Origin of the sequence: Candidatus Solirubrobacter pratensis, from assembly GCF_000425945.1 — a bacterium.
In the GTDB taxonomy this organism is placed as follows: domain Bacteria; phylum Actinomycetota; class Thermoleophilia; order Solirubrobacterales; family Solirubrobacteraceae; genus Solirubrobacter; species Solirubrobacter pratensis.
Genome location: NZ_AUEK01000014.1, coordinates 1 through 112,864, shown reverse-complemented (window position 1 = coordinate 112,864; position 112,864 = coordinate 1). Strand labels below are relative to the sequence as shown.

Annotated in this window: 108 protein-coding genes (1 of these 108 cut by a window edge); 41 read left to right on the top strand and 67 right to left on the bottom strand. The window is 72.6% G+C overall.

What is annotated here, in order from left to right; all coding sequences use genetic code 11:
• The 3 genes in view from lpdA to aceE are tightly spaced (each overlapping or abutting the next) and all read right to left on the bottom strand, a layout consistent with a single transcriptional unit that may run on beyond the window.
• Positions 1-1,568, bottom strand: partial view of a dihydrolipoyl dehydrogenase gene (gene lpdA, locus H958_RS0121310; RefSeq protein WP_028060125.1) — the 5' portion only. 148 nt of this gene lie to the left of the window's left edge; only the first 1,568 of its 1,716 coding nucleotides appear in the window; the start codon lies at positions 1,566-1,568; its stop codon lies off the left edge, out of view.
• Positions 1,568-2,917, bottom strand: coding sequence for a dihydrolipoyllysine-residue acetyltransferase (gene aceF, locus H958_RS0121305; RefSeq protein WP_081686130.1), 1,350 nt, complete (start codon positions 2,915-2,917; stop codon positions 1,568-1,570). Before aceF ends, lpdA begins: the two co-directional genes overlap by 1 nt.
• Positions 2,905-5,547, bottom strand: coding sequence for a pyruvate dehydrogenase (acetyl-transferring), homodimeric type (aceE, locus tag H958_RS0121300; RefSeq protein WP_028060123.1), 2,643 nt, complete (start codon positions 5,545-5,547; stop codon positions 2,905-2,907). Before aceE ends, aceF begins: the two co-directional genes overlap by 13 nt.
• 153 nt (positions 5,548-5,700) lie before the next feature.
• Here aceE and pucL point away from each other — a divergent pair, with 153 nt between their 5' ends.
• From pucL to H958_RS0121275, 5 genes are read left to right on the top strand one after another with little or no spacing between them, the layout of a single operon-like run.
• Positions 5,701-6,573: a factor-independent urate hydroxylase gene (pucL, locus tag H958_RS0121295; RefSeq protein ID WP_028060122.1), complete on the top strand. Its 873-nt coding sequence runs from the start codon at positions 5,701-5,703 to the stop codon at positions 6,571-6,573.
• The gene (locus H958_RS0121290; RefSeq protein WP_028060121.1) at positions 6,570-7,730 is read left to right on the top strand and encodes a M20 family metallo-hydrolase; all 1,161 of its coding nucleotides are present in this window, start codon (positions 6,570-6,572) and stop codon (positions 7,728-7,730) included. Before pucL ends, H958_RS0121290 begins: the two co-directional genes overlap by 4 nt.
• Positions 7,718-8,974, top strand: coding sequence for an allantoinase AllB (allB, locus tag H958_RS0121285; RefSeq protein ID WP_028060120.1), 1,257 nt, complete (start codon positions 7,718-7,720; stop codon positions 8,972-8,974). The genes H958_RS0121290 and allB overlap by 13 nt, the downstream gene beginning before the upstream one ends.
• Complete coding sequence (locus tag H958_RS0121280) at positions 8,971-9,384, top strand: DUF3830 family protein (protein WP_028060119.1); 414 nt, start codon at positions 8,971-8,973, stop codon at positions 9,382-9,384. Before allB ends, H958_RS0121280 begins: the two co-directional genes overlap by 4 nt.
• Before the next feature lie 38 nt (positions 9,385-9,422).
• Complete coding sequence (locus tag H958_RS0121275; protein WP_028060118.1) at positions 9,423-10,199, top strand: IclR family transcriptional regulator; 777 nt, start codon at positions 9,423-9,425, stop codon at positions 10,197-10,199.
• A gap of 31 nt (positions 10,200-10,230) precedes the next feature.
• Here H958_RS0121275 and pdxR read toward each other — a convergent pair whose 3' ends face one another.
• Positions 10,231-11,691 (bottom strand): MocR-like pyridoxine biosynthesis transcription factor PdxR, encoded by a 1,461-nt coding sequence (pdxR, locus tag H958_RS39340; RefSeq protein WP_081686129.1) that lies wholly within the window; start codon positions 11,689-11,691, stop codon positions 10,231-10,233.
• Between the two features lie 26 nt (positions 11,692-11,717).
• Here pdxR and H958_RS0121265 point away from each other — a divergent pair, with 26 nt between their 5' ends.
• The 5 genes from H958_RS0121265 to H958_RS39330 are packed head-to-tail and all read left to right on the top strand — an operon-like array spanning position 11,718 to position 17,438.
• Positions 11,718-12,794: a four-carbon acid sugar kinase family protein gene (locus H958_RS0121265; protein ID WP_028060117.1), complete on the top strand. Its 1,077-nt coding sequence runs from the start codon at positions 11,718-11,720 to the stop codon at positions 12,792-12,794.
• Positions 12,791-13,792 (top strand): 4-hydroxythreonine-4-phosphate dehydrogenase PdxA, encoded by a 1,002-nt coding sequence (gene pdxA / locus H958_RS0121260; RefSeq protein WP_028060116.1) that lies wholly within the window; start codon positions 12,791-12,793, stop codon positions 13,790-13,792. The genes H958_RS0121265 and pdxA overlap by 4 nt, the downstream gene beginning before the upstream one ends.
• Complete coding sequence (locus tag H958_RS0121255) at positions 13,789-14,466, top strand: hypothetical protein (RefSeq protein ID WP_028060115.1); 678 nt, start codon at positions 13,789-13,791, stop codon at positions 14,464-14,466. Before pdxA ends, H958_RS0121255 begins: the two co-directional genes overlap by 4 nt.
• A gap of 3 nt (positions 14,467-14,469) precedes the next feature.
• Positions 14,470-15,948: an APC family permease gene (locus H958_RS39335; RefSeq protein WP_051324622.1), complete on the top strand. Its 1,479-nt coding sequence runs from the start codon at positions 14,470-14,472 to the stop codon at positions 15,946-15,948.
• The gene (locus H958_RS39330) at positions 15,945-17,438 is read left to right on the top strand and encodes a GMC family oxidoreductase (RefSeq protein WP_051324621.1); all 1,494 of its coding nucleotides are present in this window, start codon (positions 15,945-15,947) and stop codon (positions 17,436-17,438) included. The genes H958_RS39335 and H958_RS39330 overlap by 4 nt, the downstream gene beginning before the upstream one ends.
• Here the strand turns inward: H958_RS39330 and rpmA are convergent.
• The 16 genes from rpmA to tig form a co-directional block, all read right to left on the bottom strand.
• On the bottom strand, positions 17,370-17,624 hold the full coding sequence (rpmA, locus tag H958_RS0121240) for a 50S ribosomal protein L27 (RefSeq protein ID WP_028060114.1): 255 nt from the start codon (positions 17,622-17,624) through the stop codon (positions 17,370-17,372). The genes H958_RS39330 and rpmA overlap by 69 nt on opposite strands.
• Position 17,625: 1 nt before the next feature.
• Entirely contained in the window at positions 17,626-17,943 is a 318-nt protein-coding gene (rplU, locus tag H958_RS0121235) for a 50S ribosomal protein L21 (RefSeq protein ID WP_028060113.1), read from the bottom strand.
• Positions 17,944-18,042: 99 nt separating this feature from the next.
• Positions 18,043-20,352, bottom strand: a complete 2,310-nt coding sequence (locus tag H958_RS0121230; RefSeq protein ID WP_028060112.1) for an Rne/Rng family ribonuclease — start codon at positions 20,350-20,352, stop codon at positions 18,043-18,045.
• A 9-nt stretch (positions 20,353-20,361) separates the two neighbouring features.
• Positions 20,362-21,558, bottom strand: a complete 1,197-nt coding sequence (gene rodA / locus H958_RS39325; RefSeq protein WP_231379332.1) for a rod shape-determining protein RodA — start codon at positions 21,556-21,558, stop codon at positions 20,362-20,364.
• Positions 21,555-23,723 (bottom strand): penicillin-binding protein 2, encoded by a 2,169-nt coding sequence (gene mrdA, locus H958_RS0121220; RefSeq protein WP_028060111.1) that lies wholly within the window; start codon positions 23,721-23,723, stop codon positions 21,555-21,557. Before mrdA ends, rodA begins: the two co-directional genes overlap by 4 nt.
• Before the next feature lie 3 nt (positions 23,724-23,726).
• Positions 23,727-24,293, bottom strand: a complete 567-nt coding sequence (mreD, locus tag H958_RS43840) for a rod shape-determining protein MreD (protein WP_028060110.1) — start codon at positions 24,291-24,293, stop codon at positions 23,727-23,729.
• Positions 24,290-25,135, bottom strand: coding sequence for a rod shape-determining protein MreC (mreC, locus tag H958_RS0121210; RefSeq protein WP_028060109.1), 846 nt, complete (start codon positions 25,133-25,135; stop codon positions 24,290-24,292). Before mreC ends, mreD begins: the two co-directional genes overlap by 4 nt.
• 75 nt (positions 25,136-25,210) lie before the next feature.
• The gene (locus H958_RS0121205) at positions 25,211-26,263 is read right to left on the bottom strand and encodes a rod shape-determining protein (protein WP_028060108.1); all 1,053 of its coding nucleotides are present in this window, start codon (positions 26,261-26,263) and stop codon (positions 25,211-25,213) included.
• 193 nt (positions 26,264-26,456) lie between these two features.
• Positions 26,457-27,059 (bottom strand): Maf family protein, encoded by a 603-nt coding sequence (locus tag H958_RS0121195; RefSeq protein WP_196807479.1) that lies wholly within the window; start codon positions 27,057-27,059, stop codon positions 26,457-26,459.
• A 43-nt stretch (positions 27,060-27,102) separates the two neighbouring features.
• On the bottom strand, positions 27,103-27,507 hold the full coding sequence (gene ndk / locus H958_RS39315; RefSeq protein WP_037411022.1) for a nucleoside-diphosphate kinase: 405 nt from the start codon (positions 27,505-27,507) through the stop codon (positions 27,103-27,105).
• Positions 27,508-27,623: 116 nt separating this feature from the next.
• The gene (locus H958_RS39310; protein ID WP_051324620.1) at positions 27,624-28,202 is read right to left on the bottom strand and encodes a zinc ribbon domain-containing protein; all 579 of its coding nucleotides are present in this window, start codon (positions 28,200-28,202) and stop codon (positions 27,624-27,626) included.
• A 140-nt stretch (positions 28,203-28,342) separates the two neighbouring features.
• The gene (locus H958_RS0121175) at positions 28,343-29,563 is read right to left on the bottom strand and encodes a bifunctional folylpolyglutamate synthase/dihydrofolate synthase (protein WP_028060106.1); all 1,221 of its coding nucleotides are present in this window, start codon (positions 29,561-29,563) and stop codon (positions 28,343-28,345) included.
• Positions 29,560-32,178 carry a valine--tRNA ligase gene (locus tag H958_RS0121170; protein ID WP_028060105.1) on the bottom strand — a complete coding sequence of 873 codons (2,619 nt, stop codon included), beginning with the start codon at positions 32,176-32,178 and terminating at the stop codon, positions 29,560-29,562. The genes H958_RS0121175 and H958_RS0121170 overlap by 4 nt, the downstream gene beginning before the upstream one ends.
• A 47-nt stretch (positions 32,179-32,225) precedes the next feature.
• Positions 32,226-33,500, bottom strand: a complete 1,275-nt coding sequence (clpX, locus tag H958_RS0121165) for an ATP-dependent Clp protease ATP-binding subunit ClpX (RefSeq protein WP_028060104.1) — start codon at positions 33,498-33,500, stop codon at positions 32,226-32,228.
• Positions 33,501-33,504: 4 nt separating this feature from the next.
• Positions 33,505-34,089: an ATP-dependent Clp endopeptidase proteolytic subunit ClpP gene (clpP, locus tag H958_RS0121160; protein WP_028060103.1), complete on the bottom strand. Its 585-nt coding sequence runs from the start codon at positions 34,087-34,089 to the stop codon at positions 33,505-33,507.
• Between the two features lie 137 nt (positions 34,090-34,226).
• Positions 34,227-35,546: a trigger factor gene (gene tig, locus H958_RS39305; RefSeq protein WP_051324619.1), complete on the bottom strand. Its 1,320-nt coding sequence runs from the start codon at positions 35,544-35,546 to the stop codon at positions 34,227-34,229.
• A gap of 213 nt (positions 35,547-35,759) precedes the next feature.
• On the opposite strand from tig, the gene H958_RS43835 reads away from it, so the two are divergent.
• Positions 35,760-37,610, top strand: coding sequence for a methyl-accepting chemotaxis protein (locus H958_RS43835; RefSeq protein WP_051324618.1), 1,851 nt, complete (start codon positions 35,760-35,762; stop codon positions 37,608-37,610).
• Between the two features lie 59 nt (positions 37,611-37,669).
• Here H958_RS43835 and H958_RS39295 read toward each other — a convergent pair whose 3' ends face one another.
• From H958_RS39295 to H958_RS0121135, 3 genes are all read right to left on the bottom strand, one after another.
• Positions 37,670-38,293, bottom strand: coding sequence for a TetR/AcrR family transcriptional regulator (locus H958_RS39295; RefSeq protein WP_037411018.1), 624 nt, complete (start codon positions 38,291-38,293; stop codon positions 37,670-37,672).
• Positions 38,294-38,405: 112 nt separating this feature from the next.
• Entirely contained in the window at positions 38,406-39,269 is an 864-nt protein-coding gene (locus H958_RS0121140; protein WP_028060102.1) for an aldo/keto reductase, read from the bottom strand.
• A gap of 18 nt (positions 39,270-39,287) precedes the next feature.
• Positions 39,288-40,256 (bottom strand): aldo/keto reductase, encoded by a 969-nt coding sequence (locus H958_RS0121135; protein ID WP_028060101.1) that lies wholly within the window; start codon positions 40,254-40,256, stop codon positions 39,288-39,290.
• Positions 40,257-40,347: 91 nt separating this feature from the next.
• Here H958_RS0121135 and H958_RS39290 point away from each other — a divergent pair, with 91 nt between their 5' ends.
• The gene (locus tag H958_RS39290) at positions 40,348-42,360 is read left to right on the top strand and encodes an ATP-dependent helicase (protein ID WP_051324617.1); all 2,013 of its coding nucleotides are present in this window, start codon (positions 40,348-40,350) and stop codon (positions 42,358-42,360) included.
• Between the two features lie 77 nt (positions 42,361-42,437).
• Here the strand turns inward: H958_RS39290 and H958_RS39285 are convergent, their stop codons facing one another.
• Positions 42,438-43,274: a thermonuclease family protein gene (locus H958_RS39285; RefSeq protein ID WP_156028122.1), complete on the bottom strand. Its 837-nt coding sequence runs from the start codon at positions 43,272-43,274 to the stop codon at positions 42,438-42,440.
• Positions 43,275-43,416: 142 nt separating this feature from the next.
• Here H958_RS39285 and H958_RS39280 point away from each other — a divergent pair, with 142 nt between their 5' ends.
• The 5 genes from H958_RS39280 to H958_RS0121100 all read left to right on the top strand — a co-directional run bounded on the left by H958_RS39280 (position 43,417) and on the right by H958_RS0121100 (position 50,234).
• Positions 43,417-45,000, top strand: coding sequence for a nitrite/sulfite reductase (locus tag H958_RS39280; protein WP_051324615.1), 1,584 nt, complete (start codon positions 43,417-43,419; stop codon positions 44,998-45,000).
• Complete coding sequence (locus tag H958_RS39275) at positions 45,001-45,585, top strand: phosphoadenylyl-sulfate reductase (protein WP_051324614.1); 585 nt, start codon at positions 45,001-45,003, stop codon at positions 45,583-45,585.
• Positions 45,582-46,499 (top strand): sulfate adenylyltransferase subunit CysD, encoded by a 918-nt coding sequence (gene cysD / locus H958_RS0121110; protein ID WP_028060100.1) that lies wholly within the window; start codon positions 45,582-45,584, stop codon positions 46,497-46,499. The genes H958_RS39275 and cysD overlap by 4 nt, the downstream gene beginning before the upstream one ends.
• A gap of 61 nt (positions 46,500-46,560) precedes the next feature.
• Complete coding sequence (locus tag H958_RS0121105) at positions 46,561-47,772, top strand: sulfate adenylyltransferase subunit 1 (protein WP_037411016.1); 1,212 nt, start codon at positions 46,561-46,563, stop codon at positions 47,770-47,772.
• A 59-nt stretch (positions 47,773-47,831) separates the two neighbouring features.
• Complete coding sequence (locus H958_RS0121100) at positions 47,832-50,234, top strand: metallopeptidase domain-containing protein (protein WP_156028121.1); 2,403 nt, start codon at positions 47,832-47,834, stop codon at positions 50,232-50,234.
• Positions 50,235-50,255: 21 nt separating this feature from the next.
• Here H958_RS0121100 and H958_RS0121095 read toward each other — a convergent pair whose 3' ends face one another.
• Entirely contained in the window at positions 50,256-50,762 is a 507-nt protein-coding gene (locus H958_RS0121095) for a MaoC family dehydratase (protein ID WP_028060097.1), read from the bottom strand.
• Positions 50,763-50,871: 109 nt separating this feature from the next.
• Here H958_RS0121095 and ppc point away from each other — a divergent pair, with 109 nt between their 5' ends.
• Entirely contained in the window at positions 50,872-53,517 is a 2,646-nt protein-coding gene (ppc, locus tag H958_RS0121090) for a phosphoenolpyruvate carboxylase (RefSeq protein ID WP_051324613.1), read from the top strand.
• A 226-nt stretch (positions 53,518-53,743) separates the two neighbouring features.
• Here ppc and H958_RS43830 read toward each other — a convergent pair whose 3' ends face one another.
• Genes H958_RS43830 through H958_RS0121065 form a run of 5 tightly spaced genes read right to left on the bottom strand, consistent with a single transcriptional unit; the run spans position 53,744 to position 59,054 of the window.
• On the bottom strand, positions 53,744-54,223 hold the full coding sequence (locus H958_RS43830) for a DUF2017 family protein (RefSeq protein ID WP_051324612.1): 480 nt from the start codon (positions 54,221-54,223) through the stop codon (positions 53,744-53,746).
• A 4-nt stretch (positions 54,224-54,227) separates the two neighbouring features.
• Positions 54,228-54,518 carry an ATP-dependent Clp protease adapter ClpS gene (gene clpS / locus H958_RS0121080; protein WP_028060095.1) on the bottom strand — a complete coding sequence of 97 codons (291 nt, stop codon included), beginning with the start codon at positions 54,516-54,518 and terminating at the stop codon, positions 54,228-54,230.
• Between the two features lie 25 nt (positions 54,519-54,543).
• Positions 54,544-54,897, bottom strand: a complete 354-nt coding sequence (locus H958_RS39265; RefSeq protein ID WP_051324611.1) for an STAS domain-containing protein — start codon at positions 54,895-54,897, stop codon at positions 54,544-54,546.
• On the bottom strand, positions 54,894-57,914 hold the full coding sequence (locus H958_RS39260) for a SpoIIE family protein phosphatase (RefSeq protein WP_196807478.1): 3,021 nt from the start codon (positions 57,912-57,914) through the stop codon (positions 54,894-54,896). Before H958_RS39260 ends, H958_RS39265 begins: the two co-directional genes overlap by 4 nt.
• A gap of 12 nt (positions 57,915-57,926) precedes the next feature.
• Entirely contained in the window at positions 57,927-59,054 is a 1,128-nt protein-coding gene (locus H958_RS0121065; RefSeq protein WP_028060094.1) for a hypothetical protein, read from the bottom strand.
• A gap of 29 nt (positions 59,055-59,083) precedes the next feature.
• Between H958_RS0121065 and H958_RS0121060 the strand changes: the two genes are divergently transcribed.
• Both H958_RS0121060 and H958_RS0121055 read left to right on the top strand, forming a co-directional pair.
• On the top strand, positions 59,084-60,448 hold the full coding sequence (locus H958_RS0121060) for an amidase (protein WP_028060093.1): 1,365 nt from the start codon (positions 59,084-59,086) through the stop codon (positions 60,446-60,448).
• Positions 60,445-60,960 carry a hypothetical protein gene (locus tag H958_RS0121055; protein ID WP_028060092.1) on the top strand — a complete coding sequence of 172 codons (516 nt, stop codon included), beginning with the start codon at positions 60,445-60,447 and terminating at the stop codon, positions 60,958-60,960. Before H958_RS0121060 ends, H958_RS0121055 begins: the two co-directional genes overlap by 4 nt.
• A 53-nt stretch (positions 60,961-61,013) precedes the next feature.
• On the opposite strand, the gene H958_RS39255 is transcribed toward H958_RS0121055, so the two are convergent.
• Positions 61,014-61,574, bottom strand: coding sequence for a TetR/AcrR family transcriptional regulator (locus H958_RS39255; protein WP_051324609.1), 561 nt, complete (start codon positions 61,572-61,574; stop codon positions 61,014-61,016).
• A 31-nt stretch (positions 61,575-61,605) separates the two neighbouring features.
• Between H958_RS39255 and H958_RS0121045 the strand changes: the two genes are divergently transcribed.
• On the top strand, positions 61,606-62,469 hold the full coding sequence (locus H958_RS0121045) for an SDR family oxidoreductase (protein ID WP_028060091.1): 864 nt from the start codon (positions 61,606-61,608) through the stop codon (positions 62,467-62,469).
• On the opposite strand, the gene H958_RS39250 is transcribed toward H958_RS0121045, so the two are convergent.
• Positions 62,466-63,446 carry a manganese catalase family protein gene (locus H958_RS39250; protein WP_081686139.1) on the bottom strand — a complete coding sequence of 327 codons (981 nt, stop codon included), beginning with the start codon at positions 63,444-63,446 and terminating at the stop codon, positions 62,466-62,468. The two genes, H958_RS0121045 and H958_RS39250, sit on opposite strands and share 4 nt — an antisense overlap.
• 191 nt (positions 63,447-63,637) lie before the next feature.
• Between H958_RS39250 and H958_RS0121035 the strand changes: the two genes are divergently transcribed.
• The 3 genes from H958_RS0121035 to H958_RS0121025 are packed head-to-tail and all read left to right on the top strand — an operon-like array spanning position 63,638 to position 65,084.
• A complete protein-coding gene (locus H958_RS0121035; protein ID WP_028060090.1) occupies positions 63,638-64,204 on the top strand; it encodes a hypothetical protein in 567 nt (188 codons plus the stop codon).
• Positions 64,201-64,611 (top strand): phage holin family protein, encoded by a 411-nt coding sequence (locus H958_RS0121030; protein WP_037411014.1) that lies wholly within the window; start codon positions 64,201-64,203, stop codon positions 64,609-64,611. Before H958_RS0121035 ends, H958_RS0121030 begins: the two co-directional genes overlap by 4 nt.
• Positions 64,575-65,084 (top strand): DUF3618 domain-containing protein, encoded by a 510-nt coding sequence (locus tag H958_RS0121025; RefSeq protein ID WP_028060088.1) that lies wholly within the window; start codon positions 64,575-64,577, stop codon positions 65,082-65,084. Before H958_RS0121030 ends, H958_RS0121025 begins: the two co-directional genes overlap by 37 nt.
• A gap of 18 nt (positions 65,085-65,102) precedes the next feature.
• Here H958_RS0121025 and H958_RS0121020 read toward each other — a convergent pair whose 3' ends face one another.
• Positions 65,103-65,831 carry a lipoate--protein ligase family protein gene (locus H958_RS0121020; protein ID WP_028060087.1) on the bottom strand — a complete coding sequence of 243 codons (729 nt, stop codon included), beginning with the start codon at positions 65,829-65,831 and terminating at the stop codon, positions 65,103-65,105.
• 75 nt (positions 65,832-65,906) lie between these two features.
• On the opposite strand from H958_RS0121020, the gene H958_RS0121010 reads away from it, so the two are divergent.
• Positions 65,907-66,323: a cupin domain-containing protein gene (locus H958_RS0121010; RefSeq protein ID WP_028060086.1), complete on the top strand. Its 417-nt coding sequence runs from the start codon at positions 65,907-65,909 to the stop codon at positions 66,321-66,323.
• Here H958_RS0121010 and H958_RS0121005 read toward each other — a convergent pair.
• Together H958_RS0121005 and H958_RS0121000 are read right to left on the bottom strand one after the other, a co-directional pair.
• On the bottom strand, positions 66,320-66,844 hold the full coding sequence (locus H958_RS0121005; RefSeq protein ID WP_028060085.1) for a gamma carbonic anhydrase family protein: 525 nt from the start codon (positions 66,842-66,844) through the stop codon (positions 66,320-66,322). The two genes, H958_RS0121010 and H958_RS0121005, sit on opposite strands and share 4 nt — an antisense overlap.
• The gene (locus H958_RS0121000) at positions 66,832-67,587 is read right to left on the bottom strand and encodes an enoyl-CoA hydratase/isomerase family protein (protein WP_028060084.1); all 756 of its coding nucleotides are present in this window, start codon (positions 67,585-67,587) and stop codon (positions 66,832-66,834) included. The genes H958_RS0121005 and H958_RS0121000 overlap by 13 nt, the downstream gene beginning before the upstream one ends.
• 29 nt (positions 67,588-67,616) lie before the next feature.
• Between H958_RS0121000 and H958_RS39245 the strand changes: the two genes are divergently transcribed.
• From H958_RS39245 to H958_RS43825, 3 genes are read left to right on the top strand one after another with little or no spacing between them, the layout of a single operon-like run.
• Positions 67,617-68,198 (top strand): ferritin family protein, encoded by a 582-nt coding sequence (locus H958_RS39245; RefSeq protein ID WP_051324608.1) that lies wholly within the window; start codon positions 67,617-67,619, stop codon positions 68,196-68,198.
• A complete protein-coding gene (locus H958_RS39240) occupies positions 68,195-68,917 on the top strand; it encodes an alpha/beta fold hydrolase (RefSeq protein ID WP_037411013.1) in 723 nt (240 codons plus the stop codon). Before H958_RS39245 ends, H958_RS39240 begins: the two co-directional genes overlap by 4 nt.
• A complete protein-coding gene (locus tag H958_RS43825) occupies positions 68,914-69,321 on the top strand; it encodes a PaaI family thioesterase (RefSeq protein ID WP_051324607.1) in 408 nt (135 codons plus the stop codon). Before H958_RS39240 ends, H958_RS43825 begins: the two co-directional genes overlap by 4 nt.
• A gap of 149 nt (positions 69,322-69,470) precedes the next feature.
• On the opposite strand, the gene bglX is transcribed toward H958_RS43825, so the two are convergent.
• Positions 69,471-71,774 carry a beta-glucosidase BglX gene (bglX, locus tag H958_RS0120980; RefSeq protein WP_028060083.1) on the bottom strand — a complete coding sequence of 768 codons (2,304 nt, stop codon included), beginning with the start codon at positions 71,772-71,774 and terminating at the stop codon, positions 69,471-69,473.
• 113 nt (positions 71,775-71,887) lie between these two features.
• Here bglX and H958_RS39230 point away from each other — a divergent pair, with 113 nt between their 5' ends.
• Positions 71,888-73,561, top strand: coding sequence for a glucoamylase family protein (locus H958_RS39230; protein ID WP_081686138.1), 1,674 nt, complete (start codon positions 71,888-71,890; stop codon positions 73,559-73,561).
• Here H958_RS39230 and H958_RS39225 read toward each other — a convergent pair.
• The 8 genes from H958_RS39225 to H958_RS0120935 are packed head-to-tail and all read right to left on the bottom strand — an operon-like array spanning position 73,558 to position 81,580.
• Complete coding sequence (locus H958_RS39225; protein ID WP_037411047.1) at positions 73,558-74,745, bottom strand: NAD(P)/FAD-dependent oxidoreductase; 1,188 nt, start codon at positions 74,743-74,745, stop codon at positions 73,558-73,560. The genes H958_RS39230 and H958_RS39225 overlap by 4 nt on opposite strands.
• Positions 74,738-75,511: an enoyl-CoA hydratase/isomerase family protein gene (locus tag H958_RS0120965; protein WP_028060082.1), complete on the bottom strand. Its 774-nt coding sequence runs from the start codon at positions 75,509-75,511 to the stop codon at positions 74,738-74,740. The genes H958_RS39225 and H958_RS0120965 overlap by 8 nt, the downstream gene beginning before the upstream one ends.
• A complete protein-coding gene (locus H958_RS0120960; protein WP_231379331.1) occupies positions 75,511-76,947 on the bottom strand; it encodes an aldehyde dehydrogenase family protein in 1,437 nt (478 codons plus the stop codon). The genes H958_RS0120965 and H958_RS0120960 overlap by 1 nt, the downstream gene beginning before the upstream one ends.
• A 22-nt stretch (positions 76,948-76,969) precedes the next feature.
• Complete coding sequence (locus H958_RS0120955) at positions 76,970-77,629, bottom strand: SDR family oxidoreductase (RefSeq protein WP_028060080.1); 660 nt, start codon at positions 77,627-77,629, stop codon at positions 76,970-76,972.
• On the bottom strand, positions 77,626-77,976 hold the full coding sequence (locus tag H958_RS0120950; protein WP_028060079.1) for a hypothetical protein: 351 nt from the start codon (positions 77,974-77,976) through the stop codon (positions 77,626-77,628). Before H958_RS0120950 ends, H958_RS0120955 begins: the two co-directional genes overlap by 4 nt.
• Entirely contained in the window at positions 77,973-79,451 is a 1,479-nt protein-coding gene (locus H958_RS0120945) for a benzoate-CoA ligase family protein (RefSeq protein ID WP_028060078.1), read from the bottom strand. Before H958_RS0120945 ends, H958_RS0120950 begins: the two co-directional genes overlap by 4 nt.
• A gap of 51 nt (positions 79,452-79,502) precedes the next feature.
• Complete coding sequence (locus tag H958_RS0120940; RefSeq protein ID WP_156028120.1) at positions 79,503-81,137, bottom strand: amidohydrolase family protein; 1,635 nt, start codon at positions 81,135-81,137, stop codon at positions 79,503-79,505.
• Positions 81,134-81,580, bottom strand: a complete 447-nt coding sequence (locus H958_RS0120935; protein ID WP_028060076.1) for a winged helix-turn-helix transcriptional regulator — start codon at positions 81,578-81,580, stop codon at positions 81,134-81,136. Before H958_RS0120935 ends, H958_RS0120940 begins: the two co-directional genes overlap by 4 nt.
• A 1,535-nt stretch (positions 81,581-83,115) precedes the next feature.
• On the opposite strand from H958_RS0120935, the gene H958_RS0120925 reads away from it, so the two are divergent.
• The gene (locus tag H958_RS0120925) at positions 83,116-83,931 is read left to right on the top strand and encodes a PaaX family transcriptional regulator (RefSeq protein ID WP_196807477.1); all 816 of its coding nucleotides are present in this window, start codon (positions 83,116-83,118) and stop codon (positions 83,929-83,931) included.
• Between the two features lie 331 nt (positions 83,932-84,262).
• Here the strand turns inward: H958_RS0120925 and H958_RS0120920 are convergent, their stop codons facing one another.
• From H958_RS0120920 to H958_RS0120900, 5 genes are read right to left on the bottom strand one after another with little or no spacing between them, the layout of a single operon-like run.
• A complete protein-coding gene (locus H958_RS0120920) occupies positions 84,263-84,901 on the bottom strand; it encodes a hypothetical protein (RefSeq protein ID WP_028060073.1) in 639 nt (212 codons plus the stop codon).
• Positions 84,898-85,455 (bottom strand): RNA polymerase sigma factor, encoded by a 558-nt coding sequence (locus H958_RS43820; protein ID WP_051324606.1) that lies wholly within the window; start codon positions 85,453-85,455, stop codon positions 84,898-84,900. Before H958_RS43820 ends, H958_RS0120920 begins: the two co-directional genes overlap by 4 nt.
• Before the next feature lie 40 nt (positions 85,456-85,495).
• On the bottom strand, positions 85,496-86,020 hold the full coding sequence (locus H958_RS0120910; RefSeq protein ID WP_196807476.1) for a VOC family protein: 525 nt from the start codon (positions 86,018-86,020) through the stop codon (positions 85,496-85,498).
• A complete protein-coding gene (locus H958_RS39210) occupies positions 86,017-86,862 on the bottom strand; it encodes a VOC family protein (protein ID WP_051324605.1) in 846 nt (281 codons plus the stop codon). The genes H958_RS0120910 and H958_RS39210 overlap by 4 nt, the downstream gene beginning before the upstream one ends.
• 3 nt (positions 86,863-86,865) lie before the next feature.
• Complete coding sequence (locus tag H958_RS0120900) at positions 86,866-87,420, bottom strand: YceI family protein (RefSeq protein ID WP_028060071.1); 555 nt, start codon at positions 87,418-87,420, stop codon at positions 86,866-86,868.
• Between the two features lie 99 nt (positions 87,421-87,519).
• Between H958_RS0120900 and H958_RS48890 the strand changes: the two genes are divergently transcribed.
• Together H958_RS48890 and H958_RS39200 are read left to right on the top strand one after the other, a co-directional pair.
• Positions 87,520-88,737: a helix-turn-helix transcriptional regulator gene (locus tag H958_RS48890; protein WP_304412494.1), complete on the top strand. Its 1,218-nt coding sequence runs from the start codon at positions 87,520-87,522 to the stop codon at positions 88,735-88,737.
• A gap of 23 nt (positions 88,738-88,760) precedes the next feature.
• Entirely contained in the window at positions 88,761-89,954 is a 1,194-nt protein-coding gene (locus H958_RS39200) for a calcium-binding protein (RefSeq protein WP_051324604.1), read from the top strand.
• Here the strand turns inward: H958_RS39200 and H958_RS0120885 are convergent.
• The 7 genes from H958_RS0120885 to H958_RS0120855 all read right to left on the bottom strand — a co-directional run bounded on the left by H958_RS0120885 (position 89,951) and on the right by H958_RS0120855 (position 95,622).
• Positions 89,951-90,805: a M48 family metalloprotease gene (locus tag H958_RS0120885; protein WP_028060070.1), complete on the bottom strand. Its 855-nt coding sequence runs from the start codon at positions 90,803-90,805 to the stop codon at positions 89,951-89,953. The genes H958_RS39200 and H958_RS0120885 overlap by 4 nt on opposite strands.
• 16 nt (positions 90,806-90,821) lie before the next feature.
• The gene (locus H958_RS0120880) at positions 90,822-91,205 is read right to left on the bottom strand and encodes a BlaI/MecI/CopY family transcriptional regulator (protein ID WP_028060069.1); all 384 of its coding nucleotides are present in this window, start codon (positions 91,203-91,205) and stop codon (positions 90,822-90,824) included.
• 59 nt (positions 91,206-91,264) lie between these two features.
• Positions 91,265-92,062: a hypothetical protein gene (locus H958_RS0120875; RefSeq protein WP_156028118.1), complete on the bottom strand. Its 798-nt coding sequence runs from the start codon at positions 92,060-92,062 to the stop codon at positions 91,265-91,267.
• A gap of 48 nt (positions 92,063-92,110) precedes the next feature.
• Entirely contained in the window at positions 92,111-92,614 is a 504-nt protein-coding gene (locus H958_RS0120870; RefSeq protein ID WP_028060067.1) for a hypothetical protein, read from the bottom strand.
• Between the two features lie 9 nt (positions 92,615-92,623).
• Entirely contained in the window at positions 92,624-93,391 is a 768-nt protein-coding gene (locus tag H958_RS0120865) for a hypothetical protein (RefSeq protein ID WP_028060066.1), read from the bottom strand.
• Between the two features lie 216 nt (positions 93,392-93,607).
• Positions 93,608-94,366 (bottom strand): hypothetical protein, encoded by a 759-nt coding sequence (locus tag H958_RS0120860; protein ID WP_028060065.1) that lies wholly within the window; start codon positions 94,364-94,366, stop codon positions 93,608-93,610.
• Positions 94,363-95,622 carry an Ig-like domain-containing protein gene (locus H958_RS0120855; RefSeq protein ID WP_028060064.1) on the bottom strand — a complete coding sequence of 420 codons (1,260 nt, stop codon included), beginning with the start codon at positions 95,620-95,622 and terminating at the stop codon, positions 94,363-94,365. The genes H958_RS0120860 and H958_RS0120855 overlap by 4 nt, the downstream gene beginning before the upstream one ends.
• 211 nt (positions 95,623-95,833) lie before the next feature.
• Between H958_RS0120855 and H958_RS39195 the strand changes: the two genes are divergently transcribed.
• Positions 95,834-97,615, top strand: a complete 1,782-nt coding sequence (locus H958_RS39195) for an AMP-dependent synthetase/ligase (RefSeq protein WP_081686117.1) — start codon at positions 95,834-95,836, stop codon at positions 97,613-97,615.
• Here H958_RS39195 and H958_RS0120845 read toward each other — a convergent pair.
• From H958_RS0120845 to H958_RS39180, 9 genes are all read right to left on the bottom strand, one after another.
• Complete coding sequence (locus H958_RS0120845) at positions 97,554-98,006, bottom strand: YbaK/EbsC family protein (RefSeq protein ID WP_028060063.1); 453 nt, start codon at positions 98,004-98,006, stop codon at positions 97,554-97,556. The two genes, H958_RS39195 and H958_RS0120845, sit on opposite strands and share 62 nt — an antisense overlap.
• A gap of 18 nt (positions 98,007-98,024) precedes the next feature.
• Positions 98,025-98,918 (bottom strand): vWA domain-containing protein, encoded by an 894-nt coding sequence (locus H958_RS39190; protein ID WP_051324603.1) that lies wholly within the window; start codon positions 98,916-98,918, stop codon positions 98,025-98,027.
• Positions 98,919-98,941: 23 nt separating this feature from the next.
• Positions 98,942-99,793: an AAA family ATPase gene (locus H958_RS39185; RefSeq protein ID WP_255325443.1), complete on the bottom strand. Its 852-nt coding sequence runs from the start codon at positions 99,791-99,793 to the stop codon at positions 98,942-98,944.
• A gap of 34 nt (positions 99,794-99,827) precedes the next feature.
• Complete coding sequence (locus H958_RS0120830) at positions 99,828-100,940, bottom strand: NDMA-dependent alcohol dehydrogenase (protein ID WP_028060062.1); 1,113 nt, start codon at positions 100,938-100,940, stop codon at positions 99,828-99,830.
• Between the two features lie 144 nt (positions 100,941-101,084).
• Positions 101,085-102,098: an RNA polymerase subunit sigma-70 gene (locus tag H958_RS0120825; protein WP_051324601.1), complete on the bottom strand. Its 1,014-nt coding sequence runs from the start codon at positions 102,096-102,098 to the stop codon at positions 101,085-101,087.
• The gene (locus H958_RS0120820; protein WP_028060060.1) at positions 102,095-103,087 is read right to left on the bottom strand and encodes a zinc-binding dehydrogenase; all 993 of its coding nucleotides are present in this window, start codon (positions 103,085-103,087) and stop codon (positions 102,095-102,097) included. Before H958_RS0120820 ends, H958_RS0120825 begins: the two co-directional genes overlap by 4 nt.
• Positions 103,088-103,243: 156 nt before the next feature.
• Positions 103,244-103,453: a hypothetical protein gene (locus H958_RS0120815; protein WP_028060059.1), complete on the bottom strand. Its 210-nt coding sequence runs from the start codon at positions 103,451-103,453 to the stop codon at positions 103,244-103,246.
• 30 nt (positions 103,454-103,483) lie between these two features.
• The gene (locus H958_RS0120810; RefSeq protein WP_037411006.1) at positions 103,484-104,098 is read right to left on the bottom strand and encodes a polysaccharide deacetylase family protein; all 615 of its coding nucleotides are present in this window, start codon (positions 104,096-104,098) and stop codon (positions 103,484-103,486) included.
• Positions 104,099-104,224: 126 nt separating this feature from the next.
• The gene (locus H958_RS39180) at positions 104,225-104,596 is read right to left on the bottom strand and encodes a hypothetical protein (protein WP_037411004.1); all 372 of its coding nucleotides are present in this window, start codon (positions 104,594-104,596) and stop codon (positions 104,225-104,227) included.
• A 57-nt stretch (positions 104,597-104,653) separates the two neighbouring features.
• Between H958_RS39180 and H958_RS0120795 the strand changes: the two genes are divergently transcribed.
• The 6 genes from H958_RS0120795 (at position 104,654) to H958_RS0120770 (ending at position 109,952) form a co-directional block, all read left to right on the top strand.
• Entirely contained in the window at positions 104,654-105,136 is a 483-nt protein-coding gene (locus tag H958_RS0120795) for an acyl-CoA thioesterase (protein ID WP_028060057.1), read from the top strand.
• A gap of 65 nt (positions 105,137-105,201) precedes the next feature.
• Positions 105,202-106,815: a thiamine pyrophosphate-binding protein gene (locus H958_RS0120790; RefSeq protein WP_196807475.1), complete on the top strand. Its 1,614-nt coding sequence runs from the start codon at positions 105,202-105,204 to the stop codon at positions 106,813-106,815.
• A 44-nt stretch (positions 106,816-106,859) separates the two neighbouring features.
• A complete protein-coding gene (locus H958_RS0120785; protein ID WP_028060055.1) occupies positions 106,860-107,762 on the top strand; it encodes a DUF6282 family protein in 903 nt (300 codons plus the stop codon).
• On the top strand, positions 107,759-108,457 hold the full coding sequence (locus H958_RS0120780; protein WP_028060054.1) for a PIG-L deacetylase family protein: 699 nt from the start codon (positions 107,759-107,761) through the stop codon (positions 108,455-108,457). The genes H958_RS0120785 and H958_RS0120780 overlap by 4 nt, the downstream gene beginning before the upstream one ends.
• Positions 108,454-109,035, top strand: coding sequence for an RraA family protein (locus H958_RS0120775; protein ID WP_028060053.1), 582 nt, complete (start codon positions 108,454-108,456; stop codon positions 109,033-109,035). Before H958_RS0120780 ends, H958_RS0120775 begins: the two co-directional genes overlap by 4 nt.
• Positions 109,032-109,952 carry a VOC family protein gene (locus H958_RS0120770; protein ID WP_028060052.1) on the top strand — a complete coding sequence of 307 codons (921 nt, stop codon included), beginning with the start codon at positions 109,032-109,034 and terminating at the stop codon, positions 109,950-109,952. The genes H958_RS0120775 and H958_RS0120770 overlap by 4 nt, the downstream gene beginning before the upstream one ends.
• On the opposite strand, the gene H958_RS0120765 is transcribed toward H958_RS0120770, so the two are convergent.
• Positions 109,907-110,491 (bottom strand): TetR/AcrR family transcriptional regulator, encoded by a 585-nt coding sequence (locus H958_RS0120765; protein WP_028060051.1) that lies wholly within the window; start codon positions 110,489-110,491, stop codon positions 109,907-109,909. The genes H958_RS0120770 and H958_RS0120765 overlap by 46 nt on opposite strands.
• Positions 110,491-111,150, bottom strand: a complete 660-nt coding sequence (locus H958_RS0120760) for an MBL fold metallo-hydrolase (protein WP_028060050.1) — start codon at positions 111,148-111,150, stop codon at positions 110,491-110,493. The genes H958_RS0120765 and H958_RS0120760 overlap by 1 nt, the downstream gene beginning before the upstream one ends.
• Positions 111,151-111,251: 101 nt before the next feature.
• On the opposite strand from H958_RS0120760, the gene H958_RS0120755 reads away from it, so the two are divergent.
• The gene (locus tag H958_RS0120755) at positions 111,252-112,184 is read left to right on the top strand and encodes a VOC family protein (RefSeq protein ID WP_028060049.1); all 933 of its coding nucleotides are present in this window, start codon (positions 111,252-111,254) and stop codon (positions 112,182-112,184) included.
• A 63-nt stretch (positions 112,185-112,247) separates the two neighbouring features.
• On the top strand, positions 112,248-112,862 hold the full coding sequence (locus tag H958_RS0120745) for a winged helix-turn-helix domain-containing protein (RefSeq protein ID WP_081686116.1): 615 nt from the start codon (positions 112,248-112,250) through the stop codon (positions 112,860-112,862).
• The last annotated feature ends 2 nt before the right edge of the window (positions 112,863-112,864 follow it).

Sequence of the window (112,864 nt, the reverse complement as noted above, 5' to 3'; positions counted from 1 at the left end):
ACCATCTCCGCGATCAGCTCGCCGGCGTTGATGCCGACGATGCCCGCGCCGAGGATGCGATGCGTCTCTGGCTCGGCGATCACCTTGGTCATGCCCTCGCTGCGCCCCATCGACAGCGCGCGGCCGGACGCCGCCCACGGGAACGTGGAGATCTCGAACTCGATCCCCTGCTCCTTGGCCTGCGTCTCCGTCAGCCCGGTCCAGGCGATCTCCGGATCGGTGTAGGCCACCGACGGAATCGAGCGCGCGTCCCAGGACACGTTCTCGCCGTTGATGACCTCGGCGGCCAGCGCGCCCTCGTGGGTCGCCTTGTGGGCGAGCATCGGCTCGCCCGCGACGTCGCCGATCGCGTAGATGTGGGGCACGTTGGTCCGCATCTGCTCGTCGACCTCGATGAAGCCGCGGTCGGTCACGTTCACGCCCGCCTTGCCGGCGCCGATGGCCTTGCCGTTCGGGCGCCGCCCGACGGCCACGAGCACGCGGTCGAACGTCTCCTCGCCGTCGCCGTACTTGACGGTGATCCCGTCGTCGGACGCCGTGACCGACTCGACCTTGGTCCCGAGGTGGATGTGCTCGTAGCGGGCCTTGATGCGCTTCTCGAGCACGCGCACGAGGTCCTTGTCGGCGCCCGGGATGAGCTGGTCGAGGAGCTCGACCACCGTGACCTTGGAGCCCAGCGCGTCGTAGACGGTCGCCATCTCGAGGCCGATGATCCCGCCGCCGATCACGAGCAGGCGCTCGGGGACGTCGGTGATCTCGAGCGCGTCCGTCGAGTCCATGATGCGCTCGTCGTCGGGCAGGTCGGGCAGCATCGCGGCCTCCGAGCCGGCGGCGATGATGCAGTGCTCGAAGCCGACGACGGTGTCGCCCACCTGAATGGTGTTCGGGCTCGTGAACTCGCCCGTGCCGCGCACGACCTGGACCTTGCGCTGCTTGGCCAGCGACTCCAGGCCGCCGGTGAGCTTGCCGACGACCGACTCCTTCCAGGAGCGCACCTTGTCGATGTCGACCTCGGGCTTGCCGAACGACACGCCCGACTCCTCGAGCTCCTCGGCCTCCGCGAGCACGCGCGCGACGTGCAGCAGTGCCTTGGAGGGGATGCAGCCGACGTTCAGGCAGACGCCGCCGAGCACCTCGCCGCGGTCGATCAGCGCGACGGAGAGGCCGAGATCGGCGGCGCGGAAGGCGGCGGTGTACCCGCCGGGGCCGGCGCCGAGCACGGCGACCTGCACGCTGACGTCTGCGTGCGGGGCCGGCTCGGCCGGCTCCGCGGGTGCCTCGGGCTCCTCCTGCTTCGGCGGCGCCTCCGCGCCGCCGCCACCCGACGGCTTGTGGCCGTCGACCGAGTCCAGCAGCAGGATCACCGCGCCCTCGGAGACGCGGTCGCCGACGGAGACCTTCAACTCGGTCACCTTGCCCGCCGAGGGCGACGGGACCTCCATCGTGGCCTTGTCGGACTCGAGCGTGATCAGCGGGTCCTCCTCCGCCACCTCGTCGCCCGCCGAGACGAGCACCTCGATGACGGGGACGTCCTGGAAGTCGCCGATGTCCGGGACCTTGACCTCCATCACAGCAACACCCTTCGAAGGTCGGAGAGCTGGTTCACGAGGTGCGCGACGAAGCGCGCGGCCAGCGCGCCGTCGATCACGCGGTGGTCGTAGGAGAGCGACAGCGGCACCATCAGCCGCGGCACGAACTCCGACCCGTTCCAGACCGGCTTCATGGCCGAGCGCGTGACGCCGAGGATCGCGACCTCGGGCGCGTTGACGATCGGCGTGAACGCCGTGCCGCCGATGCCGCCGAGGCTCGAGATCGTGAACGTCGAGCCCGACATCTCGGCGCTGGAGAGCTTGCCCGAGCGCGCCTTGCCGGAGAGCTCGGTCAGGTCGGACGCGATGTCCAGGATGCCCTTGCGGTCGGCCTGCTTGATCACGGGCACGACGAGGCCGTTCGGCGTGTCGGCCGCGAAGCCGATGTTGTAGTAGCGCTTGAGGACCAGGTCGTCGCCGTCGAGCGAGGAGTTGACGATCGGGAAGGCCTTCAGCGAGCCGACCACCGCCTTCACCAGCAGCGCGACCATCGTGACCTTGACGTCGCTCTGCTCGCTGTTGGTGCGCTTGCGGAACGCCTCGAGCTCGGTGATGTCCGCCTCGTCGTGATGCGTGACGTGCGGGATCATCACCCAGTTGCGGGCGAGGTTCGGGCCGCTGATCTTCTGGATCCGCGACAGCGGCTGCCGCTCGATCTCGCCCTGCTTCTCGAAGTTCGGCTTCGGCCACGGCGCGAGCTCGAGCCCGGCGATGCCCGCGGACGGCGCGGCCTGCGGAGCCGGCTGCTCGGGCCCCTTGCGCACGTCCTCCTTGGTGATCCGGCCCTTGCGGCCCGTCCCCTGGACCTGCGCCAGGTCGACGCCCAGCTCGCGCGCGAGCCGGCGCACGCCGGGCGATGCGTACAGCGGCGCGCCGGTGCGGCCGCCCGCCTGGGGCGACGTCGGCGCCGCGCTCGGCTCGGGCGCCGGCGGCGCCGTCTCGGCCTGTCCGGCGGCATCCTCGGCCTCCGCCTCGGCGGCCGAGTCCACGACCTCGGCCTCGCCGGCCTCCTTGGACTCCTGCACGTCAGGCGGCGGGGCCTTCGCATCCGCCGCCGGGCCGGCGCCGTCGACCTCGACCGTCAGCAGCGCCGATCCCTCGGACACCTTGTCCCCGACGGAGACCTTCAGCTCGGCGACCTTGCCGGCCACCGGCGACGGGACCTCCATCGTGGCCTTGTCGGACTCCAGCGTGACGAGCGGATCCTCCTCCGCCACGGTGTCGCCGACCGACACGAGGACCTCGATGATCGGGACCTCGTCGAAGTCCCCGATGTCGGGGACGAGTACCTGCTCAGTCGCCACCGTCGCCTCCCCTACACCGTCCACGGCGCGGGCCGCTCGGTATCGATGCCGTAGTCCTCGATCGCCTTCGCGGGCGCGCCCTTGTCCACCTTCCCGGCCTTCGCCAGCTCCGTCAGCGCGGCCAGCGCGACGTGGTGGCGGTCCACCTCGAAGAAGCTGCGCAGCGTCTTGCGGTAGTCCGAGCGGCCGAAGCCGTCGGTGCCGAGCACCCGGTACGGCGCCGACACCCACGGCCGGATCTGGTCCGCGAACGACCGCATGTAGTCGGTCGCCGCGACCACCGGGCGGTCGTCGAGCGTGGCGGCCAGGAACGGCACGCGCTCCTGCTCGCCCGGATTCAGCATGTTCCAGCGCTCGACCTCGATCCCGTCGCGGCGCAGCTCGGTGAAGCTCGTGACGCTGTAGATGTCGGCCTCGACGCCGAAGTCGTCGCGCAGCAGGTCGGCGCCCGCGATCACCTCGCGCAGGATCGTCCCGGAGCCGAGCAGCTGGACCTGCGCGTCCTTGCCCTCCCGCAGCCGGTAGATGCCGCGCAGGATGCCCTCCTCGGCGCCCTCCGGCATCGCCGGGTGCTGATAGTTCTCGTTCATCAGCGTGAGGTAGTAGAAGACGTCCTCCTGCTCGCCGATCATGCGGCGCAGGCCCTCGCGGATGATCACCGCCAGCTCGTACCCGTAGGCCGGGTCGTAGGAGATCGCGTTCGGGATCGTCGAGCTGAGGATGTGCGAGTGGCCGTCCTCGTGCTGCAGGCCCTCGCCGTTGAGCGTGGTGCGCCCGGCGGTGCCGCCGAGCAGGAAGCCGCGCGTCCGGCTGTCCCCGGCCGCCCACGCGAGGTCGCCCACGCGCTGGAAGCCGAACATCGAGTAGTAGATGTAGAACGGGATCGTCGGGATGCCGTGGTTGGAGTACGACGTCCCCGCGGCGATCCAGGAGGACATCGCACCGGCCTCGTTGATGCCCTCCTGGAGCACCTGGCCGTGCTTGTCCTCGCGGTAGAACATCAGCTGCTCGCGGTCCTCGGGCGTGTAGAGCTGGCCGAGCTGGCTGAAGATGCCGAGCTGGCGGAACAGCCCCTCCATGCCGAACGTGCGCGACTCGTCGGGGACGATCGGCACGACGTGGCGGCCGATCTGCTTGTCGCGCAGGATCGTGCTGAGGATCCGCACGAAGCTCATCGTGGTCGAGACCTCGCGCTCCCCCGTGCCCTCCAGCTGGGACTGGAACGCGCTCAGCTCGGGGACCGGCAGCGCGTCCGACTTGCGCCGGCGCGCCGGCAGCGAGCCGCCCAGCGCCGCGCGGCGCTCGCGGATGAACTCCGCCTCGGGCGAGTGCTCCGGCGGCTTGTAGAAGGAGATGTCCTTGACCTGCTGGTCGGTCAGCTCGAGCTCGAAGCGGTCGCGGAAGGCGAGCAGCGCCTCCTCGTTCATCTTCTTCTGCTGGTGGGTGATGTTCTGGCCCTCGCCGGCCACGCCCATCCCGTAGCCCTTGATGGTCTTGGCGAGGATGACCGTCGGAGCGCCGTGATGCTCGACCGCCGCCTTGTAGGCGGCGTAGACCTTGCGCTGATCCAGCCCGCCGCGGTTGAGCGCCCAGATCTGGTCGTCGGACATCTCCTTGACCATCGCGCGCAGCTCCGGCTTGGTGCCGAAGAAGTGCTCGCGCACATAGGCGCCGTTGCGCGACTTGTAGGTCTGGTAGTCGCCGTCGAGCGCCTCGTTCATGCGCGCCAGCAGGTGGCCCTCGTGGTCGGCGGCGAGGAGCGGATCCCAGCGCGAGCCCCAGATGACCTTGATGACGTTCCAGCCGGCGCCGCGGAAGTTCGTCTCCAGCTCCTGGATGATCTTGCCGTTGCCGCGCACCGGGCCGTCGAGGCGCTGCAGGTTGCAGTTGACGACGAAGATCAGGTTGTCGAGGCGCTCGCGGCCGGCGAGGGCGATCGAGCCCATCGACTCCGGCTCGTCCATCTCGCCGTCGCCCATGAAGGCCCAGACCTTGCGGCCGGCGGTCTCGGCCAGGCCGCGGCCCTGGAGATACTTCATGAAGCGGGCCTGGTAGATCGCCATCAGCGGCCCGAGGCCCATCGAGACCGTCGGGAACTGCCAGAAGTCCGGCATCAGCCACGGATGCGGATAGGAGGAGAGGCCGCTGCCGCCGACCTCCATCCGGAAGTTCTTCATCTGCGCCTCGCTGAAGCGTCCCTCGAGGAACGCGCGGGCGTAGACGCCGGGGCTGGAATGACCCTGCATGTACACGAGGTCGCCGCCGTGGCGCTCGGTCGGGGCGTGCCAGAAGTGGTTGAAGCCGGTCTCGTAGAGCACCGCGGCGCTCTGGTAGCTCGCGATGTGGCCGCCGAGCTCGGACGACGTCTTGTTCGCGTTCAGGACCGTCGCGATCGCGTTCCAGCGGACGATCGACCGTACTCGCCGCTCGAGCGCCGCGTCGACGGGATGAGGCGGCTCCTTCTCCGGCGGGATCGTGTTCAGATACGGCGTGGTGCCGGCCGGCGCGGGCGCGGCGCCCGTGAGCTGCGCATGACCGACGACGCGCTCGAGCAGGAACTGCGCGCGCTGCGGACCGTCGCTGGCGACGACCGCGTCCAGCGCCTCCAGCCATTCGCGTGTCTCCTGGGGATCTACCTCGACCTGGGATGCCATGCGTGCGCTCCTCCTTCGAACCGGCCGCCATTGTGGCTCATGGGACCCGCCCCTCGACGTCTCGAGCCATATTTCGGAACTACATTTTCATGATACGGGATGCCGTCCAAGGCAGGCACGACACCGATGGCCCAAACGGGCGATGATCCGCCGATGGCACCGCGGCTCGGGCGCAACCAGTACGGCAAGGCCCAGACGCACGTCGTGCGCGTGTACCGCGACGGCGACGCGCACTCGCTGCGCGACCTGACGGTGTCGGTCGCGCTCGCCGGGGATCTCGGCGGCGTGCACATGACCGGAGACAACACCAACGTCCTTCCCACCGACACGCAGAAGAACACCGTCTACGCGTTCGCCAAGGAGGCGCCGGTCGGGGCGCCGGAGGCGTTCGCGCTGCGGCTGGCGCGTCATTTCGTGACCGGGCCGATCCGGCGCGCGCGCGTCGAGGTCGCCGAGGTGGCGTGGGCGCGCATCGGCGACCACCCTCACGCGTTCATGCAGGCGAGCGCGGAGCGGCGGATCGCCGCCGCGATCTGCGAGGAGCGCGACGAGTGGGTGCTGTCCGGGATCGCCGACCTCGTCCTGCTCAAGTCGACCGGTTCGGAGTTCACTGGCTTCGAGCGCGACCGCTACACGACGCTGGCCGAGACGCGCGACCGGGTGCTGGCCACGGCGGTGACCGCGCGCTGGCGGCACGCACGCGCGGACACCGGCTGGGACGACTCCTTCTCAGGCGCGCGGCGCGCGCTGATCGAGGCGTTCGCGACCACCCACAGCCTCTCGCTCCAGCAGTCGCTGTACGCGATGGGCTCGGCGGTGCTGGAGGCCCGTCCGGAGGTGGTGGAGGTGCGGCTGTCGCTGCCGAACAGGCATCACTTCGTGGTCGACCTGTCGCCGTTCGGGCTGGGCAACGAGAACGAGGTCTTCCACGCCGACGACCGGCCGTACGGGCTGATCGAGGGCGTCGTCGACCGCGAAGGAGCGCCCGCCCCCGGCCCCGCCTGGGATCCGTACCCGTTGCTATGAGCGCGCGACGTGTCCTGGAGCGGGCCGATGAGCTCGCCGCGTTCACCGAGGAGCCGGGCCGGATCACCCGCCCGCTCGCCTCGCCCGCGCTCGACGGCGCGATGGAGCGCGTACGCGAGTGGATGGAGGAGGCCGGCCTCGCCACCCGCCGCGACGCGCTCGGCAACCTCGCCGGCCGGACCGGCGAGGGCCCCGGCACGCTGCTGATCGGCTCGCACCTGGACTCGGTGGCCGACGCCGGCCGCTACGACGGCGTGCTCGGCGTGCTGATCGCGCTCGAATGCGTGCAGGAGCTGCCGCTCGCGCTGGAGCTCGTCGCGTTCGCCGACGAGGAGGGGATGCGCTTCGGCTCGAGCTACCTCGGCAGCCGCGCCTACCTCGGGCAGCTCGACGAGGCCGACCTGGCGCTGCGCGACGCGAGCGGGATCACGCTGCGCGAGGCGATCGGCGAGCCGTCGGCCAGGCTCGCCCCGGATGATCTGCGCGCCTACTTCGAGGTCCACATCGAACAGGGGCCGGTGCTCGAGGCGGCGGGCGAGCCGCTCGGCGTCGTCACCGCGATCGCAGGGCAGAGCCACGCCACCCTCGTCTTCGAGGGCGAGGCCGGCCACGCCGGCACGACCCCGATGGCGCTGCGCCGCGACGCGATCGCCGCGGCCGCCGAGTTCGTGCTCGCCACGGAGCGGATCGCGCTCGACGAGCCCGGACTCGTCGCGACGGTCGGCCGCGTCAGCGTCCCTGGCGGCGCCGTCAACGTGATCCCCGGCCGCGCCGAGGCGACGCTCGACGTCCGCCACGCCGAGGACCCGGCTCGCGGGCGCGTGATCGCCGGACTGCGCATGATCGGCGAGGCGCTGCGCCGCCGCCGCGGCGTGCGCGTGCGCTGGTCTCCCGTCACCGAGCACGGCACGACGCCGCTGACGCTCGCCGACGGCCTGGCGGAGGTGCTCCCGGACGCGCCGCGGCTGCCGAGCGGCGCCGGTCACGACGCGGTGATATTGAGCGGCGTGACCGACGCCGCGATGCTGTTCGTCCGCTGCAAGGGCGGCATCAGCCACAACCCGGCCGAGTCGGTGACCGAGGAGGACGTGGCGGCCGCGATCGACGCCGCGCGCGAGTTCGTCCGCGTCGCGGCGGAGAAGGCGTGCACGACCTAGTCGTCCGCGGCGGCACGCTGGTCCTGCCGGAGGGGCCCCGCCGCGCCGACCTCGGCGTCGGCGACGGCGCGATCGCCGAGATCGCCGAGGAGCTGCCCGGCGGCCGCGAGGAGATCGACGCGACCGGCCTGCACGTCCTGCCCGGCGGCATCGACGCGCACGTGCACTTCAACGAGCCCGGCCGCACGCACTGGGAGGGCTGGGCGACCGGCACCGCCGCGCTCGCGGCCGGCGGCATGACGGCGTGCTTCGAGATGCCGCTCAACGCGCACCCGCCGACGATCGACGGGCCCGCGTTCGACGCCAAGCTCGCCGCGGCGCAGGCCTCCGCGTGCGTGGACTTCGCGCTCTGGGGCGGGATCGTGCCCGGCAACGCCGACCGCCTGGAGGAGCTGCACGAGCGCGGCGTGATCGGCTTGAAGGCGTTCATGTCGGCGAGCGGCACCGACGACTTCCCCAACGCCGACGACGCCACGCTGCACGCCGGCATGGCGATCGCCGCCCGGCTCGGCGCGATCGTCGCCGTGCACGCCGAGAACGACGCGCTGATCTCGCGCCCGCATGCGGGGACGAGCTGGCGCGACTACGCCGCCTCGCGGCCGCCGGTCGCCGAGACCGAGGCGATAGCCCGCGCGCTCGCGTTCGCCGAGGACACCGGCTGCGCGCTGCACGTCGTGCACGTCTCGACCGGCCGCGGCGTCGAGCTCGTCGCCGAGGCGCGCGCCCGCGGCGTCGACGCCACCTGCGAGACCTGCCCGCACTACCTGTTCCTGCGCGAGCAGGACATGGAGACGCTCGGCGTCGTCGCCAAGTGCGCGCCGCCGCTGCGCGCGCCGGAGCCGCTGTGGGAGCGGCTCGCGCAGATCGCGCTCGTCGCGTCCGACCACTCGCCCTGCCCGCCGGAGCTCAAGGACCCCGACGACTACTTCTTCGCCTGGGGCGGGATCGCGGGCGCGCAGACGACGCTGCCGCTGCTGCTCACGCGCGCCGACCCGGCGACCGTCGCCCGCCTGACCGCGCACGGCCCGGCCGAGCGCTTCGGGATCGCGCGCAAGGGCGCGCTGAAGACCGGCTACGACGCCGATCTCGCGCTCGTCGAGCTCGGCACGCTCGACGAGCTGCGGGCCGAGGACCTCAGGTACCGCCACAAGCTCTCGCCGTTCCTCGGCCGCCGGCTGCCGCGCGTCGTGCGCACGCTGCTGCGCGGCGCGGAGCCGGCATACGGCAAGCTCCTGCGGCCATGAGCATCACGATCACCGCCGGCGAGTTCAGCTACACCGCGGAGCTCGAGCGCGAGCGCGCGCCCGAGACCGTCGCCGCCTTCGAGGCGCTGCTGCCGTTCCACAGCCAGATCATCCACGCGCGCTGGAGCGGCGAGGCGGCCTGGATCCCGCTCGGCGACCTCGACATCGGGATCAGCGGACCGGAGAACGCGACCAGCCATCCGGCGCCCGGACAGGTGCTCTGGTACCCCGGCGGCTTGAGCGAGACCGAGATCCTGTTTCCCTATGGGGGCGCGCTGTTCGCGAGCATCGTCGGCCAGCTCGCCGGCAACCACTTCCTCACGGTGGTCGAGGGAACCGACCGGCTCCGGCCGCTGGGCGAGCACGTATTGTGGAAAGGCGCGCTCGACATCGTTTTCGAATCCGCATGACGGAACAGGTGTTCTGAAAGGCGGTACCATCGGCCGCAATGCCGCAGCCTCGTGTGCAGTCGCTGGATCGTGCGCTTGACCTCCTCGAAGCGCTCGCGAGCGCCGGCGAGCTGGGCGTGTCCGACCTCGCGGCGCGCACCGGGCTGGTGCCGAGCACGGCGCACCGCCTGCTCGCGACGCTCGTCGAGCGCGGCTATGCCGCGCAGAGCGCGGCCGGCGGGCGCTACCTGATCGGGTACAAGCTGCTCGAGCTGGCCAGCGGCCTGCAGGACCGCGTCGAGAGCCTGAAGCTCGCCGCGCGCGAGCACCTGGAGGCGATCCAGCGCGAGACCGGCGAGACGACCAACCTCGTCGTGCTCGAGGGCCGCGACGTCGTCTACGTCGACAAGGTCGACGGGACCCGCAGCGTGCGCCTGTTCCTCGAGGTGGGCAGCGCGATCCCCGCGCACACGTCCGGCGCCGGCAAGGCGATCCTCGCGTGGCGCGGCGCCGACGACGTCGCCGGGCTGCTCGGCGGCGAGCCGCTGACGCGCTCGACGCCGCGCACGATCACGACGCTCGACGCGCTCGATGACGACCTGCGGCGCATCCGCCGGCGCGGCTTCGCCACCGACAACGAGGAGCACGAGGAGGGCGTCGCCTGCGTCGGGACGCCCGTCTTCGACCACCGCGGCATCTCGGTCGCGGCGCTCAGCGTCTCGGGCCCGACGCCGCGCATCCTCAACGCCGACACCGCCGACCTCGGCGCGCTGCTGCGCGAGCACAGCGAGGCGGTCAGCGCCAAGCTCGGGTTTGTGACGTCGCCGGGAGGTTGACGCCGCGAGCGGGCGGGCGGACGGCGAAGCCCTATGCCAGCTCGGAGGCGATCATTGCCAGCCCGCGCTCGAGCGCGCTCGGCGGCACCCGGCCGTAGTCGAGCAGCAGCCCGTCGCCGGCCACCGGCGCCCAGCAGTGGTCGGCGAGCACATCGAGGTGCACGCCGCGCGCCCGCAGCCGCGCGGCGATCTCCGCCGGCTGCGCCGGGCCCTCGACCAGCACGTGCAGGCCGCCGGCGATGCCGTGCAGCGTCACGCCCTCGATCTCGCCGAGCGCGTCGCGGACGAGCGCGCGCTTGTAGGTCGCCAGCCGCCGCACGCGGCGTAGGTGGCGGCCGAGCTCGCCTGAGCGGATCAGCTGCGCGACCGCGTGCTGCGCGGGCAGCGACGCGTGCTCGTCGAGCATCCGCTTGAGCGCCGCGACGCGCTCCACCAGGGCGGGCGTGGCGACGGCGTAGCCCACGCGCAGCGACGGCGTGAGCAGGCGCGAGAAGGTCCCGACCAGGCAGACGCCGCCGCTCGTGTCGACGGCCGACAGCGGCGGCGCGACCTCGCCGTCGAAGCGGAACTCTCCGTCGTAGTCGTTCTCGATCACCAGTGCCCCGCGCCGGTCCGCCCACGCCAGCAGCTCGGTCCGGCGCCCGGCCGACAACTCGACGCCGGTCGGGAACTGGTGCGACGGCGTCACGTGGACGACGAGCGGCTGCGGGTCGGCGCTCGCGAGCACGTCCACGCGCGCGCCGTGCGCGTCGACCGGGAGCGCCAGCAGGCCGATGCCCTGGACCGCGGCGAGCCGCGTGACGCCGCGGTAGCCGGGGTTCTCGGCGGCCAGCACGTCGGCGGAGGACATCGTCGCGCGCAGCAGCAGCGCCAGCGCGTCGCTCGCGCCCGAGGTGACGACGACGTCGGCCGCGACGCACGCCACGCCACGCGTCTCGCGGACGTGCTCGGCGATCGCCGCGCGCACCTCGCGCGGACCCTGCGGGTCGCCGTAGGTCTGCGCGACGGTGGCCGTGGCGTGGCGCCATGCGCGCCGCCACGCGTCGGTGGCGATCGGCGCGATCGTCCCCGCGCGAAGCCGCAGGTCGATGTCGCCCGCGGCCACCGGGGCCGGCGCGCCCGGCGGTCCGCCGCGCAGCCACTCGACGTCGCCGCGCACGCGCGGGCGGCCGCGGGCGCGGGCCTCGGCCGGCTGCGCGACGTAGGTACCTGAGCCGTGGCGCGCCCGGATGAGGTGCTCGTCAGCCAGCCGCGCGTAGCACGCCGCGATCGCGTTGCGCGAGAGCCCCAGCGCGCTCGCCAGCACGCGCGCGGACGGCAGCTTCGCGCCGTGCGCGAGCCGCCCTCCGACGATCGCGGCGCGCAGGCGCTCCTCGAGCCCGGCCCCGTCGAGCGCCACGCCCGCGGCGCGCAGGGCGTTCAGCGGCGAGCCCGCGCGGTCGAGGCGCGCAAGTGGCTGGCGGCTTTCGCCCACGAGTGGCTCTGGCGTCACGGAGCCCCCGGCAGTGTACTTGCGCCATGCCGGGACGCGCGCGCCCAGCGGTCGCCATCGTCGCCGACGATCTCACCGGCGCATGCGACGCCGCCGTCGGCTTCGTCCGCGCGGGCTTCAGCGCCCACGTCGTGCTCGCGGGCGACCCCGACCCGGCGCTCGAGACCGACGTGATCGCGGTCGACGCCGGCACGCGCCACCGCGATCCCGGCGAGGCGGGCCGCCTGGTCGGCGCCCGCGTCCGCGCGCTGCGCGACGCGCCGCTGCTGATCAAGAAGCTCGACTCGACCCTGCGCGGCAACGTGGCCGCCGAGCTCACGGCGGCGCTGGCCGCCAGCGGCCGCCGCGCCGCGATCGTCGCGCCCGCCTTCCCGCGCTACGGGCGCACGACCGCCGGCGGCGTGCAGCGGCTCGACGGCGTGCCGGTGCACGAGGGCTTCGCCGGCGAGGATCCCGTCTCCCCGGCCCGTACCAGCGACCTGCTCGCGCTGCTCTCCCCCGCGACCCTGCTGGCGGCCGGCGAGCGCCTCGACCCGGAGCGGCTCGCCGGCGTCGTCGTCGCGGATGCGAGCACCGACGACGACCTCGACGCGCTCGTGCGCGCCGCGCCCGAGGACGTGCTGTGGGCCGGCTCGACCGGTCTCACGCAGGCGTTCGGGCGCGTGCTGCGCGGTCCCGGCGCCCGCCGCGGTCCGGCGCGCGAGGCGCACCGCGTCGTGGTCGCCGTCGGCAGCCTCAACCCGCTCGCCCGCCGCCAGCTGGCGCGCCTGCGCGAGGCGGGCGACCCGCGCGTCACGATCCTCGCCTCGCCGGACTTCCACGCCGACCCCGCCGGCGTCGCGCGCGAGCTCGGCGCCGCGGTGCGCGCCGAGGTCGACGCCGGCGCGGACGGCGTCGTGCTGACCGGCGGCGACACCGCGGCGGCGGCGATCCGCGCGCTCGATGCGACCGCGTTCTCGGTGCTCGGCGAGGTCGAGCCCGGCATCCCGCTCGGCGTGCTGCGCGGCGGCCGGGATCTGCTCGCGGTGACGAAGGCCGGCGGCTTCGGCAGCGACGAGGCGCTGACCGCGAGCGTGAATGTGCTCCTAGGGTCCGCGCCATGAGCACTCCGATCATCGCCGTCACGATGGGCGATCCCGCCGGCGTCGGCCCCGAGATCGTCGCCAAGCTGCTCGCCGGCGACGCCGTCCACGCCGGCGCGCGGCCGTTCGTCATCGGCGACGCCCACGCGCTCGCCCGCGCCGCGGAGCTCGCGGGCGTCGCGCTCGACGTGCGCACCATCGCCGCGCCCGGCGACGCGCGCCCGCGCCCGGGGACCGCCGAGGTGGTGCAGGTCGGAGCGCTCGACCCGCCGCCGGTCCCCGGGCGCGTCGACGCCCGGGCGGGCGCCGCCGCCTACGGCTACCTCACCTGCGCGATCGAGCTCGCGCTCGCCGGCGAGATCGACGCCATCGTCACCGCACCGATCAACAAGGAGTCGCTCGTGCTCGGCGGCGCGCGCCACCACGACCACACGAGCGCGCTGGCGGACCTCACCGGCACGCCCGACGCGGTGATGATGCTCGCCGACGGCGACTTCAGGGTCGCGCTGGTCACGGTCCACGTCTCGCTGCGTGAGGCGCTCGAGCGGCTCGACGAGGACGCGATCGTGCGCACGATCGCCGTCGTGGACCGCGAGCTGCGCCGCCTCCAGCTCGACCGCCCGCGGATCGCCGTGGCCGGGTTGAACCCGCACGCCGGCGAAGGCGGCCTGTTCGGTGACGAGGAGGCGACGATGATCGCGCCCGCGATCGAGCGCGCCGTCGCGGCCGGCGCGAACGCGAGCGGCCCGTTCGCGCCCGACACGATCTTCCGCCGCGCCTACCACGGCGAGTTCGACGTCGTGATCGCGATGTACCACGACCAGGGGCTGATCCCGCTCAAGATGGTCGGCTTCGAGCGCGGCGTGAACGTGACGCTCGGGCTTCCGTTCGTGCGCACGAGCGTCGATCACGGCACCGCCTTCGATCTCGCCGGCACGGGCGCCGCCTCGGCGGAGAGCCTCGCCGCCGCCTACGAGCTGGCCCGCGCCTTCACGGCGCGCGCACGGAGGAGCGCGTGACGCGGTTCGTCTTCATGCTCACCCGCGGCGACGCGACGGTCCCCGACGCGGCGCGGATCTGCCGCGAGATCGCGCCGCTCGACATCGGCGTCGTGGGCTTCAAGGACGTCGGGCTCCCCCACGCCGAGCTGGCCGAGGTCGCCGCGATCCTGCGCGACCAGGGGCGCGAGGTCGCGCTCGAGGTCGTCAGCGTCACGCGCGACGAGGAGCTGCGCGCGATCGAGGCGGGACTCGAGCTCGGCGTCGACCTCCTGCTCGGCGGCACGCACGTCGAGGACGCGCTGCGGCTGATCGACGGCGCCGGCGTGCGCTACTGCCCGTTTCCCGGCAGGGTGGTCGGCCATCCGAGCGTGCTCGAGGGTACGCGCGAGTCGATCGTGGCCAGCGCAGGCGCGCTCGCGACCACGGACGGCGTCTGGGGGCTCGACCTGCTCGCCTACCGCTTCGCCGGCGATGCCGACACGTTGATGCGCGAGGCGATCGCCGCCGTCGACGTGCCCGTGATCGTGGCGGGCAGCGTGGCCGACACGGACCGGATCGGGGCGATCGCCGCCGCCGGCGCGTGGGGGTTCACCGTCGGCAGCGCCGCGTTCGAGGGGCGGTTCGTGCCCGACGCCCCGCTGCTGGACCAGTTGCGCGCCGTGATCGAGGCCGCAGAACCGAACGGAGGTTGACCGATGTCCGCCGACCACAACATGGAGCGCTACGGGTACCACCAGCAGCTGGGGCGCACGCTCAGCGGCTTCACGTCGTTCGCCGTCGGCTTCTCGTTCATCTCGATCACGTCGGGCATCTTCGCCGCGTACGGGTTCGTGCTCAACAACTCGGGGCCCCGCGGCATCTGGCTGTGGCTCGTCGCCGGCATCGGCCAGATCCTCGTCGCGCTGATCTTCATGCAGTTCGCCGCGCGCATCCCGATCGCCGGCTACTCCTACCAGTGGGCCTCGCGATTGACCAACCCGCGCGTCGGCTGGGGCTTCGGCTGGTTGTCCTACGCGTTCCTCGCCGTGGTCGTGGTCGCCGTCGACTACGGCTTCGCGACGCAGGCGTTCATGCCGCTGTTCGGCATCTCCCCGACGACCGGGCACGCCCAGCTCGTGACGATCCTGACGCTGGTCGCCCAGGCCGCGCTGATCGTCCTCTCCACGCGCGCCACGGCGCTGATCAACGGCTCGGCGGTCGGCGCGGAGATCATCGGCATGCTCGGGCTCACCGTCGTGCTGCTGATCGCGGTCGCGATCACCGGCGACGGCTCGGTCTCGAACCTCACCTCCTCCGGCACGATCGACGACGGCTCCGGCTATTGGGCCTACAACGGCCCCTTCATGCTCGCGATCCTGATCGGCGCCTACACGATCGTCGGATTCGAGGCCGCCGCGAACCTGGCCGAGGAGACCGAGGAGCCGACGCGCGTGGTGCCGATGGCGATGCTGCGCGCGGTCGTCGTGTCGGTCGTCGTCGGGCTCGTGTTCCTGATCGCGCTGACGATCGCGATGAGCGACGTCAAGGGCACGACCGCGTCGGCGGCGCCGGTGTCGGCGATCATGGACGCGCGGCTCGGCGGGACGGTCAAGGACCTCTTCCTGGTGTTCGTCAACGTCGCCATCTTCGCCAACGGCCTGATCATCATGATGTCGGGCTCGCGGCTCGTGTTCGCGATGTCGCGCGACAAGCGCTTCCCCGGCTATCAGCTGTTCGGCCGCGTGCTGCCGAGCACCGCGACGCCCGCGTGGGCGGTCGGCCTGATCCTCGCCGGCGGCGTCGTCTTCACGCTCGTCTTCAGCACCGACACGCTCGTGAAGCTGTTCACCGCGGGCTCGATCCTGCCCGCGCTGATCTACCTCGCCACCGTCCTCCTGTATCTGCGCGTGCGCGGCCGGCTCGCCCGGATCCCGTCGTCGTTCCGGCTCGGCCGCTGGGAGCCGGTCGTCGTCGCCGGCGCCCTGCTGTGGCTCGTGTTCGAGCTGAGCGTGCTCGTCTTCCCGAGCCAGTTCTGGGACGCGGTCAAGCTCGTCGCGGTGCTGATCGCGATCGGCGCGGTCACCTTCGCGTGCTTCCGCGTGTTCGCGCCGCACGCGCTCGACGAGCTGCCGGAGCTGGACATCGGCGGGGCCGAGGAGCCGCAGGGCGCGGCGCCGCGCGAGGTGCGGGCGTGACGCTGCCCGCCGAGACCGACACGGTCGTCGTCGGCTCGGGCCCGGCGGGCTGCGCGCTCGCCGGCCGGCTGGCGGCCGCCGGCGCCGACGTCGTGCTGCTGGAGGCCGGGCCCGACCTCGGCCCACGCGACTCGGGGCGCTGGGACGCCGGCCTGCTCGACGCCAGTGCCCTGAGCACCAGCTACGACTGGGGCTACTCGAGCGAGGCGACCTACCCCGATCGCGTCGTGGCCTTCGAGCGTGCACGGGTGCTCGGCGGCTGCTCGTCGCACAACGGGTGCGCGGCGATCCGCGGCGCGCGCGCCGACTACGACGGGTGGCGACAGCCCGGCTGGGCGACCGAGGACCTCGTCCCGCTGTTCGAGCAGGCCGAGCGCGCGTTCCGCGTCCACCGCTACACGGCGGAGGAGGTCACGCCGTTCCACGCGGCATGCCTGGAGGCCGCGCAGGCCGCCGGGATCCCGCTGACGGCCGATCTCAACGACCTCGACGAGCACGAGGCGATCGGCATCGCGCCGGTCAACATCGACGGCGGCGTGCGCTTCAACGCCGCGTTCGCGTTCCTGGATCGCGACTACGCGTCGCTGCGCGTGATCGGCGACGCGGCCGTCGGCCGCGTCCTGCTGGAGGGATCCCGCGCCGTGGGAGTGGCGCTGGCCGACGGGCGCGAGCTGCGCGCCGCGCGCGTCGTGCTGGCCGCCGGGACCTACGAGTCGCCGGCGATCCTTCAGCGCTCCGGGATCGGGCCGGCGGACCTGCTGGCGGCGGCCGGCATCGCCTGCGTGCACGATCGCCCGGGCGTCGGGGCGAACCTGCACGACCACCCCGCGTTCGTCGTGGGCTTCGCGGGCGGTCCGGAGCTCGAGCGCCGCCACGCCGAGCGGACCGGCTGGACGCCCGAGGAGCAGTCGATCGCCAAGCTGCGCAGCAGCCACTGCACGGAGGCGTTCGACCTGCACCTGTACCCGCTGGGCGGACCGCATCCGCGGCGCCGCGACGCGTGGCGCTGGGAGCTGCCGGTCGCGTGCATGACGCCGCGCTCGCGCGGCACGGTGGCGGTCGCGAGCGCCGACCCGGCGGCTCGGCCGCGGATCGACCACGCGTACCTGAGCGACGAGCACGACCTCGACGTGCTGGCCGACGGCGTCGAGCTGATGCGCGAGATCGCCGCGCGGATGCCGCTGCTCGGCGAGGAGCTGGGTCCGCGCGCGAGCGGCGCCGGGCTGCGCAAGGCGATCCGCCGCGGCGTCGTGCACTACTACCACCCGGGCGGCACCTGCGCGATGGGGCCCGTCGTCGGCGCGGACGCCGCCGTGCACGGGCTCGAGGCCCTCTACGTCGCCGACTGCAGCATCATGCCGGCGATACCGCGGGCCAACACGAACGTGCCGGCCGCGGTGATCGGGCTGAAGGTCGCTTCGCTACTCGGGCGGCTGGACGCTGATGACGCGTCCCTTGCGGCCTTCGGTGAAGGCCACCACGCCCGCTGACTTCGCGTAGATCGTGTCGTCGCGGCCGATCCCGACACCGTTGCCGGGATGGAAGCGCGTGCCGCGCTGGCGCACGATGATCTCGCCGCCGGTGACGGCCTGGCCGGCGAACACCTTCACGCCGAGGCGCTTGGCGTTCGAGTCACGGCCGTTGCGGCTGGAGCCGAGTCCCTTCTTATGTGCCATGTCAGCCCTTCCCGCCGATCTCGGTAATGCGGATGCGCGTCAGCTCCTGGCGGTGGCCGGTGCGGCGCTTGTAGCCCCGCTTGGGCTTGAACTTGAACACGCGCAGCTTCGGCCCGCGCTCGTGCGCGACGATCTCGGCGGACACGCTCGCCTGGCCGAGGCCGTCGGCCTCGAAGACGGGGTCGCCGTCGCCGGCCAGCAGCAGCGGCTCCAGCTTGACGGTCGCGCCGACGTCGTCGGGCAGGCGCTCGACGAGGAGGGTCTGGCCCTCGATGACGCGGTACTGCTTACCGCCGGTCTTGATGACTGCGTAGGACATGTCGTCTTAAGGTCGGATGATCGGGGTGGGGCGGAGGGGCTGCTCGCCCTAAGGCTCGGATGCTCGTGGTGGGGCGGAGGGTGCTGCCGCCTTCAGCTTTCATTCGGTGACTTCGGCGTCGGCTTGCGACTTGGCGCGCGAACGGCGCCGTCCGCCTCTGCGGCCACGGCGCCGAGGGCGAGAGGATAGCGCGTCGCCGTCCTCGGCCTCGTCGTCGCCGGCGGCGTCGGGCTCCTGCTCCTCGGGGGCCGGGGCGTCGGCCTCCGCGTCGGCGGCCTTGCGGCGGCGCGGGCGGCCCTTCGGCTTGGGCGCCTCCTCCTCCGCGGGCGCCTCCTCCTCCGTGGCGACCGCCACGGCGCCGCCTTCGTCGGCGTCGTCGGTGCGCTTGCGTCGGCGCCCGCCGCGGCGGGCCTTCTTGGGCTCTTCGACCTCCTCCGCCGCGCCCGGGCCGGTCCCGGCCTCCACCGGCGTCTCGTCGGTGAGCGTCGCGGCCGCCTCGGCCACGCGCTCGCGGCGCTTGGCCGCGCCCTTCTTGGCCGCGGCCGAGCGGCGCGCCCGCACCGCCGCCTGCTCGCGCGCCCCGGCGCGCTCGCGGGCGGCCTCGGCGGCCACTTCGGCGTCGGCGCCGACGAGCACGGCGGTGGCGATCGTGCGGCCCGCCTCCTCGATCCGGACGAGCTTCTTCTCGCCCACGAACGCGACGCCGTTGACCACGTCGATCAGATAGCCGTCGACCTTGGCGACCGCGTCGTCCTCGTTGTACATGTGCGGCTCGACGAGGTCGACGTGGACCTCCTCGCCCGCGCGGAACGGCACCGAGCGCTCCTCGATCTCCGCCCGCGTGCCCTCCATCGTGACCGCGAAGTGGTCGAGCGGCAGACCCTCGGAGCCCTCGAAGTGGAAGTAGCGCCCGGTCTCCTGCTCGAGCGCGTGCAGCTCGCGCGCGCCGTCGGCGATGAACCAGGCCGTCACGCGCGGGTTGATCCGCAGCAGGTAGGCGTCGGGGCCGTCCGGCCCGGCGTCCTTGACCATGTGGCGGATGTGGCGCGCGAACTCGATCGCGATCGTCTCCTCGGACTTGATCACGCCCTCGCCGTGGCACACCGGGCACGGCTTGGTCATGATCTCGCGCACGCCGTCGGTGACGTTCTGGCGCGTCATCTCGACCAGGCCGAGCGGCGAGATCTCGACCACGAAGGTCTTCGTGCGGTCCTCGTCGAGTGCCTTGCGGAGGACCTTCAGCACGGCGTCGCGGTTGCGCGAGCGGGCCATGTCGATGAAGTCGATGACGATGATGCCGCCGATGTCGCGCAGGCGCAGCTGGCGCACCACCTCCTCGGCGGCCTCGAGGTTCGTCTTGGTGATCGTGTCCTCCAGCCGGGCGGACTTGCCCTTGCCGGTGAACGAGCCGGTGTTGACGTCGATGACCGTCAGCGCCTCGGCGTAGTCGATGATCAGGTAGCCGCCGCTCGGCAGGTCCACACGGCGCTCGAGCATCCCGTTGATGACCGGGTCGACGCCGAAGGCCTCGAACAGCGGGTCGTCGCCCTCGTAGAGCTCGACGCGGTCGACAAGCTCGGGCGCGGTGCGCGAGAAGAAGCTCACCAGCCGGTGATGCTGCTTCGGATCGTCGACGACCGCGCGCTCGAAGTGCGCGGAGAAGATGTCGCGCACGACGCGCACCGAGAGATCGGCCTCCTGGAAGACCAGCGCGGGCGCCGGCGTCTCGGCCACGCGCTTCTGGAGCACCTCGTTGAGCTTGAAGAGGTACTGGAGCTCGCGCTCGAAGTCGGCGCGGGCCGCGCCGTGCGCCGCCGTGCGGATGATCGCGCCGCCGCCGCCCAGGTCGAGCTGGCGAGCCTCCTTGCGCAGGCGGTCGCGCTCCTTGTCCTCCAGCCGGCGCGAGACGCCGACGCCTTCGCCCGTGGGGGCGTAGACCATGTAGCGGCCGGCGATGGTCAGCTCCATCGACAGGCGGGCGCCCTTGGTCTTCAGCGGGTCCTTGACGACCTGGACGACGATCTCCTGCCCGGGCTTGAGCAGGTCCGTGATTCGGTGCCCACCGCCCCCGCCGCCGCGGCCTCGCTTGACCTGCTCGACGCCCGGCAGCACGATCTCGTCGACGTGCAGGAAGCCGTTCTTGTCGAGCCCGATGTCGACGAACGCGGCCTCGAGGCCGGGCAGGACGTTGTCGACGCGGCCCTTGTAGATGTTCCCGACGATCGAGCGGCCGCCGCGGCGCTCGAAGTAGATCTCGGCGACCCGGTATCCCTCGGGGACGCCGTGGCGCTTACGACCGGAGCGCGAGCGGGAATGGGATTTCGCGGGTGCGCCCGGTTCGCCGGACGCCTCCAGCATCGCGACGCGAGTCTCGCCGCGGTCGACGGTGACGAGCACTTGCTTTCTCAAAGGACAACCTCATTGGAAGATGGTGGCCCTCCCCTTGCGGTCCGTCGTCTCGCGCGCCTGCGCGTTGACGGAGTGCAGGAGGCCGAGGGCCAGGAAAGTGGAGAGCATCGACGAGCCGCCGAAGCTCAAGAGCGGGGCCGTCACGCCTGTGATGGGCATGATTCCCACGTTCATCCCGATGTTCACGAAAAGCTGGAACAGCAGCATCACGGTGACGCCGCCGGCGATCAGCGCTCCGAAGAGGTTCTTCGCGATTGTCAGGATATGCAACCCGCGCCATATCAATAGCGCGTACAACGAGAGTATGAGCGCGCAGCCGGCGAACCCATAGGTCTCGCCGATCACGGCGTAGATGAAGTCGGTGTGGTGCTCGGGCAGGAACCCGAGCGAGGTCTGGGTGGCGTTCTGCACGCCGCGGCCGGTCTTCTCCCCCGAGCCGATCGCCGTCTTGGCCTGCTCCTGCTGGTAGCCCGCGTCGGCGGGATCCTCGGACGGATGCATGAACGCCGTCAGGCGATCCACCTGATACGGCTTGAGCACCTCGACGCCGAGCCGCGGCGCGACGGCCAGCACGAGGGTCAGGCTGACGGCGAACAGCCCGAGCAGCGCGAGGAAGTGCCGCCACGGCGCGCCCGCCACGAACAGCAGCGCGAGCGTCCCCGCGACGTACACGCTCGCCGAGCCCAGGTCCGGCTCGGCCATGACGACGAGCGTCGGGAACAGCCCGAGCAGCATCACGCGCGCCGTCGTGTCGCGGCCCATCGTGCGCATCCGCTCGACCACGAAGCCCGCCAAGGCGACGACGAGGAGCACCTTGCCGAGCTCGGACGGCTGCAGGTTGAAGCCCGGCAGCGGGATCCAGCTCTTGGCGCCGCGGGTTGCCTGAGCGAGGCCGAGCACCCCGATCAGCGACGCGATCAGCACGCCGTAGATCGGGTAGCGCAGCTCGCGCAGGCGCGAGTAGTCGAAGCGCGACATGCCGTACATCACGACGAGCCCGAGGCCCGCGTAGATCGCCTGGCGCTTGACGTAGTACAGCGGGTCGCTCGGGATGTCGTTCGCGGTCGCGCCCTTGAGCGTGACCAGCGAGCAGGCGATGAGCCCGAGGCTGGCGAGCAGCAGCAGCGGGTCCAGCCGCAGACGCCACTCGCGCGGGACGAGCGGAGGCGGCGGCTCGGAGGCTGGCTGGATGGTCTGCGCGCTCAATTGCTCTGACTCGCCCCGGCATGGAACTGCCGATCACCGGTATCGAACCACTGCGACAGGATGAGGCGCGCCGCGGGTGCGGCGGTCTCGGCGCCGAAGCCGCCCTTCTCGATCGTGACCACGACGACGATCGGGTGGTTCTTGTCCATCACCCAGCACGCGTACCAGGCCTGGTCGGGGTTGGCGCCGCGCTCCGCCGTGCCGGTCTTGCCGAAGACGGGATAGCGCTTCTGGTCCCAGCCCTTGAAGACGTCGTAGGACGTGCCGCCCTGGCTCGCGACCGCCTCGTGCAGGCCGGTGCGGATCACGCCGAGCGCGGTCGGGTCGAACTTGACCTTGCGGCGCGACTTGAAGTGCAGCTCCTGCACCGTGCGCCCGAGGCCGTCCTCGATCGCCGAGCCGACATGCGGGCGCACGATCGTCCCGCCGTTGGCGAGCGCGGAGTACGCGACGGCGACCTGCAGCGGCGTCGCCTGCAGGTCGCCCTGGCCGACGGCGAGGTTGACGTTGTCGCCGCCCGTCCACGGGCGGTCGATACCGCCGCACGCGTATAGCGCGTCGAGCGAGTCCTGCGCGAAGTGCCGCTTCTCGCGGCACTTCGTGTAGGCGTCGAAGCCCTGGTCGCGCCACGCCTTGTCGGGCACCAGGCCGGCATGCTCGCCGGGGAGGTCGAGCCCGGTCTTGCGGCCGAAGCCGAGCCGCGCCGCCCACTGCTGGATCACGCGCCCGCGCGCCAGCGAGCCGAGCCGGAAGAAGTACGTGTCCGACGACTTCTTGATCGCGCTGACCATGTTCACGGGACCGTTGGCCGCTGCCTTGGCGTTCTGGTACTTCTGCGTGCCGTACTCGAAGTGCCCGGTGTCGTCGTAGGTCTCGTCCGGCGTGATCAGGCCCTGGCTGAGCGCCGCGAGCGCGGTGACGGGCTTGAACACCGAGCCGGTCGGATAGGCGGACTCGGTCGCGCGGTTGAGCAGCGGGGCGCTGTTGGAGTCCGACGTCAGGCTCTTGTACGTCTTCTGGGAGAACGGCCGCGCGAACACGTTGGCGTCGAAGCTGGGCTGCGAGCCCATCGCGAGGATCGCGCCGTCGGTGGGATCCACCGCCACGTACGCGCCCGCCGTCGCGCCGTACTGCGACTTCGAGATCGCCTGCTTGAGCGCCCTGTCGCCCGCCTGCTGAAGGTTGAAGTCGAGGGTGAGCTTCAGCCGCTGGCCTTGGACGGCCTCCTTGACCGAGGTCCGCGCCTGGTCGTCGCGCGTGCCCATCGCGTTGACCACGACGCGCGAGTAGCCGTCCTTGCCGCGCAGGTAGCGGTCGTAGCGCTCCTCCAGCCCGCTCTGGCCGATCCGCGTGCCCTGCGCGACGCCGGCGTACTTCTTCTCCTTGCGCTGCGTCTCGCTGATCTCGTTGACCGTCCCGAACAGCTGCGCCGCGAGATCGTCGTGCGGGAACTCGCGCAGGAACTGCGTCTCGACGACCACGCCCGGGAACAGCTCCGGGTTCTCCTTGATGTAGTTGAACTCCGCCGTGGTGATGTCGGTCTTGATCGTCACGTTGGAGTAGGGCGCGTCGGCCAGGCCGCGGATCACGCGATCCTGGATCTGGCGCGGACTGACGTCGGCCAGCGTGCGCGAGATGCGCCCGTAGACCTTCGCGAGCGCCGTCTCGGAGGCCGGCAGCGGCGGGACAGCGACCTTGCGCGCCGTCTTGCCCTGGCGGCGCAGGTCCTTCAGCGCCTTCAGCTGCGCCTTCGTGGACTTCACGCCGTCGTCCTTGAGCTGCCGCCAGAACGCGTCGGCCTGATCCTGGGCCTTCTGGCGGTCGGCCTCGGCCGCAGCAAGCGCCTGCCGGTACTTGTCGGCGTCCGTCCTGACGGTGTCCGGCAGGTCGTTCGGGAGCAGCTGCACCACCGCCGCGACCTTGCTCTTGACCAGGGTCTCGTTGTTGCGGTCGACGATGTTCCCGCGCGGCGCCTCGATCGGGATCTTGCGCACGCGGTTCTGGCGCGCCTTCGCCACGAGCTCCTCGCCTGACAGGACCTGCAGGAACCACAGGCGGAAGAACACGATCCCGAACAGCACGAACGACGTGCCGCCGAGCACGGCGACGCGCCACGCGAGCTGCGGCGTGATCGGCGGGACACGTTCCTTGACGCGCTGCGGCATCGCTCAGGCCCGCGAGATCGGGCTGAGCCCGCCGGTCGTGTAGGCCCGGCGGCGGCGCCGGCGCGGGTCCTCGGGCAGATACGGCAGCAGGATCCGGCGCACGAGCGCGAACACCGGCAGCGCGAGCAGCGTGTCGAGCAGGATCGTCAACAGGATCTGCCGCAGCAGCAGCAGCGAGACCGGCGCCTCGACGCCGAGCAGGAACTGCAGCAGCGCGAAGCCGATCAGCGCGATCGCGGTCCCCGCCGCGCCGACTGCCACGGGCGCGAGACCGTGCGCTGGGTCGCGCAGCTCGCGGATCCGGCCGGCGCCGTAACCGACGGCGGTGAACACGAGCGAGGTCACCCCGAGCGTCTGGAACAGCGAGATGTCGACGAACAGCCCCAGCGAGAAGCCGAACGTCGCGCCGGCGACCGAGCCCGAGTAGAAGCCGGCCGCCGCGACCAGCAGCGGCGAGAGGTCGGCCGGGACGCCGAAGATCGTGAACTGCGACACCGCGCCCAGCTGGACGATGCCGCCGAGCAGGCCGATCAGGGCCAGGCGGAAGATCGATGCGCCGGTCAGCGTCACTTCGTCGACGCCCGCAGGTCCGCGTGCGGCTCTGTCAGCACCTGGACGATGTCGGCGTGGGTGATGTCCGCGTCGGGCTTGACGTGGATGCGGCGGTCCAGGTCGCCCGACCCGGGGTCGATGCGCTTGATCTTGCCGATCACGATCCCCGGCGGGTAGCGCGACGCGAGGTCCGCGCGCGACGAGACCGTGCCCGCGGTGTAGACGAGGTTGCCGGTTCGGATCTTGTTCGTGTCCTGGACCATCTTCAGCAGCAGGTCGCCGGGCGCGCCGATCGCAGGCTGGATGCTGCCGGGCTCGGCGGACGGCCCGGCCAGCGCGCCGACCGCGAAGTCCTGATCGGTGATCAGCGTCACGACCGAGCTCGAGCCCAGCGCGGTCTCGACCTTGCCCACCAGGCCGCCGCCCGCCACGACCGGGTCGCCCCCGTGGATCCCGTCGCCGGTGCCCTTGTTGATCTCCATCCGCTGGTAGAAGGCGTTCGGGGAGCGCACGATCACCCGCGCCTCGACCGGCTGGTACTGGTCCAGGCCGCGGTCGTCGAGGCTCTTGAGCTGGCTCTGCTGCTTGAGCTGGTTGATCTGGGCCATCGCCTGCCCGAGCTGGGTGCGGTAGTCGTCGGCCTGGCGCTTGTAGTCGTCGCGCTGACCTTTCGCGTCCAGCGTGTCCCCGAACCAGCCGAAGAGGTCCCGGACCGGCTTCAGGACGCGGCTCGCGCCGTCCTGGATCGGCGACAGGACCCCCACCACGCCGCGCTGCACCGCGTGCAGACTGCCATTGGAGGATTCGCCGAAGTAGGCGGTCAGCAGGAACAGCGAGGCCGCTACGAGGACGACCAGCACTGCACGGCGACGGCGTACCGCTCTGTCGTGCATACGAGAATGAAGGCGGGGTTCGGGGGGAAGGTCAAGACCAAGCTAGCGGCGAGGCCGCCTATTGCGGTTGTTCGATCGGTTCGAGCGGTGGATCGCCTCGAATTCCTCGAGGCTCCTGCCGCTTCCGACCGCGACGCACGTGAGCGGCGACTCGGCCCGGTGGGCGGGCATCTGGGTCTCCTCCCTGAGACGCTCGTCAAGGCCCTGCAGCAGCGAGCCGCCGCCGGCCAGCATGATGCCGCGATCCATGATGTCGGAAGCCAGCTCGGGCGGCGTCCGGTCGAGCGTCTCCTTGATCGCGTCGATGATCTGCACCAGCGGCTCCTCGAGCGCTGCGCGCACCTCCTCGGAGGTCAGCACGACCGTCTTCGGGAGCCCGGAGACCAGGTCGCGGCCGCGGATCTCGGCCTGCACCTCCTCCTCGAGAGGGTACGCCGACCCGATCTCGAGCTTGACCTCCTCGGCCGTCTGCTGGCCGATGAGGAGCTTGTACTCCTTCTTGACGTAGTTGATGATCGACTCGTCGAGCTCGTCGCCGCCGACGCGGATCGACTGGCTGACGACGATGCCGCCGAGGCTGATGACCGCGACCTCGGACGTGCCGCCGCCGATGTCGACGACCATGTTGCCGGTCGGCTCGCCGACCGGCAGGCCCGCGCCGATCGCGGCCGCCATCGGCTCCTCGATCAGGTACGCCTGGCGCGCGCCGGCGCTCAGGCACGCCTCCTCGACCGCTCGCTTCTCGACACCGGTCACGCCGCTCGGAACGCACACGACGACGCGGGGATGCGCCCAGCGGTTCTGGTGCACCTTCTGGATGAAGTGGCGCAGCATCTCCTCGGTGACGTCGAAGTCGGCGATCACGCCGTCCTTGAGCGGGCGGATCGCGGAGATCGTGCCGGGCGTGCGGCCGAGCATGCGCTTGGCCTCGATGCCGACGGCGTGCACCTCGCCGGTGCGGCTGTCGATCGCGACCACGCTCGGCTCGGACAGCACGATGCCGCGCCCGCGTACGTACACGAGCGTGTTGGCGGTCCCGAGATCGACCGCCATGTCACGGCCACCGAATCCGGTTAGATACGAGAAGAAGCCCATGCGTCAGCGGGCTGGACCTCCTTTAGGAAAGGGAGACCGAGCCGGCGGGGAGTCTACCGAAGCGGTGTCGCGCCTAAATGGCTGCACGTAACGTGGCATACGGGCCCCGGACCGAGCGGCCGCACGACCCCTCACAGCGCCTCGTCGCGGAGCTGGACGAGCTCTCCGCCGGCGTCGGCTTTCCGGCGGTCCACTAGGCCGGGAGCAGGTCCGGCCGCAGCGTCAGCAGACGGGCGAGCGGCAGCCCGACGATGTTGAGGTAGTCGCCCTCGATGCCGTCGACGAGGACGGCGCCGGCGCCCTGGATCGCGTAGCCGCCGGCGCGCCCGCGCCACTCCCCCGTGCCGACGTACCAGTCGAGCAGGGCGGCGTGCGCGGCACGGAAGCGGACGGTGGTCACCACGACCGCCGTGACCGGGCCGCCGCCGCGGCCGGCCTCGGCGAGCGCGATCCCGCCCACGACCTCGTGCGTGGCGCCGGCCAGGCGCGCGACGTACTCGCGCGCCTGGGCCTCGTCACGGGGCTTGCCGAGGATGTCGCCGCCGATCGCGACGAGCGTGTCGGCGCCGAGGACCAGCGAGCCGGCCGACGCCGCCCCCGCGTCGCCGGCCGCCTCCGCGGCCAGCCACCCGGCGACCGTCGCGGCCTTGCGGCGCGCGTTCTCCTCGGCGACCGCGAGCGGATCGCCCGCGGTCTCCTCCTCCACGTCCGCGGGGCGGACGGTGAACCGGATGCCGGCCTGCTCGAGGATGGCGCGCCGCTGCGGCGACGCGGACGCCAGGATCAGCCCCGCCACAGGTCGGATGATCGGGGTGGGGCGGAGGGGCTGCTGCCTGTTCTCAAATCTCCGGGAAGAACAGCTTGGCCTCGCGCTCTCCGGACTCCGGCGAGTCGGACCCGTGGACCATGTTCTGGCCGACGGCGATCGCGAGGTCGCCGCGGATCGAGCCCGTCGTCGCCTCGAGCGGGTTCGTCGCGCCGATCACCTGGCGCGCGGCCTTGATCGCGCTCTCACCCTCGAGCACGAGCGCCATGATCGGCCCCGAGGTGATGAACTCGACGAGCTCCCCGAAGAACGGGCGCTCCTTGTGCTCGGCATAATGCCGGCCCGCGAGGTCCTCGCTGACCGTCATGTGGCGCGCCGCCACGATCTTGAGCCCCTTGCGCTCGAAGCGGGAGATGATCTCGCCCGTCAGGCCGCGCGCGAACGCGTCCGGCTTGACCAGGATGAGCGTGCGTTCCAATTGAGGTTCCTTGGGTTCGGGAATTGGCGGTTTCGCCCTCCGGTCGTCGGACCCGACGAGGGCGCTGCCCGCGCGACCTTATCGACGCGGGCCCGCCGACCTCCGTGCGACGTTGCCTAGCGCCTGCGGCGTGACGGCTCGCCGCCCGAGGCGGTCTCCGTCGCCTCCGCCAGCTCGGCCGGCTCCGCGGCGACGGTCGCCTGGTCGGTCGTCTGGCGGCGCCGGCGGCGGGCCGTGGACGGCGACGGCGCGTTGGTCTCCGCCTCGCAGAACGGGCAGATGCGCCACGCCGGATCGATCGGCTTGCTGCAGGAGTAGCAGCGCTCTTTGAGCTTGCGCATGCAACTCGGGCAGCGCAGGTAGTCCGCCTTGACCTCGTAGTCGCAGTGCGGGCAGAGCTGGTAATCGAGGTTGGCCAGCCGGGCCTCGGCCGCCGTCATCTCCAACTCACGCAGACGGACGTCGTCCAGGAACTCCGGCGGGCGGACGATCAGGTAGACGATCGTCCCAACGAACGGGAAGAACGAAGCGAGCGTCGCGCAGATGACGAGCAGCGGGTCGTCGATGCGCCGCCGGGCGTCGGCGAACGTCCAGAAGATCAGCGCCAGGTAGAGCACGCCGAGGATCAGCAGCGCGACGCTGACAGCCGTGTTGAGGCTGCTGTTCTTGATCGAGAAGATCGCGAGAGCGTGCATGGTGGGGCTGAATCGTAGTGGCAGGGACTACAGGAAAGCGCGGCCGAAGGCGTAGCCGATCCCGAAGAAGACCAGGATGACGAGGGCTACCACGATCGCGACGAGCGCAACCATGGCCAGGAGGCTGGGTCCGCGATCGTTCACAGCGCGCTTGCCCTCCGGGCGCCCGGAGGGCTTGCCAGATCGGCCACGAGGTAGATCGAGCCGGTCGCGACGACGGCGCCGTCCGGCCCCGCCAGCGCCTGCGCGCGGGCGAGCGCGGCGCGCGCGTCGGGCTCGACCTCGACTGCCGGCGCGCCGAGTTGCGCGGCCAGCGATGCGAGCGTCGCCGGCGGCAGCGAGCGGCGGTTGGAGGACGCAGTCAGCACGAGCCGGGACGTCGCCGGGATCAGCGCCTTGAGCATCGCGCCGGCGTCCTTGTCGTCGAGGATGCCGACGACCGCGACGACGGGCCGCTCGCCGGCCGCCTCGGGCAGCGCGGCCGCGAGCGCGGCGATGCCGGAGGGATTGTGGGCGCCGTCGAGGATCGTCCGCGGGGACTCGGACACCACCTGCAGCCGTCCCGGCACCCGGACGCGCCCGGCGACCACGGCGACGACCGCCGGATCCAGCGGCGCGCGCAGGTAGGCGCCGGCGGCGGCGACGGCCGCGGCGAAGTTCGCGCGCTGGTAGCCCGGCAGCGCCGCGCGCTCCGGCTCCGGCCCGACGATCCTCGCGCCGGTCTCGCGCGCCAGCGCCTCGACCTCGGGCTGGGCGTCGCCGAGCACGAGGACCGCGCCTTCGCGGACCACCGCGAGCTTCTCGCGCGCGATGTCCGGGATCGTCGGCCCGAGCCAGCGCGTGTGCTCGAGCCCCACGTTGGTGAGCACCACGACGGGCGCGCCGAGCACGTTGGTCGCGTCCCAGCGCCCGCCGAGGCCGGCCTCGACGACCGCGACCTCGACCTCGCGGCGCGCGAGCTCGTCGAACGCGGCGGCGGTCAGCAGCTCGAACTGCGTCACGCGCTCGCCGCCCGACAGCGTGCGGTCGACCTTCGCGGCCGCCGCCGCCGCGCGCTCGATCGCCGCGCCGAACGCGTCCGGCGACACGTCGGCGTCGCCGATCCGGATCCGCTCCGCGAACGTCGTCAGATGCGGCGAGAGGTACGCGCCCGATCGCACGCCGTGGGCCTCCAGCAGCGCGGCCGTCATCCGCACCGTCGACGACTTGCCGTTGGTCCCGACCACGTGCACGGCGCCGAAGCGCTCCTGCGGGGAGCCGAGCGCGGTCAGCAGCCGGCGCATGCGCTCCAGGCCGAAGCGCATGCCGAACAGCTCGAGCGAGAGGAGATGCTCCTCCGCCCGGCCGAGGTCCCACGTCACCCTGAGAGCTCCTCCAGCTCGCGCTTGAGGCGCTCGAGCTTCTCGCGCTCGGCGGTCACGACCGCCTCCGGCGCCTTGGCGACGAACCCCTGGTTGGCGAGCTTGCCCTCGGCGCGCGCGATCTCCTTGCGCAGCACGTCCGCGCGCTCGGCCGCCCGGCGCCGCTCGGCCTCGACGTCGACCGCGCTGTTCTCGAGCACCGCGACGTTGCCGCCGGGCACGCCGACGGTCGCGACGGGCGGGTGGGTGGGGTCTCCGTTCTCGGAGAACTCGAACCGCGCCATGCGCGCGATGTGGGCGGCGACACGCTCGTAGCCCTCGGCCTCCAGCCGCGCCGGGACGGCGGTGCCCGGCGTGGCGCCGACCTGGTCGCGCCAGCCGCGCAGCCGCTCGGTCGCCTCGATCGCGCGCGCCACCTCGGCCTCGACCTCCGGGTCGCGCAGCGCCTCGTCGGCCTCCGGCCAGCGGTGTGCCATCAGCAGTCCGTCGGCGCCGGGAATGTAGGACCAGATCTCCTCGGTCACGAACGGGATCACGGGGTGCGCGATCGCGAGCGTCTGGGAGAGCACGTAGAGCGCGAACTCCGTGGCCTCGTCGTTGTCCTCGAGATACAGGCGCGGCTTGAGCATCTCGAGGTACCAGTCGCACAGCTCGTCGTAGACGAACCCGTACAGCCGCTGCGTCGCGCGGTGGAACTCGAAGGCGCCGAAGGCGTCGGCGAGCTCCTGCTCGGCCGCCTGCAGGCGCGAGAGGATCCAGCGATCCTCGACCGTCCTGGCCTCCGGCGCGATGCTCGGCGCGCTGACGCCGTCGCGCACGCGCAGCAGCACGAGCCGGGACGCGTTGAAGAGCTTGTTGGCGAGCTGGCGCCCCTCGGCGATCCTCGTCTCGTTGAAGCGGACGTCCTGCGTCGAGGACATCGCGAGCAGGCCGTAGCGCACGGCGTCGGCGCCGTACGCGGGAAACTCGCCGCCTTCGCTGAAGACGGGCGGGCGCTCACCGCCGTCGATCAGCGCCAGCGGGTCGATGCCCGTGCCGAGCGACTTGCTCATCCGGCGCCCGTCCGGCGCCTGGATGATCGAGTGCACGTAGACGTCGCTGAACGGGACGTCGCCCGCGAACTCGAGCCCGAACATGATCATCCGGGCGACCCAGAGGAAGAGGATGTCGCGGGCCGTCGAGAGCACGTCGGTCGGGTAGAACGCCCGGCGCTCTTGCGTGTCGTCCGGCCAGCCGAGCGTCGCGAACGGGAACAGCCCGCTCGAGAACCACGTGTCCAGGACGTCGGGGTCGCGCTTCCAGCCGGGGCCATCCGGCGGGTCCATGCCGACGTAGGTCTCGTCCCCGCGGTACCAGACGGGGAGCCGGTGGCCCCACCAGAGCTGGCGTGAGATGCACCACGGGCGGATGTTGCGCATCCACTCGAGGTAGCGGCGCCGCTGACCTTCGGGGTGGATCGTGACGCGGCCGTCCTCGACCGCCGCGATCGCGGGCTGCGCGAGCTCGTCCATGCGCATGAACCACTGCAACGAGATCAGCGGCTCGATCCGCTCGCCCGAGCGCTGCGAGTACGGGACCTCGTGGGTGTAGGGCTGGGTGCGGTTGATGCGCTTCTCCTCGCGCAGCGCGGCCACGACCGCCTCGCGCGCCTCCAGCGCCGTCATGCCCGCGAAGCGCTCGCCGGCGGCGGCCGTCATGCGGCCGTCCTCGCCGATCACGGTGATCTCCTCGAGCCCGTGCGCGCGCCCGATCTCGAAGTCGTTGGGGTCGTGCCCCGGCGTGATCTTCAGCGCGCCGGTGCCGAACTCGGGCTTCACGTAGGGGTCGGCGATGATCTTCAGCCGCCGCCCGATGAGCGGCAGGATCGCCGTCTCGCCCACGAGTCGCGTGTAGCGGTCGTCGTCCGGGTGCACGGCGATCGCGGTGTCGCCGAGCATCGTCTCCGGGCGCACGGTCGCGACCGTCACGGAGCCGTGGCCGGAGGCCAGCGGGTAGTCGACGTAGTAGAGCGTGTCGGTGACCTCGCGGTCCTCGACCTCGAGGTCGGAGATCGCCGAGCCGGAGCCCGGATCCCAGTTGACCATGTAGTTGTCGCGGTAGATCAGGCCCTTGCGGTAGAGCGTCACGAAGACCTTCAGGACCGCGCGGGCGTAGCCCTCGTCGAGCGTGAAGCGCTCCTCCGCGTAGTCGCAGGAGGCGCCCAGGCGCTTGAACTGGTCGATGATCGTGCTGCCGTACTGCTCGCGCCAGCGCCACACGCGCTCGATGAACGCCTCGCGGCCGATCTGCTCGCGGCTCGTCCCCTCGCTCTTGAGCAGCCGCTCGACCTGGGTCTGCGTGGCGATGCCGGCGTGGTCGGTGCCGAGGATCCACTTCGTGCGCAGGCCGCGCATGCGGGCGTAGCGGATCAGCGTGTCCTGCACCGAGCCGTTGAGCGCGTGGCCCATGTGCAGCGCGCCGGTGACGTTCGGCGGCGGGATCGCGATCGAGTAGTTCTCCGCCGCCGTGCCCGCGGGCTCCGGGTGGAAGCGCCCGGACTCGAGCCAGCGCGCGAAGATGCGCGCCTCCGTCTCGGCCGGGTCGTAGCGCTTGCGGTCCTCCAGCGGGTGCCCCATCGCGCCGGGAGTCTAGGAGACGACCGGACTCGAACCCGAAGGACGAGCTACGCGGACTTGGCTTCGCGGCCGGGCGGCTCCTCGCCCGGCGCCTCGGTGACGAGCGTCGGCTTGACGCCGCGCTCCACCGTCTCCTTGGTCACGACGCACTTCTTGACGTCGCGCCGCGAGGGCAGCTCGAACTGCACCTCCAGGAGGATCTCCTCGATGATCGAGCGCAGGCCGCGCGCGCCCGTCTCGCGCTCGAGCGCCTTGTCGGCGACGGCGCGCAGCGCGTCGGCCGAGAAGACCAGCTCGATGCCGTCGAACGCGAAGAAGCGGTGGAACTGCTTGACGATCGCGTTGCGCGGCTCGGTGAGGATCGTGATCAGGTCGTCGCGCGAGAGCTGATGCACCGCGGAGGCGACCGGCAGGCGCCCGATGAACTCCGGGATCAGCCCGTACTGCATCAGGTCCTCCGGCAGCGTGCGCTCGAACAGCTCGCCGAGGTCGCGGTCGGCCTTGGACTCGATGTTGGCCCCGAAGCCGACGCCCTTGTGGCCGATGCGCCGCTCGATCACCTTGTCGAGGTTCGCGAACGCCCCGCCGCAGATGAACAGGATGTTCGTCGTGTCGATCGTGAGGAACTCCTGGTGCGGGTGCTTGCGCCCGCCCTGCGGCGGCACCGAGGCCGTCGTCCCCTCGAGGATCTTCAGCAGCGCCTGCTGGACGCCCTCGCCCGACACGTCGCGCGTGATCGACGGGTTGTCGGCCTTGCGGGCGATCTTGTCGACCTCGTCGATGTAGATGATCCCGGTCTCGGCCTTCTTGACGTCGTAGTCGGCGGCCTGGATCAGCTTCAGGAGGATGTTCTCGACGTCCTCGCCGACGTAGCCGGCCTCGGTCAGCGCCGTGGCGTCGGCGATCGCGAACGGCACGTTGAGGATCCGCGCCAGCGTCTGCGCGAGCAGCGTCTTGCCGCAGCCCGTCGGCCCGAGCAGCAGGATGTTCGACTTCTGCAGCTCGATGTCCGAGTCGTCGGCCTGCATCATCTGCACGCGCTTGTAGTGGTTGTAGACCGCTACGGAGAGCGTGCGCTTGGCCTGCTCCTGGCCGACGACGTACTCGTTCAGGACGCCGTAGATCTCCTTCGGCTTCGGCAGGTTGTCGATGTCGAAGGTCGGCGGAGCGGTGAGCTCCTCATCGATGATCTCGTTGCAGAGGTCGATGCACTCGTCGCAGATGTAGACGCCCGGTCCGGCGATCAGCTTCTTGACCTGCCGCTGCGACTTCCCGCAGAAGGAACAGAGGAGCTGCTCGTTTGAGTCCGTCGGGCGCGCCATGCAGCTAGTGCTCTCGGATCACCCTGTCGATGATGCCGTACTCCCGCGCTTCTTCGGAGGACATGAAGTAGTCGCGTTCCGTATCTGACCGGACCTTCTCCACGTCCTTGCCCGAGTGCTGGGCGATGATCTCATCCAGGCGGCGACGCAGCTCGATGACCTCGCGAGCATGGATCTCGATGTCCGTCGCCTGACCCTGGAAGCCGGAGCTGACCTGGTGGATCAGGATCTTCGCGTTCGGCAGGGCCATCCGCTTGCCCGGCGCGCCGCCCCCGAGCAGCAGGGCGCCCATCGACATCGCGATGCCGACGCAGATCGTCGACACGTCGGGCTTGATGAAGTTCATCGTGTCGTAGATCGCCAGCCCCGCGTACACCGAGCCGCCCGGCGAGTTGATGTAGAGCGAGATGTCCTTGTCGGGATCCTCGGACTCCAGATGCAGGAGCTGGGCGACGATCAGGTTGGCGATCTGATCGTCCACGGGGGTCCCCAGGAAGATGATCCGCTCGTTCAACAGGCGGGAATAGATGTCGAACGCACGCTCCCCACGGGAGGTTTGCTCGACGACCATCGGTACGAGTGGGCTCACGGTCCTCGCTTCGTTTCGCTTCGGTCGCTCGAATCCTTCAGGTGCACACCGGATCGGCCCGGGGACCGCTCACTCGGCCGAAGACTAGCAACGGCCCCATCCGGTCCAACCCGGGTCGTTCGATCAGTTCTTAACCGCTAGTTGGGCGCGGCGACCGGCTTGGCCGACTCGGCGACCAGGTCCAGGGCCTTGCGCTGTGACAGGTCGTCCTTGAGCGCGTCGACGCGCCCGTTGGCGCGCAGCCGCTCGAGCAGCTTGCTCGGCGACGTCCGGTCGCCGGGCGGCGCGGCCTCCTTGACGGCCTCGAGCATCTCCTCCTCGGACGGATCCAGGCTCTCGGCCTCGGCGATCGCGGCGAGCACCGCCTCGCGCTTGAGCGCCTGCTCGGCGTCCGGCTTGGCCTGCTCGACCGTCTCCTCCTCCGAGCGGCCGGAGATGCGCAGGTACGCGTCGCGCGAGATGCCCTGGTGCGCGAGCGAGTGCAGCATCGAGTCCCACAGCTCGCGGGCGCGCGCCTCGACGAGGCTGTCGGGCACCTCGATCGTCGCGGCCTCCACGGCGGCGTCCAGCGCCGCCTCGCGGAACTCGGCGTCGATGCGCTGCGTCTCGACCTCCGACAGGCGCGAGCGGATGTCCTCGCGCAGCTCGTCCAGCGAGTCGAACCCCGCCTCCTCGGCGAGCGCGTCGTCGATGTCCGGCAGCTGCTTGGCCTTTACGTCGCGGACGGTGACGGCGAACTCGGCCTCCTGCCCGGCGAGCTCGGTCGCGGGATAGTCGTCCGGGAAGGTCACCTTCACGGTGCGTGACTCACCACCGACGGCGCCCTCGAGCTGCTCCTCGAAGCCGGGCACCAGCCGGCCGGAGCCGAGCTCGACCATCTGGTCGCGGCCCTCGCCGCCGGCGAACGCCTCGCCGCCGACCGTGCCGGCGAAGTCCATCACGACGAAGTCGCCGCGCTGGGCCTGGCGGTCGACCGTCTCGAGCTTGGCGGAGCGCTCGCGCAGGCGCTCGATCTCCTCGCCGACGGTCTCGTCGGAGACGTCGGGCTCGCGCTTGGGGACCTCAAGGCCCTTGTAGTCGCCGAGCGTCGCCTTCGGCCGCACGCCGATCTCGATCGAGAAGTGCAGCGGCTCGCCCGCCCCCGGCAGCTTCTCGAAGTCGATGTCGATCTCCGGCTCGCCGACCGGGACGATCCCCGCCTCGTCGATCGCCGCCCGGTACCACGTGGCGAGCGACTCGCGCACCGCCTCGTCGAGCACCGCTGCGCGGCCGACGCGCCGGATCACGACCGGCGGCGGCGCCTTGCCGGCGCGGAAGCCGGGGACGCGGAGGTTGCGGGCGAGCTGGCGAGCGGCCTGCGTGACGCGGCGGTCGAGCTCGTCGGTGCCGATCTCGGCCTCGACGCGCACGCGCGACTCGGGCAGCTCGGTGACGGTGGTGTTGACGGTCTGGGCCATAGAGCGGCGGTCAACGATACAAAGCGGCCATGCGCCAGCGTATCGCCGCATGGGTCGTGACCGGCCCTTTGGGCCATCTCGCGGCCGGCATCGCGGACTGGGCCGAGGCCCTGTGGCGCCATGCGCGGCGGACGCGAACGTGACCGCCGGCTCAATCCTGGATCCGGTGTGCCGATCACCCGGGCGACCCACACCCGCCAGGAGCCCGCACCCATGTCCCGCTTCGCCAACCTGCCGCTCGCCGTGCGGCTCGGCACCGCGTTCGGCCTGCTGGCCGTGGCGCTGGTCGCGATCACGGCGATCTCCGTCAACGTGTTCCGCTCGTTCGGCGGCGACGTCGACCGGCTCACCGGCACCGGCATGCGCGCGACCGTGCTCGCCGGCGACCTCGGCCGGCGGGTGCAGGCGGTCGGCCGGCTCACCGCCGAGCACCTGTACGTCTACGACGGCGACCTGAAGAGCCAGGATCGCGTCGCGGCGGCCGTCGACTCGCTCGGCAAGGGCGCGATCGCCGACGGCGAGAAGCTCGCGCCGCTCGTCAGGGGCACCGCCGCGCAGCGCGTGCTGGACCGGTTCAACGCGACCGCCGGCGCGTGGGGGGACGCGGTCGCCAAGGCGATCGCGCTCTCGCGCAAGGAGACCATCGGCCGCGCGCCGGAGCGCGACGGCTCGCGCACGATCTACACGCGGAAGCTCTCGCCGGCGATGACGTCGATGGCCCAGGCGATCGGCGCGCTGCAGGCCTCCGTCAGCCGCGACACGGCGGCCGACGCGACGCGGTTCAAGGGGCAGGCCGATTCGACGTCGCGCCTGCTGATCGTCGTGCTGCTGGCCGCGCTGGCGATCTCAGGCACGATCGCGGTCTTGATCATCCGCAGCGTCGTCGCCCCGGTGCGCGAGCTGATGGAACGCCTGCGCACCCTCAACGACCATTGCCTGCAGGAGCTCACGGACGGCCTGGAGGCGGCGGCCGCCGGGGACTTCACACGCGAGGCGCGGCCCGGCACCGAGCCGCTGGTGGTCGGTGCCGGCGACGAGCTGGGCCGCCTCTCGACGGCGTTCAACGGGATGCTCGTCAAGGTGCAGCGCAGCATCGCCGCCTACGGCGGCATGCGCGACGAGCTGGGCGAGCTGATCGGGGAGGTGGCCAGGACGGCGAGCAGCGTCACCACGACGTCGCAGCAGGTCGCATCGACCTCCGAGGAGGCCGGCCGGGCGGTCGGCGAGATCGCGTCGGCGGTGACCGACGTCGCGCAGGGCGCGGAGCGCCAGGTGCGGATGGTGGAGTCCACGCGCGCCGCCGTGCAGGAGGCCGCCCGCGCCGCCGGCGCGTCGGCCGACGCCGCGACGGCGACGGCCGAGGCCGCCGAGGAGGCGCGCCGCGTCGCCCGCGAAGGCGTCCAGGCGGCGCGGCAGGCGACCTCCGCGATCCGCCAGGTGGCGGACTCCTCCGCGCAGGTCGGCGCCGCGATCGAGGACCTCTCCGCGCGCTCGGAGCGCATCGGCGGGATCGTCACCACCATCACCGGCATCGCCGAGCAGACCAACCTGCTCGCCCTCAACGCCGCGATCGAGGCCGCCCGCGCGGGCGAGCAGGGCCGCGGCTTCGCCGTCGTCGCCGACGAGGTGCGCAAGCTCGCCGAGGGGTCCCAGAACGCGGCGGCGCAGATCGCCGCGCTGGTGGCCGAGATCCAGGCGCAGACGCGGGAGGTCGTCGGCGTCGTCGCCAACGGGGCGCAGCGGACGTCCGACGGCGTCGCGACCGTCGAGCAGACGCGCGCGGCGTTCGAGGCGATCGACGGCGCCGTGGAGGCGGTCAGCGCCCGGATCGCGGAGATCGCGGCGTCGGTCGGGCAGATCACCGCCGAGGCGCAGCGCGCCGAGAGCGACGTCACCGAGGTGGCCGCGGTCGCCGAGCAGTCCTCGGCGTCCGCGCAGCAGGTCTCGGCCTCGACGCAGCAGACGAGCGCCTCGACGGAGGAGATCGCCTCCAGCGCCGCCGACCTCGCGCGCACCGCCGAGTCGCTCGACGCGCTGGTCGCGCGCTTCAAGATCTCGGCTTAGCCTGGATCGACCGAGGATCCGTGGATGCCTCGGCGTCGTGGGGATCGGTGGGTCCAGGCTTAGCGGGAACGCCAGGGGCCGGCCGGGAGCGGCGTCGCCGCCTCCGGCCGCAGCGCGTCGCACACCAGGCCGATGTAGCGCGGCCAGTGATCGTCCATCGGCGAGCCGTCCGCGGCGGGCCGGGTGGTCGCGCCGAGCATGCGGAAGATCATCTGCACGTCCTCGGCCACGAGGTCGCCGCGCACGCTCCCGGCCTCCTGCGCGCGCCGCAGCGGCCTGCCCATCGCGGCCAGGAAGCGGCGGCGCTGCTCGGACGTCAGCGCGGCGGCGCCGAGCCGCTGGGCCACGACGTCGAGGAAGCCCTGGTTGGTCGCCTGCCGGCGCGCCGACTCGCCGAGGAAGAACACGAACGCCTCCCCCGCGTCGGGCCGCCCGGCGACCGTCTCCACGAGCGTCTCGATGTCATCGAGCAAGTCGTCGAAGATCGCCCGGACGAGCGCCTCCTTGGTCGGGAAGCGACGGTACAGCGTCCCCTTTCCCACGCCGGCGCGCCGCGCGATCTCCTCGACGCCGACGTCGAGCCCGGACGCGGCGAACGCCGTGCGCGCGGCGTCCAGGATCCTCGCGCGATTGCGCGCGGCGTCCGCTCGGAGCGGACGGAGCGGGGCGATGGGCTCCCCCATGTCCACGCAGCCTATCTGTTCCGGACGCGCACGTCCGAGAATCCGGAGCGTGACGCCCGAGCGCCTGCTGATCGCGTCCGTCGTCGCCACCGGCTCAGGTCCGGCGCGCGCATCAGCCCACGGCGGCCGTCAGCCTGTCGAACTGCTCGTCGGTCAGCTCGATCGAGGCGGCGGCGAGGTTGTCCTCGAGGTGCGCCACCGACGAGGTGCCCGGGATCGGCAGCATCACCGGCGAGCGGCGCAGCAGCCACGCGAGCGCGAGCTGGGACGGCGACGCGTCGAGCTCCGTGGCCAGCTCCGCCAGCGGGCCGCCGGCATCGGCGAGCCTGCCGGTGGCGAGCGGGAACCACGGGATGAACGCGATGCCGTGCGCCTGGGCGTGGTCGAGCAGCGGCTCGGACTCGCGGTTCGCAAGGTTGTACAGGTTCTGGACGGACACGATCTCGGCGGTCTTCTGCGCCTCCTGCAGCTCCTCGACGCTCACCTCGGAGAGCCCGATGTGGCGGATCTTGCCCTCCTGCTGGAGCTCGACGAGCGCGCCGAGCGACTCCGCGACCGGCACCTTCGGGTCGATCCGGTGCAGCTGGAGCAGGTCGATCGTCTCGAGCCCGAGGAAGCGCAGGCTCAGCTCGACCTGCTGCTCGAGGTACTCGGGCCGGCCGAGCGGCGTCCACGCCCCTGGGCCCTGGCGGGTGAACCCGGCCTTGGTGGCGATCACGAGCCCCTCGGGATACGGGTGCAGCGCCTCCTTGATCAGCGGCTCCGCGACGGCGGGGCCGTAGGAGTCGGCGGTGTCGATGAAGTTGACGCCGAGCTCGACGGCGCGGCGGAGCACGCGCAGCGCCTCGTCGCGGTCCTTCGGGGGTCCCCAGACACCGGGCCCGGTCAGCTGCATGGCGCCGTAGCCGAGACGGTTCACGGTGAGGTCGCCGCCGAGGTCGTACGTGCCGGACTGCGCGGCGAGTGTGGTGGTCATCCGTCGTTCCTTCCGTTGTCAGCGGTGCCCGGCGACGCCGTGCGGCGCGTAGGGCTCCTCGAGGCGCAGGGCCTCCTCGTCCGACAGTTCCAGGTCGACCGCTGCGAGCGCGTCGGCCAGATGGCCGGTCTTGGTCGCACCGACGATCGGCGCGGTGACGCTCGGGTGCCGCAGCATCCACGCGAGCGCCACCTGGGCGCGTGAGACCCCGCGGGCGGCGGCGACCTCGGCGACGCGCTCGACGATCGCGCGGTCGGAGTCGAGATAGAGCGTGCGGCCGAACTCGTCGGTCTCCGAGCGCGCCGTCCCGGCGTCCCAGTCGCGCGTGAGCCGTCCGCGGGCGAGCGGGCTCCACGGGATCACGCCGATCCCCTGGTCGTCGCACAGCGGCAGCATCTCGCGCTCCTCCTCGCGGTAGAGGAGGTTGAGGTGGTTCTGCATCGAGACGAAGCGGGTCCAGCCGTTGAGGTCGGCCGTGTAGAGCGCCTGCGCGAACTGCCACGCGAACATCGAGGAGGCGCCGATGTAGCGGACCTTTCCGGCCTTGACGACGTCGTGGAGCGCCTCGAGCGTCTCCTCGATCGGCGTGTCGTAGTCCCAGCGGTGGATCTGGTAGAGGTCGACGTAGTCGGTGCCGAGCCGGCGCAGGCTGTCGTCGAGCTCGCCGAGGACCGCCTTGCGCGAGAGGCCGGCGCCGTTGGGCCCGGGCCGCATGCGGGTGAAGACCTTGGTCGCGACGACGACCTCCTCGCGCGCGACCTCGCTGAGCGCGCGGCCGACGAACTCCTCGCTCGTCCCGTCCGAGTACGCGTTCGCGGTGTCGAAGAAGTTGATCCCGCCGTCGAGGGCCTGCCGGATCATCGCCTTGGAGGCGTCGTAGTCGAGCGTCCAGGCGTGGGTGCCGCGGCCGGCGGCGCCGAAGCTCATGCAGCCGAGGCAGATGACCGAGACGTCGAGGCCGGTGGAGCCGAGCTTGACGTAGCGCATCAGGCGCTCGGGGCGGAGGTGGGGAACGTTCGCGACATGAGCGGCTGAACGTAGCCGATGCGTCCGGGAGCGCTCGTAGCGTCCTGCGGACGTGTCAGTCACCGCCGACCATCCCTGGCTGGAGCAGCTCAATCCCGAGCAGCGGGAGGCGGCGACGCATTCCGGCGGGCCGCTGCTGATCCTCGCCGGCGCGGGGACCGGCAAGACCACGACGCTGTGCGCGCGGGTCGCGCACCTCGTCGCCGAGGGCGTGCCGTCGGAGCGCATCCTGCTCGTGACGTTCACGCGGCGGGCCGCGCGCGAGATGCTGCAGCGCTCCCGCGGGCTCGTACCCGCCAGCTCTCGCATCCTCGGGGGCACGTTCCACTCGGTGGCGCACCGGCTCGTGCGCCGGCACGCGACGGCGCTCGGACTGCCCGGCGGCTTCGGCGTGCTGGACGCCGGCGACGCCGCCGACGTGCTGGACATCCTGCGCGAGGAGGCCGGCCACGCGCAGTCGCGGACGCGCTTCCCGCGCAAGGCGACCCTGCTGGACATCTACTCGCGCACCGTCAACGCGCAGCAGCCGCTCTCGGGCGTGATCGAGGAGCACTTCCCGTGGTGCTCGGAGCACCGCGAGGCGATCTCGGCGCTGTTCAAGGCCTACACGGCGCGCAAGCGCGCGCTCGGCGTGATCGACCTCGACGACCTGCTGCTCTACTGGCGGGCCTTGACACGTGACGAAGTCGTCGGCCCGAAGCTGGCGGCGTCCTTCGATCACGTGCTGGTGGACGAGTACCAGGACGTCAACGGGCTCCAGGCCGACCTCGTGCGCGGGCTGGCCGAGCATGGGCCGGCGGTCACGGCGGTCGGCGACGACTTCCAGGCGATCTACGGCTTCCGCTCGGCCTCGGCCGCGCACATCCTCGACTTCCCGGAGCACTTCCCCGGCACGCGCGTGGTGACGCTGGAGCGCAACTACCGCTCGACGCAGCCGCTGCTCGACGCCGCCAACGCGGTGGCGGCGCAGGCGGTCCGTGCGTTCCCGAAGCGGCTGCGCGCCGAGCGCGACGGCGGCGTCCGCCCGCGGGTCGTGTTCGTGCGCGACGAGGGCGCGCAGGCCGCCGAGGTCTGCGACCGCGTGCTCGAGGCGCGCGAGCAGGGCGCCGAGCTGCGCGCGCAGGCGGTGCTCACGCGCACGTCGCACGACTCCGACCTGCTGGAGCTGGAGCTGACGCGCCGGCGGATCCCGTTCGTGAAGTACGGCGGGCTGCGGTACCTGGAGGCGGCGCACGTGAAGGACTTCGTCGCCCTGCTGCGGCTGGCGGACAACGGTGCCGACGAGATCGCGTGGTTCCGCATCCTCCAGCTGATCGAGGGGGTCGGGCCGGTCTCGGCGAACAAGGCCATCGGGATCATGGCCCACGGCGACCGCCTCGCCGCGTGGCCGGAGGCGCGCGAGGCGATCCCGGCTGCCGCGAGGGCGTCGGCGGACGCGCTCATCAACGCGCTGATCGCCGCCCGCGCCGAGCGGCGGCCAGGGCCGAGGGCCGAGGGACTGCGCGAGGTGCTGGCGCCGCTGGTCAAGCAGCGCTATCCCGACGGCGCGCTGCGCGTCCAGGACCTCGACCAGCTCGTCGCCGCCGCCCACGAGGCGCGCGATGCGCGGCACTTCGTCGCCGAGCTGGTGCTGGACCCGCCCAACTCGAGCGCCGACATCGCGCAGCCGCCGCATCTCGACGAGGACTACCTGACGCTCTCGACGATCCACTCGGCGAAGGGGCTCGAGTGGGACTCCGTCCACGTCCTCGCGGTCTACGACGGCAACTTCCCGGCGTGCATGTCGGCCGGCACCAGCGAGTCGATCGACGAGGAGCGCCGGCTGCTGTACGTCGGCATGACCCGCGCACGCCGGACGCTGCACCTGTACGTCCCGGTGCGCTACCACCATCGCCCGAAGGGGACCGACGACGCGCACGGGTACGGCAAGCCGTCGCGCTTCCTCACCGACGACGTGCTCGCCGCGTGCGACGTCAAGCGGCTCCCCGACGATCCGCTGTCGCCCTACGGCGAGGTCAGGACGTCGCGCCGGATCACGGTGTCGCCCGACAGCCTGTTCGACTGAGAGGGAGCTCACCCGGCACCGGCACCCTGCGAGCCGCGGGTCGAAATCCCCGAAGAATCGCCCTCTGGGCGATTCGGCTACTTCTCGTCGAAGACGAGGTCGAGCGGATCGGCGTCGAGCGCGATCTTGTCGCCGGCCTGCGAGATCAGGGTGCGGAAGCGCACCGGCGCGGCGCCGCCCACGCTGACCTCGTCGTCCTGCTGATCGCCCATCCGCCCCATCCACTCCGACAGCGTCTCGCGCGAGTTGCGCGACCGCAGGTAGTCGGTGCAGCGCCGGAAGAGCTTCGGCAGGATGAGACTGCCCTCGGGTCCGATCGACGCCTGCGAGGACAGCGTGAAGCCGCGGCTCGCGTCGTCGGGCCACACGCCCAGCCCGGCGGTTCGCGCCTCGCGCGCCAGCCCGCGCATCGCGTCGCGCAGCTCCGGCGCCGTGGAGGCGTAGAACGTGCCGTACGCCGCGCCGGAGCGCAGGAGCGCCGCGTTGGCGGTGGCGCTCAGGTCGACCTCGGCCTGGACGCCGTCGTCCGGCAGCCCGCCGCCGACGGCGAGGAACGCGACCGGGCGGCCGTTGACGTCGACCAGGCCGGTCAGGATCGCGGCCGGGATCGACGCCGGCGTCGATGCCGACACCTCTCCGCCCGCCCAGCGCAGGTCGCTGAACCCGACCCATGCGAGCAGCTCGTCGCGCGCCGCCGCTCCGAGCGGCTGGGCGAGCCCGTTGTAGTGCGTCTCCGGCGTGTCGATCCCGTCGAGGCGCAGCTGGAAGGTCCCGTCGGACGACGGGCGCGCCCGGTCGCCGTTGACCAGCCCGCGGATAAGCTCGGGCTGCCGGGGGCGGAAGCGGATCGAGTCGCCGTCGGGGCTCTTGCCCACGACGACGAGCTCTCCGCGCAGGCAGAGGAGGCTTGGCACGGCGCGCCAGTCTGACGCACCGGCCATTCTCGACCAATCCGATCGGGAATTGGCTGCAAATTCCGATCCGGATAGATAATTCTTAATCCCGATCCGAATACTTGTGATGTGGCACCGCCCTGGGTACCGTCCTGGTCACGCCATGAGCAAGATCGAACGCATCAAGGCGGCGACGGACGGTCTCGACGTGCTTCCTGAGCTCCTCCGTGCCGCACGCGAGGGCTGGGAGACGCTCGACCCCGACCACGTCGGCCTCCTCAAGTGGTACGGCCTGTACGCGCACAACACCCACGACGGTCACTTCATGCTGCGCGTGAAGGTGATCCAGGGCGTGCTCAGCGCCGATCAGGCCGAGGTCATGGCCTCGATCGCGCGCGACTTCGGGCGCGGCGTGATCGACTGCACGACGCGCCAGTGCTTCCAGATCCACTGGATCACGCTCGACAAGGTCCCCGAGATCTTCGCGCGCCTGGAGCGCGTCGGCATGACGTCCAGCGGCGCCTGCGGCGACATCACGCGCAACGTCGTCGGGTGCACGCTCGCCGGGCTCGGGCATGAGGAGATCGTCGACGGCTACGCGACGGCCGAGGCGATCCACACCTACTTCCTCGACAACAAGCTCTACTCGAACCTCCCGCGCAAGTACAAGGTCTCGGTCACCGGCTGCGCGGAGGACTGCGCCCGCGGCCTGATCAACGACATCGCGCTCTCCGGCGCGATCGCCGAGGACGGCACGCGCGGGTTCAACCTGCGCGTCGGCGGCGGCCTCTCCAGCCACCCGCGCTTCGCGCGCTGGATGGACGTCTTCGTCACGCCCGAGGAGGCCCCGGAGGTGATCGCGGGGATGACCGGGATCTTCCGCGACTCCGAGGAGAACCGTAGGGCGCGCGGCAAGGCGCGGCTGAAGTTCCTCGTCGACCGCGTCGGCCCGGAGGAGCTTCGCGCCGAGCTCGAGCGCCGCGTCGGGCGCGAGCTGCGCCGCGGCGTCCCGAAGGCCCCGGGTCTGAGCGGAGAGGACCACATCGGCGTCCACCCGCAGCGCGACGGCGCGCACCACACCGTCGGCGCCGTCGTTCCCGTCGGCCGGCTGAAGGCGGAGCAACTGTTCGAGCTGGTCCGGCTGGCGCGCGAGTACGGCGACAACCCGGACGACGCGCTGCGCCTGACGCACCAGCAGAACGTGCTGCTGCCGTGGATCCCCGAGGAAAGGCTCGACGCGCTGCTCGCCGAGCCGCTTCTGCAGGACCTCTCCCCCTTCCCGAGCCTGTTCGCGCGCGGCCTGCAGACCTGCACCGGCAAGGAGTTCTGCGGCCTGGCGAAGGTCTTCACGAAGAACCGCGCCGTCGAGATCGGCAAGTTCCTCGACGAGCACGTGCGCCCCAACGGCCACGGCGAGGACCTGCGCGTGCATTTCGCCGGCTGCTCGTCCAGCTGCGCGCAGCACCAGATCGCCGACGTCGGCATCGAGGGCGTGCTCAAGAAGGTCGACGGGGAGTTCGTCGAGGCGATGGACATCCGCATCGGCGGGCGTCTCGGCGAGCACCCGAAGTTCGGCGAGGTCGTCGCCAAGAAGGTGCCGCACTGGGAGCTCAACGAGACGCTGCTGCGGATCTTCGACCTCTACGAGCAGCATCACGACTCCGACGAGACCTTCCGCGACTTCGCCGGCCGCACCGAGCCCGAGTGGTGGACGCACGAGCTCGAGCCCGTCGAGGAACACGCCTAGATGAACATCACCGAGGTCCTGGCGCAGGCCGTCGAGCGCCATCATCCGCGGCTGGTGATGCTCTGCTCCTTCCAGAAGGAGGAGAGCGTGCTCGTCGACGAGCTGGTGCGGATCGCGCCCGGCGCGCGCATCGTCACGATCGACACCGGCGTGCTCTTCCCCGAGACGCTCGCGACCTGGCGCGCGTTCGAGCAGCGCTTCGGCGTCGACATCGAGGTGCAGGACGCGACCGGCGACTGGACCGCGGCCAACTGCTGCGGCGCCGCGAAGGTCGAGGCGCTCGAGCGCGCGCTGGTGGGCGCCGACGCATGGATCACCGGCATCCGCCGCGAGCAGTCGCCGACGCGGGCGGACGCGCAGGAGATCGAGTTCGACGAGCGCCGGGGGCTGTGGAAGTTCAACCCGCTCGTGGACTGGACCGAGAAGGACCTGTGGCGCCGGATCTCCGAGCGCGACCTGCCGTACAACCCGCTGCACGACCAGGGGTACGCCTCGATCGGCTGCGCGCCCTGCACCGCGCCCGGCGCCGGCCGCGAGGGCCGCTGGGCGGACTCCGGCAAGACCGAGTGCGGGCTGCACGTATGACCGCGGTCAGCATGCCCGCGCTGTCGCACCTGCGCGCGCTCGAGGCCGAGGCGATCCACGTCATCCGCGAGGTCGCGGCCGAGCGCGAGCGGCCCGCGCTGCTGTTCTCCGGCGGCAAGGATTCGCTCGTCCTCGTCCGGCTCGCGCAGAAGGCGTTCGCCCCTGGGCCGATTCCCTTCCCGCTGCTGCACGTGGACACGGGCCACAACTTCCCCGAGGTGATCGAGTTCCGCGACCGCCTGATCGCCGAGGCGGAGCTGAAGCTGCTGGTCGGCAGCGTGCAGGCGTCGATCGACGCCGGCCGCGTGCAGGAGGAGACCGGCCCGCGCGCCTCGCGCAACCGGCTCCAGACGGTGACCCTGCTCGACGCGATCGAGGAGCACGGGCTCGACGCCTGCTTCGGCGGCGCCCGGCGCGACGAGGAGCGCTCGCGCGCGAAGGAGCGCGTCCTGAGCTTCCGCGACGACTTCGGCCAGTGGGACCCGCGCCGCCAGCGGCCGGAGCTGTGGGACCTCTACAACGCGCGCGTGCGCCGCGGCGAGAACATCCGCGCGTTCCCGATCTCCAACTGGACCGAGCTCGACGTGTGGCAGTACATCGCGCAGGAGGAGCTCGAACTGCCAGGCATCTACATGGCGCACGAGCGCGAGGTGTTCGAGCGCGACGGGATGCTCTACGCCGTGTCTCCCTTCATCACGCTGATGGACGGCGAGGCGCCGTTCACGGCGTCGGTCCGCTACCGCACGGTCGGCGACATGAGCTGCACCGGCGCGGTCCGCTCGACGGCCCGCACGCTGCCGGAGGTCGTCGCCGAGATCGCCGCGACCGACGTGACCGAGCGCGGGCAGACGCGCGCGGACGACCGCGCGTCGGAGGCCGCGATGGAGGACCGCAAGCGCGAGGGCTACTTCTAGTGGCCCCCTCCGCGCACCCCCGCACCGCCAGGCGACCGCGGGCGCACGAAAGGGGCCACTGATGGACCTCCTCCGCCTTGCCACCGCCGGCAGCGTCGACGACGGCAAGTCGACGCTGATCGGGCGCCTGCTGTATGACGCCAAGGCCGTGCTCGCCGACCAGCTCGCGCATGTCGAGGAGCGCAGCGTCGAGGGGCTCGACCTCGCGCTGCTGACCGACGGCCTGCGCGCCGAGCGCGAGCAGGGCATCACGATCGACGTCGCCTACCGCTCGTTCGCGACGCCGCGGCGGCGCTTCATCCTCGCCGACTGCCCCGGCCATGCGCAGTACACGCGCAACATGGTCACGGGCGCCAGCACCGCCGATCTCGCGCTGCTGCTGGTCGACGCCCGCGCGGGGCTGACCGAGCAGAGCCGCCGGCACGCGACGATCGCGGCGCTGCTGCGGATCAAGCACGTGATCGTCGCCGTCAACAAGATGGACCTCGTCGGCTATGCCGAGGAGGCGTTCGACGACGCCGTGCGCCAGGTGCTCGAGCTGGCGGCCGGCATCGCGCTCGAGGGCGTCGAGTTCATCCCGATCAGCGCGCTCCACGGCGACAACGTCGTCGAGCGCTCCGGGCGCATGGCCTGGTACGACGGCCCGCCGCTGCTGGAGCGGCTGGAGACCGTCCCGGTCGAGCCGCCCGCCGTCCACGGCGCGCGGCTGCCGGTGCAGCTCGTGATCCGCGGCGAGGGCGGCGCGCGCTGGGCCGCGGGCCGGCTCGCCGCGGGCACGCTGCGCGCCGGCGACGACGTCGTCGTGCTGCCGAGCGGCGTGCGCACACGCGTGGCGGAGGTACGCGACGCCGATGGCCCGGCGGAGGAGGTCGAGGCGCCGCTGTCGGTGTCGGTCCGGCTCGAGGACGAGGTCGATCTCGCACGCGGAGAGCTGATCGCCGCGGTGGGCGACGCACCGCCGCCGGTGCGCGAGCTGTCCGCGACGGTCTGCTGGCTCGGCGACCGCCCGGCGCGCGAGCGCGACCGCTTCCTGCTCAAGCACGGCACCCGGACCGTGCCCGCACGGCTGGAGGGCGTGGACGGCCGGATCGACTTCGCGACGCTCGGCTGGCCGGACGCAGACGAGCTGCGCCTCAACGACATCGCGCACGTGCGGCTGCGGCTGGGCGGCGAGATCGCGCCCGACCCCTACGCGCAGTCGCACGGCACCGGCGCGTTCATCCTGATCGACGAGGCGACGAACGACACGGTCGCCGCCGGGATGATTCGCTAACTCCCTTTTCCGGCAGTTGCCGGATGCCTCCGTCCCGCCGCGGGCGGAGGATGCAGGGCATGAGGGGAATCCTGGTCGCGCTCGCCGCGCTGTTGATCACGCCTGCCGCCGCGCAGGCGGCGCCCACGCTCACGGGGGCGCACTTCGAAGGCCTGACGCGGATCGTCGCGACCAGCAGCGAGGACCTGACCGGCATCTCCCCCGCCGACGTGGCGATCAGCGCGCCCGGCGGCGCCGTGACCCCGAGCGCCGTCCACGCGACCGCGGGGACGCTGACCGTCGACCTTCCGGCGTCGGCGTTCGCGCGGACGACCTCGACCGGGACGATGATCGCCGCCCGCGGCTCGGCGCCCGCGGCCGTCGCGCGGCCGGGCGAGCCGGCCGCCAACGCGCACATCCTCGGCTCCTCGCAGTGGACCGACAACGGCTGGAGCACGAGCCTGACCGACCCGTCGCAGGACCTCTACCGCTTCCAGGACCTCACGCCGAACGCCGACGACGCCGGCAACCCCATGCTCTGGAGCAACGGCGAGGTCGCCAAGCCCGCCCACCGCGACCTGCGCATGCTCGTGCTGTTCGTCCAGTTCCCCAACCGGCCGGCGGCCGGCTCGCCGGCGGGCTGGCAGACGATGCAGCCGTACATGGACTTCCTTCAGCCCGCGTCGGCGTTCTGGAAGACCGCGTCCTACGGGCAGCTGAACGTGAGCTTCGTCTCCCCGCAGGCGAGCGGGAACCTGGGCTGGATCACGATGGGCAACAACGCCAACGAGTACACCTGGGACGCGCAGACGCACAACATGTTCGCCTACTCGCGCGAAGCGTTCCAGAAGGCCTACGACCAGCTCGGCATCAAGGCCGACGACTACGACGAGGTCCTGATCATGCCCGCGCGCGGCACCTCAGGCCTCGCCAACGGCCCGGGCAACATCAACCGCGACCCCACCGACGGCGAGCAGACCAACACCAACCAGGTCGCCTACGTCGACCACGACGGCAAGCCGCACTACGTGAGCACCGTCATCACCGCCGGCAACGACATGTTCTCGTGGGGCTACCGCTGGATCAACCACGAGTTCGGCCACACCGTCGGCCTGCCCGACCTCTACATCTACTCGCCGCTGACGGTCAACGGCACGCGCGTGAACCAGTTCTTCTGGGCCGGCGGCTGGAACATCATGGGCAACATCGGCGGCCACGCCAACGACTACTCGGGCTACGAGAAGTACAAGCTGCGCTGGCTGCGCGACGACCAGGTCGACGTCGTCTCCCAGCCGGGCACGACGACGCACGCGATCACACCGCTGGAGACGCCCGGCGCCAGCAAGCTCGTCGTCGTCCGCACCGGCGTCTCGACCGCCTACGTGGCCGAGTTCCGCACCAAGCTCGGGGTCGACGGGCTCGATGGGCGGGCCAAGTACCAGGGCGTGCTGCTCTACAAGATCGACGCGTCGCAGTGGGAGCAGATCGGCACGAACAGCGACCTGCAGATCATCTCCAAGCAGTACTACGACGACCCGGCGGTCGGCGGCCCGCTGAACAAGACCGGCGTCTGGCGCCCGGTCAACAACTCGCTCACCGGTCTCGACACGCAGGGCGCGCTGTGGGGCCCGGGCGACACGTTCGAGGACCCGGCGACGGGCGTGAAGATCGACTTCGGCGCGATCTCGCACTACGACGCGGCCAACCCGGCCAACTCGCCCTACACGGCCGACGACACCGCGACGATCAGCGTCACGAAGGCCGGCGCCTCGGCGCTGAGCGTGCCGGTCGCGCTCAGCGGCGCGAAGCTCACGAGCCCGACGACGCTGCACGTCGACACGAGCGTCGAGCTGCAGCGCCGGATCGCCGACTCCAACTCGATCAACAACGGCCACTACGTCTACGTGCGCGAGGAGTCGCCGGTCAAGCCGTCCGACATCGCGCTCACGCGCGCCGACGGCTCGGCCGTCCCGGTCTCCGGCGTGACGATCAATCCGGACTCGCTCGACATCGCGATCCCGGCCGGCACGTTCCCGACCGCCGCGTCGGCGCAGGGGCTCGAGCTGGCGACGAAGGCGTTCTACTACTTCGCCGCGAGCGCCCCGATCGCCGTCACGCCGCAGCTGGCAGATGTCGGCGGCACGGTGCCGGCGACGCTCTCGCTGACGCTGGGCGCGCCGGCGCGCTTCGGCGTGTTCACGCCGGGCGTCGCGAACGAGTACGCCGCCTCGACGACCGCGACCGTGACCTCCACCGCGGGCGAGGCGGCGCTGAGCGTCTCCGACCCCGGGCACCTCTCCAACGGGTCGTTCGCGCTGCCTGAGCCGCTCCAGGTCTCGCTCTCGAAGGCCGCGTGGACGGCGCCGGTCTCCAACGACGCCGTCGCGATCTCGTTCAAGCAGGCCATCGGCGCCAACGACGCACTGCGGACGGGCAGCTACTCGCGCACGCTCACGTTCACGCTCTCGACCACCACCCCCTGATGCAGCGTGCCCGCCTGCTGGTCATCCCTTCACCACCGGCTTGGCGTGCACGGGGCCGTGGCCGCGGCGGTACACCATCAGCGTGCGCTCGAAGCGGATCACGACGTCGCCGTCCTGGTTGTAGCCCTCGGTCCGCACCGTGACGATCCCGACGTCGGGCCGCGAGCCGGACGGGCGCGCCGTCAGGACGGTCGAGCGGCTGTACAGCGTGTCGCCCTCGAACACGGGGTGCGGAAGCGTGACCTTGTCCCAGCCGAGGTTGGCGAACACGTGCTGCGAGACGTCCGTGACGCTCTGGCCGGTGACGAGCGCGAGCGTGAACGTCGAGTCCACGAGCGGCCTGCCCCAGCTCGTCTGGCTCGCGTAGTGGTGGTCGAAGTGCAGCGGCGCGGTGTTCTGCGTCAGCAGCGTGAACCAGGCGTTGTCGGTCGACAGGACCGTCCGGCCGAGCGGGTGCTCGTACACGTCGCCGGCCGCGAAGTCCTCGAAATACCGCCCGTCCCAGCCCGGGCGCACCGTGGTCGTCATGACCCGACCTTAATGCGTCCGGCGCGGGCGCCGCCGGCGCGCGGCACGTTCGGGCGCTTGGACAGCAAGTCCAACCTCACGCGGGCCCGTCATCATGTCTGGCGCTCACATGACGCGACTCGACGCTCCCCCCATCCCCGCCGCGGAGACGGCCACCCACGGCCTCGGCCGTGACACCGAGCTGCTCTCGGCGGCCCTCAACGACGTGCTCGAGGAGCAGGCCGGGCGCGTGTTCGCCAGCCGCCTGCAGTGGCTGTTCCGCACCGCCGAGGTCGTGCGCGGCGGCGACGCGGCGGCCGCCGCGCGGCTCGTCGCCTACCTCGAAGGCGTCCCCGACGACTCGGTCGAGCCGATCATCCGCGCGTGCTCGCTCGAGCTGCAGCTCGCGAACATCGCCGAGGAGCGCGAGCGCGTGCGCCGGCGCCGCCAGTACGACGCGACCGGCGCGATCCAGCGCGAGTCGCTGGCCGAGACGGCGCGCATCCTGCGCTCCAACGAGGCCGACATCCCCGCGCTCGTCGCCCAGCTGCAGATCGAGCACGTGCTCACGGCGCACCCGACCGAGGCGACGCGGCGATCGGTGCTCGACCACCAGTGGGACGTCGCCGCGCTGCTCGACAAGCTCGACGACCCGCGGACGGGCGTCTCGAGCCGCCGACGGCTGCTGGATCAGCTGCGCGAGACGCTGACGATCTGGTGGCAGACCGACGAGGTCCGCCGCGTGCGCCCGCGCGTCGAGGACGAGGTGCGGCGGAACCTGTTCTTCATCGAGGCGGTGCTGTTCGACGCCGTCCCGGCGGCGCTGGAGGAGATGGAGCGCGCGCTCGACACGCGGCTCGTGCAGCCGGTGCTCTCCTACGGCAGCTGGACCGGCGGCGACATGGACGGTCATCCGGAGGTCGGCGCCGACACGCTCGCCGGCGCGCTCGCCCTGCACCGCGCGAGCGCGCTGCGGCTGCTGCGCGAGCGCGTCGACCGGCTGGCGCGCGCGTTCTCGCACTCCTCGCTGCGGATCCCGCTGTCGGAGGAGCTGGCCGCGTCGCTGGAGAACGACGAGCGCGAGCTGCCGTCGGCCGAGGTGCTGCGCCGCGCGCACCGCGAGTGGGAGCCCCTGCGGACCAAGCTCGGCTTCATCCGCCACCGGCTCGTCAACACCGGCCGCCCGCGCGGGCGCGAGCCCGGCTACGCCGACGCCCAGCAGCTGCGGCGCGACCTCGAGATGGTGCTCGCGCACCTCGGCTCGCGCCACGTCGCGCTCGGCTCGATCCGGCGCCTGCTGTGGCAGGTCGACGTGTTCGGCTTCCACCTGGCGGGGATCGACATCCGTCAGGGCGCGACGGTCGTCCGCCAGGCGGCCTCGTCCCTGCTGCCCGGCTTCGCCGACGCCGACGAGCCGCGCCGGATGGCGCTGCTGACCGAGGCGCTGGCCTCCGGCCGCCGCGGCATCGAACACGACCCGGGCGGCGAGGCCGGGGAGCTGCTGCGCGTGCTCGACACGGTCGCGCTGGCCGGCGAGGCGTACGGGCCGCAGGCCGTCCCGGCGATGGTGATCTCGATGACCGAGCAGCCGTCGGACGTGCTCGCCGCCTGCTGGCTCGCGGCGCGCGCCGGGGCCACGTCGCTGCGCATGGTCCCGCTGTTCGAGACGCGCGGGGACCTCGACGCCGCGCCCGGCACGATGGGCGTGCTGTACGACAACGAGGCCTACCGCAACCACCTGCGCGCGCACGCCAACCGCCAGACGGTGATGGTCGGCTACTCGGACTCCGGCAAGGACTCCGGCTACGTCGCCAGCCAGTACTCGCTCTACGTCGCGCAGGAGCGGCTGTCGGCGCAGGCCGGCGACGCGGGCGTCGTGCTCGAGCTCTTCCACGGCCGCGGCGGCTCCCCGTCGCGCGGCGGCGGGCGCACCTACCGGGCGATCCTCGCCCAGCCGGAGGGCTCGGTGCAGGGCCGCATCCGCATCACCGAGCAGGGCGAGACCGTGTCGGCGCGCTACAGCGACCCGGAGCTCGCCGTGCGCTCGCTCGAGCAGACCGTCTCCGCCGTGCTGCTGGCCACGGCGCTGCCCAACCCGCCGATCCGGCCGGAATGGCGCGCCGAGATGGACCGCCTCTCCGAGCGCTCGCGCGAGCGCTACCGCGGCCTGGTCTACGACGATCCGGACTTCGAGCGCTTCTTCGCCCAGATCGCGCCGATCGCCGAGCTGAGCGAGCTCAACATCGGCTCCCGGCCACCGTCGCGCAACAGGCGCCGCGGCGTCGAGGCGCTGCGCGCGATCCCGTGGGTGTTCGCGTGGACGCAGAACCGGCTGCTGCTGCCGTCCTGGTACGGCGCGGGCGCCGCGCTGGACGACGGCGACCTCGACTGCCAGCGGGAGATGTGGCGCGACTGGCCGTTCTTCCGCGGCCTCATCGGCACGCTCGAGATGGCGCTGTTCAAGACCGACCTCGGCGTCGCCGAGCGCTACCTGCGGCTCGTCGACGACGACCTCGTGGAGCGGTTCTGGCCCGGCATGCGCGAGGAGTACGACCTCGTCGTCGAGCGCGTGCTGGCGATCACCGGGCAGAGCGGGCTGCTTGACGAGACGCCCGCGCTGCAGCGGCGCCTGGAGCACCGCAACCCGTGGGTCGACCCGCTTTCGCACCTGCAGGTCGAGCTGCTCGGCCGCCTGCGCGCCGGGCGCGACGACGCCCGCACGCCGCTGCTGGCGACGATCACGGGGATCGCCGCCGGCATGCGCAACACGGGCTGACGGCGCCCGGGGCGCCCGGCGTTACGCCGAGCTGCCGGCGATCCCGCGCGCCCGCGCCCCGCTGATCCTCTCGACCGCGGCCCCGAGCGATCAACGCCGCGGCGCCACGCTCACGAACGACCGCGAGCCGCGCGGGGAAATCCACCGGTTCGCACGGCCCGCGCAAACGGGTGCGCGGAGAACGCACGCGAGGAGCAGTGCTCGCCCGCGGCCCTCGCGCCCGCGGCTAGTAGCCGCCGAGCTGGGCCTGGACGATCTCCTCGAGCAGCATCCCGAGGTAGCCGTAGAGCATGTACTGCTGGGCGTCGGGGTCATCGGGGTCGACGTCGAACGGATCGCCCTCGTCGACGTCGAGCATCGTCCCGAGGACGAGCCGGAGCGAGTTGAGGGCCTGCATCCACGCGGTCAGCTGCTCCGGGGTGAGCTCGTCGGCGGTCAGCGTCGTCTCGACCGTCTCGACCGCCGCCAGCCGCCCCGTCGCGAGATCCTCGTGCGTCATGCGCCGGTACTCCTCGTTGGACTCCCGATCCTCGCCGTACGCGGCGGGATAGAGCCGCCGTAGGCGCGGGTCGTCGGGGCCGAGGGCGAGCAGCGTGCGGAGCTCGTTGAGCAGGCCGCGGACGAGGTCGCGCTCTCCGGCCGGCAGCCGCAGCAGGTACCGCCCTCGGCGCTCGACCACGCGCCGGCGATCACGTCCGAACGCCATCGGCCTAGTCCCGCTGCATGGTCGCCCACAGGCCGTGCTCATGCAGCCGGAACACGTCCAGCTCGGCCTTCTCGCGCGTGCCGTTGGAGACCACCGCGCGGCCCTTGTGGTGGACGTCGAGCATCAGCTCGGTCGCCTTGGCGCGGTTGTAGCCGAACAGCTTCTGGAGCACGAGCACCACGTAGCTCATGAGGTTGATCGGGTCGTTCCAGACGATCACCACCCACGGCCGGTCGGGCACGGAGCTGGTATCGCCGGCCGGGAGGTCGACCTCGGTGGGCACCGCGGTGGGCATCGCCCCCATTGTGACGCGTGCCCGGTCAGGTCAGGACGGCCGCGAGCGCCGCGTCCTCGCCCCCGTGGATCCAGCCCCGCGTCTCAGGGCCGCTCAGCTCGAGCACCCGCCGCGGCGAGCCGCCCTCGGGCGCGATCACCGCCAGCCGCCGCCCGGTCATCGTCAGCCGGTCCGCAAGGTGGAAGAGCAGGTGGACCCCCGAGCTGTCCATGAACTCCAGGCCCGCGAGGTCGAGCACGAGCCCGGCCGCGTCGTTGCCGACCTCGAGCACGATCGCCTGCTCGAGCCGCTCCGCGTTGGAGACGTCGAGCTCGCCGGTGAGCGCCACCACGACGACGTCCTCCCGGCGCCAGACGAAGAGATTCGCCAGCTCGTTCACAGCTCCACCCGCAGCGTGACGACCGTCCCGCCTTCACGGCGCTCGATCTCCACCTCGTCCACAAGGTTACGCATCAGCGTCTGGCCGCGCCCGCGGTCGCCGCGCCGGTCGCCGCGCTCGCGCCAGCGGCCGTGGTCGGCCACGCGCGCCTCGACGCGGCGCCCCTCGCGCCGCAGCCGCACCTCGACCGTGCCTTCCGCGAGCCCGTAGGCGTGCTCGACCGCGTTCATGGCCGCCTCGTGGATCGCGAGCACGAGATCGGGCCCGCGCGGGCCGGCAAGTCCGTTGCCGCGCAGCCACGCCTCCGCCCAGCGGCGCACGTCGCGCAGGCGCGTCGGACGGGCGGGCAGCGAGAGCTCCGCCTCCGGCTCCGCGATCGTCGCGCGGCGGGCGATCAGCAGCGCGACGTCGTCCGCCGGCTCCTCCCCGCCCAGCAGCGCCGCGAGCAGCGCATCGGGATCGGGGTCGGTCGCCAGCGCGCGTTCCAGCCGCGCGATGCCCTCGTCGATCAGCGGGCCGCGGCGCTCGACGAGCCCGTCGGTGTAGAGCACGAGCGACTCGCCGTCGCCGAGCACGTCCGCGCCCTCGCGGAACACCGTGCCCGGCACGACGCCGAGCGGGTTCGCCAGCGGCCCGGCGAGCGGCCGCACCGAGCCGTCGCCGGAGAGCACCAGCGGCGGCAGGTGCCCGGCGTTGGCCCAGCGCAGCTCGCCGGTGGCCGGCGCGAGCTGCGCGCACACGCAGGTCGTCATGCCGAGGTCGCCGGCCTGCACGAGCGCGTCGAGCCGCCGCATCAGCTCCGCAGGCGCGAGGTCCTCGCGCGCGTAGGCGCGCAGCGCATGGCTCACCTGCCCCATGGTCGCGGCGGCGCGCAGGCCGTGGCCGGCCACGTCGCCGATCGCCAGCACCACGCTCCCGTCCATCAGCGGCACGGCGTCGTACCAGTCGCCGCCGACCTTGAGCCCGTGCCCAGCCGGCACGTAGCGGCCCGCGAGCGCGAGCTCGGGCAGTTCGGGGAGCTGGGCCGGCAGCAGGCTGCGCTGGAGGGTCTCGGCGACGCGTTCGGCCTCGCGGGCGCGCTCCTCGCGCAGGCGCGCCAGTTCGAGCGCGGAGCGTACGCGGGCGACGAGCTCGTTGGCCGAGAACGGCTTCACGAGGTAGTCGTCGGCGCCGGCCTCGAGCCCTTCGATCGCCATCTCCTCGCCCGCGCGGGCCGAGAGCATGATCAGCGGAAGCCGCTCGGTGCCGGGCTCCTCGCGCAGCGTGCGCAGGAGCTCGAGGCCGTCGAGGCCCGGCATCATCACGTCGGCGAGCACGAGGTCGAAGCCGCCGCCGCGCGCGAGCTCGAGCGCCTGCACTCCGTCGGCGGCCGCTGTGACGTCGAAATGGCGGCCGAGCAGGCGGACGAGGTAGTCGCGCATGTCGGCGTTGTCGTCGGCCACCAGCACGCGCGCGCCCGCACCGCCGGAGCCTGTCACTGCCGGCGCGCCCCAGCGGGCCGCGTCGGCCAGCAGGCCGTCGTCGGCGCGCGGATCGCGGCGGCGCGGCTTGGCCCCCGGCTCCGCGAGCGCGAGCGTGACGGTGAACGCCGAGCCCTCGCCGAGCCGGCTCTGCACGTCGACCCGGCCGCCCTGCGCCTGCACCAGCTCGCGCACGAGCGCGAGCCCGATGCCGGTCCCCTCGTGGCTGCGCGCACGCGCCCCGCGCACGCGGTGGAAGCGCTCGAAGAGGTGCGCCGCGTCCTCCTCGGCGACGCCCACCCCGCTGTCGGCGATCTCGCAGCTGCCGTCCGGCCACACCGCGATGCGGATGCCGCCCTCGAACGTGAACCTGAACGCGTTCGAGAGCAGGTTGAGCAGCACGTTCCCGAGCAGCTCCGGGTCGGCCTCGACGATCACCGGCTCGGGCGGCAGCTCGACGGCGAGGCTCAGCCCGGCGCCCTCGACGAGCGAGCGGAACGCGTCGGCGGCATCCGTCGCCAGGCCGCCGAGATCCACCGGCTCGAGCGCAGGCTCGAAGCTCCCGGCCTCCAGGCGCGAGACGTCCAGCAGCGCATTGACGAGCCGCAGCAGGCGCAGCGCCGCGCGCTGCGCGGTCTCCACGCGCTCGCGCTGCGCGTCGCCGAGCGGCTCCTCGGCGTCCGCCAGCGCGTCGGCGAGCGGTCCGAGCAGCAGCGTCAGCGGCGTGCGGAACTCGTGCGAGACGTTGGAGAAGAGCTCGGACTTGGCGCGGTCGAGCTCGGCCGGCACCTCCAAGCCGCGCGCGGTGGCGATCGCGCCGGCCAGCTGCTCGGCGAGCAGGTCGAGGAACTCGCGGTAGCGCTCGTCGAGCGCGTGGCGCGGGTTGACGCCGGCGATCAGCGCCGCCTCGGCGCCGGCCGGCAGCACGACGGCGCCGGCGGGCGCGGCCGGAGCGCGCTCGCCGACGCGGATCTCGGCGAACGGCAGGTCGTCGGGATTGGTGGCGAGGGCGGCCCGCGCGCGCTCGACGACCTCGGCGACCGTGCGCGCACCGGCGGTGCGCTCGGCCAGCGTCGCGATCGTGCGCAGCCGGCGCTCGCTCAGCACGCGCTCCGTCGTCTCGGTCACGGCCGTGAAGATGCCGATGACGGCGCCGGCATCGTCGTGGATCGGGCTGAAGGAGTGCGTGAAGTAGGCCTCCTCGCGGTCCAGCGGCAGCGGCTGATCCTCCGCCCTCGCCGCCTCGCCGCGCTCCAGCACGCCCTGCAGCATCGGGCCGATCACGTCCCAGATCTCGCGCCACACGTCGCGCGCCGGGCGCCCGAGCGCCTCCGGATGGCCGCCGCCGAGCATCGGCCGGTACGCGTCGTTGTAGAAGAGCACCAGCTCCGGTCCCCAGAGCACGACCACGGGGAGGCGCGAGCCGAGGCAGATCGACACCGACGTGCGCAGGCTCTCCGGCCAGCCCTCGACCGGGCCGGCGGGCGTGCGCGACCAGTCCAGCGACCGCGTCAGGCGCCCCATCTCGCCGCCGGGAAGAGAGCCGGGCTCAGGCACGCCCATATTCTGCTACCGCTCGGGCACGACGGCGGCGGCGCCCGCGGACGCCGCGCCATTGCCATCCGCGGCGCTGGCGTGCAGCTCGAAGGCCCGGTCGTCGCCGAGCTCTACCTCGACCTCACCCTTCGTCCCCGACACCGGGACCGAGATCGTGCGCGCGGGCTCGTCGGAGCCCGCCGGGCGGACCGCGACGACGAGCCCCTTGGCGTCCGGCGCGTCGAATGCGACCACGGCGCGGTCGCCATCGCGCCGGACCGCGATCACGGGCGGCGGCGGCGAGGCAGGCGCGGCAGGCCGTGCTGCGGCGGCCGCGGCGGTGCGCGCGGCGACGCCCGCGAGCAACGCCGGGTTGCCCCATTGCCTGTGGCCGCCGGGCCCGCGCGGGCTGTTGGCGTCGATCGGCGACGAGGTCGCCTTCGTGTCACCCCACCAGCCCGGCCACACCGCCCAGGCCGGCGAGTTGTCGCCGAGCACCACGACGGCGGGATCGATCCGCGGGCCGCGGCCGTCGGCATTGTCGAACCACACGCCGGTCCAGTGCGCGCCCGGCGTGAAGTAGTTCGCGTGCGAGCCGCGCGCGACGTAGACCAGCGGCGTGTCCTGTGAGCCCGGCGCCTTCTCGACCGCGCTCCATGGCCGCGACTCGGCGGCCTTGTGCTGCGTGTAGACGGCGACCACGGGGCGCTCGGCGGCATCGAGCCGGAGCTGGACCATCTCCCAGTCGCCCTCGTGCTTGCCGCCGCTCAGCAGCGGCCCGGCGAGCTGGAAGTCGTTGTAGTAGTAGAAGCACCAGTACTGCAGCCACAGGCGCTGCTGGTCGTCGCGCCGCGCGCGCCCGTGGACGCGGTTGCGGTAGCGGACATTCGCGTGCGCCTCGGCCGCGTGCTGCTTGTAGTCGCGCGACGTCTCGCCGATCACGTCGCCGGCGCGCACCGGCCGGCCGTCGCCGTAGGCGTGCGGGCCGAGGAACGCGAGCGAGAGCTGCGGCGCGGCGGCCAGCACCGTGCCGTCGGCGCGGCGCAGCCGCGTGTACGGGAAGTCGGTCCAGATCGCCGCCGAGCCCGCGAAGTACGCCTCCAGCGAGTCGTAGACCAGCCGCGGCTTATGGCGCTCGAGCAGGAGCTTGGCGTCGGTCACGGGCGCGGACGCTAATACGATCGGGCTGCATGTGGGGTCTGAGCGCGTCCGAGCTTGCTGCGGGTATCCGGGCGCGCCGGTTCTCGGCGCGTGAGGTGATGGAGTCGCACCTGGGCCGCATTGAGGCGGTGAACCCGCGCCTGAACGCGATCGTGACGCTCGACGCCGAGGGCGCGCTGGCGGCCGCCGGCGCCGCCGACCGGCGGCCGGCCGCGGGACCGCTGCACGGCGTCCCGGTGGCGGTCAAGGACCTCGAGGACACCGCGGGCATGCGGACGACGTACGGCTCGCGCCTGTTCGCGTCGCACGTGCCCGCCGCCGACTCGGTGCTGGTCGAGCGCTGGCGGCGCGCGGGGGCGATCGTCATCGGCAAGACCAACACGCCCGAGTTCGGGGCCGGCTCGCAGACGTTCAACGAGGTCTTCGGCGTCACGCGCAACCCGTACGGCACGGCGTACACGCCGGGCGGCTCGAGCGGCGGCGCGGCCGTCGCGGTGGCGTCGGGGATGGTGCCGCTGGCCGACGGCTCCGACCTGGGCGCGAGCATCCGCAACCCGTCGGCGTTCTGCAACCTCGTCGGGCTGCGGCCTTCGCCCGGCCGCGTGGCGGACGCCGGCCCGGGCGACGCGTGGAACCCGTTCGGCGTGCTGGGCGCGCTGGCGCTCACCGCCGAGGACGCGCTGCTGGCGCTCTCGGTGCTCGCCGGCCCAGACCCGCGCGATCCGCTGGCGCTGCCGGAAGCGTTCGGCGGGACCCTGGACGGCGACGTGCGCGGACTGCGGATCGCGTGGAGCCGCACGCTCGGCGGGCTGCCGGTCGAGCCGGAGATCACGGCGGTGCTCGACGCGCAGCGCGCGACCTTCGAGGAACTCGGCTGCGTCGTGGAGGACGTGGAGCCCGACCTCGCCGCTGCCGACGAGGCGTTCGACACCCTGCGGGCGCTCGCCTTCGCGGGCGCGTTCGGGGAGATCGCCGACCGCGTCAAGCCGGACATCGCGGAGAACGCGCGCCGGGGGCTCGCGCTCAGCGCCGCCCAGATCGCGCGGGCGCTGGCGCTGCGCGGCGAGCTGTTCACGCGGATGCGGGGGCTGCTGGAGCGCTACGACTTCCTCGCCGGCCCGGTGACGCAGGTCGCGCCGTTCGAGGTCGAGACGCCGTGGCCACGCACGGTCGCCGGCGTCGAGATGACCACCTATACCGACTGGTTCCGTTCCTGCTCGCGCATCACGGTCACCGCGCACCCCGCGGTCTCGGTCCCGGCCGGGTTCACCGGGCGCGGGCTGCCGGTCGGGCTGCAGCTCGTCGGCCGCTATCGCGGCGAGCTCGGGCTGCTGCGGATGGCGGCGGCGCTCGAGGCGGCAACGGGGCTCGGCCGGCGACGGCCGCAGCTGTGACGGTCTGGCCCGCCGACCCCCCCGAGCGCGCGCACCGCGCCGCGTACGCGGACGCGGAGCGGTGGCCGTTCTGGGTGGCCGGCGCGCGCGACGTCTCGCCGGCGCTGAGCGGAACGGTCGAGGCCGACCTGTGCATCGTCGGCGGCAGGATCGACTGCGACTTCGAGCCGACCGGCGAGCTGACGGTCCTGCTCGAGCCCTACCAGGACGCGTGGCTCGAGGAGAGCGGCGAGCTGCTGCGCCGCTGGGGCCACGACGTCGAGCTGCTCGACGCGGTCGCGATGCGCGCGGAGGTCCACTCCCCCACTTACCGCGCCTCGATCGGCTGGGAGCGGCGCCAGGGCATCGGAGACGGCGGCAACCGCTTCCACTACTACCGCCTGACCGCGGACGGCCGCATCCTCTTCGGCGGCTACGACGCCGTCTACCGCTTCCGGGGGGCCGGTCGGACCGCGCTGGGACGAGCACGACGCGACGTTCGCCACGCTCTCGCAGCACTTCTTCACAGCTGACCCGCAACCGTCTTGCGGCGGCCGACGAGCGCGAGGGGCGCCGCGGGCTCTGGCTAGGACTGCTCGACCGGCTCGGCCTCGGCTTCGACTCCTGATAGATCGGCGCGCAGGGCGTCGGCAGGCGACCCCTCGCCGGTGAGCGCCCAGAGCACGAGCGCGCCGTTGTAGGCGACGTAGAGGCGGCGCGCCTCGGCGGGCGTGAGGCCGAGCGCGCCGAGTCGTTCGAGCACGGCGGCGACGTGCGCGGCGGCCGCGGCGCGGAACTCGGGGTCGGCGACGTCGAGCTCGAGCAACGCGAGGTGATGCGCGAAGGCCCGGCGGTCCGAGACGGGCGCGGCGAGCGCGACGAGGAACTCGACCGCGGCCCCGCGCGGCGACCGCGCGGCGTCACCGCCGGCCGCCGCGAACGCGCGCTCGACGCCGCCCGCGGCGCTCTTCGCGGCCGCCAGCAGCAGCGCGCGCTTGGACCCGTAGCGCTCGGCGAGCGTCGACGGGGCCAGTCCGGCCTCGCGGGCGACGTCGGCGAGCGTGAGCTTGGCCACGCCGTGCTCGCCGACCGCCCGCAGCGCCGCCGCCAGCACCTCCTCGTCGCTCTTGCTTCTCGGCCTCGCCATTTCCGAATGTCCATTCGGTAATGTATCGCGCATGATCGCCGTCGTGACCGGAGCGACCCGCGGGGGCGGACGCGGGATCGCCGTCGAGCTGGGCGCCGCCGGCGCCACCGTCTACGTCACCGGCCGCAGCAGCCGGGCGACGGGGCGCTCGCCGCTGGACCGCCCGGAGACGATCGACGAGACCGCGGAGCTCGTGACGGCGGCCGGGGGCACGGGCATCCCGGTGCGCGTCGACCACAACGATCCGGAGCAGGTCGCCGGGCTGGCCGCACGGCTCGACCGCCTGGACCTGCTCGTCAACGGCGTCTGGGGCGGCGATCCGTCCACCGACTGGGAGCACCCGCTGTGGGAGCAGGACCTGCAGACCGGGCTCGCGCTCGTGCGCAACGCCGTCGAGACCCACGTCATCACGAGCCACGCGCTGCTGCCGCGCATGGTCGCCCAGGGCAGCGGGCTCGTGGTCGAGGTCACCGACGGCAACACCGCCCGCTACCGCGGCTCGTTCTTCTACGACCTCGCCAAGCACTCGGTCATCCGGCTCGCGCAGGCGCAGGCGGCGGAGCTGGACCCGCACGGCATCGCCGCCGTCGCGCTCACCCCCGGCTTTCTGCGCTCGGAGGCGGTGCTGGAGCACTTCGGCGTCACCGAGGCGACGTGGCGGAGCGCCGCCGACCCGCACTTCGCGCGCTCGGAGAGCCCCGCCTACCTCGGCCGGGCGGTCGTGGCGCTGGCCACCGATCCGGACGTGCTGGAGAAGTCCGGCCGGGCGCTCGCGACGGCGCCGCTCGCGCGCGAGTACGGCTTCACCGACGCCGACGGCACACGGCCTGACTTCGAGGCCTACTGGGCCGAATCGCTGCAGCAGCGGTTCGGCCCGCTCGGCGCTCCACTCTAGGTGAGCTTGTCCTTGACCTTGTCCATCATGCTGCCGCCGTTGCCCGGGTTCGCGACGACCCCGAGCGGCTCGTCGGGCAGGCCGGCCTTCTTGCGCAGCTTCTGCGCGATCTCCTTGATCTCCTCTGGCGCGTAGTCCGGCGCGAAGACGTCCGTCTGCGCCGGCAGGTCGTTCGGCGGGAAGCCCTCCGGCGCGTTGTCGACGACCGTCAGATCCTCGCCCGTCTCCGGATGCGTCCCGTTGAAGACGGCGACGATCTCCTTGTAGTCCTCCGGCGAGAAGCGGTAGAGCTTGAGGTGCTCGCCGCGCTCGAGGTGCGGCTGGCACTCGGGGATCTTGGAAGTCGGGATCCGCGGCGAGGGGAACAGCTTGGACATGTCCGCCCCGGTCAGGTTCTCGAGCGCCCGCGCATAGGCGAGCTGGTGGACGCCGCCGCGCACGAGCAGGTAGCCGGTGAGCGCGCGCGCCGCGGGGTGGTCGCACATCTCGTACACGCGCAGCTTGCCGCTGCGTGCGCCGGTCTCGAGGAAGTAGTTGTGCGTGAGGTCCTCGATCAGGTCGCCCGAGGAGAACACGTAGGTGCCGTTCCACGGCGCGCCGTGCGAGTCCGCGGGGATCGCGCCCTTGCCGCCCGCGAGGAAGTGGTAGTGGTAGCGCGCGTCCTTGACGCCCTCGAGCGGCGCCGCCGGCGGCCCGCCGTTCCCGCTGCCTGAAGCGCCGGTCAGCATCGTGTTGATCGTCGCCGCGACCAGCTCGATGTGCCCGTACTCCTCGGCCGCGATGTTCGCGATCAGGTCATAGAAGGGACGAGCGCCCTGGCGGTTGCGGAAGTTGAACGACTGGAACGTGTAGTTCATCAGCGTCGACATCTCGCCGAACTTGCCGCCCATGAGCTCCTGGACGGCTGAGGCCCCGTTGGGATCGGGGTCCGAGGGAGGGGGCAGCTCCGTCTGGAGCCGGTCTATCCGGAGGATCATGTTGGCGGCGCTTCCCCGCGTCGTCGCGCGCCAGACGGGCCCCGTCAATTGCCTGACCCGAGCGGCGCGGTCACGTGCCGGTCAGGGATCTAGCGGCCGAGGTCACAACCCGCACCGGCTCCGGGATGGGCGACCCGTGAGTGTGGCGAGTCCCCTCGCCACTGCCGCTCCCCACCCTCGGAGGAACTCTCTTGAGCACGTACCAGACCGCGACGCCCACAGGGCCGTCGGCGACCACCAATGCGCCCCCCGACTCGACGGCGCAGCAGGCCAAGGACAAGGCGCAGGAGGCGGCCGGCCAGGCCCGCCGCGGCGTCCGCGACCAGGTCGACCAGCGTTCCACGCAGGCCGGCGAGCGCGTCGGCGGCATGGCGCACGACATCCGCGACGTCGCGGGCCACCTGCGCGGGCAGGGCAAGGACCAGCCGGCGAGGCTCGCCGAGCAGGCGGCGCAGCGCGCGGAGTCGCTCGGCGACTACCTCCAGCGCTCAGACGGCGACACGATCCTGCGCGACGTCGAGGACTTCGGCCGCCGGCGGCCGTGGGCCGTGATCGCGGGCGGCCTCGCGCTCGGGTTCGCCGCCTCGCGCTTCCTGAAGGCGTCGAGCAGCCGCCGCTACGAGTCCCGCTGGGAGAGCTCGGATCGCCTTCCGGCCCGGCGCCAGGACGTGACCCCGCCCCCGCCTGCCGGCCCCGCTCCGCTCGCGGGCGGCGAGCTCTCGGCGGGGAACCTCGGCGGCTCCCCGCTGGACCGATGAGCGTCGATCACGACCCGCGCGAGAAGGGCATCGCCGAGCTCGTCAAGGAGCTCGCCGGCCAGACGTCCACGCTCGTGCGGCAGGAGATCAAGCTCGCGCAGGCCGAGATGACCGAGAAGGGCAGGGTCGCCGGCCGCGGCGCCGGCATGATGGCCGGCGCGGGCGCCGCCACGCTGCTGATGCTCGGTGCGCTGACGGCGCTGATCGTCGTCGCGCTCGACTCGGCGCTCGCGCTGTGGCTGGCGATCCTGATCGTGACGGTGCTGTGGGGCATCGTCGCCGCCGTCCTGGCCCAGAGGGGCCGCGACTCGCTGCAGGCCTCGGCACGACCTGCACCCCAGACCGTCGAAACCGTGAAGGAGGACATCCAGTGGGCGAAGACCCGGACCGGATCCGGCTCGAGATAGAGCACACGCGCGAGGAGATGGGCGAGACCGTCGACGCGCTCAGCTACAAGGCGGACGTCAAGAGCCGCGCCAAGGACTCCCTGCGGGAGAGGAAGGAGGCGGTCGTGGGCCTCAAGGACCGCGTCGTCGGAGCCGGCCAGGACGCGACGCCGGACGCCGAGCAGGTCAAGCGCCAGGCGCGCCAGGCGAAGAGCGTCGCCGAGGAGAATCCGCTCGGGCTCGCGATCGGGGCGCTCGCCGCCGGCTTCCTCGCCGGCATGCTGGTCCCGTCGACGCGCGTCGAGGACGAGCGCCTCGGCCCGATCGCGGACGACGTCAAGGATCGCGCCAAGCAGACCGGCCAGGAGGCGCTGGAGCGCGGCAAGCAGGTCGCGCAGGACGCGGCAGAGACGGCCAAGCAGAGCGCCCAGGGCCACGGCGAGCAGCTGCGCGAGACCGCCAAGGAGCAGGCGCAGGAGGCGGCCTCCCGATGAGCGGCGCGGTGCCCGGGCTCACAGCCGGTGCTCGGGCACCAGCGTCCGCGCCAGCGCGAGCGTGTCGCCGTCGACGCGCCCGTACTCGAGGTCCGCGTACGCCGCGAGCACCGCGCGCTCGACGTCGTTGACGCCGACGCCGGGGACCTCCTCGGCGACCGACCCCGCGGTGCTGTCGTCGAAGCCGATCTCGAGCTTCTCGTAGACGTCGCGCAGCACGTCGCGCACGCCCGCGCCGTCGCGCACGACGATCGTCGCGCCGAGCAGCGCGGCGCCGCGCACGAGCCGCTGCGCCGTGCCGATCAGCTTGACCTTCCCGCGCGCGTTGACGCTGTAGGCGCCCGGGCAGTACTCGCCGGGGACCTCCCCCAGGCGCGCGTCGACCCCCAGGTCGGCGAGCGCGCCGGCGAGCCGCTCGCCGGCGTCACGGAAGCGCTCGTGCGTGCCCGGGATGGGATCGGCGGCGGCGTAGACGATGTCGATCCCGAGCGACTGGTGGTGGTAGGCGGCGGCGTGGCCGCCCGGCATGCGCAGAACCGGCTCGTAGCCGTGGCGGCGCGCCGCCTCCGCCGCCTCCGCGTACCCCGCCCTCAGTGTGTCGAGCTTGCCGAAGGCCACCGTCGGCGCCGGCCGGTAGAGCCGCAGCGACGAGGGCAGCTCGCCCGCGGCGACGCGCAGCATGAGGGCGTGGGAGAGCGAGATCTCGTGAGCGGCGGACTCCGCGGGCTCGCCGCGCACCAGCAACATGGAAGGGGACTCTATGGCGGACGGCATCGTCAGGGCGATCACCGGGATCGCGGGGGTCTGCCAGCATCGGGCCGCATGAGCGACTACGAGATCGTGGCCGCGGACGACGTCGAGGACGTCTACGCGGGCAGCGACGTTCCAGGGGAGTTCCGCAGCTTCACGCAGGCGCTCGGCGCCGAGCAGGTCGCGCTGACGCTGATCCGCGTGCCGCCGCACTCGGACTTCGAGCAGGGCACCGGCCACTATCACGAGGAGATCGAGGAGCTCTACGTCGTGGCGACCGGGACGCTGACGATGCGCCTCGGCGACGACGTCCACCGGGTCGGCGCCGGGTCGGTCGTGCGCGTGGCGCCGAACACGGCGCGGTCGCATCGCAACGAGGGCGACGAGCCGGTCGAGATCTGGGCCGTCTCACGCCGGCTGGGACGGGGCGACGCGGTCAAGCTCGACGACTTCTGGGAGGCGTCCCCGCACGCCGCGCAGAAGCGCTAACGCGCGACCGCGCCGTGCATGTAGCGCAGCCGCTGCGCCTGGTACTCGACCGCCGCGGTCTCGACCCAGCGCTGCGAGGAGCCGGCGAGCTCCTTCTTGACGACGGCCGGGGCGCCGGCGGCGAGCACGCCGGGCGGGATCTCCATCCGCTCGCCGACGACCGCGCCGGCGGCGATCAGCGAGCGGATGCCGACCTTCGCGCGCTGGAGCACGATCGCGCCCATGCCGATCAGCGCGCCGTCGCCGATCTCGCAGCCTTCGAGCATCGCCATGTGCCCGACGGTCACGTTCTCCCCGATCACCGTCGGCAGATCCTTGGCGCAGTGGATCACGCAGTTGTCCTGCACGCAGGAGCCGGCGCCGACGCGGATGCGGGAATTGTCGCCGCGCAGGACGGCGCCGAACCAGATCGAGGCGCCGGCCTCGACCACCACGTCGCCGATCAGCACCGCCGTGGGCGCGACGTACGCGTCGTCCGCGATCCGCGGCGCGACGCCCTCCAGCTCGATCACCGTCGCCATCGGGCCTCCTCGACCGCTCGCTTGTGCTCCTCGGTGCCGATCAGCTGGCTCTGGACCAGCCCCTCGGCGACCATCCCGCTCTCCAGATCCACGTTCGCGGCCAGCCACAGCAGCCGCTTGGCCGCCGCGTAGGCCTGCGGCGAGCGCGCGAGCATCAGCGCGACCCGCTCGCGGGCGGCCTCCAGCAGGCGCTCGTCCTCGACCACGGCGGTGACGAGCCCGAGCGCGTGCGCCTCGCGCGCGGAGACCCCCTCGCCGCCGAGCAGCACGTCGCGCGCGCGGCCGAGCCCGATCAGCTTCACCAGCCGCGTGACGCCGCCGTGGCTCGGGATGATCCCGAGCCGCCCTTCGCGGTAGACGAGCCGCGCGCCGGCGGCGATGAGGCGCACGTCGCACGCGAGCGCGAGCTGCGTGCCGGCGCCGGTGGAGACGCCGTTGATCGCGGCGACCGTCGGCTTCTCGAGCCGCTCGACGAGCGTGACCAGCTGGGTGAGGCGGTGCGAGTCGTGGCGGAACTCGCGCGGGTCCCAGTCGCGCTCGAAGCGCGACAGGTCGCCGCCGGCGCTGAACGCCCTGCCCTCGCCCGTGAGGATCACGGCGCGCACGGCGGAGTCGTCCGCCGCGGCCTCGAAGGCGTCGCGCAGCGCGCCGGCGAGCTCCGCGTCGATCGCGTTACGGCGCTCCGGGCGGGCGAGGGCGAGGGTGAGCACGCCGTCTTCGGCGAGGGTGCGGGTGACGGGCATGGGAAGGCAACGATGGTACGGTCGAAGCCGTGGGGGTCGCCGGCTACGCACACTTCCTCGCGCTCGCGGAGCGGGCGCAGTGGGACGAGGAGGACGTGGACCTGCGCGAGGATGCACGCCGCTGGCGGGCGCCGGTCACCGGCGGCGGGCTCGCGCCGGGCGAGCGCGAGCGCCTGGGAACGCTCGTCGCGAGCTTCCTGCTCGCGGAGACCGCGGTCGCGGCGGAGCTCGATCCGATCATCGCGCTGGCACCCCCGCAGGCGCAGGCGTGCTTCGCCGCCCAGCAGCGCGACGAGGAGCGCCATGCCCGCTTCTTCGCCCGCTACGCGGCCGAGGTCGGCACCGGCGAGCCGGACGAGGAGTGGCGCGAGCTCTTCGAGGAGCGCCTGCCGGCGGCGGCGCGCTCGGGCTCGCTGCGTGAGGCCGTCGGCCTCTACCACATGGTGCTCGAGGCGGTCGTGCTCAAGCGCGCGCTGCACACGCTCGTCGCCGCCGGCGTCGCGGGCGCCGAGCTGGTGCTGCGCGACGAGCGCTGGCACATCGGGTTCGGCGTGCGAGTGCTGTCGGACCTGGGCGTGCCGGAGCGCGAGGTCCTCTCCGCACTGCGATGAACCTGGAGACCAAGGAGCTGCCCGGCGAGGAGCCGGCCCTCGTGTTCCTGCATGAGGGCCTCGGATCGGTGCGGCTGTGGCGCGAGTTCCCGGAGCGGCTCACGGCCGCCACGGGCCGCCGCGCTCTGCTGTACTCGCGCGCCGGCCACGGCGACTCCGACGTCCCCGACGCGCCCCGCACGCCGCGCTTCATGCACGAGGAGGCGCTCGAGGTGCTGCCCGACCTGCTGGCGCAGCACGGCATCGAGCGCCCGATCCTGGTCGGCCACAGCGACGGCGGCTCGATCGCGCTGATCCATGCTGCGCGGCACCCGGTCACGGCGCTCGTCGTGCTCGCGCCGCACGTGTTTGTGGAGGACGTGTCGGTCGCGAGCATCGCCGAGGCGCGCGACACGTTCGAGGCGACCGACCTGCGCGAGCGCATGGGGCGCCACCACCGCGACGCCGAGGCGACGTTCCGGCTCTGGAACGACATCTGGCTCGCGCCGGAGTTCCGCGACTGGAACATCGAGGACGTCCTGGCGGGCATCGCCGCGCCCGTGCTCGCGATCCAGGGCGCGCACGACCAGTACGGCACGCTGGCCCAGATCGACGCGATCGAGGCCGGCGTGAGCGGACCGTTCGAGCGCGTCGTGCTCGACGCCCGCCACTCGCCGCACCTGGAGGCGCCGGAGGAGACGCTGACCGCCGCCTCCGGCTTCATCCGGAGCCTGCCGTGAGCCTCGAAGACCTGTTCGTCGTCCCGCTCGAGCGCAGCTTCAACGCCGTCTACGGCCACGAGTACGTCGACGCCACGCATGCCCGCGTGCCGGTCGCCCCGCACCTCCTGGGCGCCCACGGCGCCGTGCACAGCGGGGTCTACGCCGCGATCGCCGAGACGATCGCGTCGACCGGCACGGCGGTCGAGATGCTGTCGCAGGGCTTCATCGTCTCCGGCCTCTCGAACGCCACGTACGTGCTCGCGCAGGTCGCCGAGGGCGTGCTGGAGGCGGCGGCCACGTGCCGCGCGCGCGGCGAGGGCGAGTGGCTCTGGGATGTCGAGATCCGCGCGGGAGAGACGCTCGCCGCGCAGGCGACCGTGGTGATCGCGGTCAGGCCGGCCGGCCGGCCGGCTCGCAGCTGAGCAGCTCGAGCCGTCGAACTCGCGCGCATGACGGTGCGCAGCGACAGCAGGTCGACGCCGTGATCGTCGGCGACGATCTGGCGCATCGCGCCGGCGCGCGCCCGGCGCGCGCTGCGTGAGCCGCGCGCGCCGGGCGTCCATCACTGCGCCTAGTGCACGGTGAACGACCTGGTCAGGTCGGCCGTGGAGCTGTCACCCGCGTAGAGGTCGATCTGCCCCGGCTCGACGCGGAACTTGCCCCGGTTGTCGTAGAAGCCCCAGTCGCTCGCGTCGAGCGTGAAGCTGACCTGCGTCTTCTCGCCCGGCTGCAGCGTCACCCGCTCGAAGCCGCGCAGCCTGCGGACCGGCTGCGAGATGCTCGCGACCGGGTCGTGCAGGTAGAGCTGGACGACCTCGTCGCCCGCCCGGCTGCCGGTGTTCTGGACGTCGACGGTCGCCGTCACGCGCCCGTTGCGCGGGACCTGCGCCGAGCTCAGGCGCAGGTTGGAGACCGAGAACGACGTGTAGCTGAGGCCGTAGCCGAACGGGAACAGCGGGTCGCAGGTCGGGATGTCGCGGTAGCGCGAGTTGTACTTCGAGCTGGCGTCGCACGGCCGCCCGGTGGGCTCGTGGTTGTAGTAGATCGGCACCTGCCCGACCGAGCGCGGGAACGTCGCGGGCAGCTTGCCGCCGGGGTTGACCTTGCCGAACAGCACGTCGGCGACGGCGTTCCCGGCCTCGACACCTCCGAACCACGCCTCGAGGATCGCGGGCGAGCTCGCCGCGACGTCCGAGAGGTCCAACGGGCGGCCGTTGAACAGCACGACCGCGAACGGCTTGCCGAGCGCCTTGATCTGGTCGATCAGCTCCTGCTGCTTGCCGGGGAGCGTGATGTCCGAGCGCGACGTCGCCTCGCCGCTCATCTCCCGCGTCTCGCCGAGCGCGAGGACGATCTGATCGGCCGACTTGGCCGCCGCCACCGCGTCGGCGAAGCCCGTGTCCGGGCAGTCCTGTGCCGGGTCGTACTGGGGCGGCTCGGTGTTCGGCAGATCGCAGGCCTTCACGAACGTGGTGTCCGGGTCCTGCGCCTTCATCCCGGTCAGCACCGAGACGGCGTCGGCATCCTGCCCCTGCCCCCACCACGGGCCGAGCATGTCGTGCTGGTCGTCGCCCAGCGGGCCGATCACGACGGTCGACTTCTTCGGGTCCAGCGGCAGCACGTTGCCGTCGTTCTTGAGCAGGACCATCGAGCGCGAAGCCGCGTTGCGCGCGGCGGCGCGGTCGGACGCCGTGACGAAGCTCGCGGGGTCCTTGGCCTTGGCGACGTCGACGTACGGGTGCTCGAACAGCCCGGCGCGGAACTTGATCCGCAGGATGCGGCGCACCGCGTCGTCGAGCCGGCTCATCGAGATGCGGTGCTGCTGCAGCAGCTGCTTGCCGTAGTCGCGGATGTTGGTCGAGACCATCTCGGAGTCCGTGCCGGCGTTGAGCGCCAGCTGCGCCGCGTCAGGGCCGTCGGCGGCGACGCCATGGCCGCAGGGGCCGGTGTCCGGGTTCTTGGGCGGGCAGGCGCGCAGCTCGGCGACCGCCGTGTAGTCGCTCTCGACGAACCCGTCGAAGCCCCACTCCTTCTTGAGGATCTCCGTCTCGGTCTCCTCGTTCGCGCAGCCGGGCACGCCGCTGATCGCGTTGAACGAGCACATCACGGTGTCCGAGCCGGCGTCGATCGCCGCCTTGAACGGCGGCAGGAACTCGTTGCGCAGCCGAGCCTCGGAGACGTCGGTCGCGTTGTACTCGCGCCCGCCCTCCGGCTGGCCGTAGGCGGCGAAGTGCTTGACGCTCGTCACGACCTTGTCCGGCGCGCTGTAGTCGGCGCCCTGCGCGGCATGGACGCGCGCGGCGGCCAGGACCGAGCCGAGATACGGGTCCTCTCCCCCGCCTTCGGAGATGCGGCCCCAGCGCGGCTCGTGCGAGACGTCGACCATCGGGCTGTAGATCTGCTTGATGCCGACGGTCGCCGACTCGCGCGCGCCGATCGTGTCGTCGGCGGTCGCGACGCCCGGGTCGAACGCGCTGGCGGCGCCGAGCGGGATCGGGAAGATCGTCCGGTAGCCGTGGATCGTGTCGTAGGCGAAGAGGATCGGGATATGCAGTCGCGACTGCTCGACGGCGATGTGCTGGAAGTGGTTGATCTTGTCCGGGTCGACGAGGCTGAACACGCCGCCGACGCCCGCCTTCGCGTCCGCGTCGGTGATCTGCCCGTCCGACAGCAGCTGCACCTGCTGGAGCTTCTCGTCGACGGTCATCTTGCTCAAGAGCGCGTCGACTCGCCGCTCGATGTTGCGGTCCGCGGGACCTCGCGTGGGCTTCAGCGCCCCGTCGTCTCCCGCGCGCGTCGCGGCGACAACCCCGCCTGCCGACCCCAAGGCGGCCACCCCCGCTGCCAGCGCGACCACACGTGCCCTACGTCTCATTAGTACTCCCCCCGACTGGAATTCCGCCGCTTCACTCCCTTCCATGAACGCGTCGGGTTCAAACTCGCGAGTGCCGGGTAGGCGAGCAAGCGGTCCAGCGGGAGGAACCTGTCATGCGCATCCGTCTCATCGCGCTCGTCGCGACGTTGTCGTTCGCCCTTGCCGTGCCGCCTGCCGAGGCGCGCGACGGCACCCTGCAGCGCTACGCGCGCGATACCTGGGCGTCGTTCGCGGCGATGACCGATCCCGCCTCCGGGCTGCCGGCCGACATCCTCAACGCGGACGGCACGACGAGCGTGCAGACGTCGACGACGAACATCGGCGCGTACATGTGGAGCGCGGTCGTCGCGCAGCGGCTGGGGTTCATCCCGCGCGGCGAGCTCGTCTCGCGCCTGCAGACGACGCTCGGCACGCTCGAGCATATGGAGCGCCACGCGCCCAGCGGCCAGTTCTACAACTGGTACGACCACCACACGGGGGCGAAGCTCACGGCCTGGCCGCCGACGGGCGAGCCGCTGACGCCGATCCTCTCGTCCGTCGACAACGCGTGGCTCGCGACGGGGCTGAAGATCGTCGCGAGCAGCGTCCCGGAGCTGTCGAGCCGCGCCGACGCGCTCTACCAGAGCATGGACTTCGGCTTCTACTACCAGCCCGACGTCAACCGGATCCTGTTCCATTACGTGCCCGACACCGGCACGGGGCCGTGCTGCTACGACACCGTCGTCAGCGAGAGCCGGATCGCCGACTACATCGGCATCGCGAAGGGCGAGCTGCCGCAGAAGGAGTACTACGGGCGCTGGCGCAGCTTCCCGGACACGTGCGACTGGAGCTGGCAGGAGACCAAGCCGCTCGGCGTCTCGCGCTCGTACTTCGGCGTGGACGTGTTCGAGGGCGCGTATCCCTACGACGGGTTCAAGGTCACGCCGTCATGGGGCGGCAGCATGTTCGAGGCGCTGATGCCGTCGCTGTTCGTGCCCGAGGAGCGCTGGGCTCCGGGCAGCTGGGGCGTGAACCACCCGCTCACGGTCAAGGCGCAGATCCACCACGGGCTCCAGGAGGCGGGCTACGGCTACTGGGGCTTCTCGCCGGCGAACATCCCCGAAGGCGGCTACGACGCGTACGGCGTCGACGGGATCGGGATGAACCCGGACGGCGGGTACTCCAACGAGGCGCACACGGGCGTCGACCACGGCTTCGCCGGCTGCCGCGACGGCAAGCCGGACGCGGCGTCCTATCCGGACGGCGTCGTCACTCCGCACGCGGCCTTCCTCGCGCTGCGCTACGCGCCGGACGCCGCCCAGGCCGACCTGGCCAAGCTCCAGCGCGACTTCCCGGACATCTACGGCAAGTGGGGCTTCCGCGACAGCGTCAACGTCGGGACCGGGCACGTCTCGGGCGCCTATCTCTCGCTCGACCAGGGCATGATCATGGCCGCGCTCGGCAACGCGCTCGACCGCGACGTCCTGCGGCGCGCGTTCGCGACGCCGGACATGGAGCGCGCGCTGCGCCCCGTGATCGGCGTCGAGGAGTTCGGCGCCGACCCGCGCGGCTGCACGATCACCGGCACGCCGGGCGACGATCGCATCAAGGGCACGCCGGGGGACGACGTGATCTGCGCGGGTGCCGGCGACGACACGGTCGACGGCCGCGGCGGCGACGACGTGATCTTCGGCGACGCGGGCGACGACCGGCTCAGCGGCGGCGAGGGCGACGACACGCTCTACGGCGACGCCGGCAGCGACCGCCTCGACGGCGGCCGCGGCTTCAACGTGGAGTCCCAGGACTAGAGGGCCGCGCGATCCACCGGCTCGCCCGACGCGATCAGCTCGCGCGCGCGATCGAGGTCGCCGGAGCGCCCGACGGTCAGCGCCGCCGCGAGCCGGTCGCCGTCGAGGTAGTACACGGTGAACTCGCCGTCGTCGAGCGAGCCGCGCACGAGCTCCTCGGTCCACGAGTACGCCGGGCCGACGTACTCCATCGAGACCCAGTCGGCGAGGTCGGAGAAGAAGTACGGGACCGCGTCGTGGACGTGGTCGCGGCCGAGCATCGACAGCGCCGCGCTGCGGCCCTGCTGCTCGGCGACGTCCCAGTGCTCGATCCGCATCCGCGCGCCGCCGTGGACCACGCTCTCGTACTCGGCGACGTCGCCGGCGGCCCAGATGCCGGGCGCGGAGGCGCGCAGGCGCGAGTCCACCAGGACGCCGCCGCGCTCGCCGAGCTCCAGGCCGGCGGCGCGCGCCAGCGTCACGTCCGGGTGCACGCCAGCGCCGACGACCACCGCGTCGGCCTCGTAGCGGTCGCCGGCCTTCGTCACGACCGTGCTCACGCGCCCCTCGCCCTCGAAGCGCGCGACGTCCTGGCCGCCGTGGACCTGCACCTGGTGCTCCTCGAGCACGCGCTGGAAGAAGCCCCCGGCCCGCTTGCCGAAGGCGCGCTCGAGCGTGACGTCCTCCTGCATCACGATCGTGCAGCGCTTGCCGAGCGAGGTCAGGGTCGCCGCGACCTCGGTCGCGATGTAGGAGCCGCCCACGAGCACGACGTGGCCGGCGTCCTCGACGTCCTCGCGGACCTCGTCGGCCGTGCGCAGCGTGCGCAGGTAGTGGATGCCCGACAGCGCCGCGCCGTCGATCCGCAGCCGGTGCACGTTGGCGCCGGTGGCGAGCAGCAGCCTGCCGTAGTCGACCGTGCTTCGGTCGGCGAGCGTGAGCGTCCTGGCGGCCGTGTCGAGCTTGGTCGCGCTCGTGCGCACGCGCAGCTCGACCCCGTTCTGGGCGTACCACTCGGGCGCGTCGAGCAGCGCCTGCTCGTGCGTGATGTCGCCGTGCAGGTAGCTCTTCGTGACCGCGGTGCGGTCGTACGGCGGGTCGGGGTCGCGCGAGAGCAGGAGGATGTCGTGCGCCCCCTCCTCGACGAGCGTCTTGGCGGCGCTGTGGCCCGCAGGACCGCCGCCGACGATCACGTACTCAGGCACCCGTGAACTCCGCCTTCCGTTTCTCGGCGAACGCCCCGAGGCCCTCGTGCGCGTCGGCCGTCTCGAACAGCCGCTTGATCCCCGCGCGCTCGCGCGCCAGCGCGTCGGCGAGCGGCGCGTCGACGCCTTGGTAGGTGGCGAGCTTGATCTCGCCGATCGCGGCGGTCGCGCCGGCGGCGAGGCTCTCGGCGTACGCGCGCGTGCGGTCGGCCGTCTCGCCGGCGGCGAACAGGCGGTTGAGGATGCCGAGGCCGTGCGCCTCGCCGGGACTGACCTGACGGCCGGTGACCATCAGGTCGAGCGCCTTCGCCGTGCCGATCAGGCGCGGCAGGCGCTGCGTCCCGCCGTTCCCGGGCAGCAGGCCGAGGGTGACCTCGGGGACGCCGAGCCGGTAGCTCCCGCGCGCGCCGAAGCGCAGGTCGCAGGCGAGCGAGATCTCCAGCCCGCCGCCGAGCGCGTGGCCTTCGATCTGCGCGATGAAGACCTTCGGGATCGTCGCGATGCGCGCGAGCACCTCGTGCCCGAGCTCGATCATCGCCATGTTGCCGGCAGTGTCGTTGGCGAGGAACGCCTTGATGTCGGCGCCCGCGCAGAAGAACCGCTTAGAGGCGCTGCGGACGATCACGGCCTTGGCCTCGGCATCGGAGGCCGCGGCGTCGACCGCGTCCGACAGCTCCTCCATGAACGCCTTGTCGTACGAGTTCGCGGGCGGCTTGTCGAGCGTGATGTAGCCGACCGCGCCCTCGGCGGCGTACGCGACGGCCACTACTCCAGCCCTCCGATGACGACCGAGATGTCCTCGAGGTAGTAGTCCAGCCCCTCCTGCCCGTGCTCCTTGCCGTAGCCGGACTGCTTGACGCCGCCGAACGGCAGCTCGTCGTAGCCGTAGTGGAACTGGTTGACCCACTTCATCCCGGCCTCGACCTCGTTGGCGACGCGGTTGATGACGCGGATGTCGTTCGTCCACACCGACGCGCCGAGCCCGTACTCGGAGTCGTTGGAGAGCTGGATCGCCTCGTCGAGGTCGGATACCTTCCACACCGGCAGGACCGGGCCGAAGGTCTCCTCGCGCGCGACGCGCGAGTCGGTCGCCGGGTCGGCGACGATCGTCGGCTGCATGAAGTAGCCGTCGCCGTCCGGCGCCTCGCCGCCGAGCAGCAGCTCGCCGCCGGTGTCGAGCGCGTCCTGGAGCTGCTCGAGGATCTCGTCGCGGCCCGAGGACGTGTGCAGCGGCCCGACGCGGATCGCCGGCTTCTCCGCCTTCTCCCAGCCGAGGCCCGGCTCGTACTTGCCGACGGTCCTGACGAGTTGCTCCATCAGCTCGTCGTAGACCTCCTCGAAGACGTACAGGCGCTTTCCGCCGAGGCACATCTGACCGCAGTTCCAAAAGCGGCCGATCGCGATGCCGCGGGCCGCCGCCTTGATGTTCGCGTCGGGAGCGACGATCACCGGATCCGAGCCGCCGAGCTCCATCGTCATGCGCTTGAGCTTCGGCGCGGCCAGGCCCATGATGTGGCGGCCGACGGCGGTCGAGCCGGTGAACGCGACGCGGCGGACCTTGTCGTGGGTCACGAGCGCGTCGCCGACCTCCGAGCCGCGGCCGGTGACGACGTTAACGACGCCCGGCGGGATCTCGGCCTCGAGCAGCAGCTCGGCGATCTTGAGCGTCGTCAGCGGCGTCGTGGCGGCCGGCTTGACGACGACCGTGTTGCCCGCCATCAGCGCCGGCCCGAGCTTGGTGCCGAGCAGGGTGAGCGGGAAGTTGTTCGGGACGATCGCGGCGACGACGCCCATCGGGCGGCGCAGCACCATGCCGTAGGCCTTTGAGAGCGCCGACGGGAGCGCCTGGTGCGTGCCGCGGACCTTGGTCGCGAGGTCGGCGTAGTAGTTGAGGCCGTGGAGCAGGTGGTGGATCTCGCCTGCGGCTTCGGTCACCGGCTTGCCCTGCTCGTGCACGAGCGACTCGGTCAGCGCCTTGCGGTCGCGCTCGATCAGCGCGATCGCCTTGCGCAGCAGGTTCGCGCGGTCCTCGGCGTCGGTCCGCTGCCAGTCGGCGAACGCCTCGTGGGCGGAGTTCACCGCGCGGTCGACGTCCTGCACCGTGCCGCGCGGGACCTCGGCCAGCGTCTGTCCGGTCGCGGGATCGACGACCGGGATCGCCTCGCCCGCCTCACCGGCGGTGCGCTCGCCTGCGATCAGCATCTCAACCATCTTGCTCTCCTTTTCAAGGCGCCAGGCTCCGGCCGCCGCAGGCGACCACCACCTGGCCCGTCACATACGCCATCGCGGGAGAGGCGAGCGCGGCGACCGTCTCGGCGATCTCGCTCGGCTCCCCCATCCTGCCCATCGGGATGCTCGCGACCATCTTCGCCAGCACCTTCTCCGGCATCGCCATCGTCATCTCGCTCGCGGTCAGGCTCGGCGCGATCGCGTTGACGCGCACGCGCGGGGCGAGCTGGAGCGCGAGCGCGCGGGTCATGCCGACGAGCCCGCCCTTGGAGGCGGAGTAGTTGAGCTGGCCGAAGTTGCCGAGATACGCGCGGCTCGCGAGGCTGACGATCGACGCGCCGTCGCCGAAGCGGTCGGTCAGCGCCGTCGTGAGCTCGTAGGCGGCGCCCAGGTTGACGCGGATCACCGCCAGGAAGTCGTCCTCGGTCATCTTCACCGCGCGGGCGTCGCGCGTGATGCCGGCGTTGTTGACGAGCACGTCGACGCGGTCCACCGCGTCGAGGATCCTCGCACGGTCCTCGGGCTTGGTGATGTCGGCGACGATCCCGTCGACGGACGGGTCGAGGTCGACGCGCAGGACGTCGTGGTCGCGCTCGAGCCGCTCGGCGATCGCCCTGCCGATGCCGCGGGCGGCGCCCGTGACGATCGCCGTCACGTGAGTGCCTTCCCGACGTGGCCTGGGCCGAGGCGGATCAGCTCGCCGCTGATGTCGGACTGGTCGTGCAGGATCGCGATCCAGTGATCGGTGTGCCGCGGGTCGTCGCCGACGGCGATCGCGTTGGCCACGTTGCCCTCGGCGGCGAGCGTGCGGACGGCGCTCAGCAGCGCGTTGGCGAGGATGGCGCCGAGCACGGTGTCCTGGCCGAGCAGGTCGCGCTGCCGGAGCACGTAGACGATCGGCTCGCCGTCGCGCGCCGCCTGCTGGCTGCGATGGAAGGCGTCGAGCAGCGCGGCTTCGACGGCCGCGAAGCCGGCCGGCGCCTCCGGTTGATGGAGGATCACACGGGCTCCCGCAGCTTGTAGCGCTGGATCTTGCCGGTCGGCGTCTTCGGCAGCTCCTCGACGAACGCGATGAAGTGCGGGTACTCGTAGCGCCGCAGGCGGCTCTTGCACCACTCCTGCAGGTCGGCGGCGAGCGTGTCGTCGCCGGCGTCGCCGCGGCAGACGACGAACGCCTTCACGCGCGTCGTGTAGTCGGCGTCGACGCCGATCGCGGCCGCCTCGAGCACGCGCGGGTGCTCGACGAGCACGTTCTCGATCTCGATCGGGCTCGCCCACAGGCCCCCGACCTTGATCATGTCGTCGGCGCGGCCTTCGTAGACGAAGTAGCCGTCGTCGGTCTCCCGGTAGCGGTCGCCGGTGAAGAACAGGTCGCCGTGGACAGCGCGCTTGGTCTTCTCGTGCTGGTGCCAGTAGTACGCGAGCGCGCTGTCGCCCTTGACGTAGAGATTGCCGACCTCGCCCTTCGCGACCGGCTGGCGGTGCTCGTCGAGCAGGTGCAGCTCGTAGCCCGGGACGGGCCTGCCGGAGCTGCCGGGGCGGACGTCGCCGGGGCGGTTGGAGCAATAGATGTGGAGCATCTCCGTCGAGCCGATGCCGTCGACGATGTCCAGCCCGAACGTGGACTGCCAGCGTCTGAGCACCTCGGGCGCGAGCGGCTCGGCGGCGGAGACGCACATGCGCACGCTCGACAGGTCGTGCCCGCCGGCGTCGGGAAGGTTGACCATCGCGCCGTAGAGCGTGGGGACGCTGAAGAAGAGGCTCGGCCTGTGGAGTTCGGCGGTCTCGAGCAGGCCGCGCGGGTCGGGCCTTCCCGGGCGCAGGACGGTGGTCGCGCCGACCCAGTACGGGAACGTGAGGTTGTTGCCCAATCCGTACGCGTGGTAGAGCTTGGTCGAGGAGAGCGTGACGTCCTCCTCGGCGATCCGGAGGATCTCGCGGGCGAACGTCTCGCACGTGTAGGGGATGTCGTGGTGCAGGTGCACGACGCCCTTCGGGAACCCGGTCGAGCCGCCGCTGAAGAGCCAGAAGGCCATGTCGTCGCGATGCGTGTCGACGGGGTCGGTCTCCCCTGCCACGAAGCTCGCCTCGAAGTCGCTGCGCGCGATCGCGTCCGGTACGCGCTCGACCAGCGCGTCCTCGACGATCACCACCTTCGCGTAGCTGTCGCGCGCGTAGTGATGGAAGTTCTCGGTCGTGTCGAGGAAGGAGACCGGCGCGGGGACGGCGCCGATCCGCATCGCGCCGAGGAAGGTGGCGACGAAGGTCGGCGAGTCGTCGAGGATCATCAGCACGCGGTCCTCGCGGCCGACGCCTCGTTGCCGGAGCGCGCTGCCCGCGGCGCAGACGCGCTCGTGCAACTGGGCGTAGGTCAGCTCCTCGCCGGCACAGCGGATCGCGACCTTGGCTCCGCGCCCGGCCTCCAGGTTGCGGTCAACCAGGGTGCCCGCGTTGAACCGCTCCGGGACCTCGAACATCGCTCCTCCGGCTCGACAGCGGCGCGATCGTACCAAAACGGGACTTACTCGCTAAGCCAGTCGCTGCGCGGGCTCGAGCACCGCGCGCGACTTGACCTCCAACAGACCCCTGGGGGTGAGCCGGAGCTCGGGCAGGAAGTCGCCGGAGGCGAACAGGAGGCTGTACACGATGTCGTGGAACGGGTAGCCGGCGGCGCGCGCGTGGCGCTCGAGCTCCTGCTCGAGCCGCACCGTCTCGGCGAACGTGCCGGCGTGGATCAGGCCGTCGATCGCCAGCGGCGCGGACCAGCCGCCGTCGAACGCGATCCCGCCGTTCATCTCGGCCACGGTCGCGGCGGCGCGGCCCATCGCCGCGGGGTCGCGCCCGAGCACGAGCAGCTCGAGCGAGGTCGTCAGCGTGGTGGCGAAGCCGGGCAGGTCGTCGAACAGGCCGGCGATGACGCCGCGCGTGATCCAGGTGCCGTCACGCCCGAGCAGTGCCGCGTGGACGTGGCCAGGCGGGAGCAGGTCGCCGATGTGGGTGTCGGCGCGGCGGTTGATCACCGCGCTCTCGTGGCGCATCACCGGGATCGAGCCGGTCTGGCCGTAGAGCGAGCGGTCGGCGAAGTAGGAGGGCGCGGCGAAGCGCGGGCCGGCCGGCCAGTCGATGTGCGGGAGCGGGGCGACGAGCCGGCCGTCGCGGGCGGCGACGTTGCCGTCCACGAGGACGGTCTCCGGGGCGGGCAGTCCCTCGCCGGGCAGGATGTTCAGCGTCGCGCGGCGGCCGGGCGCGATCCCGCCGAGCTCCTCGTCGAGGCCGAGGAACGTCGCGGGATCGATCGTCGCCATCTGCAGTGCGCGCATCGGCTCGAGCCCGGCGTCGAGCGCGACGCGCAGCGCACCGCCGATCATGCCGCGCTCGGCGTAGAAGCCCGGCGTCGCGCCGTCGGTGGTGAGCATCAGGCGGCGGGCGGCCCCGACGACCGGCGCGAGGGCCTCGAGCATCGCGTGCAGGTCAGGCCGCAGCGAGGACTGGCGCAGCATCGTCCACATCCCGAGCCGCAGCCGGCTCAGCGCCTCCTCCCCGGTGATGGCCTCGTGGTCGGCCGAGATCCCGGCGGCGGAGAGCGCGTTCAGGCGCTCGTACGACGCGCCCGCGTTGTGGCCTTCGACGCGGCGGCCGGCGGCCTTGGCGGCGGCGATGCCGGCGAGCAGGTCCGGGTGGCCCTGCGTGACGGCGAACCAGTTGGTGATCTCGCCGCTGGCTACGACCTCCGGCCAGCGCAGCATCTCCGCGACCGCCTCGGGCGGGAAGGCGTCGTGCTCGTAGGCCGACTGCGGCGCGATCCGGGCGACCCAGTGCACGTGCGCCGGCGCGTCGTTCATCGCGTCGACGATCCGGCGCAGTCCGGGCGCACCGTGCGCCATGAAGAAGAAGAGGTTGTCGTAGACGATCGTCGTCGTCCCGTCGGGCACCGCCACCTCGAGCAGGGTCGCGGGCGAGTACAGGCACCACGGATGCGCGTGCGGCTCGATGTAGCCGGGCACTACGAGCTTGCCGCGGGCGTCGATCGTCTCGGCTTCGGGGTCGGGCGCGCGCGGGCCGACGTATGCGATGCGGCCGCCGGCGATCTCGACGTTGGCCTCGATCCACTCGCCCGTGTAGACGTCGGCGACCGTCCCACCGGGGATGACGAGATCCGTCACCAGGCGCCCGGGGCGTACTCGGCGCGCAGGTCGAAGTAGCCGACCGGCTCCGAGCAATGACGGCAGACCAGCTGCGGCTCGGCCTCCTCACCGCACGCCTTGTGGATCAGCCTGACGGGCGGGTCGTCGACCTTGTAGCGGTCGCCCCACTCCATCAGTGAGAGCAGGACGGGATAGAGGTCCAGGCCCTTCTGCGTGAGCCTGTACTCGTAGCGCTCGGGCTTTGAGCGGTAGAGCGCACGCTCGAAGACGCCCTCCTCCACGAGCCGGGCGAGCCGGTCCGACAGCAGCGTGCGCCCGACGTCCAGCCGCGCCTGGAACGCATCGAACCGCGACGTGCCGCGGAACGCCTCGCGCAGGATGAGCATCGTCCAGCGGTCGCCGAGCACCGACCACGTCCGCGCGACCGAGCAGTAGACCTCGTCCAGCGCACGGTGCTTCATGGCGCAGGAGGATAGTCCTGGTTCGGGACTGGCGCTTGGCGCGCGGCGAGGTCCGGGCCGCGCGTCGCCGCGAGCGGGCAGCGGGGCGCGATCTCCGCGAGCGGCCGGCGGGGCGCGATCTCCGCGGGCGGCCGGCGGGGCGCGATCTCCGCGGGCGGCCGGCGGGGCGCGAGCTCCGCGGGCCAGTCCGCGCGGCGATCCCACCGGCGATCGCCGCGCTCGTCCCTGCGGCCGCTGGCGACTCGCGCCGTGTCAGCGGGCCGGCCCGCGCGGCGACCCGACCGGCGATCGCCGCGCGCCGTCGCGCGGCGGCCGGCGACTCGCGCCGTGCCAGCGGGCCGGCCCGCGCGTGGACCCCACCGGCGATCGCCGCGCTCGTCCCTCGGCGGCCGGCGACGCGCGCCGTGTTCAGCGGGCCGGCCCGCGCGGCGACCCCACCGGCGGTCGCCGCGCGCCGTCGCGCGGCGGCCGGCGACTCGCGCCGTGTTCAGCGGGCCGGCCCGCGCGGCGACCCCACCGGCGGTCGCCGCGCGCCGTCCCTCGGCGGCCGGCGACTCGGGCCGTGTCAGCGGGCCGGCCCGCGCGGGGACCCGACCGGCGATCGCCGCGCGCCCTCCCTCGGCGGCCGGCGCCCCGCGGCCCGCATGACCCTCCGCGGCCTGCGCCGCAATCCACCGGCGATCTCCGCGCGCCTCCTGCCCGGTGCGCAAGGCTTGCCCGCGCGGCCGCCCGCCGGGCTCGAAACTGCGCAATGAGGAGAGGCGGCTGTCTTGCCTCCGGCCGCTCGGGGAGGACGACCGCAGCGAGAACCGGCCATGCGTCGAGACCGCCGCGTCGGGGCTCCCCGGGCTCGGAACTGCACACGACGGCGAGCGGCTGTCTTGCCTCCGGCCGCTTAGGAGGACGACCGCCGCGAGAACCGGCCATGCGTCGAGACCGCCGCGTCGGGGCTCCCCGGGCTCGCAACTGCGCACTAAGGAGAGCGTCTGTCCCGCCTTTGGCCGCTCAGGAGGACGACCGCGCCGTATCCGCCGGCCGGCGACATGAGCGCGGCCGACCCGCGCCGGGGCGGTGACGCGGACGCGCGGTGCGGCCGCCCCGCTCGATCTCCGCGAGTGTCGGACCGCGCCGTGACGATCGACCACGTTCTCTCACTGGGACCCGGTGAACGCGCATGTTCGATCACTCTCGCTCGCGCCGTGTGGGGGGTGCGTCACGTTTCTCAAGCTATGTATCGATAAACGTGACGCACCCCTTCGGCGGCCCGCGAAAAAACGATCACGCGGCCTCGCGCGCCGGCATGGCGACCCGCCCCACCTCGTTACTGCCCGCCGTTTGCCGATCCCGCCGCGGCAACGACGGCTCGCACCGCGCAACCGCCGCGCCACGACGATCACCGCGCCGCGCACCGCGTCATCGCCGGCATCGCCCCCGCTCCAGCAGTCAACGCGCGCGGCCCTCGCTCTGCCCGCCGTCGGCAGCGCTCGGGACGCGACTCGTCGCTCCGACCGGTCCGGCGAATAGCTTCCCAGCTCGTGAACGACGTGTTGCGCCGCCGCTCGGTCGGGGCCCCCGCGGCTCGGTCGACGTTGCTGACGGTGCTCGGCGAGTACCTGCTTCCCCGGCCTGAAGGGGTGTGGCAGGAGGCGCTGATCAGCTCGTTGCGGCTGCTCGGGTTCACGCCCTCCGCCGCTCGGCAGGCGGTCGTGCGCAGCACTCGCGAGGGGTGGTTGGAGGGTGAGCGGATCGGGCGGCGGTCGCGGATGAAGCTCACGCCGGCGTCCGCCGAGCTGCTCCGCGACGGCGCCCGGCGCATCTACGGGTTCGGGCGCCCCGTCAGCTGGGACGGACGCTGGCTGCTGCTGGTCCTGCGGGTGCCCGAGCAGCGGCGGGAGCTCCGGCACCGCCTCACGACCCAGCTGGCGTGGGCGGGGTTCGGCTCGCTCGGCGGCGGCCTCTGGATCACCCCGCACGTGGACCGCGAGACGCTCATCAAGCCGGAGCCGCCCGCCCAGCTGCTCTCGTTCCGAGCCGAGATGGGCGGGCTGGGCGACACCGCCAAGGTGATCGAGGAGGCATGGGACCTGCCGGAGCTGCGCGAGCACTACGACCAGTTCCTGGCCGACTTCGCCGAACCCTCGCCCGGCGAGGCGCCCGCGATCTTCGCCGCCCAGACCGCGCTCGTGCACGCGTGGCGGCGGTTCCCATTCATCGACCCGGACCTGCCGGACGACCTGCTCCCCGCCGACTGGCCGCGCCCGCGCGCCTACGAGCTGTTCCGCGCCCGCCACGACAGCTGGGCGCCCGCCGCGCAGGCCCACTTCGACTCGCTCGCGGGCGGCGGAGGCTGACCGCGCGACCGCGCTGCGCAAACCGCCGGCGGTCAGAGCCCGCGCGTAAAGGCGCGCGAGTGCGACGCGAACGCGCGGCGAAGGGCCGCGGGCGGCGAGAGCCCGCCGCGCGACCGCGACGTCGAACGGCCGCAGGCGGCGAGCCTGCCGCGCGACCGCGACGTCGAACGGCCGCGGGCGGCGAGAGCCCGCCGCGCGACCGCGACGTCGAACGGCCGCAGGCGGCGAGCCCGCCGCGCGACCGCGACGTCGAAGGGCCGCAGGCGGCGCGAGCCCGCCGCGCGGCCACGCCGCGCGAATCGCCTCGAACCGCGGAGCCCCGCGCCCGCGCCTAGACCCCGCGGCAGTTCAGCTCGACCTCGCGCCGCACGGGCGCGGCGTCGCCGCTGCGGACCGCCGTCTGGATCGCTCCCTGGACGCGCAGCTCGTAGGCGTCGGTCTGGCGCCGTGTCGGCCAGCTCGGGATGTCGGCGATCACGGACGCCGCGCCGGCCATGTCGGCGCCCCTCAGCCAGTACTTCAACCAGAGGCAGTACGCGCGGTACTCGACGAGCGCCTGCACGTCCGCGCGGAAGTTGATCGAGGACATGGCGCTGGGGTCTGCAGGCCTGGCGGCCCAGTCGAAGTGGTCGCGCATCCCGGGCGGATACGGCGTCCGCGCCTCGATGCCCGCCGCGACGGCGGGCAGCGCTTCGTGGCGGACGCGGCCGTACGGGGCGCGGGGAGGCTTCGGCGCCGTCGTCAGCGCATGCGACAGGACGAGCGTCGCCGCGGGGACGCCCTTCACGGGCGGCGTCGCCGGGACCTGCTCGCGCCGCGGGACGAACAGCAGCAGCGCCGCCGCGGCCGCCGCGACGGCGACGAGCCCGATGGCGATCCGCCGCGGTCCGCGCGCCCGAGCCCGAGCCCGCGGCCGCTGCCGGGCTGCCGCGGCCACCAGCTGCGCCTCGAGCATCGGCAGCCGGCTCACGCGCCGCTCCCCTTGTAGCGCGCCCGCAGCGTCGCGAGCCCGCGGCTGACGCGCTTGCGCACGACCGCCTCCGAGCAGCTCAGCCGGCGGGCGATGTCCTCGTAGGAGGCGTCCTCGAGGAAGCGCGCCTGGATCGCCCCCGCCTGATCGACCGGCAGCCCCTCGAGCATCTGGCGCGCCGTCACGTCCGCCAGCAGCGCCTCGATCCCCGAGACGTCCTCGTCGCTCAACTCGAGCGGCGGCATCCCCAGCCGGCGCCGCGCGCGGTCGTCGACGCGGCGGCGCTCGAGGCTGGAGCGGAGCACGTTGCGGGCGATCCCGAACAGCCACGCCGTCGCAGGCTCGGGGCGCGGGCGGAAGCGCGGCGCGCTGATCAGCGCCGCGGCGAAGGTCTCCGCCGTCAGGTCGGCGGCCAGCTCGCCGTCGCGGACGCGCGCGACCATGTAGCGCAGCACCGAGTCCTCGTGGCGGCGATAGAACGCGCCGAACGCATCGGGGTCCCCGGGCGTCCAACCAAGCAGCGCGTCATCGCTCGCGTCCGCATACGACCTCACCGCCCCTCTACTACAGGAACGGCCGCCGTTTGTGACCCCTTCAGCGGAGCAGGTCCTCCAGATCCAGCTGGCCGCCCGCGAACGCGAGCCTGCCCTCGGCGTCGACCGGCCACTGGTCGGCCGGGCGATCCCAGTAGAGCTCGACGTCGTTGCCGTCGGGATCGGTCACATAGACCGCCTCGTGCGTGCCGTGGTCGGCGAGCTGACGCAGCGGCCAGTCGACCGCCTGCAGCCGCCGCACCGCGTCGGCGAGCGCCGCCCGCGACGGGTACAGGATCGCGACGTGGTGCAACCCGGCGACGCCGTCCGGCTGCGGCGGACCGCCGGCCGACTTCCAGGTGTTGAAGCCGAGGTGGTGGTGGTAGCCGCCGGCCGACAGGAACAGGACGTCGCCGGTCGTCCCCCACCCCGGCACGTCGCGGGCCTCGAAGACGACGTCGAAGCCGAGCACGTCGACGTAGAACCCGCGCACGCGGTCGATGTCCGACGTGCGCAGGTGAACGTGGCCGATCGTCGTGCGCGGATCGATCGGGTTCGGCGCGGGCGCGCTCGGCGTGATGCTCACGAGGCCTCCAGGCGGATGACGTTGCCGGACGGATCGGGCAGCTCGAGTGCGCCACCGGCCGGCGCGGCTCCGGCGCGCTCGGCGACCGCCGCCAGGTCCTCAGGCGTGACGACGACGGTCCAGTGGCGCATGCCGGCGACGCCCCCGCCGGGCACCGGCGGGACGCCGGGGCCGCGCCAGGTGTTGACGGCGATGTGATGGTGATAGCCGCCGGCAGACAGGAACGCCGCGGTCGGCATCTCGAACTGGACCTCGAAGCCGATCACGTCGCGATAGAAGTCGCGCGCGGCCGCGAGGTCCGAGACGTGCAGGTGCAGGTGCCCGGTCTTGAAGCCCGGCCCGACGAACCGCGGCACCTCGGCGCCGCGCGCCAGCGAATACAGGCCCTCGACGTCCAGCGGCGCCGGACCGCCGGAGTAGCCGAGCCCAGCCGGCCACGCCGACCGCGGCCGGTCGGCCGCCAGCTCGAGCCCGTTGCCGTCGGGATCCGGGAGGTAGATCGCCTCGTGCGTCTGGTGGTCGGACATGCCCTCGACCGGCGTGCGCGTGCGCACCAGCCGGTCGACGGCGAACGCGAGCTCCTCGCGCGAGGGATACAGCAGCGCGACGTGGTAGAGGCCTGCGTGGCGGCCCGCAGGCCGGGCCGCCACGTCCTCGTGCAGCGCCAGCACGTCCTCGCCACCCGCCCCGAGCCTCGCGACGCCGTCCTCGTGCGCGTGGACCCGGAGCCCGATGGCGTCCTGGTAGAAGCCCAGCGAGCGATCGAGGTCGGAGACCGTGAGGTGGGTGGCGCGGAGCCGCGTCGTGGCGGCCAGCGCGGGCGTGGTGGCGGGACTGGTCATGGCTTAGGCGGCCTGCTTGATCGCGGAGATGTCGAGCGCGAGCTTGACCTTGTCGGAGACCAGCATGTTGCCACTGCCGAGCGCCTGGTTGAACTTCATCTCCCAGTCGCCGCGGCTCAGCTGGCCGGTGATCTCGAGGCCGACGCGCTCGTTGCCCCACGGGTCGATGTCGGTGCCTTGGACCTCCGCGTGCAGCGTGATCGGGCGCGTGATCCCGTGCATGATCAGGTCGCCCGTGATGCGGAACGTCTCGTCGTCGACGGGCGTGATGCTGGTCGACGCGAACGTGATCTGCGGGTTGGCCTCGGCGTCGAAGAAGTCGGCCGAACGCAGGTGGTCGTCGCGCTGCGGCTCGTCGGTGTTGATCGACGCGGTCTCGACCGTGCCGGACGCGTGCGCGCCGTCCTCGCCGATCACGAGCTTGCCGTCGAAGGCGCCGAAGTTCCCGCGCACGGTGGCGATGCCCATGTGCTTGACGGCGAACTCGACGCGCGAATGCGCCGGATCGACGGTCCAGGTACCGGTCGGAACGCTGGTCGTGGTGTTGATGGCGGTCATTGGATGCTCCCCGTGAAGTAGTTGCTTGCACAACATACTCGGGTAGGTGGCGCCGACTTACAGCCATCACTTCGGGTGGTTCGAGCTATCCTTTCTGATGTGGACGACCTTACACCGCAGCTCTCGGCCGCCCTGGCCCCCGTGGTCCCCCACCGTGCCGCCGCCGTGCTCGCCGGCGCCTGCGCGCGCTCGCCGATGCTCGCGCACGGCGACGCGGACGTCGCGGGCCGGATCACGACCGGCGAGCTGGCGCAGCTCGCCGCCACCATCCCGGTCGGCGACGTGTGGCAGGGCAGCGCGCCGGTCGGAGGCGAGCGCCGGCCGGTGATCGCCATCGCGGCCGTCGCGGGCGGCAACGGCTCGCTTCTCGTGCTCGTGCGCGAAAGCGCCGCGCCACTCGATGACACGGCGCTGCGCATCCTCAAGGGCGTCTGGGCGCTCGTCGCCGCGACGCTGGACCAGCGGCTCGAGGACGCCGAGCCGGTCGACCTCGCCGCCTCGCGCCACGCGGCGAGCGAGCGCGCCCGCGTGACCGCCGAGCTTGCCGACGCCCACGGCGCCGCCCTCTCCGCCCTGCTCGGCACGCTGCGGGCGCGCGACCTCGACGACGGCGCGGCCCGCCGCGCGGCGACCGACCTCGCGGCCTCCGCGCTCGTCGAGCTGCGCGCCACGGGCGAGCGCGAACGCGAGCTGTCGGACGAGCCGGCCGAGCAGGCGTTCGCGCTGCTGCGCGACGAGCTGCGCCCGCTCGTCCGCTACGGCTCGACCGAGATCGAGCTTGCCGGACCCGGCTCGGACGGCCGGCTGCCGAGCACCGTCGCCCAGGCCGGCCGCGCGATCGTGCGCGGGGCCGTGCTGACGATGCTCGAGCAGGAGGGCGTCCGCCGCATCCGCGTCGGCTGGGAGCTCGGCGAGGAGCTCCGCGTCAGCGTCCGCGACGACGGGCCGGGCGAGCTCGCGCGCCAGGGCCTCGCGATGCATGGCCTGGCCGACCGCGCCCGCGCGCTCGACGGCGACCTGGAGATCGACAGCGTGCCCGGCTGGGGGACGCACGTGCAGGCGCGGCTGCCGCTCGGCCCGGCGCTGCCGGGGCGCCCGGCGGGTCCGCTCGCGGCGCTCAACCCGCGCGAGCTCGAGGTGCTCGAGCACCTCGCCCGCGGGCGCCGCAACCGGCAGATCGCCGGGGAGCTCTCGATCTCCGAGAACACCGTCAAGTTCCACGTCGCCAACGTGCTCTCCAAGCTCGGCGCGGGCTCACGCGGCGAGGCCGGCGCGATCGCGCGCGACGCGGGGCTCGGTGCCCCGACGCCCGCCTGAGGGCGTTCGCCAAAGTACCGGGGGTGTCCAATCAACACATCCGCTCCGCGCTGCTGCTCACTCTTGCCGCGGCTTCGACGTACACCGCCACCGCCACCGCCACCGCCAAGACGATCGTGGGCTCCAACGCCGCACAGACGCTGACGGGAACGGCCGCCACCGACAACATCTCAGGCCTCGGCGGCCACGACATGATCCGCGGTCTCGGCGGCGACGACACCCTGACGGGCGACACCGGCCCCGACGAGCTCGACGGCGGCGACGGCAACGACACGATCAACGGCGGCTCTGGCGACGACGACGCCGACGGCGGGAACGGCAACGACATCCTGCTCGGCGGCGTCGGCCACGACACGCTCGCGGGCGGCACGGGCGACGACTCGCTGAGCGGCAACGAGGCCCCCGACCGCATCATCGGCGGCGACGGCAACGACGCGATCGACGGCGGCTCGGGCGGCGACGACCTGTTCGGCGGCAACGGCGACGACACGATCCACTCCGGCACCGGCCCGGACCGGATCGATGCCGGCCCGGGGAACGACCAGGTCTTCGTCAACTCCGGCAGCGCCGTGACGAGCGTCGACTGCGGCGACGGCGCCGACACCCTCTTCATCAACCCGCGCAAACGGCCGGGCGGCGTCTCCAACCAGCAGGCCCTACGCGAGGGCAGGATCGTCAACTGCGAGACGGTGGTCGAGCAGGCGCCGGAGGCGGACCCGACGCGCGGCATCACCTGGTCGGGCGACGGGACCAAGCACGGCGGCACGCGCAACGACCGGCTCAACGGGCAGGGCGGCTCCAACAAGCTCTATGGCGAGGGCGGCGACGACGTCCTGTGGGGCGACGCGCGCCACACAGGCGCGAAGGGCGGCGGCCAGCGGGACTTCATCAGCGGCGGCTTCGGCGCCGACACGATCTACGGCGGCCGCGGCCGCAACACGCTGATGGGCGGCGACGGCGACGACTTCCTGCAGGGCAACGGCGTCTCGAGCACGATCTTCGGCGGCGGCGGCAACGACACGATCCGCGTCACCGCGGGCGGCGCCACGCGCGTCGTCGCGGGCGCCGGCGCCGACTCGATCACCGCGATCATCGGCAAGGGCAGCGCGCGCATCTCGTGCGGCCCCGGCAACGACACCGTCGTCGTCTCGCGCTTCGCCGGCAACCGCAGGCGCACGAAGATCGCGGCGGACTGCGAAACCCGCAAGAGAGGCTAGGCGGACAGGAGCGCCGTCGCGCGGCGCAGCCCCAGCCACGCCGGCATCATGACCAGCAGGCGGGCGAGCAGCGCGACGGCGGGCGCGGACGACAGTGGCACGCAGATCCTCGGATGCCCCGGAACCGCCAGCGTCCACACGAGCTCGGCGACGAGCGCGCAGACGACCACGCCGGCGGCGATCGCCATCGTGCGCGACACCTCGGCACCCGGCGCGCAGCCCGTCAGGTGATCGACGCGCACGGCGGCGATGCCGGCCGCGTCGGCGTCGAACGCCAGCAGCGCCGAGGCGAGCGGCGCGTCGCCGACGCGCCGCGCGGCGGCGGCGTCGGCCGAGAGCTCGGCCAGCGTCTGCTCGCGCCGCCCGAACGCGCTGCCGATCGCCCGCGCGACGAGGATGCGCAGCGGGTCGCGGCGCGCGGCATGGTGCGCCTCGTGCGCGACGATCGCCTCCAGCTCCGGCGCCGCCAGCCGCGTCAGCGCGCCCTCGGACATGTAGATGCGCGGGCGCAGCAGCCCGCCGCAGAACGCCATCGCGCGCGCCCCGGCGACGACCGTCACGCGCCGGCCGGCGACGTCGCGCTCGCCCCGCAGCGGCAGCCGCGCGGCGAAGCGGCGGTGGGCCGTGAGCCCGCGCGAGAGCGAGAACGCCACGCGCACGAGCGCGATCACGTCGAACAGCGCCAGGAGGACCAGCAGCACGGGGACCGTGTGCGGCTCACCGCGCCCGAGTCCCTCGACGCCGTCGAGCAGCACGTCGTGGTGGAAGCGGACCGCGTCCAGGACGAAGACGAGCGACAACAGGAACGCGGTCGAGCCGAACGCGGCGACCGCGAACTCGGCCCGGCGCAAACGCCCCGCTTCGGTCCTAGTCACCCTCGGCCAGCCGCCTGAGCCGCGCGCGCCGCTCTGGGTCCAGCCTGCCCACATGGCGGGCGAAGTGCGCCAGCGCGAGATCGCCGAAGTCCTCCACCACGGCCGAGACCTCCGCCTCGGCCCGCCGCTCGAGGTAGTCCTCGCGCGAGAGCGCCGGCGCGTAGACGTCCAGCCGCCCCGCGCGCCGGCGCACGAGCATGCCCTTGCCGTCGAGCCGCGTCATCACGGTCAGCAGCGTCGTGTACGCGCGCGACTTCTCGCTGCGGCGGTTGAGCGCCTCCTGCACGTCGCGGACGGTCGCCTCGCCACGCGCCCAGACCTCGTCCATGACCTCGCTCTCCAGCTCGTGCAGCGGAGGTGGCGCGGAGTTGCTCACGCCGAGATCGTACTGTGAGGGCGGCGGACGCTGTCAGACGACAGCGCCCGCAAGCCTGTTCAGAGGCTGAACGTCCGCTTGGCCGTGTAGCGCTTGGTGCCCTGCGTGATCGAGAAGGTCGCGGTGTAGCGGCCCTTCTTGAAGCCCGAGACGTGGCCGCCGACGAGGTTGACGACCTGGCCGGGGATCGGCGTGATCGCCTTCAGCGGGTTCGTCTTGCCGGTCGGGCCGGTGAACGTGACGCTGCCCCCGATCGGGTCCAGCGTGTTGCCGGTGTTGCGGATCGGCAGCACCAGCTGGCGGCCGGCGCCCTTGCCGACGAAGCCGATCGTGCCCGCGCGCAGCGCGACCCGCTTCTTCGACGGGTTCGCGCGCAGACGCCCGACGACGCGGTAGTTCGGGATGATCCCGTTGCGCGCCTTCGCGTTGCGCGGCTTGCCGAAGACCTCGATCGCGCCGTACAGCGAGCCGCCGGGCGGCGTGCGGCGCTGGTTGAGCGTGACGGCGCGGCTGGCGCCGGCCGCGAGATTGAACGACGACGACGTCGCCGCGACGTACTTGCTCAGCGAGACCTTCAGGTTCGCCTGGACGACGCCGGTGGTGCGGTTCTGGGCCCACGGGCGGACGCGCACGGTGACCTTCAGCGTGTCGCTCGTCGTGTTCTTGACCGTGACCGACCCCAGCTTGCCCTTGCGGGCGGTGTGCTCGACCGTCTCAGGCGTCAGCGACACTCCGCCCGCGGCCGCCTTCGCCTGGGGCGCAGCTTCATCGGCCTGCGCGATCACACCACCCGACGCCAGCCCTGCGGCCGCGAGGGCGACAGCGCCGGCCAGGTGCCGACTCCTTCCGAGCTTCACTCCGTGACTCCTTTTCGGTTACTGGTGATTCGGTGCGAGATGCCGGGATCAGGGCATCTCAGAGGACAACGTGGCCCACAGCACCTTGCGGTAGGGCTTCGTCGACGGCTTGCCGCGGACCTTCTGGCGCAGCGTCACCTTCGCGTCCTCGTGCGCGAGGATCTTGTTCCAGCGCATCAGCAGCGGATCGACGGACGCGTCGAGCGGCTGGAAGGCGGCGCTTCCCACCCGGGCCTCGAGCGGGTCCTTGAGGCGCTTGGAGCCGGCGGCCATGAACCCGACCTTCGAGCCCGAGGCGACCTCGCCGTCGGCGAGGCTCAGCTGCGTGCCCTCCAGCGTGGCGGTCGCCGACGCGGTGAACGAGGTCGAGTACGTGCCGGCCTTCTTGAACTTCGACAGGCCCGACGGTTGCGTGAGGCTCAGCTCCATGTAGCTGTCGACGAAGCCGCCGACGTTCGTCCCGCCGTCGACCGGCGCCACCTGGGCGCGTGCCGGCACGGCCGCGACCGCGAGCACACCGAGCGTGAGGATCCCTGCACGGATCGCGCGCATTTTCTTTGTCTAACCCTTCCTCTGTGCGATGCGCACCTTGATGCGGACCTTGGACGTCTTGCCGTCGCCGGCGGTGAAGCGGAACTCGATCGTGCGCGAGCTGGGGTACTTCAGGAGCAGCGTGATCTTGCCCGAGGTGCCCACCTTCGTCCCCGGCTTGGTGACCGTCTTACGGCCGACCGTGTTGCGCAGCGAGATCTTCGTGCCCTCGGCCGCCGACTTGCGCTTGCCGCTGACCAGGCACGTGAGCCGCCCGGTGAAGCGGTAGCGCTTGTTCTTGAGCAGCACCGGCACGCCCTTGGACACGCGCAGCGGCTTCTGGGCGAGGAACATCGAGAGGCGCGGCGACATGCACGACGTCGCGGACGCGCCCTCCACGCCGCCGCCCGGCGCGCCGCCCCGCCCGCCGCCGGGCGCGTTGCCCCCGCCCTGCGGCACGGCGCCCCCAGAGTCGCTGCCGATGTTCATGATCGCGGTCGGCGAGCCCGTCGGCGGATGGTTCCAGACCTCGAGGTCCTTCTCGATCGCGTACGACCGGTGGGCCGTGTCGCGGATCGTGACCGTGAGGTGATGGGGGCCGTCGGGATACGCCGTCGTGTCGACCTTGAGCGTCACCGTCGCGAAGCTGCAGCCCGTGCAGTAGGTCGCGCTCGCGACCTGCGCACCGTCAACCGCCGCCGAGGCGTCGAGCAACGGGTCCTGCGTGGCGCGACCGGTGACGTCGAGCTGCAGCGTGCCCGCCGCGGGGCTGCGATAGCCGCCTACGGCTCCGGACACCGGCTCGTCGGCGGCCGCGACGGATGCCGCGCCGACCGCGATCGCAAATGCCCCGACAAGGGCCGTTGTTCCTCTAAGAAGGACTCGCTTCATGACCACCCCACCGCGGCTAACACGCGGGCCACGCGATCGGAGCGCCCTTGACCATGGGCATTGCTCCACGCACCCCGCCGATCCTAGTCGACCGTCTCCTGAATCCGACGCGAGCGAAGCCAGTCATCGCACACTGAACTTCCGCTTCGCCGTCAGGAGCTTGGCCCCACCCTGCTTCAACGTCACCGTAGCGCTGTAGGAGCCCTTCCGGACCGATGTCGCCAACACGAGGTTCACCTTCCTGCCCGGAAGGACCCGCAGGCCCGCGACGTTGTCGTTGAGCGTGCCGCGGGCGCCCTTGACCGACACATGGCCGGAGATCGCGTCGATCGTGTTCCCTGTACTGGTCAGCGGCAATACGACGGCCTTGCCCGAGCGCTTGACCTGCCCGGCGGTCAGTCCGTACCGCTTCTGCGCCGGCGGGAGGCGGAGCGTGCCCACGAGCCGGTAGCCGAGCACCACGCCGCGGCGCTTGGCGGCGTCGACCGGCAGGCCGGTCACGTCGAGCGCACCGTAGAGCGAGCCACCCGCGGGCGCGCCGGTCAGCGTGACCGCCACCGTCTGCTCGGCGCCCGCCGCGAGCGTGAAGGAGCCGGCGTCGACCTTCACCTGCGAGAGCGCCGACCGGCGGTCGGGCGCGAACGCCCCGGCCGCCGACTCGGTCCACGGACGCGGCGTGACCGTGACGGCGAGCGCCGCGGCGGAGCGGTTGGCGATCGTCAGCGTGCCGAGCCGGCCGGGCACCGGCGCCGCCTGCAGCACCGTGGGCGAGAGCGCGAGACCGCCCGTCTGCGTGGCCCGCGCCGTGTGGCCGGAGGCGAGCGCGGCGCCGCCGGCGAGCAGCGCCGCCGGCACGGCCGCGGCGGCGACCCATCGTCTCATCGCGACCTCCTGGTGACCTTGACCTTGAGCTTGACCTGCGAGCGCCTGCCGTCCGCGTTCGTGTAGCGGAACACGAGCGTCCGCGAGGACTTGTACGCCAGCACCAGCGTGATCGCGCCCTTGCTGCGGACGGTCGCGCCGCTCTTGCGGTAGGTCTTCTTGCCGATCGTGTTGAACAACTCGATCGGCGTCTTGACGGGCGCCGAGTGCCGCTTGCCCTTGACCACGCAGGTCAGGTGGCCGCGGAAGCGGTAGCGCTTGCCGTACTTGAGCACCGGCACGCCCTTGGAGATCTTCAACGGCTTCTGCGAGAGCTCCATCGAGAGCTTCGGAGAGGCGCACGACGTCGCCGAAGCTCCGGCCACGCCACCGGTGCCGCCGCCGGAGCCGGCCGAGCCGTTCTGCCCAGCGGCGTTGCCGCTGCCGATGCTCAGGGTCGCCGTGTTGCTCCCGAGGTTCGGGTGGTTGCCGATCTCGGTCACGGCGTTCCTGATGTAGTCGGTCGCGTTGCCGGCGGCGTCGTAGACCTTGACCGTCACCCGATGCTCGCCGTCGGCGAACCGGCTCGTGTCGAGATCGATGGACCTCTCGACGTGGGCGGGGCAGGAGTTCTCGATCGGCAGGTCGACGACGCCGTCGCCGGGCGTCATGTCGGCGCAGTTGTCGCTGAACCGGATGCCGTCGTAATACGCGTCGTCGACGTACAGGTCGGCGTGGTCGAGCCCGACGCCGGTGTCGTTGATCCACACGGCCACGGCGACGCTGCCGTTCGTGTGGTTCGCGATGCCGCCCGTCCCGGCGGGCGGCGTGGTGTCGGCGACCGTGAGTCCGACGCGCTGGACCGAGACGCCGGTGCCGGCGCGGGTGGTGGCGAACTTGACGAAGCCGCCCTTGAGGTTGCCGGTGTCCGCGATCGGCGCGGACACTGCACCGCTGACGTCGGTGGAGGAGCCGTCGAACTCGGCGCCCTCGTACGTCGCGGAGTAGCGGTTCTCGGTGTCGAGGCCGGACGCGCCGCGCAGCAGCGACACGCGCTTGAGCACGACGCCGGGACGCACGACCAGGCCGAAGCTCTGCGAGAAGACGCCGCCGGCTGCGAGCGCCGTCCCGTCCACCCCGCAGCCCGTGCCGTACTCGGCCGCGCCGCCGAACGGCCCGGCGCCGAGCGCCTTGCCCGTCGGCCCGTGACAGGCCCAGAGCACGACGTCGTTGGCGGAAGCAGAGCTCGCCGCCGCCAGGCCCGCCGCGCACGTCATAGCGAAAACAGAGAGCCGCAGCCCTCCGCGTGAAGGCATCATTGCCCTTCTCCCTCCTGCAATTCCGTTCGACCCAAGACGACCCCGGCGAGGGCGCAGACGCCCCGTAATCGGCCATCGACGGTACTTGTCGGCGCAAGCGCAGGTCAAGTCTCCGTCCGTCCAAAGGAAGAGGATCGGCTTCCGGCGTCAGCCGTAGTACGGTGCGCGCGTGAGCACCCCAGCCGTCCTCTCAGACATCACGACCGCCCGCACGCTGGGCGAGGTCGCGCTCGGCGCGGCCCGCCGGCACACGGGCGACGCGCTGCGCGCTCCCGGGCGCGCGCCCGTCGCCTACGGCGAGCTGGGCCGGGCGGTACGCGAGATCGCGGCCGGGCTCGCGGCGCTCGGCGTCGAGAGCGGCGACCGCGTCGGCATCCTCGGCGGCACCGTGCCGGAGTGGACGCTGTCGGACTTCGGCGCCCTGTGCTCGGGCGCGACGGTCGTGCCCGTCTACCACACGAACTCGCCCGAGGAGTGCGAGTACGTGCTCGCGCACGCCGGCGTGAAGCTGCTGATCCTCGAAGACGCCAAGCAGGCGGCGAAGATCGCCAAGGTGCGCGAGAACCTGCCCGAGCTCGAGCAGATCATCGTGATGACGGGCGGCGCCGAGGGCGCGCTGACCCTGGCGGAGCTGCGCGCCAAGGGGGCGGGCGGCGAAGCGCTCGCGGATGAGCGCGTCGCGGCCGTCTCCCCGGGCGACCCGGCGACGATCGTCTACACGTCGGGGACGACCGGCCCGCCCAAGGGCTGCGTCCTCACGCACGCGAACCTGCTCTCGATGGCCGGCGCGTACATCGACCGCCTGGGGCTGCGCGACGAGCCGTACGTCTACTTCCAGTACCTCCCGCTCGCGCACGTGCTCGCGCGCATGGTCGCCATCGTCGGGATCGACACCGGCGGGACGCTCGCGTTCTGGAGCGGCGACGCCAAGCGCATCGTCGAGGACATCGCGGAGGCGGCGCCGACGCACGTGCCGACCGTCCCGCGCCTGCTCGAGAAGATCCAGACGCGCGCGCTCAGCCAGGCGACGGGCACGAAGGGACAGGTCTTCGCGCGCGCGCTCAAGACCGGCGAGCGGGTGGCCAAGGCGCGCCGCGCCGGCCGCTCGCCCTCGCCGCTGGACCGCGTCCGGCACGCGATCGGCGACCGCCTGGCGCTGTCGAAGGTGCGCGCCGTGCTCGGGCCCAACACGCCGATCGTCGTCACCGGCGCGGCGCCGATCGGCACCGAGGTGATCGAGTTCTTCGCCGCCTGCGGCGTGACCGTGCTCGAGGGCTACGGGATGACCGAGACATGCGCCGCGGCGACGCTCAACACGCCGTCGGAGTGGCGGGTCGGCAGCGTCGGGCGCGCGCTGCCAGGCACCGAGGTCGCGACCGCCCAGGACGGCGAGATCCTGATGCGCGGCCCGCACGTGTTCGCCGGCTACCACCGCGACGAGGAGGCCACCGCGGCGGTCGTGCGCGAGGGCGGCTGGCTCGCGTCAGGCGATCTCGGGTACGTCGACGCCGACGGCTACGTGCACATCACGGGCCGCAAGAAGGACCTGGTGATCACGTCCTCGGGCAAGAACGTCTCGCCGGAGCAGATCGAGAGCGCGCTGCGCGAGATCCCGTGGATCTCGCAGGCCGTCGTGGCCGGCGACCGGCGCTCCTACCTGGTCGCGCTGATCACGCTCGACCCCGACGAGGCGCCGCGGCTGGCGGCCGAGATCGGCGCGCCGGCGGACGCGGCGGCGATGGCGCAGGACGAGCGCGTACGAGCGGTGATCGAGAAGGAGATCGCCGCCGTCAACCAGCGCTTCGCGACGATCGAGCAGATCAAGCGCTTCGCGATCCTGCCGCGTGACCTCTCGCAGGCCGACGGCGAGCTGACCCCGACGCTGAAGGTCAAGCGCTCGGTCGTGTACGACCGCTACTCCACGGCGATCGACCGCCTGTACGGCGACTGAAGCACAGGTCGGCGACACGCGGCTCGCACAGCCGCAGCAGGTCGCGCGGGTCGATCAGCACGCCGCCCTCGAGCACGATCTCGTCGAGGTAGAGCAGGCTGAGGCAGACGACCTCGGGCACCGCCTCATGGCCGAGCGGCGGCAGCGCCTGCGGGTCGAAGCCCGGGAAGTCCTGCGCGACCTCGGCGGGCGTCGCGGCGCGCAGGCGCGGACCGGCGCGCAGGGCGCGGCGCGCGCGGGCGATGTCCAGGCGGTCGCCGGCGGGGATCACGACGAGCCGCACGAGGTCGCCGTCGACGAGCACGACCGTCCGGGCGGTGGGCTGACGCCCGACCAGCTCGTACGGGATGCCCGCGAGTTGGAGCACCTCCTCGAGGACGGCACTTCCCATCAACCGCCCATCCTCTCATCAATGGAGGATGGTTGCCAACGCACTCCGCAATTCGGCGTACCGCGTGGCTGCGAGGAAGCGACCGCGTCCGCGGGCGGCCAGCGCGCGGCCCGCGCGGACCGCGTCCTCGTCGGGGCTCGTCCCCAGCACGTCGACGCGGTCGAGCCCCGCGAGTGCCGTCAGCGGATCGGCGCCGGCCGTCGCGCGGCAGTCGCCGAGCATGATCGCGAGCCGCTCGGCGGAGGGCACCTTGGCGAGCTCGCGCGCGCCGGTCCGCAGGGCGAGCGCGAGATCGGTGCGGCCCGTGCCGCGCAACGAGAGCAGGTCGTCGACGAGCCGCGCCGGCGCGCGCGCGGCGGTCTGCGGCTGCAGCACAAGCGCATCGGCGGCGAACGCGATCACGCTGACGCTCGCGCTCGCGCCCTCCTCGCGGGCGAGCACGACCGCGGCGGCCGCCATCGCGGCCAGGCCGACGGCGTGCCCGCGCATCGAGCCGCTGTGGTCGACGAGCAGGCAGACGGCGCGCCGCGGCGCCGTCCAGCGGCGCGCGACGAGGTCCTCGGCGCGGCGCGGGCGCCCCTCGGCGCGCTGCAGCGTGCGCTCGACGTCGAGGTCGCCCTCGTCGGCCGCGCCCGGCTCGAGCCGCCGGTAGCCGCGGGCCGTCCCGGCGCCGAGCCGGCCGGCGCGGACGAACAGGCGTGCCGCCAGCCGGCGGGCCTGCGCCCGCAGCGCCGGGTCGGTGGCGGCGGACAGGTCGGCGAGCAGCGCGACGGCCGCATCGGGATCGCTGCGCAGCAGGTCCTGGATGGCGGACTCGTCGAGCTCGCCGACGCCGGGCGAGACGCGGGCGAGGCTCTCATGGGCGGCCGCGAGCTGCGCCCGTGCGAGCGTCCGGCGGCCGCGCTCGCGCACCCGTTCGCGGGCGGCGGCGCCGCTCAGCGATTGCCCGGTGCCGCGGGCCGGCTCGGGGCGCCCCTCCGCGGGGCGCTCGCTTTTCCCAGGCCGGCGATCAGCTCCATGACGATCGCCTCGGGCGTCTTCTCGCAGCCCTCCTCGAGCCGCAGGCGGCCGGACAGCGCGGCGATCGCGGCGTCGGCGAACGTGCCGTCGTCGGCGCCCCCGCGCAGGGCGGCGAGCTCGCGCTCGAGCCGCACGAGGTCGATCGCGCCGCGCACCGAGGCGCCCATCCACACCTGCGGGTGCTCGCGGGATGCGCGCGCGAGCTCGACCGCGCGCGCGTCGTCGAGGCCGGTCAGGCGCTCCACGATCGCCCGCTCGGCCGCCGCGTCCTGGTAGCCGATCGCGATCCGGCACATGCGATCGGAGATCGCCTGGCTCACGCGCGCGGTCCCGACGGCGTCGAATGGGTTCATCGCCGCGATCAGGCGGAACTGCGCGCCGGCGGGGACGCGGCCGAGGCGCGGGACGTGGATCTCGCCTTCCGCCAGCACGCCGACGAGCACGTTCAGCGTCTCCTCCGGGACGCGGTTGAGCTCCTCGATGTACAGCAGCGCGCCTTCGCGCACGGCGGTCAGCAGCGGGCCGTCGACGAAGGTGTCGGGCCGGTAGCCGGCCTCGAGCACCAGCGCGGGGTCGTGGTGGCCGATGAGCCGTGCGGGGGTCAGCTCGGCGTTGCCCTCCACGAACTCCACGCCGCGGCCGGCGCCGGCGGCCACAGCGCGCAGGAGCGTCGACTTCCCGGTTCCCGGCGGTCCCTCGAGGACGACGTGGCAGCCGCCGGCCAGCGCGGCCGCGAGGACCTCCGCCTCCCGCCGAAGGCCGACGATCCTGCCGTCGATCGCGGCGAGCAGTGCACGCGGATCAGTGCTCGTGGATCATCACGCCCCTGATGTTCTTGCCGGCCAGCAGGTCGTTGTAGCCGTCGTTGATCTGATCGAGGGTGTAGCGCGTGGTGATCAGCTCGTCGAGCTTGAGCTTGCCGGCCTGGTACATGCGGATCAGGTTGGGGATGTCGTGCATCGGGTTCCCGGACCCGAACAGCGTGCCCTTGACCGTCTTGTCGTAGAGCGTGAGCCCCGCGCCCGAGAGCTGCACGGTCAGCTTGTTCGGGTCGGCGAGGCCGGTGATGACCGCCGTCCCGCCCTTGCGGATCGCGTTGACGGCCGCGCCGACGACCTCCTCGCTGACGACGTCGACGGTGATGATCGCCTTGTCGGCGCCCACGCCGCGGGTGAGCTCCTTCGCGAGCTCGTGCGCCTCGCCGGCGCTCGCGACGCTGTGCGTGGCGCCGAGGTCCTCGGCCGCCTCGCGCTTGTTGGCCAGCGGGTCGACGGCGATCAGGTTCATCGCGCCGGCGTGCGCGGCGCCCTGGATCGCGTTGGCGCCGATCCCGCCGATGCCGTAGACGATCACCGTCTCCCCCGGCATCACGTCGGCCGCGTAGACGGCCGAGCCCCAGCCGGTCGGGACGCCGCAGCCGACCAGGACCACCACGTCGAGCGGCAGGTCCTCGTCGACGCGCACGCACGAGGTCTCCGAGATCGTCGCGTACTGGCTGAACGTGCCGAGCATGCACATCCCGCCGATGTCGTCGCCGTCGCCGTGGAAGCGGAACGTGCCGTCGGGCATGCAGCCCTCGAGGATCGTCGCCCCGAGGTCGCAGATGTTCGAGTGCCCGGTGGCGCAGAAGCGGCAATGCCCGCAGACCGGCAGGAACGACGTGACGACGTGGTCGCCCTCGGACACGCGGCTGACGCCGGGCCCGCACTTCTCGATCACGCCCGCGCCTTCGTGGCCTCCGACGATCGGGAAGCGGGGGACGATGTCACCGTGGCGCAGGTGCTCGTCGGAGTGGCAGAAGCCTGCCGCCTCCCATCGGATCAGCACCTCGCCGGCCTTGGGCTCGTCGAGCTCGAGCTCGACCACATCCCAGTCCTTCCCGCTCTCCCACAGAACCGCGGCCTTGGTCTTCACGAGGTCTCTCCTCCTCAGTCGACGGGCCGATCGTATAGAACGGCGGCACGGTTCACAGACGGCTTGGCGCGTCGGATATCGAGGTCTCCGCGCCGCGGCCGTCGCCCCTGCTGACGATGCGGCGGCCCACCCGGTCGCGGTCAGTCACTCTGCGAGCACGTCCGGGAAGCCGAACATCGCGACCAGCGCCGGGTCGTGGAACGCGATCACGCGCGAGACGCCGGTGGCGGTCGGAGCCAGCACCACCACGCCGTTCGCCAGGAGCGCGCCGTCGGCGTCGCGGTGGTACACGACAGCGGCGGGCTGGCCGTTGGCCGTGGTCGCGATCATCCGCCAGTCGCCCGGCGTGCCCAGCACGTACGCGTCGAGCATGTGGATGCACTTCATTCGGCCTGCCTGCCATTCGCGGAACGGCGTCGCCTCCAGCGTGGCGTCCGTGCGCAGCACCTGTTCCAGCACGCCGGCGTCGGAGCGTTGGAAGGCAGTGATGTAGCCGTCGAGCAGCGCACGCGACCGCTGGTCAGTCGGTTCGAGCAGTTCCTCGGGCTCCGGCTCCAGTTCGTCCAGCCGGGCGCGGGCGCGCTGCAGACCGCTCTTGACCGCCGCCACGCTCGTACCGAGGACCTCCGCGGCTTCGGCCGCGGAGAACGCCAGCACGTCGCGCAGGATGAGGATCGCGCGCTGGCGCGCGGGCAGGTGCTGCAAACTCGCGATCAGCGCCAACCTCAGCGACTCGCGTGCGACCACCACCGCCGCCGGATCGTCGGCGGCCGGGGCGATCCACCTGTCCGGCAATGGCTCCAGCCACGAGACCTCGCCCGGTGCAACGGGACTCGCCGGGCGATTCGGTCCATCGTACGGACCCGCCAGGCCAGAGGGCAGTACCCGGATCCGGCGCGGCTCCAACGCCGTCAGGCAGACATTGGTGGCGATCTTGTAGAGCCAGGACCGAATCGACGCGCGGCCCTCGAAGCCGGCGTAGGAACGCCAGGCCCGAAGATACGTCTCCTGCACCAGGTCCTCGGCGTCGTGCGCCGAGCCGACCATGCGGTAACAGTGCGCCAACAACTCCCGGCGGAACCGCGCGGTCTCGGCGGCGAACCGGTCCTGGTTCGCCGCCTCTCGCACCTGCGCGCGACCGGTCCCGCCGGTCGTCAAGGTACGAGGGCCAGTTTGCCGACGGTCGCCCGGGCTTCCAGTTCCGCGAGCGCGTTCGGGCCGTCGGCCAGTTCGTACCCGGTGGTCCGGCCGGGGGTGAGCACGCCGGCGGAGATCAGCGCGGACAGCTCACCCATGAGCTCGCCGAAGATCTGCGGTACGGCCTGGATCAGCACGCCGATGTTGAGACCGATGATGTGGACCTGGTGCTTGTACACCAGCTCCCAGTTGGTGATTGCGACTTCGCCACCTGCCACGCCGTAGACGACGACCCGGCCGGTGACCCGCTTGGCCGCGGTCAGGCTGGCGTTGAAGGTGGCGCCCCCCGCCGACTCCAGCACCAAATCGGCGCCGGCGCCACCGGTCAGCCGCAGCACCTCGGGCGCGAGGTCGCCTTCGAGGGAGTCCAGGACGTGGTCGGCGCCGAGTGCCAGCACCGTCTCGTGCTTGCCCGGCGAGGCGGTGGCGATGACCGTCGCGCCGTAGTGCTTGGCCATTTTCACCGCTGCCTGTCCGGTCCCGCCCGCGGCGGCGTGGACCAGCACGGTCTGCCCTGCGGCGATGCCGCCCAGCGGCTTGAGCGCGGCCAACGCGGTGGGCCAGTTGACGACCAGGCCCAGCGCCTGCCGTGCGGTCCAGCCCACCGGCACCGGCACCGCCGCAGCCGCCGGCAGGAGCATGTACTCGGCGAACGCGCCGTCGCCGACGCCGATGACGCGAGTCCCCGGTCGCAGGCCGGCCACCGCGTCGCCCACCGCGACCACTTCGCCGGCGGCCTCGAAACCCGCCAAGTACGGCGGCCGCGGGCCGCCCAGAAACGTGCCGTAGGACTTCGAGATGTCGGCGAAGTTGACGCCGGCGGCCGTGACGCGGATCAGGACCTCGCCCTGGCCAGGGCTCGGCACCGGGGCATCGGTGATCAGGCGCATGTCCTGCGGACCGTTCAGGGAGGTCTGCTGCAGGGCGCACATGGTGGCGGGGATGCTCATGGCGATCAGCCTTCTCTTCTCGGCACGTGTAATCGAAGCGGCCCGTCCGGCGGGTCGGGCTCTCCACGTGTAGACCTCGGTCGCCACAGAAAGGAATCGGTTGCTCAGCGTTGCCCGTTGAGCGTCTTCTTGATCGCCTCGCTTTCAAGACACGGCCTAGCGGCGGCGGCGCCGCTCGGCCTCGCGCTCGCGGTCGTCCTGACTCTGGATCGCCAGCCGGATGAACAGGTTCGCGAGCACGACGAGCAGCGCGACGCCGAGCAGGACGATGCCGGCGCCGACCGCGGCGTCGGCGCCGGTCGCGATCAGGATCACCCCGGCGACGGCGATCGCGACCGGGAGCCAGATCCGGACGAGTGTCAGCACACGACCTACGGTACGCCCATGCAGGGTCACTCACGGGGTGACGAGGCCGTCGAGCGGCGCCACGACCTCGCCCCGCCGGATCGGCATGCACGCGCCGAGGTCGCGCCCGAACTCGATCCCCGCCGCCTGCGCGCGATCCAGGAACGTCTGGAGGTGGTCCATCGCGCCGGTCGCGACGTCGTGCAGGACGAGCACGTTCCCGTCCTGGGCGAGCGCGCGCTCGACCCAGCCGTCGGGGTCCTCCCAGTCGCGCGGGAGGCGGTCCCACAGCACCACCGAGTAGCCGCCCGCGGTCAGCAGATCGACCGCGTCGCGGCTGAAGAGGCGGCGGTCCAGGCGGCCGCCCCCGCCCATGGGGCGGAAGAGGCGGTCCGGGTGCGCGAGGCCGTCGAGCAGCTCTTGCGTGCGCTCGATCTCGGCGCGGGCCGTCGCGGCGTCCTGCGTGCCGAGCGGGGCGGCGTGGGTGTAGGTGTGGTTGCCGATCCAGTGTCCCTCGGCGTGCGCGCGCTCGGCGAGGTGGCGGTGGCGCGCGAGCTTCTCCCCGACCACGAAGAACGTGGCCTTCAGGCCTCGCTCGGCGAGGAGGTCGAGGACGCGCGGGGTGACGGCGGGATCCGGGCCGTTGTCGAACGTGAGCGAGACCATGTCGATTCCAGAGATGATCGCCTCGCTGCCCGATCACCGCGAGTTCGCCGCCCACCCTGAGGTCTCGCACGGCGTCGCACTCCACGACCGTGCCTGACCTGATCGTCGCGGGGGAGCGGCCGGCGCCTACGCGGCGGGCGGCGGCGCCCAGTCGGCGCTCGGCGCGCCGTCGCGGTAGATCTCGATCCCCCGGTGCTGCGTGAAGTAGACGACGACCTCGTCCGGCGACACGCCCGCGGCGACGGACACGAGCCGCGCGATCTCGCCCGCCAGCCGCGGCAACCGCTCCGGCTCGCGCCCCGAGCGGATCTCGCACGTGACGACGATCACCGGACGCGGGCCGGACGGGAAGCAGCGCAGCACCTCGGCGCGCCGGAACGCGACGCTGATGCGCTGCTCGTCGGCCTCCATCACGGTCGCGTACGCGCGCGCGAGCGCCGAGGCGAGCTCCACGCGCCCCTCGAGCTCGCGGTCGAGGTCGATCTGCAGGTATGGCACCGAGGAGACATTCTGACCGCCGGTGCGGCGCCGTCGCCGCCCGATAGCTTGCCGCGGATGGATCCGGTTCCCGCGTCCGCCTCGCGCTCTGTCCTCGTCCGCTGGATGGGCCTCGAGGACGCCAACACCGTCGGCTTCGTGCACGGCGGCACCGTCATGAAGCTGTGCGACGAGGCCGCCGGTCTCGCCGCGATCCGCCACTCGCACAGCCGCGTGGTGACGGCGGGCGTGGACCGGATGACGTTCAACGAGCCCGTCAACATCGGCGACCTCGTGACGTTCCGCGCCTCGGTCAACGCCGCCTGGACGACGTCGATGGAGGTCGGCGTGCGCGTCGAGGCGGAGCGCCCGGGGACCGGCGAGGTGCGCCACACGAGCAGCGCGTACCTGACGATGGTCGCCGTCGACGAGCACGGGCGCCCCGCGCCCGTGCCGCCGCTGCTGGTCGAGGACGAGGTCGAGGCGCGGCGGCAGCGCGAGGCCCAGACGCGGCGCTCGAACCGGCTCGCCGAGCGCGAGCAGCTGCGCCGGGGGGAATGATCCGCGCGTCCAGGCGTCCGCGCTGAGCGGGAAAAGACCTGACGTTTGCTGGGTAGGCTACCCGCGTGACCCTCGAAGACACGACCGCCCGGCCCGCGCGCAGGTTCGCGACCGTGCGCGAGGCGACGTTCGACGTACTCCGGCGGCTGGGGATGACGACGATCTTCTCCAACCCCGGCTCGACCGAGGTGCCGTTCCTGTCCGGGCTCCCCGAGGACCTCCGCTTCGTGCTCGCGCTGCACGAGGGCTCGGTGGTCGGCGTCGCGGCCGGCCACGCGCTCGGCCGCGGCGAGCCCGCGCTGGTGCTGCTGCACTCGACGCCCGGCCTGGGCAACGCGGTCGCGGCGCTCGCCAACGCACGCGCGAACCGCGCGCCGCTGGTCGTCGTGGTCGGCCAGCAGGACCGCCGCCACCTCGCGCTGGACCCGTTCCTCGCCGGCCGGCTCGAGCGGCTCGCGGGCGACTACCCCGTGTGGGTCGACCAGCCGGTGCGCGCGCAGGACGTGCCGGGGACGATCGTGCGCGCCTACCACGAGGCGGTCACCGCGCGCGGACCGGCCGTCGTGATCGTGCCGATGGACGACTGGCTCGAGCCCGCCGGCGAGCCGCACGAGACGTTCGGGCCGCAGCGCGTCCTGCGCTCCGCCGCCGCCGATCCGCGCGCCGTGGACGAGCTGTCCGCGCTGATCGACGAGGCCGAGTCGCCGGCGATCGTCGCCGGCGCCGGCGCCGAGTGGACCTCGCTCGTCGCGCTGGCCGAGCGCCTGGGCTGCCCGGTGTGGCAGGAGCCGTTCGGTGGCTTCGCCGGCTTCCCGCAGGATCACCCGCAGTTCGCCGGCCACCTCCCGTCCCGCCGCGCCCGGCTGCGCGCGGCGCTCGCCGCGCACGACCTCGTGCTGGTGGTCGGGACCGGCGCACTGCGCCAGTACCCGTACGACGCCGGCCCGCTCGTCCGCGAGGGCACGCGCATCGCCGTGATCACGCAGGACGCCGGCGAGGCGCATCGCAGCCCGGCGGAGCTCTCCGTGCTCGGCGACCCGGCGGCGACGTGCGCGGCGCTTGCCGGCGCGGTCGAGCCGCGCGAGCTCGCCGCGGCCCCGATCCAGCGCCCCGAGCCGCCGGCCCCGGGGGAGCCGCTGCGCGCCGGCCACGTCCTGCAGGCGCTCGCCGACCGGCTCCCGCGCGACGCGATCCTGGTCGAGGAGACGCCGTCGAGCCGCCCCGAGCTGAACGCGCGCATCCCCGCGACCGCGCCGCTGGGCTTCATCAGCGCGATGGGCCTGCTCGGCTTCGGCCTGCCGGCGGCGGTCGGGCTGCGGATGGCGCGCCCCGACCGGCCGGTGCTCGCCGTCCTCGGCGACGGCGCCTCGCTGTACCAGATCCTCGGACTCTGGACCGCCGCGCGCTACGACGTCGGCGCGCTGTTCGTCGTGCTCGTCAACGGCGGCTACGCGATCATGGATCGCCTGGCCGAGCGCAGCGGCGCGCCCGGCCCATGGCCGGGCGTCGACGTCGACATCCCCGCGATGGCGCGCGCCCAGGGATGCGAAGCGGTCATGGTCGCCGGCCACGACGCGCTGCTCGAGCAGCTCGACGCGCATCTGCCGCGGCTCGCCGACCGCCGCGCGCCGCTGCTGCTCGCCGTCGAGGTCGCTCAGGACGAGACCTTCGACCCCTGATCGGACGCATCGAGGACCGCGAAGCTCGCGTATCGTCGACAACCTTGTCGCCTCTCCAGACTCCCTCGGCGCTGGCGAGAGAGCTCGTCCGCGGCGCGTATGACCTGCACATCCACGTCGATCCGGACGTGGTCGGCCGGATCGTCGACGACGTCACGCTGGCGGAGCGCTTCCGCGCGCTCGGCCTCGCCGGCTTCGGCTTGAAGTCGCACTACACGTCGACCGCCGAGCGCGCGCGGGTGGTCTCACGCGTCGTCCCCGAGGTGCGCGCGGTCGGCGCGCTCACCCTGAACGCGGCGGTCGGCGGCCTGAACCCGCTCGCCGTCGAGATCGCCGCCCGCGAAGGCGCGCGTATCGTGTGGCTGCCCACGGTCGACGCGGTCAACGAGACCGGCCGCCACGACGGGCCCCACGTGCCGATGTGGGTGCGGATCCAGGAGGACCTGCGCGAGGCCGGACTGCCGGTGCCGAAGGTGCCGGTGCTCGACGAGCGGGGCGCTCCGCTGCCCGCGCTGCTGGACGTGCTCGGCGTCGTGGCCAGGCACGGCCTCGTGCTCGCCACCGGCCACCTCGGTCGCGACGAGATCTTCGCGGTGGTCGACGCGGCGCTCGGCGCCGGAGTGCACGACGTCGTCATCACCCACCCCGAGTTCCCGTCGCAGTCGCTCTCGATCGGCGACCAGGTGGCGCTGGCCGAGCGCGGCGCCTGGCTCGAGCGCTGCTTCACGACGCCCCATACCGGGAAGTGCCCGTGGGAGGTCGTCTACGACGGGATCCGCGCCACGGGCGCGAAGCGCAACCTGCTCTCGACCGATCTCGGCCAGCCTGCGAACCCGCCGGTCGAGGACGGCCTCGCACTGTTCGCCGACCGGCTGCTCGAGGGCGGCTTCAGCGAACAGGAGATCCGCACGATGACGGTGGTCAACAGCACGAGGCTGGCCGGATGAGCCGCGTGCTCGTGATCGGCGCGCACTCGGCCGACTTCGTCTGGCGCGCCGGCGGCGCGGTCGCGCTGGCCGACGAGGCGCGCGTGATCGCCCTGTCCTACGGCGAGCGCGGCGAGTCCGGCGAGCTGTGGAAGGCCGAGGGGCAGACGATCGAGAACGTCAAGCAGGTCCGGCACGCGGAGGCCGAGAAGGCGGCGTCGGCGCTCGGCGCCGAGTTCCGTGCGCTCGATTTCGGCGACTACCCGCTCGAGGTCGGTCCCGAGCGGCTGGTGCAGGTCGTGGACGAGATCCGCGAATACGCGCCCGCCGTGCTGATCACGCACACCGACACCGACCCGTTCAACCCGGACCACCCTGTCGCCTACGCGGTGGTGCAGCGGGCACGCTCGCTCGCCGCCGGCGCCGGCGTGGCGAGCGCGTTCCCGTCGATCACGCCGCCGCAGCTGTTCCTGTTCGAGCCGCACCAGCCCGAGCTGTGCAACTTCACCCCCACGACGTTCGTCGACATCACGTCGGTGTTCGACGCGAAGGTCGAGGCGATGGCCGCGATGGAGGCGCAGAAGTACCTCCAGACCTACTACGCGCAACGCGCCGAGCAGCGCGGCAACCACGCGCGGCGGGCGTCGGGGCGCAGCGAGGTGCGCTACGCGGAGGCGTTCCAGCGCGTGCTCCCGCAGGTGGTGGACCGGCTGTGACGTTCGCCGAGCTGGGCGTGGCCACGGTGTACGAGGCCGCAGGACGCGAAGGGCTGATCGACGTCTCCTTCGAGGTGCGCGGCGAGGCCCCGGTCGCCGGCCCCGCGCGGACGGTGCGCTGCGGGCAGGGCGACAACCTCGCCGTGCACGCGGCGATGAAGCGGCTGCGGCCGGGCGAGGTGCTGGTCCTCACGATGCCGCTGCCTGAGCCGGTGGCGCTGCTCGGCGACCTGCTCGCCACGCAGGCCCGCGTGCACGGCGCCGTCGCCGTCCTGGTCGACGCGGCGGTGCGCGACGTCGAGGAGCTCGGCATGCCCGTGTGGGCGCGCTGGGCGCGCGTGCGCGGGGCGGGGAAGGACGAGCCCGGGGAGCTGGACGTCCCGGTGGAGGTCGGCGGCGCGCTGATCCGGCCCGGCGACGTCGTCGTGCTCGATCGCGACGGCGCGTGCGTGGTGGCCGCCGAGCGCGCGGACGCGGTGCGCGAGGCGGCGCTGGCGCGGCTACAGAAGGAGCGTGTGAAGCGCGAGCGGCTGCAGGCCGGCGCGTTCTCGTACGACCTGGACGGGCTCGGGCGATGATCGCGCACCTCGGCCCCGTCGAGCTGCTCACGCCGAAGCCCGAGGCGAGCCTGGCGTTCTTCCACGACGTCCTCGGGATGGAGATCGAGAGCCAGGCCGGGCAGTCGGCCTTCCTGCGCGGCTGGGGCGACTACCAGCGCTACTCGCTGATCCTCACCGAGGCGCCCGCGCCCGGTCTCGCGTGGATGGGCCTGCGCGCGTGGGACCAGGAGTCGCTCGAGCGCCACGCGCTGGCGATCCCCGGCGGGCGCTGGGAGGACGGCATGTACCGCTTCGCCGATCCCGACGGCCACGAGTTCCGGCTCTACCACGAGACCGAGCGCTACGTCGCGCCCGAGCACCTGAAGCCGTCCTGGCGCAATCAGCCGCAGCGCTATACGGGCCGCGGCGCGTGCGTGAAGCGCCTGGACCACGTGAACCTGCTGGCCTGCGACGTGCGCGCGTGCCGCGAGTTCGCGTGCGACGTGCTCGGCTATCGCCACTACGAGGGCATCGTCCTCGACGACGGGCGCGAGACCGGCGCCTGGTTGAGCCTGACGACCGCCGCGCACGAGCTGATCTACGTGCACGACGCGCGCGAGGCCGGCGGGCGCCTGCACCACCTCGCGTTCTGGGTCGACACGCGCGAGGAGTGCCTGCGCGCCGCCGATCTGTTCGTGGACGCCGGCGTACCGATCGAGGCGGCGCCGTCCAAGCACGGCGTCGCGCAGGGGTTCTTCCTGTACGGCTTCGAGCCGGGCGGCAACCGGATCGAGGTCACGACCGGCGGCTACATGGTGTACGACCCCGAGCAGCAGCCGGTCATCTGGAGCGAGGCCGAGCGGGCGCGAGGCCAGTTCTGGGGCGTGCGGACCGTCCCGAGCTTCCACTACTACGGCACGCCGCCGACGCCTGAGGACGCCGAGCTCGCGCCCTGAAGCCCGCGGTCGAGCAGGTCGACGAGGCGCTCGAACGTCTCGTCGACCGAGAGCGCGATGCCGAAGCCTCCGCCGGCCGCGAGCGCGGCGAACCCGTGCAGGGCGGCGCGAACGGCGCGCGTGGCGTGGATCGCGTCGTCGCCCTCGAGGCCGTACCCGGCGAGGATCGCCGTGACGACCCGCACCGCACGGGCGGCGGCGTCGTCGTCGCGAAGGTCGGCCGACCGCTGCAGCGCCTGGTAGGTCCCGGGATGCGTACGCGCGTACTCGCGATACGCGCTCGCGACGGCGTGCAGCGCGTCCCGGCGCGAGCGCCCCGCGGCCGCCTCCTGCATCGCGTCCGCCAGCTCCCGCGCGCCGCGGACCGACAGCCGGCGCCGGAGATCGTCGAGCCCCGCGACGTGCGAGTACAGCGAAGGCGTGCGCACGCCGAGCTCGCCGGCCAGCCGCGCCAGCGTGACGGCCTCGAGCCCTTCGGCATCGGCGATCCGCGCCGCGGCGGAGACGACCGCGTCGGGATCGAGCCCGGCCCGTACCATCAGCGCAGCGCCTTGCCCATCGCCGCGCCCGGGTCCTTGACGACCTTCCCGTGTCCGGCGGCGAGCAGCGACGGGTTGCGGGCGAGCAGCGAGCGGGCCGACTCGTGCGCTTTGGCGCGGTCCCAGGTGGCGAAGGCGACGAGCGGGAAGCGCCAGTTCATCTTGCCCGCCGAGCTGACGCCGCCCAGCGTCGAGAAGGCGTCGCCGGCGATCAGCGCCCGGTCGCGCGTGTCGAGGAACGAGACGTGGCCGGGGGTGTGGCCGCGCGACGCGAGGACCTCGAGGCTCCCGATCATGTCCCCCGGGCGCAGCCGCACGTCCGGGACCGTGGCGATCTTCGGCCAGCTGCCCTTGAGCCTGCCCTCGTAGGGCGTCTCGCCGGCGTGGATGCGGGCGTCGGTCTCGGGCATGAGGACCTCGACGCCGAGCGCGTCCTCGAGCGCATCCAGCGAGCCGACGTGATCGCCGTGTCCGTGCGTCAGCGCGATCCGGCGGATGTCGCCCCCCGCCAGCCGCGCCGCCGCGATCAGCTCGCCGGCGCCGCCCTTGAGCGTCGTGTCCACGAGCGTGAAGCCGTCGTCCTCGCGGACGAGGTACGCGTTCACGAAGCCGGTGCGGGTGAGCTGGATCAGGTTCTCGGTGATCTGGGTCGTGCGCATGGTCGCTCCTACTCGCATTAGGTCCTTGCCTAATGATATTAGGTTGTCAAGTGCCCGAGCGTGAGATATGATTGCTCACACAACTACCCGAGGGACTCGACATGAAGCTCGACGGCATCCACCACATCAGCGCGATCACCGGCGACGCCCAGCGCAACGTCGACTTCTATACGCGCGTCCTCGGCCTCCGTCTGGTCGCCAAGTCGGTCAACCAGGACGACCCGAGCGTCTACCACCTCTTCTACGGCGACGAGGTCGCGCACCCCGGCGCCGACATGACGTTCTTCGAGTACCCGCATGCGATCCCCGGCCGAGCCGGCGCCGGGATGGTCCACCGCATCGTCTGGCGCGTCGGCTCGCCTGAGGCGATCGGCTTCTGGGACGCGCGGCTGACCGCCGAGGGCGTGTCGCACGAGCGCGACGCGACTTCGCTGCGCTTCGCGGATCCCGAGGGCCTCGGCCACGAGCTCGTCGTCACCTCGGCGAGCGATCCGGCGCTGATCGCCGACCATCCCGAGATCCCCGCCGCCGTCGCGCTGCAGGGCTTCGAGGGCGTCCGCGCCTACAGCGCGAACCCGCGGGCGAGCGCCACGGTGCTCGAACGTCTCATGAACGCCGAGCGGCGCGACGATGCGTCCTTCGAGCTGCGCGGCGAGCGCCGCGGCGGCTGGATCGCGTTCGATCCCGCCCCCGCCGAGCGGGCCCGTCAGAGCGCCGGCACCGTGCATCACATCGCGTGGGGGACGACCGACGCCGAGATGAGCGCGTGGATCGATGCCGTCACGCGCGCGGGCATCCCCAACAGCGGGCTCGTGGACCGCTACTACTTCCACTCGCTGTACTTCCGCGAGCCGGGCGGGGTGCTCTACGAGCTCGCCACCGAAGAGCCCGGCTTCCTCATCGACGGTCCGGTCGAAGAGCTCGGCAGGCGCGTGATCCTGCCGCCGTTCCTGGAGTCCGAGCGCGAACGGATCGAGGCCCGCCTGACGCCGCTGCCGGACCCGCGCGCGGGCTGGTCGACGACACTCTCATGAGGCCGAGCGCGCCACCGACGTGAATCGGTGGAACGCCATCACGTGCGGGGAGTACGCTTACGTATGACCATGCTCACCGCTGCGCAGTCCTCATCCGGCGAAGACCGGACTCGACCGCCGGGGGAGACATCGGAGGCACGAATCGCGAAAGCACTGGCCCATCCGCTGCGGGCCCGCATCCTGCAGCGACTGGGCGAGCGCGTCGCCAGCCCCGGTGATCTCGCCCTGGAGCTCGGCGCCCCACTGGGCGTCGTGAGCTACCACGTCCGAATGTTGCGCGACTACGACTGCGTCGAGCTCGTACGCACCGAGCCACGCCGCGGCGCCCTGCAGCACTTCTACCGCGCAACCGCGCGCCCCACGCTCGACGAGGACCAGTGGAAGACGCTGCCCTCCAGCCTGCGCAAGGAGCTCTCCGGCGAGAGCCTCGCCGAGATCGTCGAGGACATGCGCGCCGCCTCGGAAGCCGGCAAGCTCGACGACCCCGAAGTGATCGTCCAACGCACCCCGCTCGAGCTCGACGACCGCGCCTTCAAGAAGCTCAACCGCCTGCTCGCCCGCACCCACGAACAAGCACTCGCGATCGCCGCCGAAAGCGCCCAACGCCAAGGCGAGAAGAGCACCACGGTCTTCCCCACCGAGCTCGCCGTGCTGCACTTCAGGCGCGCCGAGCAGTAGAC

Bases quoted from the DNA above. Each gene is read 5' to 3' on its own strand.
- aceE (WP_028060123.1), bottom strand. From the start codon at position 5,547: ATGGCATCCCAGGTCGAGGTAGATCCCCAGGAGACACGCGAATGGCTG.
- pucL (WP_028060122.1), top strand. From the start codon at position 5,701: ATGGCACCGCGGCTCGGGCGCAACCAGTACGGCAAGGCCCAGACGCAC.
- H958_RS0121290 (WP_028060121.1), top strand. From the start codon at position 6,570: ATGAGCGCGCGACGTGTCCTGGAGCGGGCCGATGAGCTCGCCGCGTTC.
- H958_RS0121280 (WP_028060119.1), top strand. From the start codon at position 8,971: ATGAGCATCACGATCACCGCCGGCGAGTTCAGCTACACCGCGGAGCTC.
- H958_RS0121275 (WP_028060118.1), top strand. From the start codon at position 9,423: ATGCCGCAGCCTCGTGTGCAGTCGCTGGATCGTGCGCTTGACCTCCTC.
- H958_RS0121265 (WP_028060117.1), top strand. From the start codon at position 11,718: ATGCCGGGACGCGCGCGCCCAGCGGTCGCCATCGTCGCCGACGATCTC.
- pdxA (WP_028060116.1), top strand. From the start codon at position 12,791: ATGAGCACTCCGATCATCGCCGTCACGATGGGCGATCCCGCCGGCGTC.
- H958_RS39335 (WP_051324622.1), top strand. From the start codon at position 14,470: ATGTCCGCCGACCACAACATGGAGCGCTACGGGTACCACCAGCAGCTG.
- rpmA (WP_028060114.1), bottom strand. From the start codon at position 17,624: ATGGCACATAAGAAGGGACTCGGCTCCAGCCGCAACGGCCGTGACTCG.
- rplU (WP_028060113.1), bottom strand. From the start codon at position 17,943: ATGTCCTACGCAGTCATCAAGACCGGCGGTAAGCAGTACCGCGTCATC.
- mrdA (WP_028060111.1), bottom strand. From the start codon at position 23,723: ATGCCGCAGCGCGTCAAGGAACGTGTCCCGCCGATCACGCCGCAGCTC.
- H958_RS0121205 (WP_028060108.1), bottom strand. From the start codon at position 26,263: ATGGGCTTCTTCTCGTATCTAACCGGATTCGGTGGCCGTGACATGGCG.
- H958_RS39310 (WP_051324620.1), bottom strand. From the start codon at position 28,202: ATGCACGCTCTCGCGATCTTCTCGATCAAGAACAGCAGCCTCAACACG.
- H958_RS0121170 (WP_028060105.1), bottom strand. From the start codon at position 32,178: ATGGGGCACCCGCTGGAGGACCGCAAGCGCTACGACCCGGCCGAGACG.
- clpX (WP_028060104.1), bottom strand. From the start codon at position 33,500: ATGGCGCGCCCGACGGACTCAAACGAGCAGCTCCTCTGTTCCTTCTGC.
- tig (WP_051324619.1), bottom strand. From the start codon at position 35,546: ATGGCCCAGACCGTCAACACCACCGTCACCGAGCTGCCCGAGTCGCGC.
- H958_RS43835 (WP_051324618.1), top strand. From the start codon at position 35,760: ATGTCCCGCTTCGCCAACCTGCCGCTCGCCGTGCGGCTCGGCACCGCG.
- H958_RS39295 (WP_037411018.1), bottom strand. From the start codon at position 38,293: ATGGGGGAGCCCATCGCCCCGCTCCGTCCGCTCCGAGCGGACGCCGCG.
- H958_RS0121140 (WP_028060102.1), bottom strand. From the start codon at position 39,269: ATGACCACCACACTCGCCGCGCAGTCCGGCACGTACGACCTCGGCGGC.
- H958_RS0121135 (WP_028060101.1), bottom strand. From the start codon at position 40,256: ATGCGCTACGTCAAGCTCGGCTCCACCGGCCTCGACGTCTCGGTCATC.
- H958_RS39280 (WP_051324615.1), top strand. From the start codon at position 43,417: ATGAGCAAGATCGAACGCATCAAGGCGGCGACGGACGGTCTCGACGTG.
- H958_RS39275 (WP_051324614.1), top strand. From the start codon at position 45,001: ATGAACATCACCGAGGTCCTGGCGCAGGCCGTCGAGCGCCATCATCCG.
- cysD (WP_028060100.1), top strand. From the start codon at position 45,582: ATGACCGCGGTCAGCATGCCCGCGCTGTCGCACCTGCGCGCGCTCGAG.
- H958_RS0121105 (WP_037411016.1), top strand. From the start codon at position 46,561: ATGGACCTCCTCCGCCTTGCCACCGCCGGCAGCGTCGACGACGGCAAG.
- H958_RS0121100 (WP_156028121.1), top strand. From the start codon at position 47,832: ATGAGGGGAATCCTGGTCGCGCTCGCCGCGCTGTTGATCACGCCTGCC.
- H958_RS0121095 (WP_028060097.1), bottom strand. From the start codon at position 50,762: ATGACGACCACGGTGCGCCCGGGCTGGGACGGGCGGTATTTCGAGGAC.
- ppc (WP_051324613.1), top strand. From the start codon at position 50,872: ATGACGCGACTCGACGCTCCCCCCATCCCCGCCGCGGAGACGGCCACC.
- H958_RS43830 (WP_051324612.1), bottom strand. From the start codon at position 54,223: ATGGCGTTCGGACGTGATCGCCGGCGCGTGGTCGAGCGCCGAGGGCGG.
- clpS (WP_028060095.1), bottom strand. From the start codon at position 54,518: ATGCCCACCGCGGTGCCCACCGAGGTCGACCTCCCGGCCGGCGATACC.
- H958_RS0121060 (WP_028060093.1), top strand. From the start codon at position 59,084: ATGTGGGGTCTGAGCGCGTCCGAGCTTGCTGCGGGTATCCGGGCGCGC.
- H958_RS39255 (WP_051324609.1), bottom strand. From the start codon at position 61,574: ATGGCGAGGCCGAGAAGCAAGAGCGACGAGGAGGTGCTGGCGGCGGCG.
- H958_RS0121045 (WP_028060091.1), top strand. From the start codon at position 61,606: ATGATCGCCGTCGTGACCGGAGCGACCCGCGGGGGCGGACGCGGGATC.
- H958_RS39250 (WP_081686139.1), bottom strand. From the start codon at position 63,446: ATGATCCTCCGGATAGACCGGCTCCAGACGGAGCTGCCCCCTCCCTCG.
- H958_RS0121030 (WP_037411014.1), top strand. From the start codon at position 64,201: ATGAGCGTCGATCACGACCCGCGCGAGAAGGGCATCGCCGAGCTCGTC.
- H958_RS0121020 (WP_028060087.1), bottom strand. From the start codon at position 65,831: ATGTTGCTGGTGCGCGGCGAGCCCGCGGAGTCCGCCGCTCACGAGATC.
- H958_RS0121010 (WP_028060086.1), top strand. From the start codon at position 65,907: ATGAGCGACTACGAGATCGTGGCCGCGGACGACGTCGAGGACGTCTAC.
- H958_RS0121005 (WP_028060085.1), bottom strand. From the start codon at position 66,844: ATGGCGACGGTGATCGAGCTGGAGGGCGTCGCGCCGCGGATCGCGGAC.
- H958_RS0121000 (WP_028060084.1), bottom strand. From the start codon at position 67,587: ATGCCCGTCACCCGCACCCTCGCCGAAGACGGCGTGCTCACCCTCGCC.
- H958_RS39240 (WP_037411013.1), top strand. From the start codon at position 68,195: ATGAACCTGGAGACCAAGGAGCTGCCCGGCGAGGAGCCGGCCCTCGTG.
- bglX (WP_028060083.1), bottom strand. From the start codon at position 71,774: ATGAGACGTAGGGCACGTGTGGTCGCGCTGGCAGCGGGGGTGGCCGCC.
- H958_RS39230 (WP_081686138.1), top strand. From the start codon at position 71,888: ATGCGCATCCGTCTCATCGCGCTCGTCGCGACGTTGTCGTTCGCCCTT.
- H958_RS0120960 (WP_231379331.1), bottom strand. From the start codon at position 76,947: ATGCTGATCGCAGGCGAGCGCACCGCCGGTGAGGCGGGCGAGGCGATC.
- H958_RS0120945 (WP_028060078.1), bottom strand. From the start codon at position 79,451: ATGTTCGAGGTCCCGGAGCGGTTCAACGCGGGCACCCTGGTTGACCGC.
- H958_RS0120935 (WP_028060076.1), bottom strand. From the start codon at position 81,580: ATGAAGCACCGTGCGCTGGACGAGGTCTACTGCTCGGTCGCGCGGACG.
- H958_RS39210 (WP_051324605.1), bottom strand. From the start codon at position 86,862: ATGACCAGTCCCGCCACCACGCCCGCGCTGGCCGCCACGACGCGGCTC.
- H958_RS0120900 (WP_028060071.1), bottom strand. From the start codon at position 87,420: ATGACCGCCATCAACACCACGACCAGCGTTCCGACCGGTACCTGGACC.
- H958_RS0120870 (WP_028060067.1), bottom strand. From the start codon at position 92,614: ATGCGCGCGATCCGTGCAGGGATCCTCACGCTCGGTGTGCTCGCGGTC.
- H958_RS0120860 (WP_028060065.1), bottom strand. From the start codon at position 94,366: ATGAGACGATGGGTCGCCGCCGCGGCCGTGCCGGCGGCGCTGCTCGCC.
- H958_RS0120855 (WP_028060064.1), bottom strand. From the start codon at position 95,622: ATGACGTGCGCGGCGGGCCTGGCGGCGGCGAGCTCTGCTTCCGCCAAC.
- H958_RS0120845 (WP_028060063.1), bottom strand. From the start codon at position 98,006: ATGGGAAGTGCCGTCCTCGAGGAGGTGCTCCAACTCGCGGGCATCCCG.
- H958_RS0120820 (WP_028060060.1), bottom strand. From the start codon at position 103,087: ATGAGCATCCCCGCCACCATGTGCGCCCTGCAGCAGACCTCCCTGAAC.
- H958_RS0120810 (WP_037411006.1), bottom strand. From the start codon at position 104,098: ATGGTCTCGCTCACGTTCGACAACGGCCCGGATCCCGCCGTCACCCCG.
- H958_RS0120795 (WP_028060057.1), top strand. From the start codon at position 104,654: ATGGATCCGGTTCCCGCGTCCGCCTCGCGCTCTGTCCTCGTCCGCTGG.
- H958_RS0120780 (WP_028060054.1), top strand. From the start codon at position 107,759: ATGAGCCGCGTGCTCGTGATCGGCGCGCACTCGGCCGACTTCGTCTGG.
- H958_RS0120770 (WP_028060052.1), top strand. From the start codon at position 109,032: ATGATCGCGCACCTCGGCCCCGTCGAGCTGCTCACGCCGAAGCCCGAG.
- H958_RS0120765 (WP_028060051.1), bottom strand. From the start codon at position 110,491: ATGGTACGGGCCGGGCTCGATCCCGACGCGGTCGTCTCCGCCGCGGCG.
- H958_RS0120760 (WP_028060050.1), bottom strand. From the start codon at position 111,150: ATGCGCACGACCCAGATCACCGAGAACCTGATCCAGCTCACCCGCACC.
- H958_RS0120755 (WP_028060049.1), top strand. From the start codon at position 111,252: ATGAAGCTCGACGGCATCCACCACATCAGCGCGATCACCGGCGACGCC.
- H958_RS0120745 (WP_081686116.1), top strand. From the start codon at position 112,248: ATGACCATGCTCACCGCTGCGCAGTCCTCATCCGGCGAAGACCGGACT.